Below are 113,123 nucleotides of genomic sequence, written 5' to 3' on the forward strand. Positions count from 1 at the left end.
TTGCTACGATCCGTCCTCAGCAGGGGCTCGATCACCGACCATTGCTCATCACTCAGCGGCCGCCTGTTCATTGCTGCAACTCACGCAAAGAACAGCTTTGAATCAAATTTCATTCCGAGTGACAAGTAAGATGTGACTCGGTTTGAAAACAGGCCCTAATACCGTGGTACGCGTTGACCACGATCACGGACTTTATTCGACTGCTCATCCAGTCGTTGTGGCGCGGCAACGCCTGGGCCTGTCTATATTGCCCTGCGCGATCTACTATGAAGACGGGAATGTCTCTTATACTTTTATAAGAAACGCACCCATCGGTCAGCTGCCGAACATCTGGGACAAACCCGAAGCAAATCCCGAATAGGTCGATGTTGTGCGGTTGTCTTAACGGGGCACCGAACTCGTCATCTTCGATGCCGGCACGGCGCACGAGCCGCTCCATCGAGGCCCAATCGGCGATGCCCTGTCGCTTCATCTCATCGGCGATCATGTCACGCACTGGTGCTTAGCCGGGACCGGTCGAGGGCGCGCTTGCGTTCGGGTTTCGGATCATCGCCGCGAAATCTCGGTGGCTCAGGTGGCCCCATGTGCCGTGCCTCGGGGCGGGGCAAGGTTCGGCCATGATGGTGATGGCCGGAACACGCGTGTCCAATCCGTGTCCATATAACGTGCGCGTTCCTGCGTCGTTCTGCGCGATCGTGCGCTGAACCCGGCTCAAGCAATCGGTTAAGCTATTGAAATTCTGGCGGACCCGGCGAGATTCGAACTCACGACCTCTGCCTTCGGAGGGCAGCGCTCTATCCAGCTGAGCTACGGGTCCTGCGCCAAGAAGCGGACCTTGGTCCGACGCGGCGGACCATACTGGATCGGCGGGTGGGGGGCAACCGTGTGGTTGGGTGGCATCGGGCGTCCGGGCAGGCTAGCGTGCGGCCGATCAGCCGGCAGCCGGCAGGGAAGGGAGCCTCAGGCGAAGCTATGTCCGAACCATCCGTGCGCATCGAGAAGGGGCTGGAGCCGCAGGGCCGGATCGCCGTCGTCCGCTTCGACCGCGGCGACAATATCAACGCGCTGTCGATGGCGGCGATCCGCGCGCTCACCGATGCCGCGCGCTCGTTCGAGGACGATGTCGACACCTCGGTGGTGGTCCTGACGGGCACCGCGCGCGCCTTCTCGGCCGGCTTCGACCTCAAGGAACCCGCGGGCAAGGCCCGCGGCACGCTGCCGCTGGGCCAGCGCCGCATCGCATTGCGCAACGGCCCGCGCCTGGCGCGCGCATGGTACGAGATGGACCAGGTCACGATCTGCGCCATCGAAGGCCATTGCATCGGCGGCGGCGTCGCGCTCGCGGTGGCGCTCGACTTCCGCTTCTGCGGCCGCAGCGCGCATTTCCGTGTGCCCGAGATCGAGCTCGGCATGAACATGACCTGGGGCTCCGTGCCGCGCATGCTGCAGCTCATGGGCCCGGCGCGCACCAAGCAGGCCGTGATCCTGGCATCGGACCGCATCTCCGCCGCCGAAGCCTATGACTGGCGGCTGGTCGAGAAAGTGGTCGACGACGGCCAGGCTTTTGCCGCCGCGATGGCCTTCGCCGAGCGTATCGCGGCGCAGCCGCCGATCCCGGTGCAGATGACCAAGCAGACGGTCAATCGCCTGGCCGGGGCGCTGGATGATCTGGCGAGCCAGATGGAGATGGACCAGTTCGCGCTGGCCACCGCCAGCGACGATCACCGCGAGGGCGTCGAGGCCTTCATCGCCAAGCGCAAGCCGGTGTTCCGCGGACGATAGTTCCTGGGATCGCGGGTCACTGGCTCGCATCGGCATGTAGCGCCGACCGCGATGATTTCGCCCTTCGCTTCGCGGCGGGCGAACGCGGACGGGACGCCAGCGGTCCAGAAAGACCCTACGCCGCCTTCGTCGGATCGGGCCGGCCGGGCAATGCCTCCAGTACGGCCAGGCGCTGCTCGTCGGTCATCACCACCCAGCGCGAGATCTCGTCCAGCGTGCGCTTGCAGCCACGGCACAGGCCACTTTGCGGGTCGATGATGCACACCGACACGCAGGGCGACACGATGGGCCGGCGCTGCGGCCGTGGAGCTGGGTCGGTCATGGGTGCACCATGCCAGCCGGTCATCCGGTCATCCCCGGCCGGGCCCGGGATGACCTGGCGGCTCAGCCCTCGCGCCGGGTCGAGATCTGGCTGAGCTGGCTCTGCAGCTCCTCCAGCTTGCGGCGCAGCTCGTCGATCGCCTGCGAGGCGTTGCCGCCGTCGCGCTGGCTTTCCGGCGGTGGCGGCGCCACCGGCGCGACCGGCGGCGTGGCGCCGTTGTCGCGCGCGTCGGCGGCCGGTGGCGCGGCACCCTGGCCGCCCACGCCCGGCATCCCCGCCATGAACGGGTTGAACATCTTCATGGCCTGCTCGAACATGGCCATGCTCTGGCGCGTCTGCTGCTCCATCTGGGCGAACGGGTTGAAGCCGAAGGCGCCCTGCATCGCCTTGCGCATCTGCTCCTGGTTCTTGGCGAAACTCTGCATCGCCATTTCCAGGTACTGCGGCACCAGCCCCTGCAAATTGTCGCCGTAGAAGCCGATGAGCTGGCGCAGGAAGGAGATCGGCAGCAGGTTCTGCCCCTTGCTTTCCTCCTCGAAGATGATCTGCGTCAGGACCGAGCGCGTGATGTCCTCGCCGCTCTTGGCGTCGTAGACCACGAAGTCGGTCTTGTCCTTCACCATCTGCGCCAGATGGTCGAGGGTGACATACATCGAGGTCGACGTGTTGTAGAGGCGCCGGTTGGCGTACTTCTTGATAACCACCGGCGCCGGTTTCGCGCTCGGTGCACTCTCCGCTGCGGCCATGTCGAGCCTCGCACGGTTTCGGATGTGGCGCTGCGTCTACTGCGCTGCACAAAAAAGAAATGTAGCGCCCGACAGGGGGATCGACAAGGGCGGTGTGCGTTGCGAAAGAAACGGCGACGGCCGGATGCTGCGCAGCATGGGCTCGGTTATACTCGCATCATGGCCGATGACACCAACTATGATGCGCTCGCCAAGCGCTATCTCGATCTGTGGCAGAGCCAGCTTTCGGCCCTGTCCACGGATCGCCAGCTCACCGAGACCATGGCGCGGCTGCTGGCCACCACCAACGCCAGCATGGCGGCCGCCTTCGACACCGCGCGGAGGACACACAACGATGCGCGACAACGCGACGGTGCCGGCAACGCCGCGCCAAGGGCCCCGGCCGCTGCCGCTGCACCTGCTGACGGCGCTGCAAACCTGGGGGAGCTGCGAGCTCGGCTTGACGCCCTCGAACGGCGGGTTGCCGCGCTCGAATCCCGACCCCGCCGCCGGCCAGCCAAGCGCAAGCCCAAATCCAGCCGCAAGCCCAGACCCGACCGCGATCCGCCTCAGTCCGCCGGCTGAGGCCGCCGCCGACCCCGCGGCCTTCCGCGCCGCCCTGCGCCGCGAGATTCTGCGGCGGCTGGATCAGCTCGCGGCTGGCGTGCTCGCCTACCGCCAGCACCCGGCGCAGCGGCCGCTCGATGATCCGCCGCCGATCTGGCATGAGGGCGCCACCTGCCTGCGCGATGTCGGTGCCGCAAGCGGCGTGTCGGCGGCCGCCGATGCCGTGCCGATCGTCGTCGCGCCATCGCTGATCAACCGCTGGCAGGTGCTGGACCTCGCGCCGGGCAAGAGCTTCGTGCGGGCGCTGGCGGCCGAGGGATTCCGGCCGCTGATCGTCGACTGGGGCACGCCAGGGCCGGCCGAGCGTGACCTGGATGCGGCCGGCTGCGTCGAGCGCCTGGCGCGGGCGCTGGATTATGTGGTGGCCACGCGCGGCCGCCCGATCCCGGTGCTGGGCTATTGCATGGGTGGAACCCTGACGGTGGCCCTGGCCGCGATCCGGCCGCAGTCCGTGTCAGCGCTGGCGGCGCTGGCGGCGCCCTGGGATTTCCATGCCGACCGCACCGGGCAGGGCCTGCTGGTCAGCGTCGGGCCGGCGCTGGCCGAGATGGCGCGTGCCGCCGGCGAGCTGCCGATCGACCTCATCCAGACGCTGTTCTATTCGCTCGATCCCTGGCTGGTGGTGAACAAGTTCCTGCGCTTCGCAGCCATGGACATGACCTCCGACGCGGCGCGCGATTTCGTGCTGCTGGAAGACTGGCTCAACGACGGCGCGCCGCTGCCGGGGCAGGTGGCGCACGACTGCCTGATCGGCTGGTATGGCGACAACCTCACCGGCAAGGGGCTCTGGATGGTGGGCGGCCAGCCGGTGCGGCCGCGTGCCATCGCCACCCCGGCGCTGGTCGTCATCCCGGGCAGCGATCGCATCGTGCCGCCGCTGTCGGCGGCCGGCCTGGTGGGGCAGGACGGCCTGCCCAATGCCCGGCGCCTCGACCTGCCGCTGGGCCATATCGGCATGATGGTTGGCAGCAGCGCCGCCAAGCGCTGCTGGCGGCCGGTGGTCGACTGGCTGCGCGACCGCCATCTCGGGCATATGGCGGCGACATCGGTGCAAGACGCATCGTCGCGCGCGCAATGATGAAGCGGCTCCTTGATTTGTGGGAGACCGATGATTTCTTGCTTCAACTGTGTTAAGGTATGCCGTCCTGCAATCACGCGGGAGGTAGCAATGGCCAAAGGTCAGAAGAAATCAGGCAGAGAGCCCAAGAAGCCGAAGAAAGAAGCCAAGGGCAAGTAGTCGCCTCGGTCATCTTCCCGACGCGGCCGAGCCGGGAAGATGGCCATCCAAGCCCGCGACGTCACGCGGAGCGATCGGACTGAAGATCAGGAAAGTCGGACTCCGAGAACCGGATTCTCGGCGTCGTGGGCTGCGCATCGCGCTCATGCTCGATGCGGCGCAGCTGCACGCGCCGGATCTTGCCGGAGATCGTCTTGGGCAGGTCGGTCACGAACTCGATCTGGCGGATGCGCTTGAACGGCGCCAGCCGGCCGCGCGTGTGCCGGAAGATCGAGAGCGCCGTGGCCGCGTCCGGCTTGGCGCCGGGCACCAGCGCGACATAGGCCTTGGGCACCGACAGACGGATCGCGTCGGGGGCCGGCACCACCGCGGCCTCGGCCACGGCATCGTGCTCGATCAGCACGCTCTCGAGCTCGAACGGGCTGATGCGGTAGTCCGATGACTTGAAGACATCGTCGGCGCGCCCGACGAAATGGAAGTAGCCGTCATCGTCCAGGTAGGCCACGTCGCCGGTGCGGTAGACCGCGGCGGCGGCGCTGGCGACGTCGCCGGCAGCGTCCTGGTAGCCCTGCATCAGGCCGGCCGGTCGTTGCGGTCCCAGGGTGATGCTGACCTCGCCTTCGCGCGCGGCGTTGCCGTCCGGATCCAGCACCTGGATGTGATAGCCCGGCAACGGCCGGCCCATCGACCCTTCCTTGACCGGCTGGCCCGGCGGGTTCGCGATCTGGGCGGTGGTCTCGGTCTGGCCGTAGCCGTCGCGGATCACCAGCCCCCAGGCCTGCCTGACCTGGTCGATGACCTCAGGGTTGAGCGGCTCGCCGGCGCTGCAGACCTCGCGCAGCGCGGTCTTGCAGGCGGCCAGATCCTCCTGGATCAGCAGGCGCCACACGGTCGGCGGGGCGCAGATCGTCGTCACGGCGCAGCGCTGCAGCGTCGCCAGCAGGCTCTTCGCCTCGAACCGGGGCTGGTTGACCACGAAGATGGTGGCGCCGGCATTCCAGGGCGTGAAGAACGAGCTCCAGGCGTGCTTGGCCCATCCCGGTGACGAGATGTTCATGTGGATGTCCCCTGGCTGCAGCCCGAGCCAGTACATCGTTGACAGCGCGCCGACGGGATAGCTGCGGTGGCTGTGCCGGACCAGCTTGGGCTTCGACGTCGTGCCCGACGTGAAATAGAGCAGCATCGGATCGTCGGCTGCCGTCGCGCCGTCCGGCGCGAAGGTGTCGGCATGGCCGGTCGCTTCGGCGTAGGAGCGCCAGCCGGCGCTGGCATCGGGCGCCGTGACGATCTTGGTGACACCGTCGGCGCGCAGGCTGTCGAACTTCGCGACCTGGTCGGCGCCGGCGACGACGAAGCGCGCGCGGCCGCGCTCGAGCCGGTCGGCCAGCTCGTCGGGCGTGAGCAGGGTCGTGGCCGGGATCACGACCGCGCCCAGCTTGATGGCCGCAAGCATCGTCTCCCACAGCGGCACGACATTGCCCAGCACCAGCAGCAGGGGATCGCCGCGCCGCAGCCCCAGCGCGCGCAGGAAATTGGCCACCTGGTTGGACCGGCGCGACAGCTCGGCGAAGCTCAGCCTGGCTTCGTCGCCGCTGGCGGTGTCGACGATCCACAGCCCCGGCCGGTCGCGCAGCGCCGGATCCTGCGCCAGGCCGGCATCGAACCAGTCCAATGCCCAGTTGAACGGCACCGGCTCGGGCCAGCGGAAGCCGGCGACGGCAGCCGCGTAATCGACGCGGTACTGCAACAGGAATTCACGTGCTTCTCTGAAGGTCGGCATCCCACTCTCCTGCCAGTCTGTCATCACGAGCGTAGCGAGGGATCTCCTGGGAATGGAGTCTCCATTCGCGGGAGATCCCTCGCTGCGCTCGGGATGACGGTTCGTTACTTCGGCGCTTCGACCAGGAAGTCGAAGTCGCAGCCCTGGTCGGCCTGCAGCACGCTGCGCTGGAACAGGCCGGCATAGCCGCGCGCCGGGGTCGTGACCTCGGCCGGCGGGCGCCAGGCCTGGCGCCGCGCGTCCAGTGTCGCGGTATCGACCAGCAGCTCGATGCGCCGCGCCGGCACGTCGAGGCGGATGCGGTCGCCGGTCCGGACCAGCGCCAGCGGCCCGCCGATGGCGGCCTCGGGCGTGATGTGCAGCACGATGGTGCCGAACGCCGTGCCGCTCATGCGCGCGTCCGATATGCGCACCATGTCCTTCACGCCCCGCCGCGCCAGCTTGCGCGGGATCGGCATGTAGCCGGCCTCGGGCATGCCCGGCGCGCCCTTGGGGCCGGCATTGCGCAGCACCAGCACGTCGTCCTTGGTGACATCCAGGCCGTCGTCGTCGATGCGCAAGGTCATGTCCTCGACCGAATCGAAGACCACGGCGCGGCCGGTATGCTGCATCAGCCCGGGCGAGGCCGCCGACTGCTTGATCACCGCGCCGCGCGGCGCCAGGTTGCCGCGCAGCACCGCCATCGCGCCGGTGCTGGAAAGCGCCGTGGCGCGGGTTCGGATGATGGTCTGGCCCGGCACGTCAGGCGCGGCGTCGATCGCCGCTCCCAGGGTCTGGCCGGAAATGGTCATGGCGTCGAGCGCCAGCAGCTCGCGCACCTCGCGCAGCATGCGCATGGTGCCGCCGGCCCAGTGGAAATGCTCCAGGTAGTGCTCGCCCGAGGGCTTGAGGTCGGCCAGCACCGGCACCTCGCGGCCCAGCTGGTCGACCTCGTCGAGGTCGATCGCGATGCCGCAGCGGCCGGCGATCGCCGTCAGGTGCACCAGCCCGTTGGTCGAGCCACCCAGAGCCTGCAAGGTCACCAGGGCGTTGCGGAAGGCTGCCTTGGTCATGATCTCGCGCGGCCGCTGGCCGCCTTTGGCCAGGGCCACGGCGCGCGCGCCCGACGCCTCGGCGGCGCGCAGCCGGTCGGCATGCGTCGCCGGGATCGAGCCGCTGCCGGGCAGCGACATGCCCAGCGCCTCGGTGACGCAGGCCATGGTGCTGGCCGTGCCCATCACCATGCAGGTGCCCGTGGTCGGTGCCAGGCGGCCGCTGACCTCCTCGATCTCGTCTTCGGAGAAGGTGCCGGCGCGGTGCTGGCCCCACAGCCGGCGGCAGTCGGTGCAGGCGCCCAGCACCTCGCCCTTGTAGTGGCCCACCAGCATCGGGCCGGTCACCAGCATGATGGCGGGGATGTCAGCGCTGGCCGCGGCCATGAGCTGCGCCGGCACGGTCTTGTCGCAGCCGCCGATCAGCACCACCGCATCCATCGGCTGGGCGCGGATCATCTCCTCGGTGTCCATCGCCATCAGGTTGCGCAGGAACATGCTGGTGGGATTGGAGAACGACTCGTGGATCGACACGGTCGGGAACGACATCGGCAGCCCACCGGCCAGCATCACGCCGCGCTTCACCGCGTCGATCAGCTTGGGCACGTTGCCATGGCAGGGATTGAAGTCGCTGAACGTGTCGGTGATGCCCACGATCGGCCGGTCGAGCGCATCGTCGCTGTAGCCCATCGCCTTGATGAAGGCCTTGCGCAGGAACAGCGAAAAGCCGGGGTCGCCGTAGCTGGCCAGCCCCTTGCGCATGCCTGTGGCCATGGTGCTTCTCCTCTTCCTTCCCCACGCAGTGGGGAAGGTGCCCGAATACGACATATCGACGCCTTGCGTCGATATGTCGGGGATGGGGAGCCGACGTGGTCCTGACTACTGAGACCTCGTCGGCTCCCCTCCGCCCTTCGGGGCACCTCCCCAGCTTCGCTGGGGAGGAATAACACTATATCTGCCTTCCCGCCTTTTCCCAGTACGGGGCGCGGAGCTTGCGCTTGAAGATCTTGCCCGAGTCCTCGCGCGGCAGCCCGTGCTCGAACTTGATCAGCTTCGGCACCTTGTAGCCGGCGGTGCGCTCGCGCAGGAAGGTGCGCACGGCATCGGTCGTCAGCTCGGCGCCTTCCTGCGGCTCGACATAGGCGGCCAGCGATTCGCCGTACTCGTCGTCGGGGATGCCGAACACGGCGCAGTCCTGCACGCCGGGCATGCCGATCAGCACCGCCTCGATCTCGGCCGGATAGATGTTGACGCCGCCGGAGATCACCATGTCGCGCACGCGATCGCACAGGAAGAGGTAGCCGTCCTCGTCGACATAGCCCACGTCGCCGCAGGTCACGAGGCCCTGGCGGTCGACCTCGCGGCGCTTGTCGTCCATGCGGTTGTAGGTGAAGTCGGGAAAGCCGTCGAGCTTCAGGTAGACCTCGCCGATCTCGCCCGGGCCCAGCTCCTTGCCGGCCACGTCGAAGATCTTCACGGTGCCGCCGGGCACCGGCCGGCCCACCGTGCCCGGCTTCTTCAGCGCTTCTTCCGATGAATGGAAAACCACGGCGCCGGTCTCGGTGCCGCCGTAGTACTCGTTGATCACCGGTCCCCACCACTCGATCATCTGGCGCTTCACGTCGGGCGGGCAGGGGGCCGCGGCATGCACCACGAACTGCAGCGACGAGAGATCGTACTTGCGGCGCACCTCGGGCGGCAGCTTGAGCAGCCGCACGAACATGGTGGGCACCATGTGCAGGTGGGTGATGCGATGCTGCTCGATCAGGCGCAGCAGCTCCTCGGAGTCGAAGCGCGGCTGCAGCACCACCAGCTCGCCGTCGCGCGCCGCCGCCAGCGCATAGGCGTTGGGCGCCGAGTGATAGATCGGGCCGGTCACCACCGTGCGCACCCCGGTGCCGGGGCGCACGCCGAAGACATAGGCCAGCCGCTCGGTCGCCACGGCCTGCAGCTCCGGCCCGGCCGGCTCGCGGCGCACCCCCTTGGGACGGCCGGTCGTGCCCGACGTGTAGATCATGTTGCTGCGCGTGGCGCGCGGCGGCTCCGTCCACACGGGCTGCCGGGCGACCCAGTCGTCCCAGGCGGTGGCGCCCGGCGGCACGGCGCAGGCGGCAGCATCGATGCCGTAGGCGTCCCGCACCTCCGGCGGCGTCGGCACGACGAAGATGCTGACATCGGCCGGGATGCCGTCCTTGATCTGGGGCAGCAGGTCGGCATGCACCACCACGGCCTTGGCGCCGCAGTCGCGCACGATGTAGCCGGCCTCGTCGGCCTTGAAATGCCAGTTCACGGGCACGGCGTAGGCGCCCACCAGGCTGGCCCCGATCGCCGCCTCGAAGAACGCGAAATCGTTGCGCAGCACCATCGCCACGGCGCCGTCCTCGCCGATGCCCAGGGATGCGAAGCCCGACGCGGCGCGCGCGCCGCGCTCGAGCATCGTCGCCTGCTTCAGTTCGCGTGTGCCGCTGAGGATGTGCCCGTCCATGTGCGATACTCCCGTTTGCCGTTGCGCCGACGGTAGCGAGGAATTCGCATCATCGGCTAGATGTGTTGCGTCGCATGGGCCGACAAACGGGTTGCCTGGCGGAATGCACGGCAGGATCGTCCTTCACGCAGCGCGGAAGCAGGAACGCAAACGATGATCAGGAAGCTGTTGATCGCCAACCGGGCCGAGATCGCCATCCGTATCGCGCGCACGGCGGCCGAGATGGACATCGCCACGGTCGGTATCTTCTCCGAGGACGACGCCACCTCGCTGCACACGCGCAAGGTCGACACGGCGCAGGCGCTGCGCGGCACCGGCGTGGCGGCCTATCTCGACATCGAGCAGATCATCCAGGCCGCGCGTGACATGCAATGCGACGCCGTTCATCCCGGCTACGGCTTCCTGAGCGAGAACGCCGCCCTGGCGCGGCGCTGCGAGGAAGCCGGCCTCGTCTTTGTCGGCCCGCGGCCCGAGACCCTGGCCACGTTCGGCGACAAGGCGCAGGCGCGGGCCCTGGCCCGCGACTGCAAGATACCGGTGCCGCCGGGCACTTCGGGGCCGACCTCGCTCGATGAGGCGCGCCAGTTCCTGGCGGCGCTCGGCGAGGGCGCCGCCGTGATGCTCAAGGCCGTGGCCGGCGGCGGCGGCCGCGGCATGCGGCCGGTGCACCATCCCGACGAGCTGGAGGCGGCCTATGCGCGCTGCGCGTCGGAGGCGCAGCAGGCCTTCGGCGACGGCGCCCTCTATGTCGAGCAGCTCCTGCCGCTGGTGCGCCATATCGAGGTGCAGGTGGCCGGCGACGGCACCGGCGCGGTCTGCCATCTGTGGGACCGCGACTGCTCCGTGCAGCGCCAGCGCCAGAAGCTGGTCGAGATCGCGCCGGCGGCGCACCTGCCTGCCGACATGCGCGCCGACCTGCTGCGCGCCGCCACGACCCTGACGGCGGCCGCGCGCTACGCCAATCTGGGCACGGTCGAGTTCCTGGTCGACGCCACGCCGGGCGGCAAGCCGCGGTTCTTCTTCGTCGAGGCCAATGCGCGCCTGCAGGTCGAGCATACGGTGACCGAGGAGGTGCTGGGGCTCGATCTGGTCCGCCTGCAGCTCGAGATCGCGGGCGGCCGCACGCTGGCGGCGCTGGGCCTGACGCAGGAGCAAGTGCCGGCGCCACGCGGCACGGCGGTGCAGGTGCGCATCAACATGGAGACCATGGCGGCGGACGGCACCAGCCGGCCGACCGGCGGCACGCTGTCCGCCTACGATCCGCCGTCGGGGCCGGGCGTGCGCGTCGACGGCTTCGGCTATGCCGGCTACCGCACCGGCGTGCGCTTCGATTCGCTGCTGGCCAAGCTGATCGTGCACGCCGGCGCCGGCGACCTGGCGGCCGCGATCGCCAAGGCCTACCGCGCCCTGTGCGAGTTCCGCATCTCGGGCGTCGCCACCAACACCGCCTTCCTGCAGAACCTGCTGCACCACCCCGACATGGCGGCCGGCCGCGTCCATACCCGCTTCGTCGAGGCGCACATCACGGCCCTGCTGGCGCCGGCCGACGCCGACCATGCGCGACTGTTCTTCGAGCCGGCGTCATCGCCGGCGGCGCCGCAGCGCCTGGCCGGCGTGAAGCTCGGCAGCGCCGATCCCCTGGCCGTGCTGGCGCTGGGCAAGCAGGAGGGTCCGGCGCCGTCGGTCGCGTTCGACGAGCTGGTCGCGGGCGCGGCCGGCGAGGTGGAAGGCCCGGAAGGCACGGCGCCGCTGGTGGCGCCGATGCAGGGCACCATCGTCAGCCTGTCGGTGCGCACGGGCGATGCGGTGCGCGCCGGCCAGGCCGTGCTGGTGATGGAAGCGATGAAGATGGAGCACGTGATCACCGCCGATACCGGCGGCATCGTGCGCGAGCTGACGGTGGCGGCGGGCGACACCGTGTTCGAGGGCCATCCGCTGGCATTCGTCGAGCCGGCCGAGGTCGCGGGCGCCGTCGCGGCGCGCGACGATGACGGGGACCTCGATGCCATCCGGCCCGATCTCGCCGAGGTGCTGAAGCGCCAGGCGATCACGCAGGACGCGGCGCGGCCCGACGCGGTGGCGCGCCGGCGCAAGACCGGCCAGCGCACGGCCCGCGAGAACATCGCCGATCTGTGCGACCCCGGCTCGTTCGTCGAGTACGGCGCGCTGACGGTGGCGGCGCGCCGCCAGCGCAACACGCTGGAGGAGCTGATCGAGCGCACGCCGGCCGACGGCATGGTGATGGGGCTGGGCCGCGTCAACGGCGATCAGTTCCCGGACGAGCGCGCGCGGGTGGCGGCGATCGCCTACGACTACACCGTGCTGGCCGGCACGCAGGGCTACAAGAACCACGAGAAGAAGGACCGCATGTTCGAGCTGGCGACGCATTGGCGCCTGCCGGTGGTGTTCTTCACCGAGGGCGGCGGCGGCCGGCCCGGCGACACCGACGGCGTCTTCGCCGGCCAGCTGCATACCCGCGCCTTCGAGCTGTTCAACAAGCTCTCCGGCCTGGTGCCGCTGGTCGGCGTCGTGTCGGGCCGCTGCTTCGCGGGCAACGCCGTCATGCTGGGCTGCTGCGACGTGATCATCGCCACGGCCAACGCCAATATCGGCATGGGCGGTCCGGCGATGATCGAGGGCGGCGGCCTGGGCATCTTCCGGCCCGAGGAGGTCGGGCCGATGAGCGTGCAGGTCGACAACGGCGTGGTCGACATCGCCGTCGCCGACGAGCGGGAAGCCGCGCGCGCCGCCAAGAAGTATCTCTCCTATTTCCAGGGCCCGGTCGGCGCCTGGGACTGCGCCGACCAGCGCCAGCTGCGCAAGCTGATCCCGGAGAACCGGCTGCGCGCCTATGACGTGCGCAAGGTGATCGAGACCCTGGCCGATGCAGGCTCGGTGCTGGAGCTGCGGCCGCGCTTCGGCCGGGCGCTGATCACGGCCTTCATCCGCATCGAAGGCCGGCCGCTGGGGGTGCTCGCCAACAACGCCATGCACCTGGGCGGTGCCATCGACGCCGACGCCGCCGACAAGGCGGCGCGCTTCATGCAGCTGTGCGATGCCTTCGACATTCCGCTGCTGTCGCTGTGCGACACGCCCGGCAACATGGTGGGGCCGGAGGCGGAGAAGGCGGCGCTGGTGCGCCATTGCTGCCGCGTGTTCGTGACCGGCGCCAACCTCACCGTGCCGCTGTTCTCGGTGGTGCTGCGCAAGGCCTACGGGCTGGGAGCGCAGGGCATGGTGGGCGGCAGCTTCCGAGCCCCGTTCTTCGCCGTCGCCTGGCCCACCGCCGAGTTCGGTCCGATGGGGCTGGAAGGCGCGGTGAAGCTGGGCTACCGCAACGAGATCGCGGCCATCACCGACCCGGCCGAGCGCAAGGCGTTCTTCGACCGCATGGTGGCGCAGATGTACGAGAACGGCAAAGGCCTGAGCGCCGCCTCGCTGTTCGAGATCGACGATGTCATCGACCCTGCCGACACGCGGCGCTGGATCATGGCCGGCCTGCGCTCGCTGCCGCCGGCCAAGCCGCGCGAGGGCAAGAAGCGGGCGTGGGTGGACACGTGGTGAGGGACGGTCGCCGGCCCACGGTTTTCCAGGCAGGACCTTGCGGCAGATCAATGTCCACCCGGGCCTGATCTGTACCTTCCTTGCCGCGCACGGCAGCGATGCGCGGTGTCTATGTTGCAATGCAGCATAACCTGTGCGACAAGCTCGCAGACACCGCCCAAGGTGCCGTTGCAGGCGCGGCTTGAGCCGGCCGGAGCGGCGGGTCTAGAGTCGGGCGGTCGCAGTCCCGCGTGGCCATGCTTACCGCGGTCGTGGCGGTCGCCTCGGGCGCCCGGCCGCCTTTTCGGAGGGGATGTTCATGACCGATATCGTCATCGCTGCAGCGGCACGCACGCCGGTCGGCAGCTTCAATGGTGCCTTCGGCGCGCTGCCGGCGCACGAGCTGGGCAAGATTGCCGTCAAGGGCGCGATTGAGCGTGCCGGCGTGAAGCCGGAAGAGGTCGACGAGATCATCCTCGGCCAGATCCTGCAGGCGGGCCAGGGCCAGAACCCGGCGCGCCAGGCGGCGGTGAATGCCGGCGTGCCGGTCGAGAAGACGGCGTTCGCGATCAACCAGCTCTGCGGCTCGGGCCTGCGCGCCGTGGCGCTGGGCTACCAGGCGATCCGCAACGGCGATGCCAGCATCATGGTGGTCGGCGGCCAGGAGAGCATGAGCCAGGCGCCGCACGTGGCGCACATCCGCGACGGCGTGAAGATGGGCGAGCTGAAGTTCGTCGACTCGATGCTCAAGGACGGCCTGTGGGACGCTTTCCACGGCTATCACATGGGCAACACCGCCGAGAACGTGGCCCAGAAGTACCAGATCACCCGCGCCGAGCAGGACGCGTTCGCCTGCTCATCGCAGAACAAGGCCGAGGCGGCGCAGAAGGCCGGCCGCTTCAAGGACGAGATCGTCCCGGTGACCGTGAAGACTCGCAAGGGCGATATCGTGGTCGACGCCGACGAGTTCCCGCGGCACGGCACCACCGTCGAGGCGCTGGGCAAGCTGCGTCCGGCCTTCAGCAAGGACGGCTCGGTCACGGCCGGCAACGCCTCGGGCATCAATGACGGCGCCGCCGCCGTGGTGCTGATGACGGCCGACGAGGCCAAGAAGCGCGGCATCAAGCCGATGGCCAGGATCGTGTCGTGGGCCACGACCGGCGTCGATCCGGCGATCATGGGCATCGGCCCGGTGACCGCCACCAAGAAGGCGCTGGAGAAGGCCGGCTGGACGGTCAAGGACCTCGACCTGGTCGAGGCCAACGAGGCGTTCGCCGCCCAGGCCCTGGCGGTCGGCAAGGAGCTCGGGCTCGACCCGGCCAAGCTCAACGTCAATGGCGGCGCCATCGCCATCGGCCACCCCATCGGCGCCTCGGGTGCGCGCATCCTCACCACGTTGCTGTTCGAGATGCAGAAGCGCGACGCCAAGAAGGGCCTCGCCACGCTGTGCATCGGCGGCGGCATGGGCATCGCCATGTGTGTGGAGCGGGCGTGACGTTTGCTCCTCTCCCGCGAGCGGGAGAGGAAGAGGAAGGGGCCCATCGCGCAGCGATGGGAAGGTGAGGGATCGCAGACCTCGACCTTAGACCCTCTCCGGCCGCCACTGCGCGGCGGCCACCTTCTCCCGCTCGCGCTCCCGCTCGCGGGAGAAGGTTCGTCCATTGTTTTTGCATTGCAGCATGACTGCGAGTGATCTTGCTGCAGTGCAGCATTTTCGCTAGAAGCTGATCCCGGCGGCGCCGCAGGGCGGTGCCGACGGGCAAGAGCGCGAAACCTGGGAGGATAGCATGGCTCGCGTGGCATTGGTCACTGGCGGCACCCGTGGCATCGGTGCGGCCATCTCGAAGATGCTGAAGGACAAGGGCTACACTGTTGCGGCGAACTACGCCGGCAACGAGGTGGCAGCCAAGAAGTTCAAGGAAGAGACCGGCATCGCGGTCTACAAGTTCGACGTCGGCGATTACGCCGCGGTGCAGACGGCCGTGGCGCAGATCGAGAAGGATCTCGGGCCCATCGACGTCGTGGTCAACAACGCCGGCATCACCCGTGACGGCACCATGAAGCGGCTGAGCCGCGATCATTGGGATGCCGTGATCGACACCAATCTCGGGTCCTGCTTCAACGTCTGCAAGGCGGTGTGGGACGGCATGAACGGCCGCGCCTTCGGCCGTATCGTCAATATCGGCTCGATCAACGGCCAGGGCGGCCAGTACGGTCAGGTGAACTACGCCGCCGCCAAGTCCGGCATCCACGGCTTCACCAAGGCGCTGGCCCAGGAAGGCGCCGCCAAGGGCATCACGGTCAATGCCATAGCGCCGGGCTACACCGACACCGACATGGTCTCCGCCGTGCCGGCACCGGTGCTGGAAAAGATCGTCGCCAAGATCCCGGTGGGACGCCTGGGCAAGGCCGACGAGATCGCGCGTGGCGTGGTCTTCCTGGTGGCCGACGATGCCGGCTTCATCACCGGCTCGACGTTGAGCATCAACGGCGGCCAGCACATGTACTGATCCGTCTTCCCGCAGCAGGGAAGGGGCTACAGACACCAACACGACGGCGCGCCATGGCATGGCGCGCCGGTGCGTTTCACCTTTCGCATCCGAAGCGAGCTCCTGCCCGAGCATCGTGCTCCTCAATGGAGGCAGAGATGTCCGATGCACGTCCGCCGCTGCCGCCCTTCACACGTGACACCGCCATCCAGAAGGTGCGTGCCGCCGAGGATGGATGGAATACGTGCAACCCGGACAGGGTCGCGCTCGCCTATACCGTCGACAGCCGTTGGCGCAATCGCGCGGAATTCCTGCGTGGCCGTCCGGAGATCATCGCGTTCCTGACGCGCAAATGGAACAAGGAGCTGGAGTATCGTCTGATCAAGGAGCTCTGGGCCTGGGAAGGCAATCGAATCGCCGTCCGCTTCGCCTACGAGTGGCATGACGACTCCGGAAGCTGGTTCCGCTCCTACGGCAACGAAAACTGGGAGTTCGATGACAACGGCCTGATGCGATTGCGCCACGCGTCCATCAACGACCTGCCGATCAATGCGGCCGACCGCAAGTTCCATTGGGATCGGACGGGTCCTCGGCCAGCCGACCATCCTGGACTGACGGATCTTGGGCTTTGACGGCCCATCAGGCAGACCATGGCGGCCGGAAGCTGCTCCGGAATTGTGCCGGGCGCTACGTCAGCGTCAGCTTCATGATCGTGCGCACGGCGTAGGCGAAGCCGCCGATGGCGGCGACGCCGCCAGCCCACAGCAGCACGAACCATCCGATCCGGCGCCACCGTGCGGCTGCGGCGCGCATGGTCAATGGTGATAGCCGCTGCCCGGCGTCACCTTGCCGCGGAACACCCAGTAGGCGTAGCCGGTGTAGGCCAGGATGATCGGCAGCAGGACCGCGCCGCCGGCCAGCAGGAACTTCAGGCTGGATTCGGGTGCGGCCGCGTCCCAGATCGTGAGCGATGGCGGCACGATGTGCGGATAGAGGCTGATGCCCAGGCCGATATAGCTCAGCAGGAACAGCGCCAGCGCCAGCAGGAACGGCAGACGCTCGGCCCGGCGGCGGATCGCCCGCCAGAAGGCAAGCGATACGGCCGCCACCAGCAGCGGCACCGGCGCGGCATAGAGCACGGCCGGCCACGCGAACCAGCGCTCGGCATAGACGGGATTGAGCAGCGGCGTGGCCAGGCTCACGGCGACGATGAAGGCCAGCATCGCCGCGCCCAGGGGCAGCGCCCAGCGGAAGCAGCGCGCCTGCAGGTCGTCCTGGGTCTTGCTGATCAGCCACGTGGCGCCCAGCAGCGCGTAGCCCGCGACCAGCGCCAGCCCGGTCAGGATGCTGAACGGCGTCAGCCAGTCCCACCAGCCGCCGGCATAGGCGCGGCCTTCGATATGGATGCCCTGCACCAGCGCGCCCAGGGCGATGCCCTGGCACAGCGCCGCCACCATCGAGCCGCCGGCGAAGGCGCCGTCCCAGAAGCGCCGCCCGCGCACGGTGCGGTGGCGGAACTCGAAGGCGACACCGCGGAAGACCAGCGCCAGCAGCATCAGCGTGATGGGCATGTAGAGCGCCGGCAGCACCACGGCATAGGCCAGCGGGAAGACGGCGAACAGGCCCCCGCCACCCAGCACCAGCCAGGTCTCGTTGCCGTCCCAGACCGGCGCGATGCTGTCGATCGCTGTATCGCGATCCTGCGGATTCTTGATCGCGGGAAACAGGATGCCGATCCCGAGGTCGAAGCCGTCGAGGATCACATAGGCCAGCACCGCGAAGGCGATGATGCCGGCCCACACGAACGCCAGGTCGATCGTCATGGCGCGGGCTCCTCGGTGGCGAGCCGGCCGACGGCGCCGCCGGCAAGCGCCGGCTTGGCGACATCCGGCGCCGGTGTCGGCGCTGGCTCGTCGACGGAAGGCGGCCGCCGCATCAGCCGCAGCAGGTAGAAGACACCGGCGCCGAACACCGCGAAGTAGACGACCGCGAATGTCGCCAGCGACGTCGCCACCGCCGGCGTGGCGATCGGCGACACCGATTCGGATGTGCGCATCAGGCCGTAGACCGTCCATGGCTGGCGGCCGACTTCCGTCGTCACCCAGCCGGCGATCACCGCAATGAAGCCGCTCGGCCCCATCGCGACCGCGAAGCGATGCAGCCAGGGCGTGGCGTAGAGCGTGCTGCGCCAGCGCCCGAACAGGCTCCACAGGCCCAGCATGACCATCAGCACGCCGATGCCGACCATGATGCGGAACGACCAGAACACGATCGTCGCGTTCGGCCGGTCCTGGCGCGGCCATTCCTTCAGTCCCTTGAGCTCGCCGTCCCACTCATGGGTCAGGATCAGGCTGCCCAGCTTGGGGATCTCGATGGCATAGCGCGTGGTTTCGGCTTCCATGTCGGGCAGGCCGAACAGGATCAGCGGCGCGCCGCGGTGGGTCTCGAAGTGCCCTTCCATGGCGGCGATCTTGGCCGGCTGATGCTTCAGGGTGTTGAGCCCGTGGAAGTCGCCGACCACGATCTGCACCGGCGCCACCAGCGCCGCCATCCACATCGCCATCGAGAACATCGTGCGCGCCGCTGCGTTTTCGCGATCGCGCAGCAAGTGCCAGGCGCCGACAGCGCCGACCACCAGCGCCGTCGTGAGATAGGCGGCCAGCACCATGTGGGCAAGACGATAGGGGAACGACGGGTTGAAGACGGCCGCCCACCAGTCGACCGGCACGAACTGGCCGTTGGGCGCGATCTCGTAGCCCGCCGGCGTCTGCATCCAGCTGTTGGCCGACAGGATCCAGAACGCCGAGATCAACGTGCCGACCGCGACCATCGTCGTGGCGAAGAAATGCAGGCCGCGGCCGACGCGATTCATGCCGAACAGCATGACGCCGAGAAAGCCGGCCTCGAGGAAGAATGCGGTCAGCACCTCGTAGCCCATCAGCGGCCCGAGGATGGGCCCGGTACGATCGGCGTACGGGCCCCAGTTGGTGCCGATCTGGTAGCTCAGCACCACGCCCGACACGACGCCCATGCCGAAGACCAGGGCGAAAATCTTCAGCCAGTAGCGGAACACGCGCAGATAGACGTCGCGGCCGGTCCACAGCCACAGCCCTTCGAGCACGGCGAGATAGCTCGCAAGCCCGATCGAGAAGGCGGGGAACACGATATGGAATGTGATGACGAAGGCGAACTGGAAGCGCGCCAACATCAACGCATCGAAGAGGTCGGGCATCCCGTCTCTCCCGATGTCCCGGCGAGCCCGGCACATCGTCAGCTTTCTAACCTTAACGCATCCGCTACATAGGCGACAGGCCCGCGAATCGGGGCGGGACCCGTTGTCGCGGCGTCAGTTTCTATTCTGCTGCGTGTTGTCGCAGGCGCTCACGCGCGTGCGAAGCCCGACCGGCTCTACACCGCCACGCGCTCGAGCAGGTCCACCAGCGGGCCGGGCGCCGTCACCATCGCGTCGTGTCCGGTCGCAAGCTCGAGGATCTGCCAGCCGAGATTGGCCTTGGCCATCTGCCGGAACAGCGCGTGCTCCATCATCGCCGGTCGATTGCAGGCGACATAGATGCACTTGAGGCCGTTGCCGACCGGGTTCTGCAGGATCAACGGCAGCTCGAAGGTGCCAGCGGGATGCGCCGTGAGGTTCTGCTGCACCCAGGCAAGGTCGGCAGGATTGGCGATGCCGAACGCCGTGGCCGGTGGCGGCGGGATCGCCGCCGGCCGCCGCGGATCGCGTCCGGCCGGGAAGCCCAGGCTCTGGCCGTTCTCCAGGATCACGGCGTCGAGGAACACGAGCCGGCGCAGCCGCTGCGGCATGCGGTCGGCGACGCCGGTGATGACGGCCCCGGCATAGGAGTGGCCGACCAGCACGGCGTTCCACAGGCCGCGCTCGGTGAGCAGGGCCACGATCTGCTCGATGTGCGTGTCGAGCGTGATCTGCGCGCTCAGCTCGCCGACGCGCTCGCCGACTCCGGCCAGGGCTGGCGCCTCGACGCGATGGCCGTGCGACTCCAGCAGCGTCACCACGCGCTGCCAGCACCAGGCGCCATGCCAGGCGCCGTGGACCAGCACGAAGCTCTGGGCCTCCTGGGCATGTGCGGCAGTGCTGGCGGTGGCGGCCAATGTCGCGCCGGCGGCAGTTCGCAGGAAGGAGCGGCGGTCCATGGGAGCTCCGACATGGGACGGGCACTGTCATGGCCGAGCGGCCGTGCCCGCAAGCACAGAATTGAGGTCCCCCGATATGGCAGCCTTGGGGCGGCGGCGTCACGGTTGCGCGAGGTTGAAGGTCAGGTAGCGCACCCTATGCTGACAGGCGGCTCACAGGCGGACGAGGAGGCGATGATGACCGAAGCTGTGCTGATCGAGTACGACCAGGCTGACCCCGAGGCGAAGGCGGTGTTCGACGAGATCGCGGCGGTGCGCGGCATCGATCCGCGGCAGGTCAACAATTTCTGGAAGGCGATGGCGCGGCACCCGGCGCAGATGCGGCGGATGTGGTCGAACATGCGGGCGGTCATGACGCCGGGCGCGCTCGATATGCGCACCAAGGAAATGATCTACCTGGCGGTCTCCGTGACCAATGCCTGTGACTATTGCGTGGCTTCGCATGGTGCGCAGGCGCGCAAATGGGGCATGACCGAAGAAATGTTCGGTGAGCTGATGGCCGTGGTCGGGCTTGCCAATGAGACCAACCGCCTGGCGGCCGGCTATCGCGTGCCGGTCGATGCGGCATTCAAGGTGCCCTGATCTTTTCGGTGGCAAGCCGGGGATGTGGTCTTGGATGGCGCCGTAAGCAGCCACAAGACGGTTCGACACCTGCCGTCGATGCCACCCGAGGAACCACCCATGTCGTCCATCGTCTTCCGTGCCGCGCCGCTGGCCATGCTGGGCGCCCTAGCCGTTGCAGGATTTTCGTCGACGGCCTCGGCCCAGGGCTTGAACACCGGCGCCTACGGCGGCACCGGGGCCTACGGTACCCGCACGCCTTACGTCGATGCGCGCGAGCACTATCAGCAGGACCGCATCTTCGCCGGCGCGCGCAATGGCTCGTTGACGCCGCGCGAGTTCCGCCACCTCGAAGGGGGCGAATACCGCATCCGCGCCGCCGAGGCGCGCGCCAGGTCGGACGGCGTCGTGACCCCGGCCGAGCGCGCACGGCTCAACGGCATGCTCGATCGCGAGAGCCGCGCCATCTACCGCCAGCGCCATGACGCGCAGCGCGTGGGCTGGTGGCGCTGAGCCCGAGGATCGAGATCCACGTATCGACCGGCCCGCAAGGGCCGGTCGTCGTTTGCCGGTTCAGGCCGGCTGCTGCAGGCGGGCAAGAAACAGGCGGATGCGCGCGGCATTGGCGCCCAGGTCGCTGATGCCGACGCGCGAGCGTGAACGGATGTCGATCCGGGTGCCGCCCGTGACCTCGGTGAGGCGCACGATGATGTCGTCCTTGAAGCCGAACCATGCCGTGGTCGCGACAGCTTCGAGTCGTCCCTGGGCGGGTTCGCGGGCGACGATCTCCCAGCCGAAACCGCGGGCGACGCGCTCGACATGCGTGAAGGCATCCGCCGACGACGCCTTCAGCGTCAGCGGCCTGATGTCGGGATAGCCGGCGCGCTGCGCCGCCGCCACGGCCGGGCCGGGATAGTCGGAGCCGTTGCCGGTATTGCCGCGCGGCGACGGCAGCGCCACGAACGCCGGCGGGTGGATCGTGTCGGTGCTGATGTCGTTGATGCGCGGCAGGTTGTCGGCCGCGATCCGCCAGGAGATCGGCACGTAAGCCGCGGCCACGCCCAGGGCGACGCCCACCAGGGCGGAGAGCAATCCCGGCCGCGTCGTGCCGGCCGGTTGCGTCACGGCCAACAGGATCCCCACCACCACGGCGAGCACCGCGCCCAGGCCGGCAAGGTCGAGCAGCTTGGTGGAGTCGGTGCGCGCGCCCAGGCTGGGGACCGCGCGCGACGCCAGGAACATCAGCGTGACGCCGAAGACGCACAACACGACCAGGCGGAACAGCCAGACGATCGCGGTCGACAGCAGGGTGCTGCGGTACTCGCGCACCGGCAGCAGCAGCGCCAGCGCCAGGCCGCCGACGATGGCCGCCAGCGCCGCCGAGGTGCCGATGCCGAAAGCGGTCTGGATGCCGGAGACATCGATATAGCCGAAACGATAGGCCGGCCCGGTGAGCAGCACGGCCAGCACGCCCAGCAAGCCGAGGCCGAAGACCGCCCGGGCCAGGCGCACCTTCGCTAGGCTGGGCGGTCGGCGAGTCGGCATGGCGCGACTCTAACACACGACATATCGCAGGCCAGCAGGGACGGCCTCGCGCCGCGAGGCTGAGGACGTCAAAACGTCCGCTCTTGTGGACGAAGTCGTGTCGATCGTATGGGGACTGGTGGCGGCGACTGCCCTACGTTAAGATGGTCCACTTCCAATGGTCCAAGTGGAACGGCGATGCGAAAGGCAGCAGAGAAGGTGATCGCGGTCAGTGCGTTCAAGCCGCGCAGCCTCGCCGTCATCGACGACGTCGCGTCGCGTCGGACGAGTCGCGTGGTGCTGACACGCCGCGGCAAACCCGTTGCCGCGATCGTGCCCGTGGATCCCGAGCCGCTCGAAGACCTGTGGGGGGCGATGCGTGGGTCCGTGAAGGTCCCCTCCGGTGTCGATGTCACCGAGCCGATCGGGGAAAACTGGGATGCCGATCGGGACATATAGGTAGGTTCGCATGAGCGCGGTGCTGCTCGACACGTGTGCCGCGCTCTGGCTGATGAATCGCGAACCGTTTGCAGCGTCGGCGTTGAGCGCCATCCGGTCAGCCCAAGCCTCGGCAGGTGTTCATGTGTCGCCCATCAGCGCGTGGGAAATCGGGATGCTGATCGCCAAAAGTCGCCTCAGCCTCGACAGAGACCCGGAGGACTGGTTCGACACGCTCACCTCGCTCAAAGGTGTGCACCTCACCGAACTGTCTCCAACGATATTGATCGCTTCCACGCGCCTGCCGGGCAACGCGCCGCGGGATCCTGCGGACAGGATCATTGCCGCGACCGCACGGCACTACAATTGCCCGGTCGTGACCCGCGACGGTGAATTGCTGCCCTACGCCCGGGCGGGGCACTTGCGCGCCATCAGGTGCTAGTCGGCGCAGCCTGGCTCGGCGCCCAGCCGCCTGGCGCCAGCGTGAAGCCGGCGAACTCGAAGGCCGGCGACACGGTGCAGCCGACCAGGGTCCAGGCGCCCAGCGTGCGGGCTGCCTGCCATGCCAGCTTCGGCACCACCGCCTGCGGGCGCTGGCCGGCCGCGAAGTCGGTGCCGAGGATCGCATGGCGCGCCTCGCGGCCGTCGCTGCTGATCGCCAGCTCCAGCGGCGCGCCGGCATACCAGTGCCAGATCTCGACGGCGTCGACCTTGTGCCAGTGCGAGCGTTCGCCGGCGCGCAGCAGGAAATAGATCGCGGTCGTCGCGCCGCGGCCGCCGGCCTGGGCCGGCGGCGCGCGATAGGTCTCGACGTAGTGGCCGCCCTCGGGATGCGGCTGCAGCCCGAGGCGGCGGATCAGGTCGTCGGCGTCCATGCGGCCGCGCGGCGGCTCAGGTCGGCGGCATCGTCGCCTTCATCGACGGGCGCTGCGCGAACTTATCGTACCATGCCGCGAGCTTCTTGTGGCCCTTGCGCCAGCCCTCGTCGGCGAAGCGGAAATCGAGATAGGCCAGCGCGCAGGCGAAGGTGATGTGCCCGATGGTGGGCGAGCCCCTGAGCGTGCCGGCCTCCTTCTCCATCTGGTCGAGCGCGCTGCGGATCTTCTTCATCTGCGCTTCCTGCCAGGCCGCATTGCGCATGGGCTCCTCGCGCAGAGTCAGCTCGTAGCGCACCAGCAGGGCGGCATCGAGCAGCCCGTCGCCCAGCGCCTGCTGGCGCAGCGCGTTGAAGCGCGCCTTGCCCTTGGCGGGAAAGAACTTCTTCTTGCGATGCTTGCTGTCGAGGTACTCGCAGATCACCGGCGAATCGTAGAGCGACAGGCCCTCGGCCCGCAGCGACGGCACCTTGACCAGCGGGTTGGTCTTGGCGAGGTCCCGGTTCGGCGCGACCGGCGTCGTGGCCACGGTCTCCTTGTCGATCTTCTTGTCGAGGCCGGCCTCGATCGCCAGCACCATCACCTTGCGGACATAAGGTGAGGTCGGCGAGTACATCAGTTTCATCTTGGCCATACGCTCTCTTTCCTTTGCGCTGTTCACCCTTTCGTCGCCGGCATAGTCATCCGGAGCGCAACGATGGATCGACGCGGCACCCGCCAAGCGCGGCGACGAGGGTGGCCGTGACGTTAGCACCGGCGTTCCGCCGAAGTCACGGCCGGCGCGGGATGAAATCAGCCGACGGTGCTATATATTAGAGTCATGTTCACCGACGTCGTCGACCTGCGCGACTTCTACGCCGAGACCGTGGGGCAGGTGACCCAGCGGCTGCTGCGCGCGCAGCTGCGCGAGCTGTGGCCCGACGTGCGCGGCCTGCGGGTGGTCGGCCTGGGCTATGCCGTGCCGTTCCTGCGGCCGTTCATGGACGAGGCGGAGCGGGTGCTGGCGCTGATGCCGGCGGCACAGGGCGTGCTGCCCTGGCCCAATGAGCGGGCCAACCTCGCGGCCCTGGTCGAGGAGATCGACCTGCCGCTGCCCGACCGGTCGGTGGACCGGCTGCTGATCGTGCACGCGCTGGAATGCTCGGAGCAGATCCGGCCGCTGCTGCGCGAAGCCTGGCGCGTGCTGGCCGATGGCGGCCGCATGCTGGTCGTGGTGCCCAACCGCACCGGCCTGTGGGCGCAGTTCGATCGCTCGCCCTTCTATCTGGGCCATCCCTATTCGGCGCGGCAGCTGGCGGCGCTGCTGCGCGCCAACATGTTCACGCCGCTGCGGGCGGCGCGCGCGCTCTACCTGCCACCCACCCGCTCCCGCCTGCTGCTGAGCGCGGCGCCGACGGTGGAGCGGATGGGCCGGCGCCTGTTCAGCCGCTTCGCCGGCGTGGCGATCGTGGAGGCCGGCAAGCAGATCTATGCCGGCGTGGCACAGCCCACCGTGATGGCCCGGCCGCGATTGCGGGTAGCGCATTCGCGCAATCCGTCGCCGGCGGCTGGGCGCGTCGTGCCGCCGCCGCGGACCCGCGACTGACCTTCATCCCGCCGCCCTGTGCGCCATCGGAGCCGTCCGTGAGCGAAGCCCCTGTCTTTGACCGCATCGTCGCGCTGTTGACCCGCGAGAAGGCGTCGTTCCGCGTCATCGAGCACGAGCCCGAAGGCCGCTCCGACCGGATCAGCGTGATCCGCGGCAACAAGCCGGACCAGGCAGCCAAGGCGATGGTGCTCGACGTGCGTGGCGGCGGTGGCGGGCGGCGGCACGTGCTGGCCATCCTGCCCGGCAGCCGCAAGCTGGATTTCGACGCCGTCGCGCAGCATTTCGGCGCCCGCAAATGCGGCTTCGCCAGCCCCGAGACGGCGCAGGAGATCACCGGCTGCGCCATGGGCAGCGTGCCGCCGTTCTCGTTCGACCATTCGCTGGCGGTGCTGGTCGATCCCGACCTGCTGGCGCACACCACCATCTTCTTCAACGCCGGCCGCCTGGACCGCTCGATGGAGGTCGACACCCAGGACTGGCTGCGCGTGGCCAGGCCGGTGCCGGTGAGGGTCGCGATGCAGCCTTTCGGAAAGCCGTCATCCCGAGCGTAGCGAGGGATCTCCCGCGAGTAGCGCACCGTGCGCCTTGCCGCAGGAGATCCCTCGCTGCGCTCGGGATGACAGGAGCCATATGCGATCGCCTGCCCCTTCGACGAATGTCCTGGAGGTGAGGGAAGTTCCCGCTACTTCCGCCGCAACAGGAACAGGCCTTGCTCGCCGATCAGGTTGGCGAGCGGTAGCGGCAGCAGGCCCAGCGTGCGGCCGCGGCGATCGAGCGACAGGGCTTTCTCGACCACGACTCCCATCTCGGCGCACAGATCACGGAAATCGTCGATGGTGCAGAGATGGATGTTGGGCGTGTCGTACCAGCGGTGCGGCAGCGCCTCGGTCTGCGGCATGTGGCCGCCGAACAGCAGGCGCATGCGCACGCGCCAATAGGCGAAGTTGGGGAACGACACGATGGCGCGCTTGCCCACCCGCAGCAGCTGCTCCAGCACGTCGCGCGGCGAGCGTGTCGCTGGCAGGGTCTGGCTGAGGATGACGTAGTCGAAGGCGCCGCTGGGATAGTGCTGCAGGTCGGTGTCGGCGTCGCCCTGGATGACGCTGAGCCCGCTGGCGACGCAGGCGTTCACGCCGGCCTGGCTCAGCTCCATGCCGCGGCCGTCGACCTGCTTGAAGCGCACGAGGTGGTCCAGCAGCGCGCCGTCGCCGCAGCCGACGTCGAGCACGCGCGTGCCCGGTGCGACCATGTCGGCGATGAGCTGCAGGTCGACGCGGATGCCGTCGCGCGGCACCGTCTTCTGATTGAGGTCGGCCATGCTGGTCAGGGCTTCAGGCCTCGCGCGTTGCCGGCGCCACGCAAAAAGCCCGCCAGCGTGCGCAGCATCTCGGGCTCGTCGAGCAGGAAGGCGTCATGGCCCTTGTCGCTCTCGACCTCGACGAAGGAGACGTTGGCGGCGACGGAGTTCAGCGCCCGCACGATCTCGCGGCTCTCGGCTGTCGGGAACAGCCAGTCGCTGGTGAACGACATCAGGCAGAAGCGGGTCGGCGAGCCGCGGAAGGCCGTGGCCAGCGATCCGCCGTGCTGCGCGGCGAGGTCGAAGTAGTCCATGGCGCGCGTGATGTAGAGATAGGCGTTGGCGTCGAAGCGCTCGACGAACGACTTGCCCTGGTGATGCAGGTAGCTCTCGACCTGGAAGTCGGCATCGAAGCCGAAGCCCAGCGCGTCCTTGCCCTGCAGCTGGCGCCCGAACTTGCGCTGCAGCGCCGCCTCGCTGAGATAGGTGATGTGCGCCGCCATGCGCGCCACGGCCAGCCCGCGCGCCGGCCGCGTGCCGTGCTTGATGTAGCTGCCGGCGTGCCACTCGGGATCGGCCATGATCGCCTGGCGTCCGACCTCGTGGAAGGCGATGTTCTGCGCCGAATGCCTGGCCGCCGTCGCGACCGGGATGGCGGAGAACACTCGCTCGGGATAGGTCGCGGCCCATTGCAGCACCAGCATGCCGCCCATCGAGCCGCCGGTGACGCAGAACAGGCTTTCAACGCCCAGGTGGTCGAGCAGGGCGGCCTGGGCCCGCACCATGTCGCCGATGGTCACCACGGGGAAGCTGAGGTTGTACGGCTCGCTGGTGCCGGGCCTGATGTCGAGCGGGCCGGTGCTGCCCATGCAGCCGCCCAGGACGTTGGCGCAGATCACGAAATGCTTCGCCGGATCGATCGGCCGGCCGGGGCCGACGAGCGTGTCGCCCCAGCCCGGCTTGCCGGTCACGGGGTGGGGATCGGCCACGAACTGGTCCATCGTCAGCGCATGGCAGATCAGCACGGCGTTGGATTTGTCGGCGTTGAGCGTGCCGTAGGTGCGGAAGGCGACCCGGTGGGCGTCGAGCGTGACGCCGCAATCGAGCTTCAGCGGCCCCAGGGTGACGTGCTGGCTGGCAGCCAGCGCCCGGCATACGACGACGGTAGATCCGGCCGCCGCGACGGGCGAGGCAGGCTCGGACAGCGCGGTATCCATCAGGCGCGAACTCCAGCCGTCGCGCCAGCCCCGAACGTATCCGGTGGGGCGGCGGCAGGCCCGGCTAGCTATGGGGGCGGTCGTCGGGGTGTCAACGTTTACTTTGCTTTTGGCCGGCCTTCCGACTAGAGGTATCGCCCTTGTGCCCAGGCCACAATTTGCATTCATGGACGTCCCGACTCTCGACGAATTGCGCCGGCAGATCGACAGCATCGACGACACGCTGCACGATCTGTTGATGCGTCGCGCTGAACTGGTGGAGCGCATCGGCGCGTCCAAGCCTGCCGGCGGGTTGGCGCTGCGGCCTGGCCGCGAGGCCCAGGTGATCCGCCGGCTGCTCGAGCGCCATGCCGGGCGCTTCCCGGCCAATGCCATGGTGCGTCTTTGGCGCGAGATCATGGGCGCCTTCACCTTCTTGCAGTGCCCCATCCGGATAGCGATCTGCCGGCCGGCCGATCAGCCCGGCTACTGGGACCTGGCGCGCGACCATTTCGGTGTGCAGATCCCGTTCACGGCCCACGAGACGCCAAGCCAGGTGCTGGCGGCGGTGCGGGCCGATCCCAACGTCGTCGGCATCGTGCCGGCGCCGGTGCAGGACGAGCCGCAGCCGTGGTGGCCGCGCCTGATGAGCGGCGACCCGACCACGCCGCATATCGTGCAGAAGCTGCCCTTCGTCGTCATGCCCAACAGCCGCGGCCGCGACCTCACCGGCTTCGTGCTGGCCCGGCTCGACGCCGAGCCCAGCGGCCACGACCGGGCGTTGATCGCCGTCGAGGCGCGCGCCGAGATCAGCCGCAGCCGCCTGGCGGCCGCGATCCGCAAGGCAGGCCTGCAGGACGCGACGGCCCTGTATGACGTCGAGCAGGCCGGCACCTACTGGGATCTGATCGAAATTCCCGAGTTCGTCGGCGATGCCGACCCGCGGCTTGCCGCATTGGCCCTGGCGCTGGGCATCGAGGGCGCCCGCGTCGTGGTGCTGGGCGCCTACGCCGTGCCGCCCGTGGTGCCCTGAGCGCCCCATCAATCGATCGGAGATCACGATGACCGCTCCGCAGCCGCGTCCCGGAATCATGACCATGGCGCCCTATGTCGGCGGCAAGGACACGGTCGAGGGCAGGGCGACGGTGATGAAGCTCTCGTCCAACGAGGGCGCGCTGGGCCCCAGTCCCAAGGCGATGGAGGCCTACGCCAAGGCCGCCGCCGAGCTGCATCGCTATCCCGATGGCGGCTGCGAGAAGCTGCGGGCCGCCATCGGGCGGCACTACGGCCTCGACCCGGCGCGCATCGTCTGCGGCGCCGGCTCCGACGAGCTTCTGAACCTGCTGGTGCGCGCGTATTGCGGGCCGGGCGATGAGCTGCTGTACAGCGCCCACGGCTTCATGATGTACCCGCTGAACGCCAAGGGTGTCGGCGCCATCCCGGTGACGGCACCCGAGAAGGACCTGCGCACCGACGTCGATGCCATGCTGGCCAAGGTGACCACCAAGACCCGCGTGGTGTGCCTCGCCAACCCCAACAACCCGACCGGCAGCTACATCACCCGGGAAGACGTGCGCCGCCTGCATGCCGGCCTGCCCCGGCAGGTGCTGCTGGTGCTCGATGCGGCTTACGCCGAATATGTGTCGCGCAACGACTACGATGCCGGGGTCGAGCTGGTGAATGCGGCCGAGAATGTGGTGATGTGCCGCACCTTCTCGAAGATCTACGCCATGGGCGGCCTGCGCCTGGGGTGGATGTACGGGCCGGCGGCGGTCATCGACGTCATGAACCGGCTGCGCCAGCCCTTCAACGTCAACGCCGCGGCCCAGGCGGCCGGCATCGCGGCCCTGGACGACGTGGCGCATGTCGACGCCACCCGCACCAACAACGACATCTGGCTGCCGTGGCTGACGGCGGAGCTGACCAGGCTGGGCCTGCAACCGCGGCCCAGCGTTGGCAATTTCGTCCTGGTCGGGTTCGGCTCGCAGGCGCGCGCCGAGGCCGCCAACGCGCACATGATGAACGACGGCGTGATCCCGCGCATGATGCACGGCTACGGCCTGGGCGATCACCTGCGCATCACCATCGGCACCGAGGACGAGGTCAAGGCCGTGCGTGACTCGCTCGCCCGCTTCGTGGCGCAGCCATGAGCGCAGCCAAGCCCGTGGCCGGCGCGACGGCCGACGCCCCGGCGCCGGCGGCGCCGATGTTCGAGAAGCTGGCGCTGATCGGTGTCGGCTTGATTGGCGCCTCGATCGCGCTCAAGGCGCGGCGCGAGGGCCTGGCCCGCCAGATCGTGGGCGCCACGCGCCGGCAGGACACCGCCGATACCGCCAATCGGCTCGGGATCGTCGATTCCTGCGGCACCGATCTTGCGGCAGCGTGTGACGGCGCCGACCTGGTGATCATCTGCACGCCGGTCGGCGCCTGCGGCGATGTGACGAAGATCATCGCGCCGCGGCTCAAGCCGGGCGCGATCCTGTCCGAGGTGGGCTCGGTCAAGCAGGCCGTGATCCGCGACATGCGCCCACACGTGCCGGCGGGCGTGCATTATGTGCCGGCGCACCCGATCGCCGGCACCGAGCATTCCGGTCCCGAGGCCGGCTTCCCCGAGCTGTTCGAGGGCCGCTGGGCCATCGTCACGCCGCTGCCGGGCGAGGATCGCGACGCTGCCGACAAGGTCGCGGAATTCTGGCGGCGCTGCGGCAGCATGGTCGAGTTCATGACGCCGGAATGGCACGACAAGGTGCTGGGCATCGTATCGCACCTGCCGCATCTGATCGCCTACACCATCGTCGGCACCGCCGACGACATGGCCGGCGAGCGCCGCTCCGAGGTGATCAAGTTCGCGGCCGGCGGCTTCCGCGACTTCACGCGCATCGCAGCCTCCGATCCCACGATGTGGCGCGACGTGTTCCTGAACAACCGCGACGCCGTCCTGGAGATCCTGGGGCGCTTCCAGGAAGACCTGTTCTACCTGCAGCGTGCCATCCGCTGGGGCGAGGGCGACAAGCTGTTCGAGTTGTTCAATCGCACCCGCGCCATCCGGCGGGCGCTGATCGACATGAAGCAGGCGTAGGGCGGGATTGCGCAACCGGCGCGAATTTGCCGCAATTGGCGGTCAGGACAGCACGTCGCGCCTTCGGCTGGAGTGCCGGACCATGAACCTCCGCGTCGTCCTTGTTCCGATCCTCGTCGCCATGCTGGCCGGCGGCGGCGCTGCGGCGCAGACCCAGCCGCCGGCCGCGCCCAAGCCGGCGACGCCGCCCGCCGCGGCACCGCCGGCGGCGCCCAAGCCGATGCCGCCGCCAGGACCGCCGCCCGCCCCGGTGAGCCAGCTGCAGAGCGAGTTCGCGGTCGCGGTCGGCGATACGGTGATGTTTCCCTACCAGTCGACGGACCTCACCCTGCGGTCGCTGAAGATCCTCGACAACCAGGCCAAATGGCTGATCGCCAAGCCCGAGGTGAAGGTCACGCTCGAGGCCTATTGCGATGACGATATCGAGCCGGCCAAGGCGCAGGAGTTCTGCCTGACGCGCGGCCGGCAGGTGCGGGACTACCTGGTGAAGCAGGGAGTCGCCTCGGAGCGCATCTCGTTGGTCGCCTTCGACGACAAGCAGGCGCCGCGCAGCGGTGCCAAGACGGACTCCAAGAAGGGCAAGAAGGACGACAAGAACCGGCGCACCAATCGCCGCGTCTCCACGCGCGTGTCGATGTAGCATCGGCCCTGTCAGCTCGAGCTACGACCTCACTGTCATCCCGAGAGTGTGTGACTTGATCCTTCCCCCTCCGGGGGAAGGAAAAAATCACAAACTCCGAGCGTAGCGAGGATCTCCCGGGAATGACGTAGCGTGCGTCCTTCCCAGGAGGTCCTCGCTGCGCTCGGGATGACGTGGCAAGCTTCGCTTCGCGGCATGGCCGGTTGGGTGTAGAACGGCTCGATCCGCTTCCTGCGTTGCCCCGCGTGTCGTTCCGCACCGTCCTGCCGCCCGCCGTCTTCGTGTTCCTGTGGAGCACCGGCTTCATCGTCGCCAAGCTCGGCCTGCCCTATGCCCAGAGCGGCGTGTTTCTGACGCTGCGCTATTGGCTGGCGGCGGCGCTGCTGGGCCTACTGGCGCTGCTGAGCGCCGCGACATGGCCGCGCCGGGCCGCCGATGCCGGGCATTGCGCGGTGGCCGGCCTGCTGATGCATTTCGTCTATATCGGCGGCGTCTTCACCTCGATCGAGCGCGGGCTGCCGGCCGGTGTCTCGGCGCTGATCGTCTCGCTGCAGCCGCTGCTGACGGCGATCGCGGCCGGCCCGCTGCTGGGCGAGAAGGTGACGCGCTGGCAATGGCTCGGCCTGGTGCTGGGCCTGCTCGGCACGGCGCTGGTGGTCTGGGAGAAGGCGCAGCTTGGCGCCGCGAGCGCGGTGGCGGTGCTGCTGTCGGTGACGGCGCTTCTGGGCATGACCGCCGGCACGTTGTGGCAGAAGCGCTTCCTGGGCGGCATGGATCTGCGCGCCGGCACGGCGGTGCAATACATCGTGACGGCGCTGGCCTACACGCTGTGCACGCTGCTGTTCGAGCCGCTGCGGGTGGCGTGGACCACGGACTTCACCATCGCGCTGGCCTGGTCGGTGCTGGCGATGAGCGTCGGCGCCGTCACCCTGCTTCTGTGGCTGATCCGTCATGGCGCCGCCACCGGCGTGGCGGCGCTGTTCTACCTCGTGCCGCCGTGCACGGCGGTGATGGCCTGGCTGCTGTTTGATGAGCGGCTGGGAACGCTGGCGCTGCTGGGCATGGCCGTGACCGTCGTCGGCGTGGCCCTGGCGACCCGGCGCTGAGCATGGCGGCCACGGCCTATCCGGCATCGAGCACGGCACCCGTCGCGGCGCGGCCGGACTGGGTGTTCGCCTATGGCTCGCTGATGTGGAACCCCGGGTTCGCCACGCCGCGGTCGTTGCCGGCGCGGCTGCCCGGCTGGCACCGCGCCTTCTGCATCCGCTCCGAGCACTATCGCGGCACCAAGGAAGCGCCCGGCCTGATCCTCGGCCTGCTGCCGGGCGGCGTCTGCCGCGGCGTGATCCATCGCCTGCCGCGGGACGGATACGACGTCGTCCGGAAATACCTGTGGGACCGCGAGATCCTCAATGACGGCGTCTATCTCGAGACCGTCCGGCCCGTGACCCTGGCCGACGGCGCCAAGGTCGAGGCGCTGGTCTATCTCGCCAACCGCGACCACCTGCAATACGCCGGCAAGCTGCCGCAGACGGAGGCCGTGCGCCTGATCCGCCAGGGTGTCGGCGTCACCGGTCGCAATCTCGACTACCTCGTCAACACCGTTGAGCAGCTCGAGGCGCATGGCTTCCGCGATCCGTCGCTGCACGCGCTGCTGGAGGCGGTGCGCAGGTCACTTGTCCGGCCGGGAAGCAAGGCACCTGCCGCCAGTTGATACACGAGTCAACGGATCGTCGCGAAGCAGGAGAACTGGTTCGCCTCGAGCCGGTTGCAGGCCTCATGTGCGCTCGCGAGGTTTGCAAACCCCTCGAACCTGGCGCGAAACAGCGTCTCACCGTCCACGTCGACACGCCGTGTCGAAGGCTCGGCATCCTTCGTGACCTCCAGGACGTAGGGCTGGGCGCGTTCGATCAGGCTGAGCGCGGCATGCTTCGTCGTCATGGCGCCGAGCTGGATCGCGTAGCTGGACATCGACATGCGCGGCCCCGGCAACGGTGCTCGTCGCGCGACCTGCAAGCTGCCGGCGGGTGGACTGGCACGCCGTATCGAGGCCAGCAGCCCCGCGTAGTAGCCGCGGCCCGGCCGGGCCTGTGGCAGGACACGCTCGACGAGCGCCGCCGCGTAGGCATCGCGCGATTTGACCGTGCGGCCTCCCATGACCACGGCGACGATCTTGCGCGCGTCGCGCCGCAGCGACACTGCAATATTGTAGCCGGACGCGTCGATATATCCTGTCTTGATCCCGTCCACGCCGGGAACGCGGCTGAGAAGGTGATTGTGGGTCCGATAGGTGCGTCCCCGGTGCGTGAAGGATGAAGTCTCGAAATGGTGGTAGTAGTCGGGAAACCTCGCCTGGAGCGCCGCTCCGAGCAAAGCCATGTCCCTCGCCGTCGTGTACTGCCTCTTGTCGGGCAGGCCCGATGCGTTGCGGAAGCTTGTGTGCTCCATGCCGAGCAGTCGCGCGGTGCGAGTCATCCGCGCCGCGAAGGCGGCTTCACTGCCCGACCGGTTTTCGGCGACCACGACGGCAACGTCGTTGGCCGACAGGGTGACGAGGGCGCGGATGGCATCGAGGGCGGTGATGAACTGTCCTGGCCTCAGCCCCAGTCTGGAGGGCGGCTGAGCTGCCGCATGCCGCGACACGACGAACCGGCTGGCAGCGCTGACCCGCTTCCTTTCCATGTCTTCGAACAGCAGATAGAGAGTCATCATCTTCGTCAGGGACGCCGGATAGCGACGCGCATTTTCGTTGCGCGCATAAAGGGCGCGACCGCTGGTGATGTCGATCGCATAGGCCGAGAATTTGCCGTGCGCCCATGCTTGCGGGCTGGAAAGGGCAAGAAGCGACAGGGCCAGGAATAGGGTAATCGTCGCGAAAGCCAGCGGAAGGCGCCCAGCGCCGGACAGCACGTTCGAGCTCACCTTTGATCCCTGCCTGCGGTTGGAGACGCCGAAGCCGCTTCCATCGTCGTATCGACTCCGGACCCGGGATGTCCTGCCCATGATATGGAATTGAGGTTGATCGACAACCGGAACATCATGGAAACTGCCGCCGCACAGGCCATCGACGCCGATCCCGACGCAGGCAGCGGCGCACGGTTCACTCCCACCATGGAGCCTATTGGATGATCTGCCGCTTCCGTTGTCCGGTCCTTCTTCTTTCGGCTTTCCTTCTGCTGATCGCACAGCAGGCTGGCGCGCAGCGGATGGTGAGCGTGGCCGGCGAGGAGGTGAATCTGCGATCAGGTCCCGGGACGCAGTATCCCGCCGAGTGGATCGTGAGCAACGGCTATCCGCTCAAGGTCGTCGGGGAACGCGGGAAATGGCTTGAGGTGCGCGATTTCGAGAATGACGGCGGATGGATCTATCGGCCGCTCACCGCCAGCACGCCCTATTTCATCGTCAATGCCAAGGTCGCGAACTTGCGCAGCCAACCCACGACGCGCAGTCGGATCCTCGCCAAGCTTGCCTACGGCGACTTGCTGAAGACCCTTGAGCGCAAGAGCAACTGGGTCAAGGTGCAGCGTGAAGGCGGATTGCGGGGGTGGATCGCACGGCACCTGGTCTGGGGCTGGTAGCCGACGCCTGCGAGGGAGCGGATCGTCAGATTCTGAAGCCCCATCGCAGCGGATCGTCATCCTCCAGCCGGAACATACTCTCGCCGGTGTAGTGCGCCTCACCGGCGACTTCGACGATCACAGCCTTGCGGCCGCCGGCAGTTGTCTCGCGCACGGCATGGCCGGTGAAATGTGCGCTGGTGACGCTTTCATAGGTGCAAGTCTGGCCCAGCCTGGTCTGCCGCCGTGCCACTTGCAGGGCGATGCGTGCCGTCACACCGCTGCCGGTGGGGCTGCGGTCGACCTGCCGGCCGGCGAAAATGCAGACATTGCGGCTGGGTGATGCCGCTCCGGTGCCGCCGTCCGTGAAGATGGTGCCGTAGAGGAAGGCAAGATCCGGATCGTCGGGGTGCTGCAGCGGGACGAAGCGCCGGACGGTCTCAGCGATCGTTTCCCCGGCATCGACCAGCGCGCGGATCGGCGTGGCATGCACATCGAGCCCGATGCTGGCCGCGTCCAGGAACGCGTAGAAGGCACCGCCATAGCCGATGTCGACGGTCACCGGTCCCCAGGTTTCGGTCGGCACGATGGCATCCAGCGCGAAGGCGAATCCGGGCACGCTCTCGAAGCGCACGCGGCCGGCGCGGCCACCACGGATCACGACATGCGCCGTGACCAGCCCGCACGGGCATTGCAGGCGCACTGTCGTCTCCGGCTCCGTGCGCGGCACCCGCCCGGTGTCGACCGCCCAGCGCGCCAGCGCGATCGTGGCGTGGCCGCACATCGTGCTGTAGCCCTCGTTGTGCAGGAACAGCACGGCGAGATCGGCCTCGGGATGGTCCGGCGGCACCAGCAGCGCACCGTACATCTCGGCATGGCCGCGCGGCTCGTGCATCAGCGCCCGGCGCAGGTGATCGTGCTTCTCGCGCGCCTCGCGGCGCTTGCCCAGCAGGGTCGGCGCCTCGAGCCGGGGCCAGCCCTCCAGGATGATGCGCGTCGGCTCGCCGCCGGTGTGCATGTCGATGGTGCGCAGGATCACGGTCATGGATGTCGACGGTTCGGTCCTCTCCGAAGGAAAAGCCCGCAACACGCTCCTGTCTTGTCGACGGACGACAGAGCGGAGTGTAGCCCATGACTCGCATCGAGCACGACACCGGCGTGATCTCGCGCATCAGCGACTAGGTCGAGATGCGCGGCAATCTGCGCTGCCTCAGCACCTCGGGCATGGCCTGAGATGCTGATCGAGATCCAGCTCGACGCCGTGAAGGCGGTATAGCGGCGCCTGCGTGGGGATGAACGGGAGCCTGCAAACCTACCGGCCGCGCAGCAGCGACTGGCCGATGCGTTCGTTCATCATCTCGATTGTGCCGTCGGTGTAGCAGGCGATCTTGGCGCAGGCGAGGTGGCGTGCCAGCGGATAGTCGGCACGCAAGCCGTTGGCGCCCATCGCCTGGATGCAATCGGCGATGCGCGCGAGCGCCATCTCGGTGGCGAACTTCTTGGCATGCGCCGCCGCCAGCACGGCATCGCCGCCGTGGTCGATCAGGCGCGCAGCACGATAGGTCAGTAGCCGGGCTGCCTCCAGGTCAGTCAGCGCGTCGACCAGCTTCCAGCGCAGGCCCTGGTGCTCGATCACCTTGCGGCCGAAGGTCCGGCGCTCGCTGGTGTAGGAAGCTGCCGTGTCGATCGCCGCCGCCAGCATGCCGCAGCACATCGCCGCGACATAGGCGCGGGCGCCGTTGATGCCGCCGAGCGCCATCTTGAACGCATCGCCGGGAAGCTGCAGCACCGCGTCGTCGGGTGCGAAGTAGGATTCCAGCCGGAAGCCGCCGGCGCCGTGGGCATGGCCGCCGTGCAGGGCGAACGGCGGCTCGCGATGGAAGCCCGGCCGGCCGGCCTCGATGGCGAAGCAGCCGATGCCGCGATAGCCTTGCGACGGATCGGTCTGGGCGTAGGCGGCGACGAAGCCGGCGACCGCGGCATTGCCGATCCACGCCTTGGCACCGTCGAGAATCCAGCCGCCGTCGACCTTGCGGGCGCTGGTCGTGATGGCCGCGAAGTCGCTGCCGGCGCCGGGCTCCGTCAATCCGGCGCAGCCGATGACCTCGCCGCTGAGCATGCGCGGCAGCAGCCGCGCGATCAGTCCCGGGCTGCCGTCGCGCGCCAGCCGCGTCGTGGCGTTGGCGTGGTTCACCAGCGCGAAGGCGAAGGCATAGTCGTGCCGCGCGATCTCCTCGCACAGCCGCAGCTTGGCGGAGAACGACAGGCCCCGGCCGCCATGCTTCACCGGCAGCTCGGTCGTATGCAGCTGCTCGGCGCAGGCCGCGCGCAGGGTCTCGGTGGGATGTCGCCGTTCCCATTCCCAGCGCGCCGCGTTGGGCCCGACCTGGGCGGCGGCGAAGGCGCGGCCCTGGTCGATCAGGTCGCGCTCGGGTTGCGTGAGGGTGGCGTCGAACTCGGCTGTGATGCTGATCATGGCTGCGACGCTAGCAGCACGCGCGGGTCGGGCAAAGGCCCGCTGCCGGAAGCGGGAAGACACGGTTGACTCCGGTCAGGTCGATGATACGCTCGCGTCCATAAACTTACGCCAGCGTAACATTGCGCGGCATGCGGAGGGAGGAGGGTCCGCAGGCGGCGAGGCGCATCGGCCGGCAGGAAGCCGACCGCGACAGAACGAACGGTTTCAGGGACGGAAATGAGCATGAGTGAGCAGGGTGCCTCGGGGCCCGGCGCGACGGTCGAGACGTTGCTGTCGGTCCGCGGGCTCAGCGTCTTCTTCAAGACCCGCGCCGGCGAGACCCAGGTCGCCAGCGACGTGAGCTTCGACCTCAGGCGCGGTGAACGTGTCGGGCTGGTCGGCGAGAGCGGCTGCGGCAAGACCGTGACGGGGCTCTCCATCCTGGGCCTGCTGCCGCGCGGTGCGGCACGCGCGGCCGGCGAGGTGCGCTTCGGCGGGCATGACCTGCTGGCGGCGCCCGAGCGCCATCTCAACCGCGTCCGCGGCCGCGCCATCTCCATGATCTTCCAGGAGCCGATGAGCGCGCTCGACCCGGTGTTCACCATCGGACGCCAACTCAGCGAGACCATCCGCAGCCATTTCGACGTCAGCACGCGCGAGGCGCAGGAGCGCGGCATCGCCGCCCTGGATGCGGTCGGCATCCCGCTGCCGCGCCAGCGCTACTTCGAGTACCCGCACCAGCTTTCCGGCGGCATGCGCCAACGCGCCATGATCGCGATCGCCACCGTGTGTCATCCCGACGTGCTGATCGCCGACGAGGCCACCACGGCGCTCGACGTCACGATCCAGGCGCAGATCATCGACCTGCTGATCCGCCTCAGCGACGAGAACGGCATGGCCATCCTGTTCATCTCGCACGATCTGGGCGTGATCGCGGAGGCCTGCCATCGGCTGGTCACCATGTATGCCGGCCAGGTCGTCGAGGATGCGCCGCTGGACGATGCGCTGGTGCGGCCGCGCCACCCCTATACCGCCGGGCTGCTGGCCTCGATGCCGACGCGCCAGAAGGGCGCAAGGCGCCTGACCTCGATCCCGGGCCGGGTGCCGAGCCCGGCCGACATGCCCGACGGCTGCCGCTTCGCCATGCGCTGTACCCATGCGCAGCCGGACTGCCGGCGGGCGGCGGTGGCGCTGGTCACCACCGGGCCGGCGGCCCTGGCGCGCTGCCGGCGCGCCCACGAGCTCACCCTGGCCGGGGTCGCGGCATGAACGAGCGGGTGATCGCGATGCCTCGGCCGCCCGAGGGCGAGCGCACGCGGCTGGCGTCGGCCCAGGACCTGCAGGTGCATTTCCCGCGCCGCTCGGGCCCGCCGCTGCGCGCCGTCGATGGCGTGTCGTTCGACGTGGTCGCCGGCGAGACGTTCGGCATCATCGGCGAATCAGGCTCGGGCAAGTCGACGCTGGCGCGTGCGCTGGTGTGCCTGCAGCCGATCACCGGCGGAGCGCTGACGCTGTCGGGCCGCAGTCCGGCGAGCCTGTCGGCCGCGTCGCTGCGCCTGCTGCGCCGCGACTTCCAGATCATCTTCCAGGATCCGCGCGCGGCGCTGAACCCGCGCATGACCGTGCGCGCGCTCGTGGCCGAGCCTCTCGAGATCCAGAGCATCGGCACGCGCGACGGCCGGCGCGCGGCTGTGCTGGACCTGCTGGACCGGGTCGGGCTGGGGCCGGAGTTCGCCGACCGCTACCCGCACCAGCTCTCGGGCGGGCAGCGGCAGCGGGTCAACATCGCGCGAGCCCTGGCGGTGCGGCCCAAGCTGCTGGTCTGCGACGAGGTGGTGGCGGCGCTGGACGTGTCCATCCAGGCCGACATGCTGAACCTGTTCAAGGACCTGCAGGACGAGCTCGGCCTCACCTACGTGTTCATCACGCACGATCTGGCCGTGGTCGCGCATGTCAGCGACCGTATCGCGGTGATGTATCTCGGCGTCTTCATGGAGCTGGGCTCCAAGGCGCAGATCACCGAGCGGCCGCTGCATCCCTACACTCGCGCGCTGCTCGACGCCGCGCCGCAGGCGGTGCCGTCATACCGCCGTGTCCACCGCGAGCCGTTGCAGGGCGAGATCCCGAGCCCGCTCGCGCCACCTTCGGGTTGCCGCTTCCGCACCCGCTGTCCGCTGGCGGTCGAGGTCTGCGCCGCCTCCGTGCCGGCCTGGCGCGAGGTGCAGCCCGGCCACTTCGTTGCGTGCCACCGCGCCGGCGAGGCCATGGTGTCGACCGACGGCACCGATCTGCGCTCGCAGGGCGTGCGGTCGGCGGCACGGTGAGCGCGATGTCGGGCAACGCACGCTTCCTGTGGCGCCGGCTGTCGCAGTTCCTGCCGGTGATCCTGCTGGCCACGATCGTGGTCTTCGGCCTGGTGCAGCTGATCCCGGGCGATCCCGCGGTCACCCTGGCAGGTGAATTTGCGACCAAGGAGCGGATCGAGGAGGTCCGCCGGCTCTATGGGCTCGACCGGCCGCTGATGGTGCAGTACGGCGCCTGGCTGTGGGATGCCCTGCGCGGCGACCTGTCGCAGTCGCTGCTGTCTTCGAAGCCGGTTGCCGACCTCATCATCGACCGCTTTCCGGCGACCCTGATCGTGGTCGTGGGCGCCGTGCTGCTGTCGCTGGCGGTGGGCATCCCGCTGGGCATGGCGGCCGCGACCCGCGCCCGCAGCCGCTTCGATGCGGCCGTGATGGCGTTCTCGTCCTTCGGCGTGGCGCTGCCCAGCTTCTGGCTGGCGATGGTGCTGGTCTACTGGGTGGCGCTTTCCTGGCAGCTCCTGCCGGCGACCGGCTCGGTGCCGTTCAGCAGCGCGCCGGGCGATGCCATCGCGCACGCGATCCTGCCGGCCATCGCGCTGGCCGCGGCCGGCATCGCCGAGGTCAGCCGCCAGGTGCGCAGCGCCCTCATCGAGGTGCTGGCGTCCGACTACATCCGCACCCTGCGCGCCAAGGGCCTGCGGCGCTGGCGCATCCTGTGGCAGCACGGCCTCAAGAACATCGGCGTGACCCTGCTCACCGTGGTCGGCCTGCTGATCAACCGCCTGCTGGGCGCCACCGTGGTGATCGAGGCCGTGTTCGCCATTCCCGGCATCGGCAGCCTGCTGGTGCACGCCGCCATCAACAAGGATTTTGCCGTCGTCCAGGGAGTCGTCCTGGTCATGGTGCTGATCGTGATCTGCCTGAACCTCATAGTCGATTTCCTGTACGCGGCGATCGACCCGCGTGTGGCGAGGGGATGATGTCGCTGCGCCTCAGCCTGGGCCGTCCGGCCGCCATCCGCCGCCGCTTCGACCTCAGCAGCGTGCTCGCCATCTCCTTCCTGGCCGTGGTCGTGCTGGCGTCGCTGCTGGCGCCCTGGGTCGCGCCCTATTCGCCGATCGAGCAGGACTATACGCAGATGCTGGCGCCACCGTCGGCGGCGCATCTGCTGGGCACCGACGATCTGGGCCGCGACGTCTTCAGCCGCCTCATCCATGGCGGCAAGGCATCGCTGTTCGGCGCGCTGCTGGCGGTTCTGGTCGGCACGCTGATTGGTGTCCCGGTCGGCCTCATCGCCGGCTTTCGCGGCGGCTGGATCGACGACGTGATCGGCCGCCTGCTCGACACGCTGCTGTCGTTCCCCGCCATCGTGCTGGCGGTCGCCATCACCGGCGCGCTCGGCATCGGCCTCACCAACGGCATGATCGCGGTCGGGGTCGTGTTCTCGCCGGTGCTGGCGCGCCTGGCCCGGGCGCAGGCCATGGTGGTCAAGCAGGAGCTCTATGTCGACGCCGCCCGCAGCTTCGGTGCTACCAACACCCGCATCCTGTGGCGCCATGTGCTGCCCAACGCCGTGCAGCCGCTGATCGTGCAAGTGACGCTGATGCTGGCCGTGGCGCTGCTGGCCGAGGCCAGCCTCAGCTTCCTCGGGCTCGGCGTCCAGCCGCCGTGGCCGAGCTGGGGAGCGATGCTGACGCGCGCCTATCACTACATGGAGGCCGCGCCGGAGCAGATGTTCGCGCCCGGCCTGGCGATCCTGCTCACCGCGCTTGCCTTCAATGCGCTCGGCGAGACCGTGCGCGTGCTGCTCGATCCGACGAACTAGGCCGGGCCTGCGGCCACGACGAACCAACGAGGAGGGAACATGTCCAGCAACACGCAGCGTCCGGCAGCGGCGATCCGCCGGCGGCAGGCGATGAGCTATGGCCTGAGTGGCGCCGGGCTGGCGATGCTTGGGCTGCCCGGCATCGCCGCGCCGGCAGCAGCGCAGCAGGCCGGCGTGCTCCGGGTGTCGGCCAACGTGAACCCCTCGACGCTCGATCCGGCCACCGGCCGCAGCGGCGGCGATCACCAGTTCCTCTACCCGCTCTACGACACGCTCGTGGCGTGGGAGCCGACGACACTGGAGCCGCGGCCGGGGCTGGCGCAATCATGGACCTACAAGGACGCATCGACGGTGGTGCTGGAGCTGCGGCCGGGCCTCACGTTCCACGACGGCACGCCGCTCGATGCCGAGGCCGTCAAGTTCAACCTCGACCGCAACCGCAGCGATCCGAAATCGAACATCAAGGTCGACCTGGCCGGGGTGGAGAGCGTCGAGGCCACCGGCCCGACCACGGTCACGATCAAGCTGAAGCAGGCCGATCAGTCGCTGCCGCTGATCCTCTCGGACCGGGCCGGCATGATGGCATCGCCGACCGCGATCAAGGCCGGCGGCGGCAGCATCGACCGCGTGCCCGTCGGCGCCGGGCCGTGGAAGTTCGCGCGCTGGGACGACAACGCGCTGGTTGCCTACGAGCGCAACCCGACGTACTGGCGCAAGGGCATCCCCAAGGTCGACCGTCTGGAGATGAAGGTCATCCCTGAGGTCAGCACCGGTGTGCGTTCGGTGATCGCCGGTGAGAACGACGTGGTCGTCGCCGTCCCGGCCATCCAGAAGCCGTTGCTGGATCGCTCGGGCAAGGTGAAGGTGTTCACCACGCCGTCGCTCTATCTCTACATGATCTACCTCGACTTCTCCAAGCCGCCACTGAACGATGTGCGCGTGCGCCGGGCGATCAACCTCGCGATCGACCGGGAAGTCTACAGCAAGGTGACCATGGGTGGGCTTGGCCAGCCGGCGACGACGCTCTTCCCCAAGGAATATTGGGCGCATGATCCAGCGCTGGCCAACATCATCACCTACGACCCGGACAAGGCGAAGGCGCTGCTGAAGGAGGCGGGCAGCCCGAGCGTGACGTTCACGGGCGTCGCGTATACCGACCAGGCGGCGGTGCAGCGCCAGGAGGTGTTGATGGAGATGTGGCGGCGCGTCGGCATCAACCCGAAGATCCACAACGCGTCCGTCCCCGAGGCATCGCAGGCCTTCTTCTTCAACCGCACGGTCAACTCCATGCTGGCGGCGATCACGGCGCGTCCGGACCCGTCGATGGCGCCGTATACGATCTTCGGCAAGGACTCGCCCTACAACGGCGGGCACCAGGAGATTCCCGGTATGGAAGCGGCGCTGGCCGCCTCGCGCGTCGGCGCGACCCCGGCGGCCCGCAAGGAGGCACTGTCGAAGGTCCAGCGCATCGCGCTGGAGCAGGCGGTGTTCGTGCCGCTTGCATTCGACGTCAGCATCATCGCGCTCAGCAACAAGTACGCGGGCTTCCAGCCGAACTTGCTTGGCCGGCCGCGCTACGAGGAGATCGCGGCCGCGGGCTGAGCGACGCCGGACGTCAGGAGGGATCATGCGCAAGCAGACGCGGCCGGCAGCGATCAGCCGGCGACGGGGGATGCACTACGGCTTGAGCGGCGCCGGCCTGGCGATGCTCGGGCTGGCAGGTGCCGTTGGTTCGGCTGCGGCACAGGAGGGCGGGGTGCTGCGGGTGTCAGTCAATGCGAACCCCTCAACGCTCGACCCGGCAACCGGCCGTAGCGGGCGCGACTACCAGTACCTCTACCCGATCTATGACACGCTCGTCGCCTGGGAGCCGACGACGCTAGAGCCTCGGCCCGGTCTCGCGCAATCGTGGACCTACAGCGATGACACCACGCTCGTGTTGGAACTGCGGCCGGGCCTCACGTTCCACGACGGCACACCGCTCGATGCTGAGGCCGTGAAGTTCAACCTCGACCGCAACCGCGGCGATGCGCGATCAAACTTCAAGGTCGACCTGTCGTCGATCGACACGGTCGAAGCCACCGGCCCAGCCACAGTCACCATCAAGCTGAAGATGGCCGACCGGTCGCTGCCGCTCATTCTGTCCGACCGGGTCGGGATGATGGTTTCGCCGGCGGCGATCAAGGCCGGTGGCGGCAGCGTCGATCGCACGCCGGTCGGCGCCGGCCCGTGGAAGCTCGTGCGCTGGGACGACAATGCGGTCGTGCTCTACGAGCGCAACCCGACCTACTGGCGTCAGGGTCTTCCCAGGATCGACCGCCTGGAGATCAAGGTCATTCCCGAGGTCAGCACCGGTGTCCGCTCGGTGATCGCCGGCGAGAACGACATCGTCGTTGCTGTCCCGGCGATCCAGAAGCCGCTGCTGGACCGCTCGGGCAAGGTGAAGGTGTTCGCCAACCCGTCGCTCTACCTCTTCATGGTCTATCTCGATTTCTCCCGTCCACCGCTGAACGACCTGCGAATCCGTCAGGCGCTCAACCTTGCCATCGATCGGGACGTCTTCAACAAGGTGACGCTGGCCGGGTTGGGGCAGCCGGCGACGACGCTCTTTCCCAAGGAGCACTGGGCGCACGATCCGGCGCTGACGAAGGTCCTTGCCTACGACCCCGACAGGGCGAAGGCGCTGCTTAAGGAAGCAGGCAATCCGACGGTCACTTTCACCGGCGTCGCCTTCTCCGACCAGCCGTCCGTGCAGCGTCTGGAGGTGCTGCTGGAGATGTGGCGGCGCGTCGGCATCAACGCGAAGTTCCAGAACAAAACCGTGCCCGAGGGGTCGCAGACCTTCTTCTTCGACCGCAAGGTCGACAGCCTCCTGGCGGCGATCCCGGCCCGGCCGGACGTGTCGATTGCTCCGTTCACGATCTTCGCCAAGGGTTCGCCCTACAATGGCGGACACCAGGAGATCCCGGGCATGGAGGCGGCGCTGGCCGCCACGCGTACCGGCGCGACGCAGGCCGCCCGCAAAGTGGCGCTGTCGCAGGTGCAGCGCATCGCGCTGGAGCAGGCGGTGTTCGTGCCGCTGGCGTTCGACGTCAGCATCATCGCACTCAGCAACAAGTACCAGGGCTTCCAGCCCAACCTGCTTGACCTGCCGCGGTTCGACGAAGTTGCGGTGGCGGGCTGACACGGCGCGGCCGGGGAGAGACGCATGTTGGACAAGAGAATGCCGCCGCGCGACGAGTGCGTGATCCGCGACCTCATCGACCGGCGCGCCCGGGAGATTCCGGACGACGTCTTCTCGATCTTCGACGACGGCACGCAGTGGACCTATGGCCGGCTGCGTGAGGAGGCACGCAGCTGCGGCAGCGCGCTGCAGCGCCTGGGCGTGCGGCAGGGCGATTTCGTGCTGGTCTGGCTACCCAACGGCGCGGCCTGCATGCGCGTGATGTTCGGCCTCAACTATATCGGCGCGGTCTACGTGCCGATCAACACCGGCTACCGCGGCGGCCTGCTGGAGCACGTCATCGACAATTCGGGCGCCAGCCTGATGGTCGCGGACGGCCAGCTCGTCGAGCGGCTGGATGGCGTGAAGCACGCCGGCCTGCGTGACGTGGTCGTGGTCGGCGGTGATGCCGCGCCGGTGCCCGGCCTGCGGCCGCTCGACGCCGGCGCGCTGGTGGCTTCGGCCGACGCGCTGCAGGAGCTGGAGCGCGACATCGAGCCCTGGGACACGCTGTCGGTGATCTACACGTCGGGAACGACCGGCCCGTCCAAGGGCGTGCTGTCGTCGTCCCTGCATGTCCACGCCACGTTCCTCTCGAATACCTCAACGGCGCCGTCGGACCGCTCCCTGGTCACGCTGCCGATGTTCCATATGGGCGGTGCCGGCCCGATCTGGGGCGCGCTGATGCGCGGCGGCTCGTTCGCTCTGGTCGAGTCGTTCAAGACCGCCGAGTTCTGGTCGAAGATCCGCGCCTTCGGCATCACCCAGACCATCCTGCTGGGGGCGATGACGCCGTTCCTGCTGAAGGAGCCGCCTTCGCCGGGCGACCGAGATCATCCGCTGAAGAAGGTCGTGATGGTGCCGCTGAGCGATCAGCACCAGGAATTCGCCGACCGTTTCGGCGTCGAGGTGTTCACGGCCTTCAACATGACGGAGACCTCCTCGCCGCTGTTCGTGGGCCCCCATCCGCCGATCCGCGGCACCTGCGGCCGGCCGCGCGCCGGCGTGGAGGTGCGCGTCGTCGACGAGAACGATTGCGAGGTGCCGACCGGCACGGTCGGCGAGCTCATCATCCGCACCGACATGCCGTTCGCCCTCAATCACGGCTATCACAAGAACCCGGAGGCCACCGCCAAGGCCTGGCGCAACGGCTGGTTCCATACCGGCGACGCCTTCCGGGTCGACGACGACGGCAATTTCTTCTTTGTCGACCGCATGAAGGACGCGATCCGGCGCCGCGGTGAGAACATCTCGTCGTTCGAGGTCGAGAAGGAGATCGTCGCCCACGAGGACGTGCGCGACGTGGCGGTGGTCGCGGTGCCCAGCGAGTTCGGCGAGGACGAGGTGATGGCCGTGCTGAGCGCGGTGGCCGGCCGCGTCATCGACCTCCCGGGCCTGGTCGCGTTCCTGCGGCCGCGCCTGGCCCACTTCATGGTGCCACGCTACTTCCGCATCATTCCTGACCTGCCGCGCACGCCGACCGAGAAGGTGCAGAAGCACCTGCTGCGCAGCGAGGGCGTCACGGCCGACACCTGGGATCGCGAGAAGGCCGGCATCGTGCTGAAGCGGGACCGGCTGACACGCATATCGGCGGCTTGAGGAACGAGAGCAGCATGAGCAGCACGACGACCGTTGACGAGCTGGGCCAGCGCCGCCGCAAGGTGCGCGCCATGGGCGGCGAGGCCAAGCTCAAGGCCCGACGCGACCAGGGCATCCTCAATGCCCGCGAACGCATCGAGCTGCTGTGCGAGCCGGACAGCTTCGCCGAGATGGGCGAATTCGCCTATTCGGCGCGCAGCGAGGATCGCGAGCGGACACCGGCCGACGGGATCGTGACCGGCTTCGGCCGGGTCGACGGGCGCGACGTCGCCATCGCCTCGTTCGACCTCACCACGCTGGGCGCGTCGTCGGCGGCGATCAACATCCGCAAGCTCGGCTTCCTGAAGGACAGCGCCTCGCGCGCCGGCATCCCCTGTGTATTCCTGATCGAGTCGGCGGGCGCGCGCATGCCCGACATCCAGGGCGCCGTCGGCATGGGCCGGATCGGGCAGATGTCGAGCACCAACCGGGTGCGTGACGTGCCGTGGGCCAGCGCCGTGCTTGGCCCGTGCTACGGCATGGGCACCTGGTATACCGTGCTGGCCGACTTCGCGGTGATGCGCCGGGACGCGGCCTTCTCCGTGTCGAGCCCCAAGGTGACGTCGGTGGCGCTGAGCCAGGAGGTAACGCCCGAGGCCCTGGGCGGCGCCGACGTCCATGCCGACGTGACCGGCCAGATCGACCTGGTGACCGATACCGACGCGCAGGCCATCGATGCTCTGCGGCGCTTCCTGTCGTACCTGCCGTCCAACAGCGCCGAGGCGCCACCGCGTGCCCGGGCGCCAGTGCAGGCGCCGCCGCCGGCCGTGGTCGAAGCCCTGGTTCCCGTGGCGCGCAACAAGGTCTATGACGCGCGCAAGCTCGTCGAAGGCTTGGCCGATATCGGCTCGGTGATGCCATTTCGCGACAGCTACGGCCGCACGCTGCATACCGCCCTGGCGCGGCTGGATGGCCAGCCGGTGGGCTTCATCGCCAGCAATCCCCTGCGCAAGGGCGGCGCGATCGACGGTCCGTCCTGCAACAAGATGACCGAGTTCGTCGTGCTGTGCGACAGCTTCAACATCCCGCTCGTGCTGCTGGCCGACACGCCCGGATTCCTGGTCGGCCTGCAGGCCGAGCATGACGGCGTCGCCGGCAAGATCATGAACAACCTGCGGGCGCTGGCGCTGTCGACGGTGCCGAAGATCGCCGTCGTGGTGCGCAAGAGCTACGGCCAAGCCTATCTGAACCTGGGCGGTGGCGTTGCCGATGCGCTGGCGGTGATGACCACGGGCGAGGTGGGCTTCGTCGATCCGGCGGTGGCCGTCAGCGTGGTTCACAACCGCCGCGCCGACGACGGCGATGGCGACTACGCGGCGCTGGTCGACCAGATGGTGGTCAGCAACTCGCCCTTCGAGCTCGCCGGCATCTTCGCGGCGCACGCCGTGATCCGGCCCGGCGAGGCCCGCGCCTGGATCATCCGCATGCTGGAGGTCTATCGCCGGCGCAGCCATGGCGGTATCGGCCAGCACCGGCTGGCCACCTGGCCGACGAGCCTGTGAAATGCGCTGGTCTGTCACGGCGCTTGCGGTTTGACGGCCGATGATCCCCGGTTGTAATCGGCAGCCCGGCGTCGCACCGCATGAGCCGCGGCAAGGGAACTTCTGACGTGGCCCGGATCAAGCTCAGATGGAACGGCGAGGTCGAATCGTCCGAGGAGCAGCAGCGGCTGAAGCGTCGCGTGATCTTGCGCGAGGCCGGCCGGGCCTTCAACGAGCGCGGCTTTCACAACGTGTCGCTCGACGAGGTCGCGCTGGAGCTCGGCATCTCCAAGACGGTTTTCTACTACTACTTCAGGAACAAGAACGACGTGCTGCTGAGCTGCGTCGAGATCGGCTTCGAGCTGGCCGAGGAAGCCCTGCGGGCGGCCGAGACCCAGGAGGGGACCGGGCTGGATCGGATCGCGACGTTCGTACGGACTTACGTCGAAGGCATCAATTCCGAGCTCGGCACCTGCGCCGTGTTCTCCGAGCTGAACTCGCTGCATCCGGACGACCTGAAGAAGGTGCGCAAGCGCCAGCGGATGTTCGGCCGCCGCGTGATGAAGCTGGTCACGCAGGGCATCGCCGACGGCAGCGTGGCCGTCGAGGATGTGAAATCGGCGGCCGGCTGGATCATCAGTCCGCCGCTGATGATGCCGCGGGTGCCGGAGTTCTGGCGCGACCGCAGCGGCGCGCAGCTTGCCACCTGGTATGCCGATTTCGCGCGCCGCGCGCTGATGCCGCCGCGCGGCTGATGCCGTGCTAGGCTGCCGCGATGCGGCCGCCGGCACCTACGCGTCTCACGGCCGCGGCCGTGGCCCTGCTGGGACTGCTGGCCGCGGTGCCGGCGCTCGGCCAGTCGCCGGGCCCGCAGGAGCCGGAGCACGAACAGGATCGCGAGCAGCGCTGGCTGATCCCGGCCGATGACGGCTCCGGCCGGCTGATGCGCACCATCGTCTATCGGCCGCCGGGCGAGACGCCGCGGCGGCTGCTGGTGATCAACCACGGGGCGCCGACCAGCGGCGCGGCGAGCGCGCCGCAGCCGCGCTTCGCCAATGCCGCGCCCTGGTTCGTGGCGCGCGGCTACGTCGTGGTGGTGCCGCAGCGTCGTGGCTATGGCGCGACCGGCGGCCGTCAGAACGAGTCGTACGGCCATTGCGACAATGCCGACTTCCTGGGCGCCGGCCGCGAAGGTGCGCGCGATATCGCGGCTGCTGTCGCCTTCATGCGGCAGCAGCCTTTCGTGCGGCCGGACGGCACCGTGATCGCTGGCCACTCGGCGGGCGGCTGGGCCACGCTGGCCTATGCCGGCCGCAATCCGCCCGGCGTGGTGGCGATGCTGAATTTCGCCGGCGGCCGCGGCGGGTGGCGCGACAACCTGCCCAACTACAATTGCGCGCCGGACAATCTCGTGCGCGCGGCCGGCGAGTATGGCCGCACGGCACGGGTGCCGTCCTTATGGATCTACGCCGAGAACGACTCGTTCTTCGGTCCCGCCCTCAGCCGGCGCATGGTCGATGCCTACCGCAATGCCGGCGGCATCGCGACCTATGTGCTGACGCCGCCATTCGGCCAGGACGGCCACAGCCTGTTCGTTGCGCGCAGCGGCGTGGCCGTCTGGTCGCCGACCGTGAAGATTTTCCTCGACCGCCATCCTTGAGGCGCGCCACCGTCCATGCCATAGCGCCGCCAGCAAAGGGGTCGACAGCATGGCATGGCAGGGCAGGACGGTTCTGGCGGTGGTGCCGGCGCGCGGCGGCAGCAAAGGTGTGCCGCGCAAGAACATCGCCGAGGTCGGGGGCCTGTCGCTGATCGCGCGTGCCGCTGCGGTGATCAAGGCGCTGCCCTGGATCGACCGGGCGCTGATCACCACCGACGATCCCGAATTCGCGGCCGAAGCGCGCCGGCACGGGCTCGACGCGCCCTTCCTGCGCCCGCCGGAGCTGGCGACCGACACGGCCATTGCCGTGGAGGTCTGGATCCATGCCTGGCTCGCTGCCGAGGCGCAGCACGGCATGCGCTTCGACACCGCGCTCTACCTGCAGCCGACCAGCCCCTTCCGCACGCCGGCGCATGTCGAGGCGACGCTGCGGGCGATGCTCGAGGGCGGCCACGCGGCGGCCTGCACCGTCAGCCGTGTGCCGGGGCACTTCACGCCGCCCAAGCTGCTGCTGCGGGACGAGGCCGGGGTGATCGCGCCGTTCTCGCCCGACGCGCGCCTGCACAAGAACCGCCAGACCATACCGCCCTATTGGTACCGCAACGGCTATTGCTACGCCGCCCTGCGCCGCACGGTGGTGGACCAGCGGCAGATCGACGAGGCGGATTGCGTCGGCGTGCCGGTCGATGGCCCGATCGTCAACATCGACGACCCGTTCGAGCTCCAGGTCGCGCGTTGGATGGCATCGCAGGGAGGGGTGTGATCCAGCCGCACACTGTCATCCCGAGCGCAGCGAGGGATCTCCTGTGAATAGCGCGCAGTGCGTCTTGCCGCGGGAGATCCCTCGCTGCGCTCGGGATGACGTTGATGCCGACCGCGCCTTTCCGCCGCCGCTACCCGAGCGATCCCGGATCGAGATTGGCGCCGCACACCAGGACACCGACCTTCTCGTCCGCTGCCGGGGTGTAGGCGCCGGACATCAGCGCGGCCAGTCCGGTGGCGCCGGCCGGCTCGGCCATGACGCGCAGCTCGCTCCACAGGGCGCGCTGCGCCGCGCGCACGGCGTCGTCGCTGACCAGCACGCTGCGGGCGACGCGGTTGCGGGCGATCTCGAAATTGGGTGCGCCGATGCGGCTGGCGCCCAGGGCGTCGGCGGCCAGGCCGCTGATGTTGACGTCGACGGGCTGCCCGGCAGCCAGGGCCGCATGCAGGGTCGGCGTGCCCTCGGTCTCGACCGCCACCACCTTCACCCGCGCGCCGCACCACAGCGCGCAGCCGGCGATCAGGCCGCCGCCGCCCACCGCCACCAGCAGCGTGTCGAAGGCCGCCTGCAGCTCGAACTCCAGCGCCGTCGTGCCGGCGCCGACAAAGACCTCGGGATCGTCATAGGCGCCGACGGTGAGCGCCCCGGTCTCCTGCGCCCGCGCTTCGCTGGCGGCCCGGGCCTCGGCGTAGACGGCGCCGACCTGGTGCACGACGGCGCCGTAGCTGCGCAGCCGCTCGACCTTGGCCGGGGCCGAGATGGTGGGCACGAAGATCTCCGCCCGGTGGCCCAGCGCCCGCGCCGCGTAGGCCACGGCGGCGCCATGGTTGCCGCCCGAGGCGGCAATCACGCCGGCCGGTCCCGGCGCGCTCACCAGCAGCTTGTGGAACGCACCGCGGCCCTTGAACGAGCCGCTGTGCTGCAGCGATTCAAGCTTCAGGGCCAGCTTGTGCTCGAGGCCGAAGGCGCCGGCCGGCAGATCGATCGCCGGGGTGTGGCGGATATGCGGCTTGATGCGCACATAGGCGGCGGCGACGGCATCGGACGAGACCGTGCGAGCGACAGGTGTATCAGGCATGGCCCGGTGTTAGCCGGTTCCGGCGGGGCCGTCCATGGGGGGCCGCCGCCGTTCGGCTGCCATCAGCTGCTGCAGCTTGCGCTGCTCCCAGTCCGGCGCCAGCAGGCGCAGCGGCCACTCGAATGCCGAGGCGGCCTGGACCGTGATCGCGATGCCCCAGCCCAGCAGCGGCCAGATCGCCCAATAGCGGTGCCCGTTGACCAGGTTGATCAGGTGCAGCAGGGCATTGACGCCGATATAGACAGCGAGGTGGCGGTAGAAGGCCTTGAGCATCGCCAGCCGGCGGTGGGCGCGGCGCGCGATCTCGAATTCGGCGGCGTCCGGGAGCTGCGGCATCACGCAGCCTCCATCACCCGGCCGGTCCGCAAGGCACGCCGGTAGCGCAGCAACAGCCTGGCCAGCCACCCCAGCCCGATGCCGGCAATGGCGCCGCCGATGGCGGCGGCGGCCACGATCCAGGTCAGGTCTGCCGCCAGCGACGGCTGCCGGCCGACGGCGACGCCCATGGCGTAGCGCACGACGAAGATCGACAGGCCCAGCGCCATGGGGAACCAGCTGCCAGCCAGCTGCAGCTGGCCCTGGCCGGATGCGACGCTGAGGCCGCGCCGGGCGGCGATCAGCCCGCCCAGCGGCGCGGCCAGGCAGGCGGCCAGCAGCCAGGCGGGAACCGACAGCGCCGGGTGGGCCGTGCTCATGGCGTTGAACAGCGACACCGAGACCGCCACCGCGGGCAGGATCGCCAGCCGGACCGGTGCGACGGTCTGCACCTGCAGGCCGCGCCATCCCAGCCATAGCACCAGGGCGAGCAGGCCCCAGACCCAGACCGGGGTATGGAGGAATGTCTGAACGATCGCGGTCGTCATGTGGTGCGCCTTGCGTCGGTGGATAGCCCGGCCGGTATGCGCGGCCAGCGGCGGACGGGGCCACGGCAAGTTCGTGGAAGCGCTGGTGTTTTGCGCCAAAGATCGGCATTGATCGCTTCGCGATGCGCCAATCGACGTTCTTTCAAGCGCTGCCGTTCCAGCTTTTGTGCATGTCGATTGCCGCCATCGTGCTGGCGATGATCGGTCCCTACGGCACCTATGTCGACCTGCCCCTGCCGGTCCGCCTGGTCTATTGGGCGCTGAGCATGGCCTGTGGCTGGTTCCTGATGATGGGGCTGGCCATGGCCATCAACCGGATCGAGCCGCTGCAGGCCTGGCCGGTGGCTGGCCGGATGGCATTGGCCGGCGTGCTGGGCGGCGTGCCCATGGCCGGGATCGCCTGGACGATCGAGGCCCTGTTCCGGCGTCCGTTGCCGCTCGCGGCCGTGCCCGAGCTGCTGATGAACACCACCGTGCTGACCGTCGTGCTGGCCATCGCCATCGGCCAGCTGGTCGAGCTGCGCCTGCAGGCGCGGGCCGGCGCGGCCGAGATCACGGCGCCGCCATCGCCGCTGGCCGAGCCGTCTCCGCCGCCCGCGGCCGGCCCGGCGCAGGAAGCGCCGACCCTGCCTGTCGCGGCCGCGCCGGCCGGGAACTTCCTGCGCCGCCTGCCGCCGGAGCTGGGGCGCGACCTGCTGGCCCTGGAGATGGAGGATCACTACGCGCGCGTGCACACGATGCGGGGCAGCACGCTGATCCTGATGCGCCTGCGCGACGCGGTGGCCGAGCTGGGCGGGGGCAGCGGCCTGCAGGTGCATCGCTCGTGGTGGGTGGCGCGGGACGCCGTGGCGGACGTCGAGCGCGCCGCCGGCAAGCTGACCCTGGTGCTGCGCAATGAGCTGCGCGTGCCGGTGAGCAAGACCTATCGCGAGGCGGTCAGGGCCACCGGCTGGGACGGGCCACGAGGCGCCTCCCACGGCTGATTCAGTCGACCGTCGCGCCCGACGCCTTCACGACCTTCGCCCACTTCTCGATCTCGGCCCTCACGAACGTGCCCAGCTCGGCCGGCGAGGAAGTGATCACCTCGAAGCCCGCCTTGGCGGCCACATCCTTGACCTCCGGCAGGGCCATGGCCTTCAGGATATCGCCGTTGAGCCGGGTCACGATGTCGGCCGGCATGCCGGCCGGCGCGAACAGGGCGAACCAGGCATCCGATTCGAAGCCGGGGAACAGCGTCTCGGCCACGGTTGGCACACCGGGCAGGGCCGGCGCGCGCGCCTTGCCGGTGGTGGCCAGCGGCCGCAGCTTGCCGGCGCGGATCTGGCCGATCACCGACGGCATGGTCTGGAAGCTCGTCGACACCTGGCCGCTGACCAGGTCCTGCACGGCCGGCGCGGTGCCCTTGTACGGCACATGCGTCAGGTCGATCTTGGCCAGGCCTTTGAACAGCTCCATCGTCAGATGCGAGGCCGAGCCGTTGCCGGTCGAGGCATAGTTCACCTTGCCGCCCTGGGCCTTGGCCCAGGCGACGAAGCCACGGATGTCGGTGGCTGGCACGTCGGGGTGCACCACCAGCACATGAGTGACCCCCGCCACCAGGGCGATCGGCGCGAAATCCTTGGCCGCATCGTAGGGGTGGTTCGGGAACAGGCTCTGGTTCGTGGCGTGGGTGGCATTGTTGCCCATCACCAGTGTGTAGCCGTCGGCCGGCGCCTTGGCGACGAGGTCGCTGCCCAGGTTGCCGCTGGCGCCCGGCTTGTTGTCGACGATCACCTGCTGGCCCAGCGTCGCCGTCAGCCGCTCGGCAATCACGCGGGCCAGGACGTCCGTGGAGCCGCCGGCCGGGTACGGCACGACCAGGCGGATCGGCTTGGCCGGCCAGGACTGTGCCCGGGCCGCGGGCGCAGCAGCCAACAGGCTGAGGCCGGCAAGGAACGAACGGCGGTGAAACGGCATGAAGAACCCCAAGAAAACCCGGAAATCACAGGCGCTGTCGCCTTAACATGCGCCGCCCGTAGTGACCTCGGTGGATTTTGCGCGTCGGGTTTTCGCAGGTGGGCTTCAAGGCGGCTGTAGCGCGCGTGCTGGACAACAGCTGGCATCTGTGGTGCGGGTAGCGCACCGGCGCCCTCTTCCCGCCCGATTCTCGGTCGAACGTAACGTCATGCCGGTCGTTTGTTTCGACCGGCTATTTTCGTGATGACCGCCGCCGATTATCCCATCGCCCTGCCGCCGCGCCACGCGCTGCACGAATATCGGATCGAGCGGGTGCTGGGCCATGGCGGCTTCGGCATCACCTACCTCGCCGTCGATTCGACGCTGCGCAAGAAGGTCGCGCTGAAGGAGTATCTGCCGGCCCAGTTCGCCGTGCGCGTCGAGGGCGCCACGGTGATGCCACGCACGCGCCGGCTGGCGGACGACTACCGCTGGGGTCTGGAGCGCTTCCTCGACGAGGCGCGCACCCTGGCACGTTTCCGTCACGTCAACATCGTGCCGGTGCTGCGGTTCTTCGAGGCCAACGGCACGGCCTACATCGTCATGGAATACGAGGAGGGGCGGCCGCTGGCGGCCTTGCTGGCCGGTCCGGGCCGCCTGCCGCCGGTCCGGGTCCGGGCGCTGCTCGATGGCCTGATGGACGGGCTGGCGCAGATCCATGCTGCCGGCTTCCTGCACCGCGACATCAAGCCATCCAACGTCATCGTGCGCGCCGACGGCACGCCGGTGCTGATCGATTTCGGCGCGGCGCGGCAGGCGCTGCTGCGCGGCGGGGCCACGCTCACCAGCATCGTCACCCCGCGCTATGCGCCGCTGGAGCAGTACCAGGCCGAGGCCGAGCAGGGGCCGTGGACCGACATCTATGCTCTGGCCGCCGTGGCGCGGCACGCCATCACCGGCGAGCCGCCGCCGGAAGCGCCGGGGCGGGTGCGCAAGGATCCGTGCCGGCCTTTGGCCGACGGCGACATCGCCGGTTACGGCAAGCCGTTCCTGGCCGCCATCGATCACGGCTTGGCCGTGCATCCCGAGGATCGGCCGCAGACGATCGCCGCCTGGCGCGAAGCGATGGGCGTGCCGCCACCCCATGTTGCGCCGGAACCGGACACCGCGGCCGAAGACGTGCCGGCCGCCGCCCGCACGCGCCTGATGTCGGCGCCGTTGACCCAGGCCGTGCCGGCGCCGCGGGCCGCGGCGGCGAAGGCGGCGGTGATGCCGATCCGTCTGGGCGGCGCCGACGACACGCACCGCGTGCGGCCGGCGGTGCCGGTTCCGCCGCGCCGCTCCGGCCGGATGCTGGGCCGCTTGCTGAGCCTTGTTGTCGCCACGGCTGTGCTGGGGGCCGGCGTCTATGCATGGCAGAAGCTGCCGGACGGCAGCGATGCGCCGCCGCGGCCTGACGCCAAGCCGCCGTCCAGCGCGACGGCGCCGCCGCCGGTTGCCGTGCCGCCGTCGACCAGGACAGCAGGCACCCCCGGTAGGCACATGCCGGAGTCCAAGGGCGACCCGGTGCCGCTGCGGCCGCCGGCCAACCCGGAACCGCCCCCGGGTCAGATCGGGTCGATCGATGACCTGCTGCGTCGCGGCGATGCGCCGCCGCCGGCTGCTGCGCCGGTGTCGGCCACGGCCAAGGCCGGGCGCGACAGGGTGATGGAAACGACGCTCCAGGCTGCCACCCAGGCGAAGGCGGCAGCCGATCTTGCGGCGCAGGCCCAGCGGCGCGCCCAGGCGCGCGCCGGCGATGCCCGGATCCGGGCCGCCGAGGCCGGCAAGCCCGACCTCGCGGCGGTCGAGCATCTGACCTTCGACGATGGCTCGAGCTATGCCGGCCAGCTCGCCGACGGCCGGCGCGGCGGCCTGGGCGTGGCCGAGCTGCGCGGCGGCGAGCACCAGGCCGGCGACTGGAAGGCCGATCGTCTCGATGGCCTGGGTGTCCTGCAGGCCAGCGATGGCCGCGGCTACGAAGGCGAGTGGCGCAACGGGATGCCCGATGGCGTCGGCATGTTCAAGCTGGGGCCCGACGAGCGCTATTTCGGCGAGGTGAAGGGCGGCCAGCCGCAGGGTGCAGGGGTGCGGGTGCTGGGTGACGGGCGCGAGACGACCACGCTCGCCGGCATGTGGCAGAACGGCGTGCTGGAAGGCCCGGGTGTCGAGACGACGTCCTCGGGCTGGCGCTACGAGGGTGGCTTCCGCGGCGGCAAGCGCCACGGCCCCGGCACGCTCACGGCGCCCGACGGCAGACGCTTTCACGGAACGTTTGTCGATGGCGTCGCTGACGGCTACGGTGTCTCCGTTGCACCCGATGGCCGCATGTCGTCGGGCGAGTGGCGTGCGGGCAACCTGGCGCGCGCCGACGACTAGGGGAAGCCGGCGCGCGTCGTCGGCACGGCGACGCACGAGGGCTGCTTGACGGAAATTGTCGTCGCGATATTGGCGATCGCGCTGGCATTGGTGCTGGTCAGCGTGCTGCTGCCGGTGGCCGAGCGCCTGCGCATCCCCCACACCGTGCTGCTGGCTGTCCTGGGTATCGCGCTCGGCGTCACCGGGGCGTGGCTGGTCGGTGAGACCGAGCGGTTCGGCCTGCTCGGTGATTTCTTCGAAGGGTTGACCGCGGTCGGCGTCAGTCCTGCGGCATTCCTCTACATCTTCCTGCCGCCACTGCTGTTCACCGCCGGCCTGACCATCGACGTGCGCCGTCTGTTCGACGAGATGTCGGCGGTGCTGCTGCTGGCGATCGTGGCCGTGTTCGTCTGCATCGGGGTGGTGGGCGGTGTTGTCCACGCCGTGACGGGCATCGATATTTTCGTCTGCCTGCTGCTCGGCGCCATTGTCTCGACCACCGACCCGGCGGCCGTCATCGGCATCCTGCGCGAGGTCGGCGCGCCCAAGCGCCTGTCGATCCTCGCCGAGGGCGAAGCGCTGTTCAACGACGCCGCGGCCATCGCCACCTTCACCATCCTGATCGACGTGCTGGTGCATCACATCGTGCCGGACGCGGCCGCTCCGGGGCTCGACTTCCTGCGCGAGTTCGTGGGCGGCATCATGCTGGGCATCGTGCTGGCCCATGTGGCGCTGTTCATCGTCACGCGCCTCGGCGGCTCGATCACCGGCCTGGCCTCCGTCACCGTCGGCCTCGCCTATGTCGCCTACATCCTGGGCGACCAGTACCTGCACGTATCCGGCGTGGTGGCCGTCGTGGTGGCGGCGCTGACCCTGGCGACGCTGGGGCCGACGCGCCTGCAGCCGCACCAGTGGGAAGCATTGCGCCATACCTGGCACCAGCTCGAATTCTGGGCCAACTCCCTGATCTTCCTGCTGGCCGCCATCGTGGCGGTGCGGGTCCTGGCCGGCATCCGCTGGTGGCACCTCGTCGCCGTCGCGGCGCTCTACATCGCCGCCTTCGGCGCCCGTGCCCTGGTGCTGTTCGGGCTGCTGCCGGTGCTCGAGTTCTTCGGCCGCGTACAGCCTGTCGACCGCCGCTACAAGACCATGATCGTCTGGGGCGGCCTGCGCGGCGCCGTGACTGTGGCGCTGGCCCTGGTGGCCTACGGCAATGACAGGCTGCCGCAGGACGTCCGCGATTTCGTGGCCATCATCGCCACGCTGTTCGTGCTTGCCACCCTGTTCATCAACGCGCCCACCCTGCGACCGCTGATGCGCTTCTTCCGCCTGAACGAGCTCGACGAGACCGACAAGGCCCTGCGCGACCGGGTGCTGCTGCTGTCCTGGGCATCGGTGGCGGCGCAGGTGCGCGACGTCGCCAAGGTCTATGGCGCCGACGCCGACATCGCGCAGCGCCTGCCGCACCTGGAAGCCGGCGATGCCGCGATGTCGGCGGGGGGCGACATCGCCCTGCCGATGGACAAGCGGATCGCCTACGGGTTGCGCACGCTCTGCGCCCGCGAGCGCGAGCTCTATCTCTGGCGCTTCGGCCAGCAGTCGATCTCACGGCACATCGCCACCATGCTGGTGGTCGACGCCGACCGGCTGATCGACCAAGTGCAGACCGATGGCGTCGCCGGCTACGCGCTGGCGCTGCAGCAGGACGTCATGCTCGATCGCGGTTTTCGCATCGCGCTGTGGCTGCACCAGACCTTCGGCCTGGAGAGGCCGCTTGCCGACCGCCTAGCCGATCGCTTCGAGACTCTATTGGTCGAGCGCAGCGTGATGCACGAGCTGATCGACTTCAACCGCGCCGACATGGCGGACCTGCTGGGCGAGCCGGTCGCCGACAAGCTGCACGCGCTGCTCGACGAGCGGCTGCAGGGCATCGATGGCGCGCTCAAGGCATTGTCGCTGCAGTACGGTGACTATGCCGACACCATTCGCGCCCAGCACTTGCAGCGCATCGCGATCCGCCTCGAGTCGGCGGAATACGACCGCCAGCGCCGCAACTTCGCCATCAGCCAGGAGGTCTATCGCGACCTGCAGCATGCCCTGCAGGAGCGCCGTGCCGAGGCAGCGCGTCGTCCGCCGTTGCGGCTGGGCCTCAAGCTCACCGCGATGGTCGAGCGCGTGCCGCTGTTCGCGGGCTTGGCGGCCGGCGAGGTCTCGGCGGTCGGCAGGCTGCTGCGCGCCCGCGTCGTGCTGCCGGGGCAGAAGATCGTCACCCGCGGCGAGCGCGGCGATGCGATGTACTTCATCGCTGCCGGGGTCGCGCAGGTGAAGCTGGCGATGGGCGACGTCGAGCTGGGTGAAGGCGCCTTCTTCGGCGAGGTGGCGCTGCTGGAGCACAAGCCGCGCAACGCCGATGTCGTCGCCAAAGGCGTCTGCCATCTGCTGCGGCTCGACGCGCGTGATTTCCGCCGCCTGCTGGCTGCCCGTCCTGACATGCGCCAGGAGATCGAGAGCGTGGCCGCGCAGCGGCGCGGCTAGCTCATGTGGGAGCGCCGGCTTCCAGCCGGTTCATGATTTCGGCGCTTCGCGCCGATGCCGGCTGGAAGCTGGCGCTCCCGTCCATGTCTGGTCGCTGATGCGCCTGTCAGCGCAGCGAGGATCGCCTGCGAGGGACGCACGGGCTCCATTCATGGGAATTTTCTCACGGAAATCGTGGCCATCGGCCCGGTCACCAAAAAATCTTTGTTCACTTGAATGATTGTTCTCAGGAAATGAGCGCTCATCTTAAAAGGCAAAAAAAGGTTTGCTATCAAGCTATTGGGCGTTAAAACTGCCGTTGCATTTCTGCAACACCTCCCCCGCAGCGGAGTGAAGCGTTCATGACGGCCGCAAAGTTTGTAACGGCGTTGCTGGCGTTCGGTGTCGGCATGTCGATCGTTTCTTCCGGAATGGCGCAGTCGACGGCATTGCCGCCGGCGGTGAAGCAAGCTCCCCCCAAAAAGGTCACAGCCAAGCGGGCGGTCGCGACGGCGCAGAAGCCGGTCACCAAGCCTGTGGCCGCTTCCCGCAACGTCAAGGGCACGGCCACCCGCCCGGCGACGGTCGCGAAGACGACGGGATCGAAAACCGCTGTCGGCAAGCCGGGCCAGCAGGTGGCGGCGCGGCAGGTCGCGCGCGGGCCGGTGGCGCGGGCCAATGGCGGGCGGGCGATCAGCTCGCGGGCGCCCTCGACGCTGCGCAGCACGCGCTTCGGCGCCGTGCCGGTGATGCCTTCGCTCTATGCTCCGCCGCAGGAGAAGCTGCCGCCGCCGCCCGATGACGGCAGCCCGCGGACGCTGTCGTTCTATTCCGTCAACACCCAGGAATCGGTCACGGTCACCTACCGGCGCGACGGCCGCTATGTGCAGTCCGAGCTCGACAAGGTGAACGCGTTCCTGCGCGATTCGCGCAACGGCGATCAGGTCCAGATGGACCCGCAGCTGTTCGACGTGCTGTGGCACGTGCAGCGCAACCTGGGCACGGACGGCCCCTACCAGGTGCTGTCGGCCTATCGCTCGCCGGAGACCAATGCCTGGCTGGCCAGCGCCAGCCGCGGCGTGGCCTCCGACAGCCTGCACATGCGCGGCCAGGCGATGGACGTGAAGCTGCCGGGCTTCTCGCCGTACCAGATCCGCGAGGCGGCGCGCGCGCTGGGCCTCGGCGGCGTCGGCTACTACCCGCGTTCAGGCTTCGTGCACCTCGACACCGGGCCGGTGCGCTACTGGTGATGCCGCGCTTGGATGCGCGCAAACAAAAAGGCCGGCGGATGCCGGCCTTTTCTTTTGCCGTCGCGCCGGCTCAGCCGACGTGGCTGCGCAGCATCCAGGCCGCCTTGGCGAGCGCATCCATCCGCTCGATCATGAGGTCGCCGCTCTCGGCATCGCCCAGACTCTCGGCAAGCTCGCGCGCCACGCGGCAGCGCTGCACCAGGCTGTCGTTGTCGGCCGCCAGCTGCTCGCACATCTGGCTCCAGCTCTCGCCGCCTTTGGCTTCCGTCAGAGTCGCGATCTTGCCGTAGACCGCGAAGCCGCCCGGTGCCGGATAGCCCAGCGTGCGGATCCGCTCGGCGATCTCGTCGACGGCGGCGTGCAGCGCCTCGTACTGGCCACCGAACAGGGTATGCAGCCCCTGGAAGTTCGGTCCCGTCACGTTCCAATGGAAGTTGTGCGTCTTCAGCGCCAGCAGGTAGTGGTCGGCCAGAATCGGCCCCAGCGACTCGGCGACCTGCTTGCGGGCGTTGTCGGACAGCCCCAGGCTGACAGCAGCCATTTCTTGCTCCTTCTTTTCTGTTGCCTGCTCCAATGTAGTGCCGATTTCCGGGGGCTCAACCGCGACGTTCGCGCACGGCGGAATGGTTGCCGCGGAGGTGATGCATGACAAGCAAAGTGTGGCTGGATATGCGCGCCGCCCTGAAGCCGCCGTCGCGGGGGGCGCAGGGCTGACGGCAATGGAGGCAGCGATGATGACATGGAAGGAGCATGTTGAAATCGTCGAAGGCGACATCACCGCGCTCGATGTCGATGCCATCGTGAACGCGGCCAACGAGACGCTGCTGGGCGGTGGCGGTGTCGACGGCGCCATCCACCGTGCCGCCGGGCCAGGGCTGCTGGCGCAATGCCGCGCGCTCGATGGCTGCCTCACCGGCCAGGCGAAGATCACCGACGGCCATGACCTGAAGGCGCGGTATGTCATCCACACCGTCGGCCCGATATGGCGCGGCGGCAGCCATGGCGAGGCCGCGCTGCTGGCGTCGTGCTATCAGACGTCGCTGGCGCTGGCCGATGCGCACCGGCTGCGCTCGATCGCCTTTCCCGCGATCAGCACCGGCGTCTACGGCTATCCCTGGGAGGGGGCCACCCGCGTCGCGATGACCGAAGCCGGTGCCTACCTGAAGGCCGAGGGCTCGATCGAGCGGCTCATCTTCTGCTGCTTCGGCCGCCCGATGTTCGACCTCTACCAGCGCACGCTCGCGGCGGCGTGACGGGACTACTGGCCGTAGCGCTCGTGCGGCGCGCTCAGATAGGCCGCTTCGCCGAGGGTGTCCATCCGGCCCAGCGCCGCGTTGCGGTGCGGGAACCGTCCGAAGCGCACCACGATGTCGCGATGCCCGACGGCATATTTGAAGGCGCCCGGCCGGCTCACCGGCCACAGCAACCCGACGCAGCGATTCTGATCGCCGCGCGACTCGCTGTGGTGGAACGGCATGTACAGGAAGGCGCGCTGATAGGGCGGCAGGCGCTGGTCGAAGCCGCGCACCACCGCGGACCGGGCGACACGCCGGGCGCGGGCGTCGCCGGAGAAGGCGCGCGGGCTGCCGCGGAACACATTGCGCGTCATCTGGTCCAGCAGCAGGCACAGCGCCAGCGCGCCGCGCGGCGACGACGCCAGATGGTTCAGGCGGCCATGCAGCGCCTTCTCGATATCGGCCCCGAAGCGGCGGGCGATATCCGCATCGATGGCCGGCGTGCCGTTGAACCACATGGCACGGTCGCGGCCATGGCCCGGATCATCCGGCGGCAGGAACCAGTAGTCGAGAATGCGGGAGGCGAGGCCGGCCATTCCGGATCGGTATCAGGGATCGGGCAATGGCGCTATGCTCATGATCGTCCCTGACACTTGGTTCCCTGGATCCCATGCGCGCCGTTCGCAACGTCCTCTTCATCATGTGCGACCAGCTGCGCGCCGATCACCTGTCGTGCGCCGGCCACCCGCATCTGAAGACACCCAACATCGACGCGCTGGCGCGCCGGGGCGTGCTGTTCCCGCGTGCCTATGTGCAGTCGGCGGTGTGCGGACCCTCGCGCATGTCGTTCTACACCGGCCGCTACATGTTCAGCCATGGCGCGACATGGAACCGCGTGCCGCTGAGCGTGCGCGAGAAGACGATCGGTGACTACCTGCGGCCCGCCGGAATGCGCGTCGCGCTGGCGGGCAAGACGCATGTGCTGCCCGACCTGGACGGGCTGGAGCGCTACGGCATCGAGGCCGGCTCGGCGTTCGCCACCTTGCTGCGCCAAGGCGGCTTCGAGGAGCTCGACCGCTATGACGGTCATTCGCCGCCCGGCGGCGAGAGCGGCTACCCGGCCTTCCTGCGCCGGCACGGCTACCGCGCGGATGACCCGTGGAGCGAGTTCGTGATCGCCGCCGATGGTCCTGATGGCGAGACCCTGTCGGGCTGGCACATGCGCAACGCGCGGCTGCCCGCCCGCGTGCAGGAGGCGCACTCCGAGACCGCCTATATGACCGACCAGGCGCTGCGCTTCATCGAGGCGCAGGGCGACAAGCCCTGGTTCCTGCACCTGAGCTACGTCAAGCCGCATTGGCCCTATATGGCGCCGGCGCCGTATCACGCGCTCTACGGGCCGCAGGATTGCCTGGTGCCGAACCGTAGCGCCGCCGAGCTCGAGGACCAGCATCCGGTGCTGGCGGCCTATCGCCAGCACGAAGAGTCGGTGAGCTTCAGCCGTCCCGATGGCCCCGCGACGGTGCGGCCCACCTATATGGGGTTGATCGCGCAGATCGACGATCACCTGGGCCGCCTGTTCGCGGCCATGGAGCGCCTCGGCCGCTTCGACGACACCTTGATCGTCTTCACCGCCGACCACGGCGATTTCCTGGGCGACCATTGGCTGGGCGAGAAGGAGATCTTCTACGAGGAGGCGGTGAGGGTGCCGTTCATCCTGGTCGATCCCGACCCGGCGGCCGCGGCGGCGCGCGGCACGGTCGACCGGCGCTTCGTGGAAGGCGTCGATGTCCTGCCCACCGTCCTGGACGCGCTCGGCCTGCCGCCGGCGCGCCATCTCATCGAAGGGCGCTCGCTGCTGCCGCTGACGCGGCCGGGCGCGGCGGCGCCGGCCTGGCGCGACGCGGTCTTCTCGGAGCTGGACTACGCCTTCCGCGAGGCGCGCCGCCTGCTGGGCCGCCACCCGCGCGACTGCCGCGCCTTCATGGTCCGCACCGAGCGCTGGAAATATGTCTGGTGGCTGGATTTCCCGCCGCAGCTGTTCGACCTTGTCGAAGACCCGCACGAGATGGCCGATCGCGGCCGCGATCCCGGCTACGCTCAGGTGCGCGATGAGATGCAGGCCCGCCTGTTCGACTGGATGCGCGGGCGCAAGACGCGGGTGACGGTCGACGATGCCTATGTCGAGGCCCGCACCGCCAGCCACAAGAAGCACGGCATCTTTTTCGGTGTCTGGTAGGGCGCGTGTTGAAACCACGGCGATCGCCGGTGGCCTGGTGTCGCGGGATCGCCAAGCGGGACAGGTGATGAGCCTACTCTTGAAGCAGCAGCGTGGCCGGCGCAGGGCGGTTTCGTGGCGTTCCGGCACGGCCATGTGATCGGCATGCGGTATATGCAGTGGCTGAACGCGTTGTCCTTGCCGTCGCCGCGATGTACGGTGCCGCCGCGTTGCGTGCCGCAGAGGCCGTCCGTGTTCAGCCGTCGTCACTTCTTCGCTTCGACCCTTGCCGCCACCGTGCCATACGGTGCGCCCCTGCGCGCGCAGCCGGTGGTCGAGCACCACTTTCTGATCGGGGCCGGGCCGATCGGCGGCACCTATTTTCCGGTGGCCGGCCTGATCGCCACCGCCATCAGCAATCCGCCCGGCGGCCGTCCCTGCGAAGCCGGCGGCAATTGCGGCGTGCCCGGCCTGGTGGCCGACGCGCTCGCGACCCAGGGCTCGGTCGAGAATTTGCGCAAGATTGCTGATGGCAGCATGGAGTCCGGCCTGGCCCAGGCCGATGTCGCGTTAGCGGCCTATAAGGGCGAGGACGCGTTCACCGGCCGCGCGCTCAGCGGGCTGCGCGCGATGGCGAATCTTTTTCCGGAGACCGTCCACGTGGTGATCCGGCGCGGCTCCGGCCTGGAGAGCATCGCCGATCTGCGGGGCCACACCGTTTCGCTGGGCGAGCGCGAGTCTGGCGCGCTGTCGATCTCGCAGCGGCTGCTGTCGGCCTTCGGCGTGGGCCGGCGGGACATCGATGCGCTCTACCTGTCGCCGCAGGCGGCCAGCGGCCGGCTGCGCGAGGGCACGATCGATGCCTTCATCATGATCGCCGGCCAGCCGGCGCCGCTGCTGAGCGCGATGGCGCAGCAATCGCCCATCGACCTGCTGCCGGTGCCGGCGCCGGTCGTCGAGCGCATGCGCGAGACCCAGCCCGACATCACCGAGACCACGGTCGCGGCCGGCCTCTACGACGGCATCGACGCGCATCCCTCGATTGCGGTCAACGCGCAGTGGCTGGTGGCCGAGCGCGTCGATCCCGACATCGTCTATGGCAGCTTGCGGGCGTTGTTCCATCCCGCCATGCGCGGCCGGCTCGACCGCGGCTCGCCGAGCGCCGCCGCGATCCGGGTGGAGACAGCGCTCGATGGCCTCACCGTGCCGCTGCATCCCGGCGCGACCCGCTTCTACAAGGAGCGCGGCCTGATCAAGGATTGAGGCCGGGCCGCGCCGCTCCAGCGGCGCATCATGGTCGCCGGCAAGGCCAAGCCACATCAACCACAGCAAGACGCCGCTGGAGCGGCGCGGCCCGACCAGATCACCGGAACTCGTACTCGGCGACCAGCCAGGGCTCGTGACGGGCGGCGTCGCACCATTCCTTCATGGCGTCGTGCCCCATCACCGCATCGCTGTAGCGTTGCGCCTCGCTGTCGAGCTTGACGCCATAGGTGCGGAAGCGGGTGACGATCGGCGCGAACATGGCGTCGGCGACGCCGAACGTGCCGAACAGGAAACCGTCGTCGCGGGGCGAGGAGCCGGCGAAGCGCTTGCGGCAGTCAAGCCACATGCCGACGATGCGCTGCACCTGGGCCAGCACCTCCGGGGTGTGGCCGTGACCGGGAAAGGAGGCGCGGATGTTCATCGGCATCTCGCGGCGCAGCTCGGCGAAGCTTGAATGCATCTCGGCTGCAACGGAGCGCGCGACCGCGCGCGCTGCCGCGGCCTCCGGCCATAACTTGGCTTCGGGCCTCAGCTCGTGCAGGTACTCGCCGATCGACAGTGAATCCCAGATCGACAGGCCACCATGGGTCAGCACCGGCAGCAGGCCGGATGGCGAATAGCGCGCCACCTGCGTCTTGCTGTCCGGTTCATAAAGCCGCACGAGAACTTCCTCGAAATCGATTCCGGCCGCCTTGCAGACCAGCCAGCCGCGCAACGACCACGACGAATAGTTCTTGTTGCCGATCACCAGGGTGAATTCGCTCATCACGTCCTCGCCGCGACTTTGCACATTGCCAGCGCGACCGATTCCCGATCATGCTGGGGGTTCGTCGCCGAACATAACAACACGGAGGATACCGTGTCGCTGCCGTTTCTCGACCGTGCGCCCGCTGCTGTCCCCGTGGCGGTCGTGGCACCATCCGACTGGACGGCATGGCTGAAGCGGCAATCGGCGCCGGCGCGGACATGGTTGCAGGCGTCGGGTATCAGCGGCAAGTCGGGCGATTTCGCGCTGCTGCCCGGCGACGAGGGCCGCGCCCAGCTCGCAGTCCTGGTGCGCTCGGCCACGTCGACGATGTGGGATTATGGCGCGCTGGCAGGCAAGCTGCCGGCCGGCGACTATTGCCTCGTCGGCGACACCGCCCCGGTCTCGACCGCCGATGCCTGCATCGCCTTCGCGCTCGGATCATGGCGGTTCACGCGGTACCGTGGCGACGTCAAGTCGCAGCCGCGGCTGGTTTGGCCCGCGAAATGCGACCGCGGCGCCGTCGAGCGCACGGTGAACGGCATCTGCCTGGCGCGCGACCTGATCACGACGCCGTCCAACGACATGGGGCCGGCGGAGCTCGCCGCGGCGGCCCGGCAGCTGGCGCGCCGGCATCGGGCGCGCTTCTCGGTCATCGCCGGCAACGAGCTGCTGCGTCGCAACTATCCCGTGATCCATGCCGTTGGCCGCGCCTCGACACGCGCACCACGCCTGGTCGACATCGTCTGGGGCCGGCCGAGCGCGCCCAAGGTCACGCTGGTCGGCAAGGGGGTCTGCTTCGACTCGGGCGGCCTCGACCTGAAGCCTGCGTCCGGCATGCTGATGATGAAGAAGGATATGGGCGGCGCGGCCACGGTGCTGGCCGCCGCTGCCATGGTGATGGCGGCGCGCCTGAATGTGCGCCTGCGCGTGCTGATTCCGGCGGTCGAGAACAGCGTCTCCGGCAACGCCTTCCGGCCGCTCGATGTCATCAAGTCGCGCAAGGGCGTCACGGTCGAGATCGGCAACACCGACGCCGAAGGCCGCCTGATCCTGTGCGACGCACTGGCCGAGGCGGCGCGGGAGGAGCCGGCGCTGATCATCGACGTTGCGACCCTGACGGGGGCTGCGCGCGTCGCCCTGGGGCCCGACGTGCCGGCGCTGTTCAGCAACGACGACGAGTTGGCCGACTCCTTGCTCAAAGCCGCCAAGGAACGCGAGGATCCGCTGTGGCGCCTGCCGCTGTGGCGCGGCTATCGCCGCTTCCTCGACAGCAAGGTGGCCGACATCAACAACGCCGGCCAGTCGCCGTTCGGCGGCGCCATTACCGCCGCCTTGTTCCTTCAGACTTTCGTGCCCGACTCCGTGCCCTGGGCGCATATCGACACCATGGCCTGGAACCAGACCAGCCAGCCCGGCCGTCCCGAAGGCGGCGAGGCCATGGGCGCGCGCGCGATCTACGGCATGCTGGCGGCGAAATACCCACCCCGGCGGTGACGCAAGGGCCGGGCCGCGTCGCTCCAGCGACGCTCATGGCAATCGGTCGGATGAGCGCCGCTGGAGTGGCGCGGCCCGACCCTTGTCATCGCTGCACCCCGAACGGAACCGCCCGCCGCGGCGCGACATCGGCGCGGCGGGTGCGCCAACAGGTGCAGATGCCGGCCAGCGTGCCCATCACCACCTCGCGCAAGGCGGCAAGCGCCAGCTTGTCGCCGCGCAGGGTGTAGACGAGCGCTGCCGCGACGCCGGGCGAAAGGCGGCTGCCCCACAGGAGCTGGTACAGCATGATCGCCGCGGCGCGGTGCGCCGGCCAGTACTCGAGGTGCCCCAGGGTCGCGTTGTGGATCAGGTCGCGCAAGGCACCCTGATCGAGCTGGTTGCGCTGATCGGAGTCCGGACGCACCGAAGGATAGTGGTCGACCAGCACGGCCGGGTCGTAGACCAGGGTCCAGCCGGCCAGCCGGATGGCGCCGCCGAACAGCGCTTCGTTGGCGACTTGCGCTCCCCGGCCGCGCAGGCGCCGGTCGAAGCGCAGCGCGCCTATGGCGCGGCGACGGAAGGCCATGCAGACGCCCTTCAGCGCTTCGACCTCGCGCGCCGGTCCGACGCCGCAATTGTGGTTGCCCTCGACACGGCCGTACCAGGTGCTGACGCCGACACGGGTCCGCGGCGGCCAGTCGTCCTTGCGGTTGTCCTGGAAGATGCGGTCGCGGCCGCCGACGCCGCCCACGCGTGCATCGGCCTGGAAGTGGCCCGCGATGCGCTCCAGCCAGTCGGGATGCGGCGCCGCGTCGTCATCGGTCATGGCCACGGCCTCGCCGACGGCATGCTCCAGGCCGATGTTCAGCGCCGCCACGACGCCGGGCACGTCCACGACGTGCACCTGCATCGCCAGGCCGCCGGCGTCGTAGCCGGCCAGCAGCGCGGCCGTGGCGCTGTCGCTGTCGCGGCGCACGACATTGACGCGCGCGGCCGGCAACGTCTGCCGCTTCAGCGCGTCCAGGCATTGCCGCAGATCGTCGGGCCGCTTGTAGGTCGGCACGATGACCGTGATGTCCATGTCAATAGCCGGCATTCCGGTCGATCAGGTTGACGAGCGCCGCGCCGGCGCGCAGGCGACGCACGTTCTGGGCCACGCTTTCGGCTGCGGTGCGCGGATTGGTCGGCCCGGCGATATGCGGCGTCACCTTGATCTTCGGGTGCGTCCAGAACGGATGGTCGGCCGGCAGCGGCTCGGCGTGGAAGACGTCGAGCGCCGCGCCGGCGAGATGGCCGCTGTCCAGCGCCGCGATGAGGTCGTCGTCGACCACATGCCCACCGCGCGCCATGTTGATAAAGAAGGCGCCCCGAGGCAGCAGGGTGAACGCGCGCGCGTCCAGCATGCCGGCGGTCTGCGGTGTCATCGGCAGCACGTCGATCAGGATGTCGGTGCGCTGCAGGAAGGCCGTGAGCCCGGCGGCGCCGCTGAAGCATTCGATGCCGTCGATGGCGCGCGGCGAGCGGCTCCAGCCGGCCGTGGCGAAGCCCAGCCCCGCGATCTTGCTTGCGGTGTCGGCGCCGATCTCGCCCAGGCCCATGACGCCGACGCGGCGGGTGGCGGTGTCGGTGAACGGCACCTCGTGCCAGCGCCGCTGGCGCTGCTGCGTGCCGTAGGCTTCCATGTCGCGGTGATGGTGCAGCGTCCAGTAGATCGCGTACTCGGCCATCTGTCCGACCAGGCCGGGATCGATGACCCGCACGATGGGCACGTCCGGCAGCGCCGGATCGACCAGCAGGTGGTCGACGCCCATGCCCGTCGAGACGATCAGGCGCAGGTTGGGCAGGCGTGCCAGCGCACCAGGCGGCGGCTTCCAGGCCAGCGCGATCGCGATGTCCTGCGCATCGCCGATGTCCGGCCAGGCGCGCAGGTCGATTGCCTCGCCCAGCGCGGCGCCCAGCCGCTGGCGCCAGCCGTCGGCGTCGCCGCCGCCCTGCGCATCGGAGACATAGGCGAAGGCGGCGGACATCGCCGGGCCGCTCACTGCGCCACGACGCCGGCGTCGGCGCCGATCGGCTCGAGGTTGAAGGCGGCCGCGATCAGCGCCTTGGTGTAGGGCGTCTGCGGCGCTTCGAAGATCTGCCGGGCCGTGCCGCGCTCGACCACCACGCCGCCCTGCATCACCATCACCTCGTCGGCCAGCGCGCGCACCACCTTCAGGTCGTGGCTGATGAAGAGATAGGCGAGCTTGTGCCGCGCCTGCAGGTCGCGCAACAGATCGACGATCTGGGCCTGCACGCTCATGTCGAGCGCCGATGTCGGCTCGTCGAGCACGACGAAGCGCGGCTTCAGCACCATGGCGCGTGCGATCGCGATGCGCTGGCGCTGGCCGCCCGAGAACTCGTGCGGATAGCGGTCGCGCATCGATGGGTCGAGGCCGACCTCGCTCAGCACGTCGTCGACGAGCTGCCGGCGTTCCGCCGGGTTGCGGGCGATCCCGTGCACGTCCAGGCCCTCGCCCACGATCTGCTCGATCGACATGCGCGGGCTGAGCGACCCGTAGGGATCCTGGAACACGATCTGCATCTCGCGGCGCAGCGGCCGCAGCTGATGCGGCGGCACCGTGCGCAGGTCGCGCCCGTCGAAGCGGATGGTGCCCTCGCTGCGCTCCAGCCGCAGCAGGGCCAGGCCCAGAGTCGTCTTGCCGGAGCCGCTTTCGCCCACCACGCCCACGGTGTGGCCGGCGCGCAGCTCGATCGACACCCCGTCGACCGCCTTGATGTAGCTGACCGTGCGGCGCAGCAGGCCGCGCTTGATCGGGAAATGCACCTTCACGTCGCCGGCGGCCAGCACCACCGGCGCATCGGGCGCGCCGGCCAGCGGCCGTCCCTTGGGCTCGGCCGACAGCAGGTGCTTGGTGTAGGTATGCGAGGGCTGGTCGAAGACCTGCGCCACCGGCCCCTGCTCGACAATCTCGCCCTTGCTCATCACGCAGACGCGGTCGGCCATCTTGCGCACGATGCCGAGGTCATGAGTGATGAACAGCAGCGCCATGCCGTAGCGCTTCTGCAGGGTCTTCAGCAGCTTGAGGATCTGCGCCTGGATGGTGACGTCCAGCGCCGTGGTCGGCTCGTCGGCGATCAGCAGGTCGGGCTCGTTGGCCAGCGCCATCGCGATCATGACCCGCTGCCGCTGCCCGCCGGAAAGCTGGTGCGGGTAGGCGTCCAGCCGCTTGGCGGCCTCGGGGATGCCGACCTGCGTCAGCAGGTCCAGCGTGCGCGCCCGTGCCGCGTCGCGTGTCAGGCCCTTGTGCAGCAGCAGGGTCTCGCTGACCTGACGCTCGATCGTGTGCAGCGGGTTCAGCGACGTCATCGGCTCCTGGAAGATCATGGCGATGCGGTTGCCGCGCACGGCGCGCAGCGCATCGGCCGGGGCGCCGATCAGCTCCTCGCCGCGGAACTTGATGCTGCCGCCCGGGTGCCGCGCCATCGGGTAAGGCAGAAGCTGCAGGACGGACAGCGCCGTCACCGACTTGCCCGAGCCGGATTCGCCGACCAGGGCCAGGGTCTCGCCGGCCGCGATGGTGAAGGACACCTTGCGCACGGCATGCACGGCGGCAGCGCCGGCGCCGAAATCGACGGACAGGTCGCGGACCTCGAGCAGCGGTCCGGTCTGGGGGGTGTTGGAGTCAGCGGCTGGCATCAGGCGAGGGTCTTGCGCGGGTCGAACGCGTCACGCACGGCTTCGCCGATGAATATCAGCAGAGTGAGCATGATGGCGACTACGAAAAAGCCGGTCAGGGCCAGCCAGGGTGCCTGGAGGTTGTTCTTGCCCTGCAGCAGCAGCTCGCCCAGTGACGGCGAGCCCGCCGGCAGGCCGAAGCCCAGGAAGTCCAGCGCAGTCAACACCGTGACCGAGCCGGCCGCGACGAAGGGCATGTAGGTGAGGGTCGAGACCATGGCGTTGGGCAGGACATGCCGGATCATGATCGTGAGGTCCCTGGCGCCCAGGGCCCGGGCGGCCCGGACATAGTCGAAGTTGCGTGCCCGCAGGAACTCGGCACGCACCAGCCCGACCAGGGCCGTCCAGCTGAACAGCAGCATGATCGCCAGCAGCGAGAAGAAGGTGGGTGCGACGATGCTGGCCATCAGGATCAGGATGTAGAGCTGCGGCAGGCTCGACCACAGCTCGAGGAAGCGCTGGAACAGCAGGTCGACGAGGCCGCCGAAATAGCCCTGGACCGCCCCGGCGGCGATCCCGACCAGGGAGCTGAAGACCGTCAGGATCAGGCCGAACAGAATGGAGATGCGCAGGCCGTAGATCAGCCGGGCCACGACGTCACGCGCCTGGTCGTCCGTGCCCAGCAGGTTGCGCGCCGTCGGCGGCGTCGGCGCCGTCATCCCGAGATCCCTGACGGCATTGAAGTAGTTGTAGGGGATCGGCGGCCACAGCGCCCAGCCCTTGGCATCGATCTGACGGACAATCTCCTTGTCGGCGAAATCGGCGGTGATGCCGAGGTCGCCGCCGAATGTCGTATCCGTGTAGTCGTGGAAGATCGGAAGATAGAAGGCGCCGTCGTAGCGCACCAGGATCGGGCGGTCGTTGGCGATCAGCTCCGCGAACAGGGTCACGAGGAAGATCACGCTGAAGAGCACCAGGGACCAGTAGCCGCGCTTGTTGGCGCGGAAGATCGCCAGCCGCCGTCGGGTGAGGGGCGAGAGGGTCATGCGCCGCGGCTTTCGAAGTCGATGCGCGGGTCGACCAGCACGTACATCAAATCGCCGATCAGCCCCATGATCAGCCCCAGCAGCGAGAACACCCAGAGCGTGCCGAAGATCAGCGAGTAGTCGCGGTTGATGGCGGCGTTGAAGCCCAGGTATCCCAGGCCATCGAGCGAGAAGATGACCTCGATCAGCAGTGAGCCCGTGAACAGCACGGCGATGAAGGCGGCGGGGAAGCCGGCGATCACGATCAGCATGGAATTGCGGAACACGTGGCCGTAGAGCACGCGGCGCTCGCTCAATCCCTTGGCGCGGGCCGTCTGCACGTACTGCTTGCGGATCTCGTCCAGGAACGAGTTCTTGGTCAGCATGGTGAGCGTCGCGAACCCGCCGATCACCATGGCCAGGATCGGAAGGGCCATGTGCCAGAAATAGTCCAGGATCTTCTCGCCCAGCGGCAGGCTGGACCAGTCCGGCGATACCAGCCCCTGGCGCGGGAAGATGTTCCAGTAGCTGCCGCCGGCGAACAGCACGACCAGCAGGATGGCGAAGAGGAAGCTGGGGATGGCGTTGCCGACGATCACCACCGACGAGGTGGCGATGTCGAAGCGCGAGCCGTCGCGCACCGCCTTGGCCACGCCCAGTGGTATCGAGATCAGGTAGATCAGCAGCGTCGTCCACAGCCCCAGCGATACCGAGACCGGCAGCTTGGAGATGATGGCGTCCAGCACCGGCTGGCCGCTCAGCGAGCTGTTGCCGAGGTTGAAGGTGGCGTAGTTGCCCAGCAGCAGCAGGTAGCGCTCATGGATGGGCCGGTCGAAGCCGTACTGCTTCTTGATGCGCTCGATCACCTCCGGCGGGATGCCGCGGGCGCCGCGCGAGGTGCCGGTGTCGCCGGCCTGGGCGCTCGGGCCGCCTTCGCCGCCGCCGCTGAAGCGCGCCGTCGGGTCACCGGCGCGGCCCTGCAGCTGGGCGATGGCGCGGTCGACCGGACCGCCCGGCGCCGCCTGGATGATGAAGAAGTTGAGGGTGATGATGCCGAGCAATGTCGGCACCATCAGCAGCAGCCGGCGCAGGATGTAGGCGGTCACGGCCGAAATCTATCACAGCGTCGGCTGGAAGTGCGGCCCATCGTCAGGTCTTGCGCTCCGGCGGGGTCTGGCCCAGCGTCTTTTCCTTTTCCGGGTCGAGCCACCATGTCTCGATGCCGCGCGGCTGGTATTTCGCCGTCTTCTCCGGGCGCCCGAACTTGTTCCAGTACGCGATCCAGAACGTGGTGGAATAGTACTGCGGCACGATGAAGTAGTTCCACAGCAGCGCCCGGTCCAGCGCCCGGCTGCGGGTGACCAGGCTGGGACGGTCCGGCGCGGCGATCACCGCCTCGATCAGCTTGTCGATCGCCGGATCGGCGATGCCGATCAGGTTCTGGCTGCCCTTGGTCTTGGCGGCGGCGGAGCCCCAGTACTCGCGCTGCTCGTTGCCGGGCGACAGCGACTGGCTGAAGATCACGATCGTGGCGTCGTAGTCGAACTCGTCCATCCGCTTCTGGTACTGCACCGGGTCAACCGTGCGCAGCCGCACGTCGATGCCGACCCGGCCGCACCATTCCTTGAACGGCAGCGCGAAGCGCTCCAGCCTGGGCGCGCCCAGCAGCAGCTCGAACGACAATTGCTGGCCGTTCTTGACGTTGGTCATCTTGCCGCTGCGGACCTCCCACCCGACCTCCTTCAGCAGCGCGATCGCACGGCGCATGCCCTCGCGGTTGTTGCCCGAGCCGTCGGTGACCGGCAGCTTGAACTCCTTGGTGAAGAGCTCGGGTGGCAGCTGGCTGCGCAGCGGCTCCAGCAGCGCCAGCTCGTCCTTCGACGGCAGGCCCTTGGCCGCCAGCTCGGAGTTGAAGAAATAGCTGTCGATGCGGGTGAACAGGTTCCAGGACAGCGCCTTGTTGAACCATTCGAAGTCGACGAGATGCACGAAGGCTTCGCGGAAGCGCCGGTCCGTGAACATCGCGCGACGCAGATTGAAACCGATGCCCTGCATCGGCAGCGTGCTCTCGTGCTTCAGCTCGACCTTCTGCACGGCGCCGGATTTCACCGCCGGGAAATCGTATGACGTCGCCCACAGGCGTGACGTGAACTCTTCGCGGTAGTCGACGTCGCCGGCCTTGAACGCCTCGAACGCGACCTGCTCGTCGCGATAGTAGTCGTAGCGGATGGTGTCGAAGTTGTAGCGGCCGCGGCTGAGCCACAGATCCTTGCCCCAGTAGTCCTCGACCCGTCGCATCACGATGAAGCGCCCGGCCTCCAGCGATTCGACGCGATAGGGGCCGCTGCCCAGCGGAATCTCCAGGCTGGCTTGATCGAAGGCGCGGCTCGCCCACCAATGCTTGGGCAGCACGGTCAGCTGGCCGATGATCACCGGCAGCTCGTGGTTGTCGCCGCCGCGGAAGCTGAACTTCACGCGGCGCTGGTCCAGCGCCTCGGCCGCCACGACGTCGTGCCAGTACACCGCGTAGAGGGGCTGTCCCTTCTCCTTGAGGATGTTGAAGGAGAAGACGACGTCGTCCGACGTCACCGGCTTGCCGTCGTGCCAGCGGGCGTTGGCGCGCAGGGTGAAGATGACCCAGGCGCGGTCGGGCGGCGTCTCGATCGTCTCGACCAGCTGTCCATACTCGGTCGAGACCTCGTCGTAGACCGTCTCGAGCAGCGGCTCGTAGATGCCGGCGACGCCGCGGGCTGCCGTGCCCTGCAGGATGAAGGGGTTCAGCGAATCGAACGTGCCGCCCGCGGCGAGTCGGATCGAGCCGCCCTTGAGGGCGTCGGGATTGGCGTAATCCAGATGCTTGGCGTCGGGCGGATAGCCGGGCTCGCCATGGATGGCGATGCCGTGCGAGACGATGGTCTTGCCCTGGGCCCGGGCGCGCGACGGCGCCGGCAAGGCTGCCGCCGCGGTCAGGCCGGCCAGGACGGAGCGGCGTCGAATTCCAGGCAGAAACATGCGCGCGGCCTCCCAGGTCGGGTACAGCCTACGGGGTCAATATGGTGAAACCAAGAGGCTGATCTCACGATGGCGTCAGATCGGGCGTCGGAAGCGTCGCGCTGCTTCGTTCACGTCGCGGCTTTGCCGGCGGCGCCGCCCGCGAGCATGGCCAGCGCCGCCGCATGCACGGCCGCGTCGCCGGCGGCGATCACCCGGCCGTCCGACTCCTTGCCCAGTGGCCGGCCCTGCCAGTCGGTCATGCGGCCGCCGGCGCCTTCGATCACCGGCACCACGGCGCAGAAATCGTGCAGCATCAAGCTGGCCTCGACCACGAGGTCGACCAGTCCGCACGCCAGCAGGCCGTAGCTGTAGCAATCGCCGCCCCAGCGGAAGAGCTTGACGCTGTCGGCCAGGGCGCGGTGCGGCCCCCGCATGTCGCCGGGGAACATCAGCGGCGCGGTCGAGTACATGTAGGCCTTGGCGAGCGTATCGCACGTCCTGGTCGTGATCGGCTTGCCGTTGAGCGTCGTGGGCCGCCCCGACACGCCCAGCCAGCGCTCGCCCAGGATCGGCTGGTCGATGATGCCCAGCACCGGCCGGCCATGGTGCAGCAGGCCGATCAGCGTGCCGAACACCGGCATGCCGGTGATGAAGGCGCGCGTGCCGTCGATCGGATCGAGCACCCAGGCCCAGGCCGCGTCCATGCGCTCGCTGCCGTGCTCCTCGCCCCAGATCCCGTGGTCGGGCACGTCGCGCGCCAGGATCGCGCGCATCACAGCCTCGGCCTCGCGATCGGCGATCGTCACCGGCGAGTCGTCGGGCTTGTCGTCGACACCCACCGGCGTGCGGAAATAGCGCCGCACGACCGGCCGCGCCGCATCGGCCAGGCGGTGGGCAAGCTCGATATAGGAGTCGGGGACAGCCATGGTCACTCCACCCGGTGCGCGCCGTGCCGGTCGCGCACCGGGCGACTGGCGCTACTTCAGCGACTTCAGGAAGGCGATGACGTCGCCGCGGTCCTTGTCCTTGGGCAGGCCGACGAACGCCATCTTGGTGCCCTTGACGAAGTTGGCCGGCTTGAACAGGAACTCGTTGAGGTCCTCATCCGTCCACTGGCCGCCCTTGCTCGTCATGCCCGACGAGTAGGAGAAGCCGTCCAGGTGCGCCTTCTTGTTGCCGGCGATGCCGAACAGGTTCGGGCCGACCTTGTTGGGTCCGCCCTTCTCGCTGGTGTGGCAGGTCGTGCACGCCTTCTTGAAGATGGCTTCGCCGGCCGCGGCGTCGGTGCCGGTGGCAGGCGGCGCCTTCGCGGGCGCGGCCTCGACGGCGGCCGGCGTAGCGGCCGCCTCCTTGACCTCGATATGCGGCTTCTCCGGGATGTGCGGATGAACCAGGGCGTTCGAGACCTTGCCAATGACCATGATGCCCAGGCAGGCCGCGAGCACGGCACCGGCGATCTTGTTGAATTCGAACGAGTCCATGGTCCCCTTCCGGACGCGCAAAAAGTACTGCGGCGACGCTCGGCGCCACCGGTGACGGCATCGCGTCTACCACAATCACCGGACGGGCAGTAGTATTCTGTCGCTGCGCTTCCGCGTGGCGCGGCATGTCGTCGCAATTGTCCGCTAACTCACTATTTTCTCACGCGAATTCATGGCCCAGCCAACCGCCTCCGGAGCCCGCCGCCCGATCGTCATGATCCCGGCGCGGCTGGCGTCTACCCGCCTGCCCAACAAACCGCTGGCCGATATCCACGGCGCGCCGATGATCGTCCATGTCTGGCGCCGCGCCATGGAGGCCGATGTCGGGCCCGTCGTCGTGGCCGCGGCCGAGGCCGAGATCATCGACGTCGTCGTCGCCGCCGGTGGCCGCGCCGTGCTGACCGATCCCGCCCATGCCTCGGGATCCGACCGCATCCACGAGGCGCTGCAGCAGGTCGATCCCGATGGCGTCCACGACGTGGTCGTGAACGTCCAGGGCGACCTGCCCACCCTGGCGCCTTCCGTCGTGCGCGCGGCGCTGGAGCCGATGGTCGATGCTGCCGTTGATATCGCTACGCTGGCGGCCGAGATCCGAACCGACTACGAGCGCGCCGCGTCGCAGGTCGTGAAGGCGGTGGCCGGCTTCGCGCCGGGGCAGACGATCGCCCGCGCCCTCTATTTCAGCCGCACCCAGGTGCCGACCGGGGAGGGCGCGCTTTACCACCATATCGGGCTCTACGCCTATCGCCGCGCCGCGCTGCAGCGTTTCGTGGCGCTGCCGCCGGGCGTGCTGGAGCAGCGCGAGAAGCTTGAGCAGCTGCGGGCCCTGGAAGCCGGGATGCGCATCGACGTGCGCCTCGTCGATACGGTGCCGCTGGGCGTCGATACGCCCGACGACCTGGAGGAGGCGCGCCGACGCCTGGCGCCGTAGCGCTTGGCGACCCCGCATCCGGTGCTTGCGCTGGCGCCATCGGTGAATTCCCGCTAGAGCAGCGCCCCTGAAGCAACGATTGCCGGATCCGTCATGGCTGCCCGCCGCAAGACCACGCCTCGCCCCAACGACACCATCGCGTTTCAGGGCGAGTTCGGCGCCAATTCCGACATGGCGTGCCGCGCGGCGTTTCCCTACATGACGACGCTGCCGTGCCCCACGTTCGAGGCGGCGATGGAGGCGGTGCGCCGCGGTCGCGCCGCGCTGGCGATGATCCCGGTCGAGAACTCGATCGCCGGCCGCGTCGCCGACCTGCACAGCCTGCTGCCGCATACCAACCTGCGCATCGTCGCCGAGCATTTCCAGCGGGTCGAGCATTGCCTGGTCGCGGTTCCCGGCGCGTCGCTGAAGACCGTGAAGAGCGTGCGCAGCCATGTGCAGGCGCTGGCGCAGTGCCGCGGCTTCCTGAAGAAGCACCGGCTGGCGCCCTCAGTCCACGCCGACACCGCCGGCGCCGCGCGGGAGATCGCCGGCTTGAGCGACAAGTCGGTGGCCGCCATCGCCTCGTCGCTGGCGGCGCGCATCTACGGCCTGCAGGTGCTGGCGCGCAACATCGAGGATGCCGATCACAACACCACGCGCATGCTGGTGTTCTCGCGCGAGCCGGCATCGCCGGACGGGCGCACCGTGCCCTGCCTCACGGCGTTTCTGTTCCGCGTCAAGAGCCGGCCGGCGGCGCTGTACAAGGCGATGGGCGGGTTCGCCACCAACGGCGTGAACATCACCAAGCTCGAGAGCTATCTTTCCGGCGCGGCGTTCGAGCAGGCGCTGTTCTATGCCGAGGTCGAGGGCCACGTCGAGCTGCGTCCGCTCAAGCTGGCGCTGGAGGAGCTCGAGTTCTTCTCCGACGAGCTCAAGATGCTGGGGACCTTCCCGGCGCATCCGTTCCGGCGCAAGGGCTGGGAGGCACCGACCCGGCCCGGCACCTGAAGGCGAGTGGTTACTCGTTCATACCAACGGTTGCCGTCGATACCGGCTTCCACTGGAAGAAAGAACGCTGTGCCACCATATCGTTTCGGCCGTGGTCCGATCTTCATAATTGCAGGTTGGGCGCAAACTAAGCTTTCTGTCCTGGCTTCTGTCCTTGCTTGACGACGCGCCGGCAGCCGCACGGCTGGTCGGCGTTTCGGGGGAAATCGATGATTGAGGGTTTGGTTGAGCACCCCGTGCGGTGGAACAGGGTGGGCGTCACCGTTCTTGTGCTGGCGGCCGCGCTGGGCTTGGCAGGCTGTGAGCGCAAGCAGCAAGGCCAGCATGCCGGCGGGCCGCCGCCTGTCACGGTCGCCAAGCCGGTGGTCAGGGACATCGTCGAGATGGACGAGTTCACCGGCCGCTTCGATGCCGTCGGCTCGGTCGACATCCGGGCCCGGGTGGGCGGCTATCTGGAGTCGGTGAACTTCAAGGACGGCGCGATGGTCAAGGAGGGCGACCTCCTGTTCGTGATCGACCGCCGTCCCTACAAGGCCGCCCTCGATCAGGCGGAGGCATCGCTGGTGTCGGCCCAGACGCGCTTCGACCTCGCCAAGGTCGAGCTGGAGCGCGCCGAGCGGCTGGCCAAGAGCGGCGCCGGCACCGAGCAGTCGCTCGACCAGCGGCGCCAGGGCTTCCTGGCGGGGCAAGCCGACCTGGCCGGCGCCAAGGCTGCCGTCGAGCAGGCGCGGCTGAACTACGAGTTCACCGAGGTCCGGGCACCCATCACCGGCCGCATCTCGCGCAAGCTGGTGACGGTCGGCAACCTGATCAATGCCGACTCGACGCTGCTGACCACCCTGGTCACGACCGACCCCATCTACTTCTATTTCGACATCGACGAGCGGTCCTTCCTGGCCTACCAGCGCCTGGCGCAGCAGGGCGTCAACTCGACCGGCGACAGCACCGGCCTGCCGGTCGCCGTCATGCTGACCGACGAGAAGGAGTTCAAGCACAAGGGACGCCTGGACTTCACCGACAACCGCGTCGACGCCGCCACCGGCACCATGCGGCTGCGGGCGGCGATCCCCAACAAGGATCAGTTCCTCACCCCCGGCCTGTTCGGACGCATCGCCGTTCCCGGCAGTCCGAAATACCAGGGCGTCATGCTGCCCGACGAGGCCATCCTCAGCGACCTCGACCGACGCTACGTCTATGTCGTGGCGCCGGACGGCAGCGTCAAGCAGCAGCCGGTGCGGCTGGGATCGCGCACCGACAACTACCGCATCATCCGCGAGGGCCTTAAGGGCGACGAGACGGTCGTGATCAACGGCCTGCAGCGCGTGCGCATGGGCGGCGGCAAGGTGACGCCGCAGCCGCTCGAACTGCCGGCCGTGTGGCACGGCCTGATGGCGCTGGGACCGCCGCCGGGTGCTGGCGGCGCGCCGCCGGGCGGCGACAAGAAGGACGGCTCGAAGCCGGGCGACAGCAAGAAGTAAGGCTCCGGAGCCTGCCATGAAGTTCGCACATTTCTTCGTCGATCGGCCGATCTTCGCGACGGTCGTCTCGATCGTGATCGTGATCGTCGGCGCGATCTCCTATTTCCGCCTGCCGGTCTCGGAGTATCCCGAGATCGCGCCGCCTTCGGTGTCGGTGACGACCACCTATCCCGGCGCCGACGCCGAGACCCTTGCGCGCACGGTGGCGACCCCCATCGAGCAGGAGGTCAACGGCGTCGAGAACATGCTCTACATGTCGTCGTATTCGACCAGCGACGGCACGTTGACGATGACCGTGGTGTTCAAGCCCGGCACCGACCTCGACATCGCCCAGGTGCAGGTCCAGAACCGCGTCTCGGTGGCCGAGCCGCGCCTGCCCGAGGAGGTACGCCGCCAGGGCCTGGTGGTGCGCAAGCGCTCCGGCGACTTCCTGCTCGTGGTGCATCTGCTGTCGCCAGACAAGACATACGACGACCTCTACATCGCCAACTACATGCAGCAGCGCGTGCGCGAGCAGCTGCTGCGGCTCGACGGCGCCGGCGACGTCATCGTCTTCGGCGGCAGCGAGTATGCGTTGCGCATCTGGCTCGACCCGGCGCGCCTGGCGGCCTACTCGCTGACCAGCGGCGAGGTGGTGGCGGCTCTGCAGGCCCAGAACGTGCAGGTCTCGGGTGGCCAGCTCGGCCAGCAGCCGGCGCCGGCCTCGATCGCCCTGCAGGCGGCAGTGACGACCCAGGGCCGCTTCCAGGACGTGCGGCAGTTCCGCAATGTCATCGTCAAGTCCGGCAGCGACGGCCGGCTGGTGCGCCTGCAGGACATCGCGCGTGTCGAGCTCGGGGCGCGCGACTACACCAGCCGCAGCTATCTCGATGGCCAGGTCGCGATCGCGCTGGGCGTCTTCCAGCGCCCCGGCACCAACGCGCTGGACACCTCGCAGCAGGTCAAGGCCAAGATGGAGGAGCTGAAGAAGGACTTCCCGCCCGGCCTCGAGTACGCCATCGTCTACAACCCGACCGAGTTCATCGACCAGTCGGTGGACGCCGTCTACGAGACGCTGGTCGAGGCCGTGATCCTGGTCTCGCTGGTCGTCCTGATCTTCCTGCAGAATTGGCGCGCGGCGCTGATTCCGATCCTGGCCATCCCGGTGTCGCTGATCGGCACCGTGGCGTTCATGCTGGCCTTCGGCTTCACGCTCAACGTGCTGACCCTGTTCGGCCTGGTGCTCGCCATCGGCATCGTCGTCGACGACGCGATCGTGGTGGTCGAGAACGTCGAGCGCAACATGGCCAACGGCATGTCGCCGCGCGACGCATCACACAGGACCATGGACGAGGTGGGCACGGCGGTGATCGCCATCGCCGTGGTGCTGTCGGCCGTGTTCGTGCCCACGGCGTTCATTCCCGGCATCTCGGGCCAGTTCTACCTCCAGTTCGCGCTGACCATCGCGGTCTCCACGATCATCTCGGCGTTCAACTCGCTGTCGCTGTCGCCGGCGCTGGCCACCATCCTGCTGAAGCCGCATGCCGCGCATGGCGGCGAGGGCCACACCGCCAGCCCGCCGCGGCAGTTCCTGCTCGTGCGGCTGGGGCGCGGCTTCGCCAACGGCTTCAACCGCGGCTTCGACCGGATGAGCAGCGCCTATGCCGACCTGGTGCGCGGCGTGAGCCGGCACCGCGTCCTGATGCTGGGCCTCTATGGCCTGCTGGTGGCCGGCACCGTGTGGATGTTCATGACCGTGCCGCAGGGCTTCATCCCGGCGCTCGATCGCGGCTATGCCCTGGTGATCGTGCAGCTGCCCGACGGCGCGACGCTCGACCGCACGGACGAGGTCGTGAAGAAGGCAGAGAAGCTGCTGGAGGGCACGCCGGGCGTCGGCCATGTCGTGGCCATTCCCGGCTTCAACGGCGCCACCTTCACCAGCGCCCCCAACACGGCTGTCATCTTCACGCCCTTCAAGCCGTTCGACGAGCGCCTGGCGCAGGGCTTGCATTCAGACCGGATCATCGGCGACATGATCGTCAGGCTGCAGAGCATCTCGGAAGCCTTCGTGATGGCGGTGCCGCCGCCGGCGGTGCCCAGCGTCGGCAACAGCGGTGGCTTCAAGATGCAGCTGCAGAACCGCGCCAGCGACGATGTCGGCTCGCTGCTGGCGTCGGCCTACCAGATGATGGGGCGGGCCACCCAGGTGCCGGAGCTGACGGGCGTCTTCACGACGTTCTCCGTTTCCTCGCCGCAGGTCTACCTCAACATCGATCGCGTCAAGGCGCAGATGCTGAACGTGCCGCTGGCGAGCGTGTTCGAGGCGCTGCAGGTCAATATCGGCTCGGCCTACGTGAACGACTTCAACGCCTTCGGCCGTGTCTACCAGGTGCGCATCCAGGCCGATGCCAAGTACCGCCTGGAGCGCGAGGACATCGCGCGCCTGAAGGTGCGCTCGGCCACCGGCGCCCTGGTGCCGCTGGGCACGCTGCTGGATGCCGTCGACGTCGCCGGCCCGGACCTGGTGCAGCGCTACAACATGTACGTGTCGGTGCCGATCCAGGGCAACACGCCGCCCGGCGTATCGAGCGGCCGCTCCCTGGAGGCCATGGAGAAGCTGGCGCGCGAGACCCTGCAGCCCGGGCAGGGCTTCGAGTGGACGGAGCTTGCCCTTCAGGAGCGGGCGGTCGGCAACACCGCGATCTACATCTTCGCGCTGTCGATCCTGTTCGTGTTCCTGGCCCTGTCGGCCCAGTATGAGAGCTGGACCTTGCCGTTGGCCATCATGCTGATCGTGCCGATCAGCATGCTGTTCGCGCTGCTGGGCGTGACGGCGGCCGGCATCGACAACAACGTGCTGGTGCAGATCGGGCTGGTGGTGCTGATCGGGCTTGCGGCCAAGAATGCCATTCTGATCGTGGAGTTCGCACGCCAGCAGGAGCATGAAGGCAGGGACCCGATATCGGCGGTGGTCGAAGCCTGCCGCCTGCGCCTGCGGCCGATCCTCATGACGGCTTTCGCCTTCGTCCTGGGCGTGCTGCCGCTGGTGACGGCGTCGGGCGCCGGCGCCGAGATGCGCCGCGCGCTCGGCACCGCGGTGTTCGCCGGCATGATCGGCGTGACGCTGATCGGCCTGTTCCTCACGCCGGTGTTCTATGTCGCGATCCGCTTCGCCACGGACCGCCTGAGCCGTCGGTCCGCGCCGCCCGCGTCCCCGGCGCCGACGGCCTAGGTCGGCGGCGGCGCGCGGATGCCCATGGTCAACGTTCGTCCGGGCGCAGCGGGGGATCCTCCGCCGCGTCCGGTCTGACAGGCGGCGCCGCCACGCCATGCAGGCCATCGCCAGCCTGCCACCGTTCTGGACCGGCGTCCTCGGCGCCGTCATCGCCGGCTTCTTCGGCACGGCCATCGGTGGCGTGCCCGTGGTCGTCGTGCGGACCTTGCCGGCGCGGCTGGGCAATGCGCTGCTGAGCTTCGCCGCCGGCGTCATGCTGGCCGCGACGTTCTTCTCGCTGCTGCTGCCGGCCCTGGAGCTGGCGCGCGAGGCGACCGGCGGCCGGGTGCCGGCCGCGATCGGTGTGATCGTCGCCCTGTCTGTCGGTGGCCTGGCCATGGCCGGCGCCCATCGGATGACGCCGCACGAGCATCTGGGACGCGGCCGCGAAGGGCCGCACGTGCAGCGCATGCGGCGGGTGTGGCTGTTCGTGATCGCGATCGCGATCCACAACTTTCCCGAGGGCCTGGCCACCGGTGTCGCGGCCGGCAATCCCGCGCCGCACCTGCCGGGCGAGATCCCCGGCCTGGGCGTGGTGATGGGCATCGGCCTGCAGAACGTGCCGGAAGGCCTGGCCGTCGCTGTCGGCCTGCTGTCGCTGGGCTATGGCCGCGGCCGCGCGCTGCTGGTCGCCGCCGCGACCGGCCTGATCGAGGTCGTGGGCGGCGTGGCGGGCGCCGCCGCCGTGTCGGTGTCGCACGCCTTGCTGCCCTGGGCGCTGGCCTTCGCCGGCGGCACCATGCTGTTCGTGATCAGCCACGAGATCATTCCCGAGACCCATGCGCCCGAGGCCGGCGGCACCATCAGCGCCACCGTCGCGCTGTTCATCGGCTTCGCCACCATGCTGTTCCTGGACCACACGCTGGGGTGATCCAGGGCTGCCGGCCGCGGGCGGCTACTCCGCCGCTTTCGCAGCCGGCTGTGGCTTGAACGGCAGGATGGTGCCGGCGCGGTGATAGGGAGTCGGCAGCGGCGGCAGCTGCGCGCCCAGGCTGCGCGCCGCGTTCCAGCCCCAGCGCGGGTCGGCCAGGAATGACCGCGCCAGCGCCGTGCAGTCGGCCTGCCCCGAGGCCACGATCTGCTCGGCCTGCTGCGGCTCGGTGATGATGCCGACGGCCCAGGTCTTGATGCCGGCCTCCTGGCGGACACGGGCGGCGAATGGCACCTGGTAGCCCGGCCCGAACGCGATCTTGGCCGTGGGCACGGCCCCGCCCGAGCTCACGTCGATGAAATCGCAGCCCAGCGCCTTCAGCGCCATGGCGGTCGCGATCGTGTCCTCGATGGTGACGCCGCCCTCGACCCAGTCGATCGCCGACAGCCGCACGCCCAGCGCGCGCTCGCGCGGCCAGACGGCGCGGCAGGCCTCGAACACCTCGAGCAGGAAGCGCCGGCGCTTGTCGGCCGTGCCGCCATAGTCGTCATCGCGCCGGTTGCTCAGCGGCGACAGGAACTGGTGCAGCAGGTAGCCGTGCGCGCCATGCAGCTCCAGGACATCGAAGCCCAGGCGCGCGGCGCGCATCGTGGCCGCCACGAACGCCTGCTTGATCGCGTCCAGGCCGGCGCGGTCGAGCGCCACCGGCGTGTGCCATTTGGCCGTCGGCGCCGGCACGCTGGCGCCGCCGGTCACGAAGCCGACGCCCGGCCCGGTGGCGTCGAAGGCGATCGCCGACGGCGCCACGCAGGTCCAGGGCGTGTCGGGCGCATCGGCGGCGCCCAGCGGCCCGCCGCCTTTCCACGGCCGCTGCGCCGAGCCCTTGCGCCCGGCATGGCCGATCTGGATGCCCAGCTTGGTGGCCGGCGCCCAGGCCCGCACCCAGTCGACGACGCGCTGCAATGCCGCCTCGTTGGCGTCGCTGTACAGGCCCAGGCAGCCCTGCGTGATGCGGCCGCGCGCCTCGACATGCGTCGCCTCGACCATCAGCAGGCCGGCGCCGCTGGCGGCGAGCTGGCCGAGATGCACGAGGTGCCAGTCGCTCGCCGAGCCGTCGACGGCCACGTACTGGCACATCGGCGACACCACGATCCGGTTGGGCAGCACGACATCGCCGCCAAGGGGCAGGGCGTTGAAGAGTGTTGGCGGCATGGGCGATCTCCGGACGTCGAACGATGGTTGCTGGCCGTCATCCGAATGCAATGAGGGATCTAGGGGAGATGCCCAGATCCCTCGCTACGCTCGGCATGATGGGAATTGCGGCAGGTCCTCACACCGACGGCGGCGGGCCGGCTTCGTGCCCTAGCCAGTCCTCGATCAGGCGGCGCGCGATGCTGTCCTTGCGCGGCATGAAGAAGGAGCCGTCCTTGGGCAGGTTCTCGGGCAGCAGCTCCTCGCGGCTCATCCAACGGGCGCTTTCCAGCTCCGACTGGTTGACGTCGATCTCCATCGACTCGGCCTCGGCATGGAAGCCGATCATGACGGACGCCGGGAATGGCCAGGGCTGCGAGGAGTGGTAGCGCACGTTCTTCACGCGCACCTTGACCTCCTCGTAGACCTCGCGCGCCACGGCGTCCTCGAAGCTTTCACCCGGCTCGACGAAGCCGGCCAGCGTCGAATGCATGCCGCGCGGGAAGTGTCGGCCGCGCCCGAGCAGGCACTTGTCGCCATGGTGCACCAGCATGATCACCGCCGGATCGGTGCGCGGGAAGTGTTGGGCCTTGCAGTCCTCGTTGGTGCAGACGCGCTCGTGCCCGGCCTTGGCGATCCGGGTCGGCGCGCCGCACACGCCGCAGAACTTGTGCCGCCGGTGCCAGTAGGTCATGCCGCGGGCATAGGCCAGGATCGAGCCTTCGCGCGCGAACAGCAGCGGGCCGATCTGGCGCAGGTCGACAAACTCGCCCAGACCTTCCGTCGGCATCTCGAAGCCGGTCACGTCCAGGGCGAAGTAGGTCTCCTCCTCGACATGGCCCAGGAAGATGGTGGTGGCGCCGCCGCGGATCAGGGCGCGGGCCATCATGCCTTGCAGGAATACCGGCTGCGGCTGGCCGTGCTTGTTCACGAGGTTGCGTTCGTTGTCGACCGGCACGAACTTGGTTCGCGAGCCGACCAGCAGGTCCTCGATGCGGTCGTCGTCCTCGCGGTGATGCGAGGCGCGGTCGATCTCGGCGCTGGAATAGGGATTGCGGTGCATGCGGTTGGCGCCAGGTGCCTGTCTGCGGATGGAGCTGTCGACAATGGCATCGCACGCCGCACGCGGCAACCGGTCCGCCATGATAGCATGGCTGCCTTTCCGACCGATGCGAGGCCGCATGCGCAGGCATCTCGGGCTTATTGTGTCGGCCTTCCTGGCCGTGGCGGCCGCCGCGGCGTCGGCGCAGACGCATCCGGCGCTGAAGGAAGCGGCGCTGCCGCCGCTGCTGCCCGTGGCGCTGCTGGCCGAGGGCGACGCGCAGACCCGCAGCAGGTTCCAGATCGCGCCCGACGGCCGCTCGATCGCGTGGCTGCAGCGCGTCGGTGGCCGGCGGCAGGTGCATCTGACGCCGATCGAGGGCGGCGATCCGACCGTGATCCGCATGGCGCGCGACGTCGGCGTCTTCCAGTGGGCGGCCGACAGCCGTCACCTGGCTGTTTCGATCGATCCGGTCCCCGGCGCCGAGAATCCTCAGATCATGATCGTCGACACGCAGGCACCGGACACGTCGCAGCGCAACGTCACGCCCTGGCCAGGCACGCGCAACGTGGTGATGGTGCCGTGCGACATGACAGATGGTCTCTACCTGTCCAGCAATCGCCGTGACCGGCGCTATTTCGACATCTACAAGCTGTCCTTCGCGCCGGGCAGCGAGCCGCAGATGATGGCCGAGAATCCCGGCACCATCTCGTCGTGGATGTTCGATGCCGCCGGCCGGATTCTGGCCCGCCTGACGCGGCCCGACGCTGCCGGCCACCGCACGTTCGAGCGCTGCGACGCCATCGAGTCGTGTGCGCGCCTGTTCGAGCTCGGGCTCGAGGATCAGGTCAGCGTGCTTGGTGCCGTCGACGGCGAGGCCGTGGCCTGGGCACTGTCCAATCGCGGACGCGACAAGACGGCGCTGGTGCGGCTCGACCTCAAGACGGGAGACGAGGCCGAGATCCACGCCGATCCGCAGGTCGATATCAGCAGCGTCCTGCTTGCCGCAGATCGGCGCGGGCCGCTGCTGGCGGTGTCGTGGCCGAACCGGCAGAAGCTGCGCTTCTTCGATCCGGCTATCGAAGCCGACCTCAAGCCGCTGCTCGCCGCCGATGCCGATGTCATCGAGGTCAGGTCGAGCGACCGTGCCCGTCGCTGGCTGGTGGTGTCGGTGAGCGGCGCGCTCAAGCCGACGCACACCTTGCTCCTGGATCGCCGCACCGGCCAGCGCCGGCTGCTGGGTGTGAGCCCTTGGGCTGCCTGGCTCGAGACGCTGTCGCGCACGGAGCCTTTCTCGTTCACAGCGCGCGATGGCCGTCCGATCCCGGGCTACGTCACCGTGCCGCGCGGCATCGCGGGGCGGCGCCTGCCGATGGTGATGTTCGTCCATGGCGGACCCTGGGTGCGCGACCTGGGCACGCTCGATCCGCGGGTGCAGTTCCTCGCCAATCGCGGCTACGCGGTGGTGCAGGTCAACTACCGCGGCTCGTCGGGCTACGGAAAGGCGCATCTGTGGGCTGCCGTCGGCGAGTTCGGCCGCAAGATGTCCGACGATGTCGACGATGCCGCGCAATGGGCGATCGACCGGGGCATCGCCGATCCCGACCGCATCGCCATCATGGGCGCCAGCTACGGCGGCTACGCGGCCATGGTCGGCATGACGCGCACGCCGCTTCTCTACGCTGCCGGCATCTCCTTCGTGGGTGTCTCCGACTTGCCGGCGCTGATGGACCTCATGCCCGCGTATTGGGAGCCGTATCGCTGGCACCGCATGCTGGGCCAGCCCGGCGACGCCGAGGCCCGCGCCCGCATGTGGGAGACCTCGCCGCTGCGGCTGGTCGACAAGGTCGAGCGTCCGATGCTGATCGTTCACGGCGCCAACGATCCACGCGTGCGCCGCGATCAGAGCGAACGCTTCGCCGGGGCGCTGAAGTCATTCGGCAAGCCGGTCGAGCTGCATGTCTTTCCCGACGAAGGGCATGGCCTCAACCGCCCAGCCAACCGGGTCCGCTATTACGCGATGATCGAGACCTTCCTGGCGCGCCATCTGGGTGGGCGAGCCAGTCCCTCGGGCAGCGGCGCCCTGCACGAGCCGGCCGTGGGCACCGGGCCGGCCAGCAACGAGTCTCGCTGAGCCAGGCGCGGCCGCCGCCGCGCCGCGCATCAACACTCATCTGCAACATATTGCAGAATTTGGAAAATTCCCATGCTGAATGGGTTTTTCGTCAATTCATCGTCAAAAAATTTCCAATAGAATCAACGTTCCAGCCACATCATTGACGATGTGAGGCGATCTTTTTACATTGTGTCCATTATGAACGGACATCCCGGCGATTTGGACCGGATGTTGCGGGCAATGCGTAGCAGCGTAACGGCACAATACGAACGATTTCTCGGAAACGAATTTCGGCCGGACGGGGATTGGGCCCGTCGCTTCCAGAAACGGATACCGGACGAGGGGTGCGGCACGTCTGCACCCGACGGGGGCGGCTGTCCTTCGGGCAGGCGGATCGGCCGCTGGGGAAGGGGATCATGAAGGTGATGCGTATCAGGCTCCGCCGGCGCGACGGCAAAGCCCCGGCCAGGTCATTCTGGTCGTCGTTGCGCGCCGACTCGCGCGGCTCGACGCTGGTGCTGGTGAGCCTGGCCATGCCCGTGGTCATCGGGGCGCTGGGCCTCGCTGTCGATACGGGCCTTTGGTACCTGGAGAAGCGCCACCTGCAGCAGGCCGCCGACAATGCCAGCCTCGGGGCTGTGCGCGCGCTGCAGACCGGCGCCACGGTCGCCGATGCCAGGGCCGTGGCGGTCAACGATGCGCGGCGCAACGGCTTCGTCGCGGACTGCGACGCCTGCTTCCAGTTCAACTCGCCGCCCGTGTCGGGTGCCTATGCCGGCAAGACCAATGCGGTGGAGATCGTCCTCAGCCGCAAGCTGCCGGTGGCGTTCAGCGCCTACCTGTTCAGCGGCGCGTCGATGGTTTCGGCGCGCTCGGTCGGCTACCAGTCGGGCGTGCAGGGCAAGAACCTCGAGGTCGCCTTGATGCTCGACGTGAGCTCGTCGATGGATGGCGCGAAGCTCGAAGGCATGCAGGACGCCGCCAAGTCGGTGATCGACATCGTGGTCCAGCCGTCGCAGTCGCCCTTCAAGTCACGGGTCGCGATCGCGCCCTACTCCTCGTCCGTCAATGTCGGCAGTGACTACTACCAGGCCGTCACCGGCAAGACCTCGACGAAATGGTCGACGGTAGTGGAGCGGGCCGGGACGGCGGCTTTCACCGACGACGCGCCCGCCAGCGGCAAGTATCTGGGCGAGTTCAGGACCAAGAAGAGCAATGCGATGGGGGCCTACGCATCGACGGTGAAGAACTATTCGTCCAACGTGCCGGCGAGCGCGCTCATCCATCCGCTGACGACCGAGAAGGACAAGCTGAACGCCACGATCGACTCCTTCACTGCTGCCGGCACCACCGCCGGCCATCTTGGCGTCGCCTGGACCTGGTATCTGCTGTCGCCCAAATGGTCGGGCATCTGGACCGACGACACGACGCCGGCGGCGTACGATGCCACCAAGACCCTGAAGGTCGCCGTGCTGCTGTCGGATTTCGACATGAACAGCTATTACGAATCGGCCAACGGCAATGCGTCGGTCCAGGTCCAGACCCTGTGCGCCAAGATGAAGGCGGCCGGGATCACCGTCTACACGGTGGGCTACAACGTCGACAGCCGCAGCACCACGGCCGTGAATCTGTGGAAGACGTATTGCCCCAGCGACGACAAGAAGTGGTACTCGGCCAAGACCGTCGACGAATTGAAGGCCGCTTTTCGCGCCATCGCCCAATCGGCGGTCGGCGGGGTCATGACCATGGGCCCGGCCCTGGTCGAGTAGCGCGCGGCAGCCATAAGCGACCCGGCCGCGTCATGTGAAGGCGGCGAACAGGTTTAAAGGCCCGGCACGTAGCGACGCGGACCATCCACATGGCGGGCGACGGCCTGCGGATCAGAGAAGGCATCCAGGAAATGCCTGGTGCCGTCCTCAATGGACATGATCGATCTCCGTGCGCAATGCGGCCGGGCGCGCCGCCAGGCGGGCGTGGAAATCGGCGCTCAGCATCGCGAGCGTGACGTCGCCGAGCCGGGCAAGCAGAAGCGCCTGCGCGTCCTGGAACGCCGTGTCGAGCGCCGCGTTCACCGCCTGCTCGACGAGGCAGTCCGGCGACTCGGTGCGATTGCCGATCGCCAGCAGCGAGGGGCAGCCGATGGCGTCGTAGATGTCGCGCAGCGTGATCTCGGCCAGGTCCCGCGCCAGCGTCCAGCCGCCGCCATGTCCCTTCTCGGATCGCACGTAGCCTTGCTCGCGCAATCCCGCCATGACCCGTCGGATCACGACCGGGTTTGTGCCCATCGCTTTCGCCAGCGTCTGTGACGTCACGGGGGCGTGATGCTCCGCCATGTGCAGCAGCACGTGGAGCATCCCCGACAATCGGCTGTCTCTTCTCATGTAACTTCAAATAGTGCGTGAAGCCCGCGTCGTCAATGGCCGCAGCCAGCCGACCCGGCGCTGTGTCGGCTCATGTCAGGCTCACGTATGGCGCCGCCGGTCGACTCGCCGATGGGCGGTGGTACAGTGACCGGCCGGACAATGGAGTGGCAGGCATGGCCCGAACGAGTCGCATCGTGTGGGTGCTCCTTGCGTTCACGATCCATCTCGTCGCGCCCGCGGCGCGCGCCAAGGAACCGGTCGATCTGCTGCTGGTGCTGGCAGCGGATGTGTCGCGCAGCGTAGACCAGGCGAAGTTCCAGCTGCAGCGCGAAGGTTACGCGGCGGCGATCTCCCATCCCGAGGTGCTGAAGGCCGTGACGTCCGGTCCGCACCGGCGCATCGCGCTGTGCTTCGTCGAGTGGTCGGGCGCGGCGTCACAGGCCGTCCTGATCAACTGGATGCTGATCGGCGACGCAGCGGCGGCCCGCGCCTTCGGCGACCAGCTTATCGAAGCGCCGCGCTCGTTCGCCGACCGGACGTCGATCAGCGCCGCGCTCGATTTTTCCGTGCCGCTGTTCGAAAGTGCTCCGTTCGAGGCGGAGCGCCACGTCATCGACGTCTCGGGCGATGGCACCAACAATGCCGGCCGCGACGTGACCGCGGCGCGCGACGATGCGCTGGCGCACGGCATCATCATCAATGGCCTCGTCATCCTGACGGAAACCCCGCTGCCGTGGAATCCCGAGCACACGAATCCGCCCGGCGGCCTTGAGGCCTATTACCGCGCCAATGTCATCGGCGGGCCCGATGCCTTCGTGATCGCCGCCCAGAACTTCGAATCGTTCGGCGAGGCCATCATCAAGAAGATGGTCAGGGAGATCGCTTCCCTGTCGGGGCCGCGCCACGCGGCGATGCCGCGCTGACTGTCCGACGGCGCGGGTGCTGCGGCAGGCGTTTGATATGACTCATGTTTTTGCGCCTTTTGCGCTTGGCGTGACAGATTCTGTCGGCCATCCCCAGCCGTGCGATGATAGGTCTTGCAGGCGGCGCACAAAGTCCTGATATAACGCCTTGGGAGGCCGGCGCGGACGTAGTCTTCGCCAACCCGGTCAGGTCCGGAAGGAAGCAGCCGTAACGAATTCGCTGCGGGTCGTGTCCGGTCTCCCACCCGCGCTGCAAGCACACGTTGCCCGGGCTGACGAAGCCGGGCGCCATTTTTCGGGGCGGCCGCCGCATGACCGACACCGCCGACGGATCGCCCTACCACGTCCTCGCCCGCAAATACCGGCCGGCCGACTTCTCGACCCTGATCGGGCAGGAGGCGATGGTGCGCACCTTGCGCAACGCGCTGGAGTCCGGCCGCCTCGCGCATGCCTTCATGCTTACTGGCGTGCGCGGCGTGGGCAAGACCACGACCGCGCGCATCATCGCCAAGGCGCTGAACTGCATCGGGCCCGACGGCAAGGGCGGCCCGACCATGGACCCATGCGGCGTCTGCGAGCATTGCGTCGCCATCGCCGAGGACCGCCATGTCGACGTCCAGGAGATGGACGCCGCCAGCCGCACCGGCATCGACGACATCCGCGAGATCATCGAGGGCGTGCGCTACCGCCCGGCCGCGGCGCGCTACAAGGTCTACATCATCGACGAAGTGCACATGCTCTCGCGGCAGGCCTTCAACGGCCTGCTCAAGACGCTGGAAGAGCCGCCGCCGCATGTGAAGTTTCTGTTCGCCACCACCGAGATCCGCAAGGTGCCGGTGACGGTGCTGTCGCGCTGCCAGCGCTTCGACCTGCGCCGCGTGCCCATCGACGTGCTGTCGGCGCATTTCGCGCGCATCGCCGAGGCCGAGAAGGTCGAGATCTCGCCCGAGGCGCTGCGCCTGGTGGCGCATGCCGCCGACGGGTCGGTGCGCGACGGCCTGAGCCTGCTCGACCAGGCCATCGCCCATGGCGGCGGCGTGGTCGATGCCGGACAGGTGCGCGACATGCTGGGCCTGGCCGATCGCGGCCGGGTGTTCGACCTGTTCGACCTGCTGATGAAAGGCGACGCGCCGGCGGTGCTGGCGCTGCTGGGCGACATGTACGATTCGGGCGCCGACCCGGTCGTGGTGCTGCAGGATCTGCTGGAGCTGACGCACTGGCTGACCCGCCTGAAGGTGGTCCCGGATGGCGCCGCGACAGCGGCCGAGCTGGAGCGCACCCGCGGCGCCGACATGGCCAGGCGGCTGGCGATGGCGCACCTGACGCGGGCATGGCAGATGCTGCTGAAAGGCCTGCAGGAGACGCAGGGCGCGCCGTCGCCCATCCGCGCCGCCGAGATGGCGATGATCCGCCTGTGCTACGCTGCCGATCTGCCGACACCGGCCGAGGCGCTGCGTGCCCTCAACGACGGTGCCGGCACGCGAGCCGCCACGGGTGCGCCGGCGGTGCCGGCATCCTCGGTGGGCAGCGCCGGCTCGGCAGGTGCGCCGGCCACCGCGCGCGCCATGCCGCAGCCGCCGCAGCCATCGCGCCCGTCGGCGGGTCCGCCCAATGCGCCGGTGGCGCGGCTGGCGGCCAGCAACGCCGCGGTGGCCACGGCAGTGGCGCCCACGCAAGCCGTGCCGCAGCAGGATGAGCCGCCCAAGCCGAACCCGGCGACCTTTGCCGAGGTCGTGGCGCTGTTCGAGCGGCAGCGCGAGCCGAAGCTGGCGTACAGCCTCAGTCGCGAGGTCCATCCCGTGCGCTGCGAGCCCGGCCGCCTGGAGTTCCGGCCGGCGCCGACCGCGCCGCGCGACCTGGCGCCCCGTGTCGCCGAATACCTGTCGCAATGGACCGGAAGGCGCTGGATGGTGTCGGTGTCCGGCGATGCCGGCGAGGCGCCACTGGCGCAGCAGCGTGCCCAGGCGGAGGACGCGCGCCGCGAGCGGGCGCTGGCGCATCCGCTGGTGCAGGCTGCGATGACGCTCTTTCCCGGCGCGACTCTGGAGACGGTGCGCGCCAAGGACGACGATGGCGGCATGATCGCGTTATCCGTGGCGGCCGATGCCGGCATGGCCGGCAGCGAGGATGTGCCGGAGGCGGAGGAGTATCCGACCGACGCCTTCGAGGAGATCCCGGAACGCGACTATTGAGAGAGGCCTCCATGGTGAGCCTGTCGAGCCATGGAGGCCGCGCACGGCGGTGCGGTCCGCTTCGCGGTTCGACAAGCTCGCCGCGAGGCACAACAAGAACGGTCAGGACATGCTCGGTGGATTGAAGGATTTCGGCGCGCTGATGAAGCAGGCGCAGGAGATGCAGCAGAAGCTGGGCGAGCTGCAGGCTCGCCTGGCAGAGAGCGAGGTCACGGGCGAATCCGGCGCCGGCCTGGTCAAGGTGACGCTCAACGGCAAGAACGAGACGCGCCGCGTCGAGATCGACCCGTCGCTGATGGTGCCGGCCGACAAGGGCGTGCTGGAGGACCTGATCGTCGCTGCCGCCAACGATGCGCGCGCCAAGGTCGAGGGGATGGTGCAGGAGCAGATGCGTGGCCTTACCGGCGGCCTGCCGCTGCCCCCCGGATTCAAGCTGTGAGAAGGCCGAGGCCGGGCCGCGCCGCTCCAGCGGCGCTCTTCCGGCCGATCGTCATGAGCGTCGCTGGAGCGACGCGGCCCGACCCGTCATGAACGGCCCCGAGATTGCCCGCATGATCCAGCTCCTCGCCAAGCTGCCGGGGCTGGGGCCGCGCTCGGCGCGGCGCGCGGCCCTGCATCTGCTGAAGAAGCGCGAGGCATTGCTGCGGCCGCTGGCGCAGTCACTGGGGCAGGCGGCCGATGCCATCCGCACCTGCAGCATCTGCGGCAATTTCGATACGCTCGATCCGTGCACCGTCTGCGGCGATGCGCGGCGCGACGGCGCCACGATCTGTGTCGTGGAGGACGTCGCCGACCTGTGGGCGATGGAACGCGGTCACGTGTTCAGCGGCCGCTATCACGTGCTGGGCGGCACGCTGTCGGCGCTCGACGGTGTCGGTCCCGAGGATCTCAACATCGCCAGCCTGGTGGCGCGGGTGCGTGCCGGCGGTGTCGGCGAGGTGATCCTCGCCACCAACGCGACGGTCGACGGCCAGACCACGGCGCACTACATCGCCGACCGCCTGGCCTCGTTCGACGGCGTGAAGGTCTCGCGCCTGGCCCACGGCCTGCCCGTTGGCGGCGAGATCGATCATCTCGACGACGGCACGCTGTCGGCGGCGTTCAAGGCCCGCCGCGCCGTGTAGCCGTCACACCCGGTTGGCGATGCCGTGGCTGCCCTTGGAGCGGACGCCGTGGGGCGGTACGGTAGGCGCCAGCAGCGTGGTAGGCCAACGGATGACGATGTCAGGGACGGAAGCGTGGCGCCCGGAGCGGGCGGCCGAGATCATTGCCCAAGGCGCGGGGGCACCGGGCGCGGCATTGCCGATCCTGCATGCCCTGCAGGAAGCGTTCGGCCATGTGCCTGAGGCCGCAGTTCCGATGCTGGCGGATGCGCTCAATCTGACGCGCGCCGAGGTGCACGGCGTGGTGAGCTTCTACCATGACTTCCGCCGCGCGCCGCCGGGCCGCCATGTGCTGCGCCTGTGCCGGGCCGAGGCCTGCCAGTCGATGGGCGCCGAGGCCTTGGCGGCGCAGGCGGTGCTTCAGGTCGGCTGGGGCCAGACCAGCGCCGATCATGCCGTCACCTTGGAGCCGGTGTACTGCCTTGGGCTGTGCGCGGTGGCGCCGGCCGGCCTGATCGATGGCGCGCCCGTTGGGCGGCTGGACAGCGCCCGGCTGCAGGCGCTGATCGACGAGGCGCGGGTGTAGCCATGGCCGCGCTTCGCCTGTTCGTTCCCCGTGACGCCGGCGCCCTGGCCGTGGGCGCCGACGCCGTGGCCGATGCGCTGCGCGCCGGCATCGAGCGCCGCGGCTTGTCGGCCGAGATCGTGCGCACCGGCTCGCGCGGCCTCTACTGGCTGGAGCCGATGGTCGAGGTCGCCACGGCGCAAGGCCGCATCGCCTTTGGGCCGGTGACGGCGGCGGATGTCGAGCCGCTGCTGGCGGCGGGACTACTGTCCGGCGGCGCCCACGAGCTGCGGCTCGGCGCACCCGAAGCGATCCCGTTCCTGCAGCGCCAGACGCGGCTCACCTTCGCGCGTTGCGGCATCGTCGACCCGCTGTCGCTGGACGACTACCGCGCCCACGGCGGCTGGCGCGGACTCGAGCGCGCCATTGCCCTGCCGCCGGCCGATATCGTCGAGGCGGTGGTGCAGTCCGGTCTGCGCGGCCGCGGCGGCGCCGGCTTCCCGACCGGCATCAAATGGCGCACCGTGGCGCAGGCGCCGGCCGACCAGAAATACATCGTGTGCAACGCCGATGAAGGCGATTCGGGCACCTTCGCCGACCGCATGCTGATGGAAGGCGATCCCTTCGTGCTGATCGAAGGCATGGCGATCGCCGGCATCGCCGTCGGCGCCACCAAAGGCTACGTCTACATCCGCTCCGAGTATCCGCACGCCATCGCCACGCTGCGCGCCGCCATCATCGTGGCCCGCGCCGCCGGCTTCCTGGGCGCGACGGTCATGGGCACGCCGCATGCCTTCGAGCTGGAGGTGCGGGTCGGCGCCGGCGCTTATGTCTGCGGCGAGGAGACGGCGCTGCTCGACAGCCTGGAGGGCAAGCGCGGGCAGGTGCGGGCGAAGCCGCCGCTGCCGGCGCATCACGGCCTGTTCGGGCGCCCGACCGTGATCAATAACGTGTTGTCGCTGGCCGCGGTGCCGTTCATCCTCGGCGAGGGCGCTGCGGCCTATGCGGCGCTGGGCGTCGGCCGCTCGCGCGGCACCATGCCGATCCAGCTCGCCGGCAACATCCGGCACGGCGGCCTGTTCGAGGCCGCTTTCGGCCTCACCCTGGGTGAGCTGGTCGATGAGATCGGCGGCGGCACGGCCAGCGGCCGGCCGGTGCGCGCGGTGCAGGTTGGTGGTCCGCTGGGCGCCTATTTCCCGCGCGCGCTGTTCGACACGCCGTTCGATTACGAGGCGTTCGCGGCGCGTGATGGATTGCTGGGTCATGGCGGCATCGTGGTGTTCGACGACACCGTCGACATGGCGCGCCAGGCGCGCTTCGCCATGGAGTTCTGCGCCATCGAGTCCTGCGGCAAGTGCACGCCCTGCCGCATCGGCTCGACCCGCGGCACCGAGGTGATCGACCGCCTTATCCGCGGCGAGGGCGATGCGGCTTCGCATCTCGCGCTGATCACCGACCTGTGCGAGACGCTGAAGTTCGGCTCGCTCTGCGCGCTGGGCGGCTTCACGCCCTATCCGGTGATGAGCGCCATCCGCCATTTCCCCGAGGACTTCCGCGCGGCCGCGGTATCGTCGTTGTCCTGATATCCTCAGCGTCGCCGCGCTCGACGTGACAGGAGAGCCATCGCCCGGCATCATGGTGGTTGGCGGGTCGCACCGCCATGGATGGACAGCGGTAGGGCCTGGGGTGACGGGAAGTTCCTCGCCTGGGCGGCACGACGTCCTGGACATCATCGGGTTGATCCAGGATGCCGCGCTTGATCCTACGGCATGGCCGCATGTCGTGGCCGGCATGATGCGGCAGTTCGACGGGATCGCCGGCGTCCTGGTGATCAACAGCGCCGACGCCGACAACGGCTGCAGCATGGTGCAGCATGGCGTCGTTCCGGAATTTCAGAAGCGGTATTTCGACTATTTCGCGCGCCTTGATCCCGTGTTCGCGGCGCATTCGCGGCTGGAGGTGGGCCGACCCATCTGCTTGTCGCCCTTTGCACCGGGCGGCCTCTTCACCGACGGCGAGTTCTATAGCGACTGGTTCGCGGCGCAGGGGTTTTACGACGGGCTGGGCGCCGTCGTTTACAGCCATGGCGAACGGCGGCTGTGGCTGTCGGTTGCGCGGCCCGAGAACGGGCTGGCGCTGGACCATGTGGAGGGCTTCGCGCGCCTGTTGCCGTTCGTCACGCGCGCGCTGCGCGTCGCGGAGCGGCTGGGTACGCTGACCGATCGGCAGGCGGCGCTGCACGACACCTTGGCGGCGGCCACGCACGGCGTGATGCTCGTTGACCGTCAGCATCGTCCTGTCTTCGTCAACCCGGCCGCCGAGGCGCTGCTGCGCCGCGGCCAGCCGCTGCGGGTACGGTCGGGACGATTGGTGGCGTGCGACGTGGCGGTGGACACGGCGCTGCAGATCGCGCTGGCTGCCGGCCGCGTGTGCGATCTCGCGGTGCCGCGGCACGGGCAGCGGCCGCTGCTGCTGAGTGTCGTGCCGGTCGGCCGGCGGGCCGCGGATGGCGCCGGCCTCGATGCATCGGTCGCTGCGATGATCGTTGCTTCGGACCCGGATATGCGGCCCTGGCCCCGGCTGGAGGGTTTCGCGCGCCTCTATGGCCTGACGGCGGCCGAGGCCAAGGTCCTCGCGGCCTTGCTCGATGGTGATGGCCTGGAGCAGGCTGCTGATCGCCTCGGTGTCGGGCGCGCCACCGTCAAGACCCACCTCAACCGCATTCTCGGCAAGACCAGCTGCTTGCGGCAGAACGAGCTGATCCGCCTCATCGCCCGCACGTTGCCATCCTTGCGGGAGCAATAGAAGTGTACGCTCACTTGCAGATGGGAAGTCATTCTGGCATCATGTACCTGACAGCGACCGGCCGGGCGTTCCCCCCACGGCACGCTTGGTCGGCCATGGTTGCGTGCGCCGCAACGGATGGTGAGGGTGATGCTGGCAACCCTGCCGGAGCCGGATCTGGGCATCGTCGATGCGCTGCAGGACGCAGCGCTCGACCCGAGCCTGTGGCGTGACGCGCTGGAGCGTGTGGCGCACCGCATCGGCTGCATCGGCGGTGGCATCCTGACCCAGGACCCGATCCTCAAGACGGGTTCGGCCTTGGCCGGGTTCGGCATCGACCTGGCGCATACGGAGCAGTACTTCCGGCATTACGCGCATGTGAACCCGATGCTTCACCGTGCGATCATGCCGCCGCTGGGACAGCCGCTGACCGCCGCGGCGCTGATGCCGCGCCATGCCTTCGCGATGACCGAGTTCTGCAACGATTGGATCCGGCCGCAGGGCTTCAGCGATGCCGTGGGCGTGGTGGTGCATCGTGACGGCACGCAGTTCACCTGGCTGTCGGCGATGCGCCCGCACTGCGTCGACGATTGGCAGCGCGCCGATCTCGACGCGCTGGCGCGACTGGCGCCGCATGTCACGCGCGCGCTGCGTGTGGCGCACCGGCTGGGCGTGCTCGAGGAGCATCAGCGGGCACTGCAAGAGGCGCTCGACCAGGTCGCGCATGCCACCATGCTGATCGACCGGCGTGGCCGGCTGGTCTTCGCCAACGCGGTGGCCGAGGCGCTTCTGGGCGCGCAGCAGACGCTTACGGTCGCGCATGGGCGCCTGCTGGCGTGCCACCCCGCGGCCGATGCGGCGCTGCAGGCGGCGCTGGCGCGCAGCCTGTCGCACCGCCGCGACGAGCAGCACGGCATCGAGGATGTCCCGCTGCCGCGCGCCGAACGGCGGCCGCTGGTGCTGAGCGTGATGCCGGCGCGTGGCCACGCCGCGGAGCGGCTGGACCCGGATCTGCGGGTGGCCGCGATCGTCGTTGCCGTCGACCCCGAGGCCCGGCCGTGGCCGCGGCTTGGCGGCTTCATGAACGCCTATGGCCTGACGCCGGCCGAGGGCAAGGTGCTGGATGCCGTGGTCGACGGCGATGGTGTCGACGCGATCGCCGATCGGCTCGGCATCCGCCGCACCACGGTGAAGACTCATCTCAATCGCATCCTCGGCAAGACCGGCACGACGCGTCAGCACGAGCTGATCCGCCTGGTCGCCGGTTCCGTGCCGCCGCTGCGCAGTTGAAGCGTGCCTTGATGACGCGAATGCGTGCTGTCGAGGCGATCGAGACCGTCGGGCTGATCCAGGATGCCGCTATCGATGCGGCGCTCTGGCCGAGCGCCGTCGAGCACATGATGCGGCAGCTTGACGGCATCGCGGGCGGCCTGGTCGTCAGCGATCGCTGTGGCGGGCTCACGCTTGCCGCCATCGGCTTCGATCAGTCATATGTGGCGCGATACTTCGATCACTACATGCGCTTCGATCCGATGCTGCAGGCCCAGCCGCTCCCGGACCTAGGCCGTGCGGCAATATCGTCGACGCTGCTGCCCGCAGGCGCGTTCCTGAAGAGTGAGTTCTTCAACGACTGGCTCGCGCCGCAAGGGTTCCGCGATTGCTTCAGCGCCGTCGTGCATCGCCAGGGCGAGCGGCACGCCAGGCTTCACATCGTTCCACGGCGTTGCGCGGACGACTCTCTTGCGCGCGCCATGGCCATGTTCAAGCCCTTCTTCCGTCCATCATCGGTGCGCTGCGCGTGGCCCAGCGCCTGGAGCTGCTGCACGATCGGCAGGCAGCGCTGCAGGCCGCGCTTTCCGCCGCCGCGCCCGCGGTCATGCTGCTCGACAAGCGCGCACACGTGGTGTTCGCCAATCCGCAGGCGGAAGCATTGCTGGCGTCGAGCCAGGCTTTGCGTGTGAAGGGTGGCCGCCTGACTGCGTGCCATGCCACCGCCGATGCGGCGCTGCAGGCCGCGCTGGCGCCATCCCTGCGCAGCGCCGGCGACGCTCATCCCGGCGTCGTGGATCTTGCCCTGCTGCGGCCGGGGCAGCGGCCGCTGGCGGTGAGCGTGGTGCCGGTCAGCCAGCGCGTGACGGACCGCCTCGATGCCGGCCGGCGCGTTGCCGCGATGATCCTCGTCGCCGATCCGCAGATGCGACGGTCGTTGCGGCTCGAGGGCTTCATGCAGGCCTGTGGCCTGACGCCGGCCGAAGGCAGGGTGCTGGCAGCCATTGTGGAGGGCGACGGACTGGAACGGATCGCCGGCCGGCTGGGCGTCGGACGGGCCACCGTGAAGACCCATCTCAATCGCATCCTGGCCAAGACCGGCACGACGCGTCAGCACGCGCTGGTCCGCCTGGTCGCCGCATCCGGGCTGCCGTCTCTGGGACAACGCGGGATCCTCCCCGACTGACGCAACCTCTTCACCCTTCGCTCACGGCCGCTGCCGTCCGGTCAGCGATGGGATGACGTGCACTGCCTGACCGTTGCGCGCATCGACGATGGCGGTGCATATCGGTTCGATGAAAGCGATCTTGCGCTGGCCTTCGACGGCCCCCTGCCCGGCAGGCGGCGGTGTCACGATCCGCTGCGTGAAGGGCGCTCGCGGCGGCCCGGCCACCAGCAGCCGCAGATGGCCGCCCAGCGCGGCGTCGGCGCTCGCTATTTTGAACCGGTAGCCGCCGTCCTTGCCCTTGACCCTGTGCCGGCCGTCTTGCGTCGGCCAGTCCGGTCCGAAATCGGATGGCGCGACCGTCACGTTGGCCACGACCGTGAGGGCATAGTCGGTCGGCGCGTGCAGATCTTCGTGGATGACGACGGTGACGTCGACGATCCGTTCGGTCGGCGTGGACGGCAGGAGAACGCGCGCCGTCTGGATGTAGTCGAGCTCGATCTCGCCGGTTGCGGGGAGGTATTCCACCCGCGGCAGGCTGATGCCGACGATCAACGATTGGGGGAACCTGCCCGCGATCTCGGCGGCCCGGGTGACCGTCTGCTGCGGCGCCAATGATCCAGTGTTGCCGGCGGCCTGCATGGCCTCGAAGAACGTCTTGACTGTCGCGGCCGGCATGCCGGCCGCGACCAGGTCATGGCAGCGGTCGGGCCACGCCGGCATTTGCGCTGGCGTCACGGCGGGCAGGACGCCGAAGGCCAACGCAAGAGCGGCCGTCCGGCAGGGATGGGGGATCATGATCGGCTCTCCACCAGGAGCATCACCCTACCTGTTCTTGCCGCGGCCTGCGTCAACCCTGAGGTGGATGCAGGCGCAGGATCGATCCGGCCGGCCGCGCAACACGTGAAACCAAGATGGTCCGGCCGCGCAGTCATCGCGTTACAGGGCGCGCCTATTGTCCCGCCCGTTCAAGCACAGCACATGGGAGCTTCGAGATGGGCACGCCAATCACTGGTCCGCAATCACCGATCAGGCAGCGCTTCATGATGATCTGCAAGGCATTGCTGCCGCCGCCGGGGACGCTCACCAACGGCCAGAAGCCGGCGGGCGCTTCGGGCACCGGCTGCGGCGAGTTTCCGGGCCGGGTGTTCAAGCGGGTTCCGGTCATCCCCAACGGCCACTGGGGCGCGTTCAAGATGATGGTGGCCGGGGCGGGCCTGTGCTACCTCACCACCCCGATGACCCAGTGGGAGCAGTTCGCCCAGGCGGTGGACAAGAAATACGGATCGAAGACCTGGGTTCCCTTTGCGGGCAACCGGCCGCTTCCGGGCGACATCTACACCCTGACCAAGTTCGACAAGTCGACCGAGTTCCAGCACGTGGGTGTCATCGTCAACGCCGATGGCAACGACTGGACGACGGCGGACGGCGGGCAGGGCAACGGCTGGCAATCCGGCTTCGTGAAGCGGAGCTTCCATTCCGACGGCCAGATCGACGGCGAGTTCGGCAACAAGGCGCGGCTCAAGGGCTGGGTGAATCTCGATGCGCTGTATGCCGTCGCGAATTCTGCCTTTCCCAAGACCTTGTGAGATTGTCTGCCGACCGCGGGAAGGATGGAGGGCCTGGAGACGCTAGCCCTCCACCTGCCGCTGCAGCGCCGCCCAGCGGTCCAGGATCGGCAGTACGGCAGCCTCTTTCTCGGCCGGCAGGCTGAAGACGACACGATCGATGCCGATCTCCTGGCAGAAGCGCAGCCGCGCGATGTCCTCGGGCGCACGGAAGACGGTGATCGGCAAACCGGCCGGGTCACGTCCGGCGGCGCGCGCCATGACGCGGAACTGCTCGATCAGCCCGCCGATGCCGTCCTTCTCCAGCCGGTCGGCGTGCGGGATCCAGCCGTCGCCATAGCGGATCGCGCGGCGGGCGGCGAAGGGAAAGGCGCCACCGACGATCACCGGCGGATGTGGCTTCTGCACCGGCTTGGGCCACTGGTTCATCGGGTCGAAGCTGACGAAGTCGCCGTGGTAGGCCGCCGCGTCCTGGGTCCAGATCGCCTTCATCGCCTCGATGCGCTCACGCACCAGCTGGTGGCGGGTGGCGAACACGGTGCCGTGGTTCTCCATCTCGTCCTGGTTCCAGCCGTTGCCGACGCCGAAAAGGAAGCGCCCGCCTGACAGCTGGTCCAGCGTCGACACCATCTTGGCGGTGATGATGGGATCACGCTGGTTCATCAGGCAGACCCCGGTCCCGACCTTCAGCCGGGTCGTCACCGAAGCGGCCGCGTTCAGCGCCAGGAACGGATCCATCAGGTCGTAGTAGGGCCTGATCAACGGCCCGCCGGCAGGATAGGGCGTCTTGCGCGACAGCGGGATATGCGAGTGCTCGGGCACCCACAGGGACTCGAAGCCGCGTTCCTCCAGAGCCCGGCCGAGCGCGACCGGGCTCATCGAGTAGGCGGTGAAGAACATCACGGCGCCGATCTTCATGACGTCAGTCCTTTGTCGCCGCCACACCAGCGTTGCGCCGATGGTAGCGGATACGGGATTGACGGCAAGCCGGACCGCCGTCGGAATGGGCGCCGGCCTTGACACAGCAGCGGGACAACCATGACCACGTCGACGGGCAGCGGCACGATGCGGGCGCTGATCTGCCGCCAATGGGGCGGCATCGATGATCTTGCGGTCGGCGAGGCGCCGATACCGACGCCGGCTGCCGACGAGCTGCTGATCCGCGTCAAGGCGACAGCGGTGAACTATGCCGATTCGATCATGGTCGCCGGCCGCTACCAGACGAAGCCGGAGCTGCCGTTCAGCCCCGGGCTGGAGACGGCGGGCGTCGTGGCGGCGTGCGGCGCCGACGTCAAGAACTTCAAGCCGGGCGACAAGGTGATGGCGATCGTGCCCTATGGCGGCCTCGCCGAGTTCGCCGTGGCGCCGGCCGCCGAGAGCTACCTGATCCCCGAGGGCATGAGCTTCACCGAAGCCGGCGCGTTTCCGGTCGCCTACATCTCTAGCCATGTGGCGATCCGCTGGCAGGGGCGACTGGAGGCCGGCGAGACCCTGCTGGTGCTGGGCGCGGCCGGCGGCGTCGGCCTGACCGCGGTCGAGATCGGCAAGGCCATGGGCGCGCGCGTGATCGCCGCTGCCAGCACGGCGCAGAAGCGCGCGGTTGCCGAGGCGCACGGCGCCGATGCCACGATCGACTACACGACCGGGAAGCTCACCGAGCGGGTGATGGCGCTCACCGACGGCAAGGGCGCCGATGTCTGCTTCGACCCGGTGGGTGGTGCGTTGTTCGACTCGGCGCTGTCGTCGCTGGGGTGGGGCGGGCGCATCGTGCTCGTGGGCTTCGTAGGCGGTGTGCCGCAGATCCCGGCCAACCGGCTGCTGGTTAAGCATCGCGCGGCGCTGGGATCGTCGCTGCGCTACTTCCGCTGGCATGCGCCGGACAAGCTCGCACGGTCCGTGGACGAGCTGTTCGGTTGGTATCGCGAAGGCCGCCTCAAGCCCCTGGTCACCCATCGCCTGCCTCTGGCGCGCAGCGTCGAGGCGATCCGCCTGCTCACCGAGCGTCGCGCGCACGGCAAGGTGGTGGTCGAGATGGAGGATGCGTGATGGAAGTCCGGCTGACGCGGCATGGCCGCCACATCGCCATCGTCACCATCGACAACCCGCCGCGGCTCAACGCCATGACGCGGCCGATGCTGGCCGAGCTGGGCCGGCTGTGGGACGAGCTGGAGCGTGATGACAGCCGCTGCATCATCGTGACCGGCGCCGGCACGCGCGCCTTCACCGTCGGCGCCGATGTCAGCGGCGACCTCTCGGCCGGCCCCGAGACGGCGCGCATGGTGAACCACGCGCTGCTGAAGTGCGACGCCTACTCCAAGCCGATCATCGCCGCGGTCAATGGCGACTGCATCGGCGGCGGCGTCGAGCTGATGCTGGCGAGCGACATCCGCGCTGCCGTGCCCACCGCCCGCTTCGGGCTGACCGAGGTGAAGTGGTCGATCTATCCCTTCGGCGGTTCGACCATCAAGCTGATCCAGCAGATCGGCTACGTCCACGCCATGGACCTGCTGCTGACGGCGCGCCTCATCGACGCCGAGCACGCCGCCCGGCTCGGCTTGGTGAACCAGGTGATGCCGGCGGCCGACCTGATGCCGTGGGCGATCCGGACGGCCGAGACGATTGCCGCCAACAGCCCCTCGGCGGTGCAGGCCGTCAAGCGCCAGGTCAGCGCCACCATCGCCGATCACGCGCTGACCCGCGAGGCCCTGGAGCAGCAGCTCGGCGATGCCGTGCGCGCCAGCCCGCATTTCGCCGAAGGCATCGCGGCGTTCCGCGAGAAGCGCCAGCCGCGCTACGAGTGAAGTAGGAGAGAGCTTCATGGTGAGCTTGTCGAACCATGAAGCGCCGCACCACGGTTCGTGCGGCCTTCATGGTTCGACAAGCTCACCATGAAGGATGCTGATGCACGGCGGCTGGGAGACACCGACGTGAGCACAGGTCCGGCGAGCCGCACCCTTGGCGACCTGCTCGACGAGATGGCCGCCACTGCGTCGACGGCAGAGGCGGTGGTGCATGGCGACCAGCGTTTGGACTACGCCGGCCTCAAGATGCAGGTCGATGCCTTCGCGCGGGCGCTGCTGGCGGCCGGCATTCGTCATGGCGACCGGGTCGCCCTGCTGGCATCGAACCGCACCGAATGGATCGTGGCCGCCATCGCCACAGCGAAGATCGGTGCCATTGTCGCGGCCGTCAGCACCTACGTCACGCCGCGCGAGCTGGCGTGGTCGCTCGAGCATGCCGGCGCCACGGCGCTGGTGAGCCTGTCGGCCTTTCGCGGTCGGCCGTTCCTCGATGCGTTGCGTACGCTCTGCCCCGAGCTCGACGGTGCGGCGCCCGGTGCGCTGCACAGCCCGCGCCTGCCGGCGCTGCGCACGGTGGTGGCGCTGGACGGTCCGCCACGACGCGGGGTGTGCGCGCTGGCCGACTTCCTGGCGCGCGGTGCAGCGGTCGATGCCGCGGCGCTACGTGCCGCGCAGCAGGCGGTGGCACCCACGGACACCTGCTACATCCTCTACACATCGGGTTCCACCGCGCTGCCCAAGGGCGTGACCCTGGCGCATGGTCCCCTGATCGCCAACGGCTTCGCGATCGGCGAGCGCCAGCACCTGCGCGCCAGCGATCGGCTGTGGCTGGCGGTGCCGCTGTTCTGGTCGTTCGGCTCCGCCAACGCCCTGCCGGCGATCCTGACCCATGGCGGCTGTGTCGTGCTGCAGGAGAGCTTCGAGCCCGGGCAGGCCCTGGCCCTGATCGAGCACGAGCGCTGCAGCGTCTACTACGGCATGGCCAACATGGCGCGCTCCCTGCTGGAGCATCCCGACCATCCCAGGCGCCGGCTGGGCGCGATGCGCACCGGCCTCACCATCGGCGCGCCTGAGGATATCACCATGACCATCGCGGCGCTCGGCGCCGAGGCGCTGTGCAATGTCTATGGCTCGACCGAGACCTACGGCAATTGCGCCGTGACCGATGCCGCCGACCCGTTGCCGCTGCGATTGCGCAGCCAGGGCCTGCCGCTGCCGGGCATGACGATTCGCGCCGTCGATCCCGTGACGCGCGCACCGCTGCCACAAGGCACGGTCGGGGAGCTGACCGTGCGCGGCCATGTCACGCCCGGCTACTACCGCGCGCCCGAGCTCGATGCCGCCGCGTTCGATGCCGAGGGCTGGTTCCTGACCGGCGATCTTGGCCTTGTCGAGGCCGACGGCCGTGTCAGCTTCCGCGGCCGCCTGAAGGAGATGATCAAGACGGGCGGCATCAATGTCGCGCCGCTCGAGGTCGAGCAGGTCCTCCTGCAGCATCCCGACATCGTGCAGGCGCATGTGGTCGGCGTCGCCGACCGGCAGAAGGGCGAGATCGTCGCTGCCGCCGTCGAGCTGCGGCGCGACGCGCAGAGCGATGCCGCGGCGATCATCGCTTTCTGTCGCGAGCGGCTGGCGAGCTACAAGGTGCCGGCGCGCCTCGTCATCCGTGACGCGGCCGAATTTCCGCGCACGCCGACCGGCAAGATCCACAAGCCGGCGCTGCGCGAGCAGCTGGCAGCGGGCGAAGCGGACTAGGATCACAGGTTCCCGGGATGCCGGGGCCGGGCAGCAGGAGGGCGCCATGAAGATCGCGAGCTACGAAGCGGCCGTGCTGAACATCCCTGAGGACGATCCCCTGGCGGACATGCCGGAGGAAGCGGGACGCACCCGGCCTATCGTCATCCTGCGCCTGCGCACGGATGACGGCATCGAGGGCCTGGGCGTGACCCTGTATGGCGGCCGGATGACCGGCAGCCTGCGCGTCGCGGTCGAGGAGCTTGCGGCGCTGACGGTGGGCGAGGATCCGATGCGCATCGAGCGGGTCGTGGCCAGGCTGCGTGCCGGCACCGGCGATTCCTGCGGGCCGGGCGGCATCTTCACGCTGGCGCTGTCGGCGATCGATGTCGCGCTGTGGGACATCAAGGCCAAGGCGCTGGGGCAGCCGCTGTGGAAGCTGCTGGGCGGCCATCGCGATCGCGTCGCGACCTACGCCTCGGGGTCGCTGCGGCGCGGACTGACGGACGATCAGGCGCAGCGCGCGGCGCAGACCCTTCTGCGCAAGGGCTTCCGTGAGATGAAGACGCAGATGGCCCTGCCCGGCAATCCGACGCCGGCCGAGGAGGTGCGCCGCGTGCGCGTGGTACGCGAGGCCATCGGCCCCGACGTCAAGCTGATGTGCGACATCAACCAGCGCTGGCGTCCGGAGCAGGCGATCGATATCGGCAGCCGCGTCGAGGATGTCGGCCTGTTCTGGCTCGAGGACGTGACCACGGCCGATGACTACCAGGGCCTCGCGCGCGTCACCGCTGCCTTGAGGACACCTGTGGCGGGCGGTGAATATGTCTGGGGCATCGTGCCTTTCCGGCACATGATCGAGGCCCGGTCGGTCGACATTGTGATGATCGACCTCGCACGGGTCGGCGGCGTCACGCAGTGGATGAAGGTTGCCGGCATGGCCGAGGCGTTCAATCTGCCGGTCGTCAGCCATGTCATGCCCGAGATGCTGGTCCACCTGGTGGCCGCCTGCCCCAACGGGTTGACGGTGGAATACATGCCGTGGATGCTGCCGCTCTACGAGGAAACGCCGCCGATCGACAATGGCGAGCTGGTGCTGCCGGACAAGCCGGGACTGGGCCTGAAGTTCGACGACAAGGCGATCGCAGCGTTCAAGGCGTGACCGCGCCGCCCTGGTGTGCGTGGGCAGGGTGATCAACGTCGAAGGCAGGCCATGGCTGGACAGCGCTTCACTGAACGCGACGACCGCTTCCACTTCGCCGAGATGGGCGACGACTGGTGGGCTACCGAGACGGCGTGGTTCTCGTTCCATCATCCCGAACGGCGGCTGGGCGGCTGGCTGTACACCATGGCGCGGCCCAATATCGGCACCGTCGCGGGTGGCGCCTGGGTCTGGGACGACAGCGCCCATCTGCCGTGGGAGGCGCTGTACTCGGCCAACTACTCGGCGCTGCCGCTGCCGTGTGGCCAGGATCTCGACGACTGCCGCCTGCCGACCGGCGTCGCGATCAGGGTTCTCGAGGCGGGCCGGTGCTATGCCATCGGCTATGCCGATCCAGAGCGGCTGGCGATCGACCTGGTCTTCGACGGCGTGATGCCGCCCGAGCCCCTGACCGCGGCCGGCTCCACCTTCGGCTCGGCCCACCACTTCGATCAGTTCGGCCGTGTGACCGGCACGATCGCGCTGCAGGGCGAGACCATCGCGATCGACTGCATCGGCATGCGCGACCGCACCTGGGGGCGCCGTCCCGAGGACCGCCCGCGCCGCGCCGCCTATGTCACCGGCGCCGCCGGCCCTGGCCATGGCTTCCTGGCGGTGACCACGGCGCGGCCGGATGACGACCGCGTCGCCTACGGTTTTCTGCGCCGCGACGGGCGGACCGTGAGCCTGGCCGCGGGCGAGCGCACGGTCGAGCGCGATCCGGTCGACGGCTGGGTGACCCGCATCACGCTGACGGCGCGCGATGCCGAAGGCCGCACGCTCAGCGCCACCGGCGTGCCGGTCAGCCGCATCATCATCAACCGCCACACCTTCATCGACGTGAACAGCCTGATCCGCTGGGAGCTCGATGGCGCCGTCGCCTGGGGCGAGGACCAGGACATGTGGCCGGTGCATCACTGGGCGCAGCAGGCCCGCGCGCGGCGCCGGCGCTGAGGGCGACGATGGATGCCCAGCCGATCCTGCCCGCCGCGCGTGTCGCCGACCTGAGCGCGCGCGGCCTGTGGCCCGATCGGCTGCTCATCGATGCGCTGGACGAGGCCGCGGCCGGGGCGCCCGATGCGCTGGCCATCGTCGATCACAACAGCATGACGGGCCGCTCGACCCGGATGAGCTACGGCACGCTCCGATCCCACTCGCTGCGCCTGGCCGCGGCGCTGGCGGCGCACGGTGTCGGCCGCGGCGACGTGGTGGCGGTGCAGCTGCCGAACTGGTGGCACCACGCTGCGTTCCACCTCGCCTGCGTGCGCATCGGCGCGGTGATCAACCCGCTGATGCCGGTCTTCCGCGAGCGCGAGCTGCAGTTCATGCTCGGCTTCGCCGAGGCGCGGGTGCTGGTGGTGCCGCGCCTGTTCCGTGGCTTCGACTATCCTGACATGGCCGCCGGCCTGCGTTCCGGCCTGCCGCATCTGGCGCACGTGTTCGTGGTCGGCGGCGATGATCCTGCGACCTCCGTCGAGGCATGCCTTCTCGACCGGGCCTGGGAGACGGAAGTCGACGTCGACAGCCTGTTCCGTGCCCGGCGGCCAGACGCCAACGATGTCACCGAGATCATGTACACGTCAGGCACCACCGGCCAGCCCAAGGGCGTGATGCATACGTCCAACACGCTGGCGTGCAAGGCGCTGCTGGCCAACCAGCTCTTCGGCTTCCGCCGCGGCGACTGCATCTACATGGGCTCGCCGCTGGCCCACCAGACGGGCTTCATGTACGGCATGTGCCTGGCGATCCATAACGGCGCGCCCTGCGTCCTGCAGGACATCTGGGATCCGGTCGCGGCGGCGCGCCTGATCGCCGCCGAGCGCTGCACCATCACCGTGGCCTCGACGCCGTTTCTGGCCGATCTGGTGCATACGCAGGCCGGGCACCGACATGACACCTCCAGCCTGCGGTTGTTCATGTGCGCCGGCGCGCCGATACCGCGCGTGCTGATCGCCGCGGCGCGGCGCAGCCATCCCGGCCTCTACGTAATGAGCGGCTGGGGCATGACCGAGATGGGGATCGCCACCGCCACCTCTCCCGGCGACCCCGACGAGAAGGTCATCGAGACCGACGGCCGCGGCCTGCCGCATCAGCAGGTGCGGGTGGTCGATGCCGACGGCGCCGTCGTCGCGCCCGGCATCGAGGGCCGCCTGCAGGCCCGCTGCGCGACCAGCTTCGTCGGCTACCTCAAGCGGCCCGACGCCTATGGCGTGGACGGCGACGGCTGGCTCGAGACCGGTGACAACGCACGCATGGACGCCGACGGCTACATTCGCATCACCGGCCGCTCCAAGGACATCATCATCCGCGGCGGCGAGAACATCCCGGTGGTCGAGGTCGAGGAGCTGCTCTACCGCCATCCCGCCGTCGAGGACGCGGCGATCGTCGCTATGCCCGATTCACGGCTGGGCGAGCGCGCTTGCGCCTTCGTCACCCTGCGGCCCGGGCATGCGCTCGACTTCCGCGGCATGATCGACCATTTCACCGCGGCGCGCATGATGAAGCAGTACCTGCCGGAGCGGTTGGAGATCATCGACGCCTTTCCGCGCACGCCCAGCGGCAAGATCCAGAAGTTCAAGCTGCGCGAGCGGGCGCGCACGCTGACTGCGCATCGCGACGACAACCCGCGTCGAGGATCCAGCACGTGAGCCCAGACCAGCTGCTTGAACGCATTGCCGCCACGTTGCGCCGCGACATCGGGCCTGCGATCGGCGACGAATATCCGCGCACCCAGGCCTTCATGGCCGCGGTGGTGCTGCAGAAGCTGGGCCGCGGGCTCGCCTGCGCCCCGGCTCATCGCGCCGCCGCGGCCGCCGACATGGACGCGCTGGTGGTCGATCTCGAGGCGGCGCTGGCTGCAGCGCCGCCGCCGCCCGCCATCGCCACAGCGGTCGCCGGGCTGGGGCGCAGCCGCGACGCGGTGGCGCTCTGCGCCCTGATCGAGGCGCTCTATGCCAACCGCGAGGCGCTGGATCCGGCGCGCTTCGATGCGCTGCTGTCCCGCGTGCGCCGGACGCTGCGCGCGGACATCGACCGGCGCGTGGAGGTGGCGGCATGACGGGGCCGATGAGCCGGAAGCTGGAGGCGCGCATCGTCGACTACATCGCGCGCCGGCTGCCCGACGGTCGCGATTTCCAGCTCCAGGACGTGCAGCGCATCGCCGTCGGCTGGTCGCATGAGACGTGGCTGTTCGACCTTGTCTGGCAGGAGGGCGGTATGGCGCGTCGGCGCGGCCTGTGCCTGCGGCGCGATCCCGGCAACACGCTGCTGCGCCACCTGTCGAGCCTGGAGCAGCAGTTCCGCGTCCTGCAATGCCTGGCCGACACGGCGCTGCCGACGCCGCGGCCGTACTGGTTCGAGCACGACCCGGCGATTCTCGATATGCCGTTCCTGGTAATGGAGAAGGTGCCGGGCGTCTGTCCCAGCCCCTGGGGTCGCGAGGGCCGGGCCTTCTATCAGGCAGCGGCGGGGCGCGGCGCGCTGCCGGCGAGCTTCACCGCGACGCTGGCTTCCCTGCACACGCTTGACTGGCGGGTCGCCGGGCTCGATTTCCTGGGTGTGCCGGCGCCCGGGACCGATTTCGCGCGGCGCGAGATCGCGAAATGGCGGGCGCTGATCGACCTCTCGGGCCATCCGCCGGAGCCTATCCTGACCGACCTGATCTCCTGGCTCGAGGCGAATGCGCCGCCGGTCGAGCGCTTGACCCTGGTGCATGGCGCCTACCGCACCGGCAACCTGCTCATCCACGATGACCGCATCTCGGCAGTGCTGGACTGGGAGCTGCAGGTGCTGGGCGATCCGATGTACGACGTCGCCTACGTGCTGAGCGACCTCAACCGCGAAGGCACGCCGTTGCTGTCCAATCTGGTCGATCGTGACGACTTCTATCGCGACTACGAGGCCGCCACCGGCTTCACCATCGACGATGCGGTCTGCCGCTACTACAACGCGCTCTACGCCATGCGCTCCGTCGCCTTCTGGATGAGCGCATCAGGCCTCTATGCCGCCGGCCAGAGCGACGATATCCGCCTGGCGCGCACCGCCTGGTCGGTTCCTGTCGTGCTGGAACGGGCGGCGCGTGAGCTGGGGTATTGAACGGCGGCGTGCCGCGTCATGCCAGGTTGAGCTCGCGGTAGCCGTCGGCGGCCACGGCGTCGCAGCGCTCGCGATAGGCCGGCGCGCTGCCGCTGTAGCGGGCGATGATGCGCGTCTGCTTGCCTTCGACGTTGCTGTTGATGCCGGTCATCCACGAGTTGATCTCGTTGGACAGCAGCCCCATGCCCAGCGACTTGACGTGGTCGGTCCATGAATCGACGCCCGCGCGCGTGGCTTCGATGCGGGTGAGGCCGTGGTCGCGGGCGTGGCGCATCAGGTCCGTCACCCAGTCGACGTTGTACTCGATGCTGCGCGGGATGTTGCCCAGCGCGGTGTGCGGCCCCATCAGCATCGTCATGTTGGGGAAGCCTTCCACCAGCACCCCGAGATAGGTCTGCGGGCCCTCCTTCCAGGCATCCTTCAGCCGGCGCCCGCCGGCGCCGCGCAGGTCGATACGGTCGAAGGCGCCGGTGATGGCGTCGAAGCCGGTGGCGTAGATGATGATGTCGAACGCATGCTCGGCGTCGCTGGTCTTGATGCCCTCGGGCGTGATGCGCTCGATCGGCGTCTCGTTGATGTCCACCAGCTTCACGTTGGGCTGGTTGTAGACCTCGTAGTACCGCGTCTCCAGCGGCACGCGGCGGGTGCCGAAGCCGTGGTTCTTTGGGATCAGCTTCTCCGCCACCGCCTGGTCCTTCACGCGCTGGCGGATCTTGCGTGCCACGAAGTCCGAGATCGCCGCGTTGGCCGCGCGGTCGACCAGGATGTCGCGGAAATTGCCCTGCCAGATGCCGAAGCCGCGCTCGCCGTAGAGCTTCTCGAAGAAGGCCTCGCGCTCCTCGGGCGTGACCTCAAAGGTGCCGCGTGGATCGGGCGTATGCAGGAAGCAGGCGAAGGTCTCCTGGCAGCGCTGGAAGATCTCGGGATAGCGGGTGCGGATGTCGGCCATCTCCCGGGCGTCGATCTTGGCGTTGTGCAGCGGCGCGCACCAGTTGGGCGTGCGCTGGAAGATGGTCAGGTGGCCGGCGGTCT

Annotated in this window: 104 protein-coding genes, 1 tRNA gene and 1 other RNA gene (1 of these 106 running past the window's edge); 66 read left to right on the forward strand and 40 right to left on the reverse strand. The window is 69.0% G+C overall.

The window, feature by feature from the left end:
• Positions 1–109: 109 nt before the first annotated feature.
• Together FHP25_RS16630 and FHP25_RS16635 are read right to left on the reverse strand one after the other, a co-directional pair.
• On the reverse strand, positions 110–487 hold the full coding sequence (locus FHP25_RS16630) for a hypothetical protein (RefSeq protein WP_147848069.1): 378 nt from the start codon (positions 485–487) through the stop codon (positions 110–112).
• A gap of 253 nt (positions 488–740) precedes the next feature.
• Positions 741–817: transfer RNA gene (locus FHP25_RS16635), tRNA-Arg, on the reverse strand.
• 155 nt (positions 818–972) lie between these two features.
• On the opposite strand from FHP25_RS16635, the gene FHP25_RS16640 reads away from it, so the two are divergent.
• Positions 973–1,782 carry an enoyl-CoA hydratase/isomerase family protein gene (locus FHP25_RS16640; RefSeq protein ID WP_147848070.1) on the forward strand — a complete coding sequence of 270 codons (810 nt, stop codon included), beginning with the start codon at positions 973–975 and terminating at the stop codon, positions 1,780–1,782.
• A 115-nt stretch (positions 1,783–1,897) separates the two neighbouring features.
• On the opposite strand, the gene FHP25_RS16645 is transcribed toward FHP25_RS16640, so the two are convergent.
• Entirely contained in the window at positions 1,898–2,104 is a 207-nt protein-coding gene (locus tag FHP25_RS16645) for a DUF1289 domain-containing protein (protein WP_147848071.1), read from the reverse strand.
• 62 nt (positions 2,105–2,166) lie between these two features.
• Positions 2,167–2,850 carry a polyhydroxyalkanoate synthesis repressor PhaR gene (gene phaR / locus FHP25_RS16650; RefSeq protein ID WP_147848072.1) on the reverse strand — a complete coding sequence of 228 codons (684 nt, stop codon included), beginning with the start codon at positions 2,848–2,850 and terminating at the stop codon, positions 2,167–2,169.
• 159 nt (positions 2,851–3,009) lie between these two features.
• On the opposite strand from phaR, the gene FHP25_RS41870 reads away from it, so the two are divergent.
• Complete coding sequence (locus tag FHP25_RS41870; protein ID WP_231712353.1) at positions 3,010–3,414, forward strand: hypothetical protein; 405 nt, start codon at positions 3,010–3,012, stop codon at positions 3,412–3,414.
• A 79-nt stretch (positions 3,415–3,493) separates the two neighbouring features.
• Positions 3,494–4,534 (forward strand): alpha/beta fold hydrolase, encoded by a 1,041-nt coding sequence (locus tag FHP25_RS16655; RefSeq protein ID WP_231712354.1) that lies wholly within the window; start codon positions 3,494–3,496, stop codon positions 4,532–4,534.
• A gap of 220 nt (positions 4,535–4,754) precedes the next feature.
• Here FHP25_RS16655 and FHP25_RS16660 read toward each other — a convergent pair whose 3' ends face one another.
• From FHP25_RS16660 to FHP25_RS16670, 3 genes are all read right to left on the reverse strand, one after another.
• A complete protein-coding gene (locus FHP25_RS16660; RefSeq protein WP_147848074.1) occupies positions 4,755–6,473 on the reverse strand; it encodes an AMP-binding protein in 1,719 nt (572 codons plus the stop codon).
• Positions 6,474–6,577: 104 nt separating this feature from the next.
• A complete protein-coding gene (locus FHP25_RS16665; RefSeq protein WP_147848075.1) occupies positions 6,578–8,278 on the reverse strand; it encodes an IlvD/Edd family dehydratase in 1,701 nt (566 codons plus the stop codon).
• Between the two features lie 175 nt (positions 8,279–8,453).
• Complete coding sequence (locus tag FHP25_RS16670; protein ID WP_147848076.1) at positions 8,454–9,989, reverse strand: acyl-CoA synthetase; 1,536 nt, start codon at positions 9,987–9,989, stop codon at positions 8,454–8,456.
• A 153-nt stretch (positions 9,990–10,142) separates the two neighbouring features.
• On the opposite strand from FHP25_RS16670, the gene FHP25_RS16675 reads away from it, so the two are divergent.
• The 4 genes from FHP25_RS16675 (at position 10,143) to FHP25_RS16690 (ending at position 16,653) form a co-directional block, all read left to right on the forward strand.
• Positions 10,143–13,553 carry a carboxyl transferase domain-containing protein gene (locus FHP25_RS16675; protein WP_147848077.1) on the forward strand — a complete coding sequence of 1,137 codons (3,411 nt, stop codon included), beginning with the start codon at positions 10,143–10,145 and terminating at the stop codon, positions 13,551–13,553.
• A 298-nt stretch (positions 13,554–13,851) separates the two neighbouring features.
• On the forward strand, positions 13,852–15,027 hold the full coding sequence (locus FHP25_RS16680) for an acetyl-CoA C-acetyltransferase (protein WP_147848078.1): 1,176 nt from the start codon (positions 13,852–13,854) through the stop codon (positions 15,025–15,027).
• Between the two features lie 292 nt (positions 15,028–15,319).
• Complete coding sequence (gene phbB, locus FHP25_RS16685) at positions 15,320–16,042, forward strand: acetoacetyl-CoA reductase (RefSeq protein ID WP_147848079.1); 723 nt, start codon at positions 15,320–15,322, stop codon at positions 16,040–16,042.
• A 137-nt stretch (positions 16,043–16,179) separates the two neighbouring features.
• Positions 16,180–16,653, forward strand: a complete 474-nt coding sequence (locus FHP25_RS16690) for a nuclear transport factor 2 family protein (RefSeq protein WP_147848187.1) — start codon at positions 16,180–16,182, stop codon at positions 16,651–16,653.
• Positions 16,654–16,708: 55 nt separating this feature from the next.
• Here FHP25_RS16690 and FHP25_RS16695 read toward each other — a convergent pair whose 3' ends face one another.
• From FHP25_RS16695 to FHP25_RS16710, 4 genes are all read right to left on the reverse strand, one after another.
• Positions 16,709–16,834, reverse strand: a complete 126-nt coding sequence (locus tag FHP25_RS16695) for a DUF2474 family protein (RefSeq protein ID WP_147848080.1) — start codon at positions 16,832–16,834, stop codon at positions 16,709–16,711.
• 2 nt (positions 16,835–16,836) lie between these two features.
• The gene (gene cydB / locus FHP25_RS16700) at positions 16,837–17,844 is read right to left on the reverse strand and encodes a cytochrome d ubiquinol oxidase subunit II (protein ID WP_147848081.1); all 1,008 of its coding nucleotides are present in this window, start codon (positions 17,842–17,844) and stop codon (positions 16,837–16,839) included.
• A complete protein-coding gene (locus FHP25_RS16705; RefSeq protein WP_147848082.1) occupies positions 17,841–19,253 on the reverse strand; it encodes a cytochrome ubiquinol oxidase subunit I in 1,413 nt (470 codons plus the stop codon). Before FHP25_RS16705 ends, cydB begins: the two co-directional genes overlap by 4 nt.
• Before the next feature lie 176 nt (positions 19,254–19,429).
• Positions 19,430–20,191 carry an alpha/beta fold hydrolase gene (locus tag FHP25_RS16710; protein WP_147848083.1) on the reverse strand — a complete coding sequence of 254 codons (762 nt, stop codon included), beginning with the start codon at positions 20,189–20,191 and terminating at the stop codon, positions 19,430–19,432.
• A gap of 174 nt (positions 20,192–20,365) precedes the next feature.
• Between FHP25_RS16710 and FHP25_RS16715 the strand changes: the two genes are divergently transcribed.
• Together FHP25_RS16715 and FHP25_RS16720 are read left to right on the forward strand one after the other, a co-directional pair.
• Positions 20,366–20,773: a carboxymuconolactone decarboxylase family protein gene (locus FHP25_RS16715; protein WP_231712355.1), complete on the forward strand. Its 408-nt coding sequence runs from the start codon at positions 20,366–20,368 to the stop codon at positions 20,771–20,773.
• Between the two features lie 99 nt (positions 20,774–20,872).
• Positions 20,873–21,265 (forward strand): hypothetical protein, encoded by a 393-nt coding sequence (locus FHP25_RS16720; RefSeq protein WP_147848085.1) that lies wholly within the window; start codon positions 20,873–20,875, stop codon positions 21,263–21,265.
• Between the two features lie 60 nt (positions 21,266–21,325).
• Here the strand turns inward: FHP25_RS16720 and FHP25_RS16725 are convergent, their stop codons facing one another.
• Positions 21,326–22,297 carry a DUF1499 domain-containing protein gene (locus FHP25_RS16725; protein ID WP_147848086.1) on the reverse strand — a complete coding sequence of 324 codons (972 nt, stop codon included), beginning with the start codon at positions 22,295–22,297 and terminating at the stop codon, positions 21,326–21,328.
• A gap of 177 nt (positions 22,298–22,474) precedes the next feature.
• Between FHP25_RS16725 and FHP25_RS16730 the strand changes: the two genes are divergently transcribed.
• Positions 22,475–22,735: a type II toxin-antitoxin system Phd/YefM family antitoxin gene (locus tag FHP25_RS16730; RefSeq protein ID WP_178133572.1), complete on the forward strand. Its 261-nt coding sequence runs from the start codon at positions 22,475–22,477 to the stop codon at positions 22,733–22,735.
• A 10-nt stretch (positions 22,736–22,745) separates the two neighbouring features.
• Entirely contained in the window at positions 22,746–23,156 is a 411-nt protein-coding gene (locus tag FHP25_RS16735) for a type II toxin-antitoxin system VapC family toxin (RefSeq protein ID WP_147848088.1), read from the forward strand.
• Here the strand turns inward: FHP25_RS16735 and FHP25_RS16740 are convergent.
• Both FHP25_RS16740 and FHP25_RS16745 read right to left on the reverse strand, forming a co-directional pair.
• A complete protein-coding gene (locus FHP25_RS16740) occupies positions 23,146–23,589 on the reverse strand; it encodes a cupin domain-containing protein (protein WP_147848089.1) in 444 nt (147 codons plus the stop codon). The two genes, FHP25_RS16735 and FHP25_RS16740, sit on opposite strands and share 11 nt — an antisense overlap.
• 16 nt (positions 23,590–23,605) lie before the next feature.
• Complete coding sequence (locus FHP25_RS16745; RefSeq protein ID WP_329714872.1) at positions 23,606–24,223, reverse strand: glutathione S-transferase; 618 nt, start codon at positions 24,221–24,223, stop codon at positions 23,606–23,608.
• A 186-nt stretch (positions 24,224–24,409) separates the two neighbouring features.
• Here FHP25_RS16745 and FHP25_RS16750 point away from each other — a divergent pair, with 186 nt between their 5' ends.
• Entirely contained in the window at positions 24,410–25,174 is a 765-nt protein-coding gene (locus tag FHP25_RS16750; protein ID WP_147848090.1) for a class I SAM-dependent methyltransferase, read from the forward strand.
• Positions 25,175–25,212: 38 nt separating this feature from the next.
• Positions 25,213–25,728, forward strand: coding sequence for a YbaK/EbsC family protein (locus FHP25_RS16755; protein ID WP_147848091.1), 516 nt, complete (start codon positions 25,213–25,215; stop codon positions 25,726–25,728).
• 131 nt (positions 25,729–25,859) lie between these two features.
• Here FHP25_RS16755 and metW read toward each other — a convergent pair whose 3' ends face one another.
• A complete protein-coding gene (gene metW, locus FHP25_RS16760) occupies positions 25,860–26,495 on the reverse strand; it encodes a methionine biosynthesis protein MetW (RefSeq protein WP_147848092.1) in 636 nt (211 codons plus the stop codon).
• A 5-nt stretch (positions 26,496–26,500) separates the two neighbouring features.
• A complete protein-coding gene (gene metX / locus FHP25_RS16765) occupies positions 26,501–27,691 on the reverse strand; it encodes a homoserine O-acetyltransferase MetX (RefSeq protein ID WP_147848093.1) in 1,191 nt (396 codons plus the stop codon).
• A gap of 166 nt (positions 27,692–27,857) precedes the next feature.
• On the opposite strand from metX, the gene pheA reads away from it, so the two are divergent.
• The 6 genes from pheA (at position 27,858) to FHP25_RS16795 (ending at position 33,103) form a co-directional block, all read left to right on the forward strand.
• Entirely contained in the window at positions 27,858–28,703 is an 846-nt protein-coding gene (gene pheA / locus FHP25_RS16770) for a chorismate mutase (RefSeq protein ID WP_178133573.1), read from the forward strand.
• A 28-nt stretch (positions 28,704–28,731) separates the two neighbouring features.
• Positions 28,732–29,820, forward strand: a complete 1,089-nt coding sequence (gene hisC / locus FHP25_RS16775; RefSeq protein ID WP_147848095.1) for a histidinol-phosphate transaminase — start codon at positions 28,732–28,734, stop codon at positions 29,818–29,820.
• Between the two features lie 56 nt (positions 29,821–29,876).
• Positions 29,877–30,749: a prephenate/arogenate dehydrogenase family protein gene (locus FHP25_RS16780; protein WP_147848189.1), complete on the forward strand. Its 873-nt coding sequence runs from the start codon at positions 29,877–29,879 to the stop codon at positions 30,747–30,749.
• Positions 30,750–30,831: 82 nt separating this feature from the next.
• Positions 30,832–31,389 carry an OmpA family protein gene (locus FHP25_RS16785; RefSeq protein WP_147848096.1) on the forward strand — a complete coding sequence of 186 codons (558 nt, stop codon included), beginning with the start codon at positions 30,832–30,834 and terminating at the stop codon, positions 31,387–31,389.
• A gap of 173 nt (positions 31,390–31,562) precedes the next feature.
• The gene (locus FHP25_RS16790) at positions 31,563–32,495 is read left to right on the forward strand and encodes a DMT family transporter (RefSeq protein ID WP_231712356.1); all 933 of its coding nucleotides are present in this window, start codon (positions 31,563–31,565) and stop codon (positions 32,493–32,495) included.
• Between the two features lie 2 nt (positions 32,496–32,497).
• Positions 32,498–33,103 carry a gamma-glutamylcyclotransferase gene (locus tag FHP25_RS16795; RefSeq protein WP_147848097.1) on the forward strand — a complete coding sequence of 202 codons (606 nt, stop codon included), beginning with the start codon at positions 32,498–32,500 and terminating at the stop codon, positions 33,101–33,103.
• 8 nt (positions 33,104–33,111) lie between these two features.
• Here the strand turns inward: FHP25_RS16795 and FHP25_RS16800 are convergent, their stop codons facing one another.
• Positions 33,112–34,311 carry a D-alanyl-D-alanine carboxypeptidase gene (locus tag FHP25_RS16800; protein WP_178133574.1) on the reverse strand — a complete coding sequence of 400 codons (1,200 nt, stop codon included), beginning with the start codon at positions 34,309–34,311 and terminating at the stop codon, positions 33,112–33,114.
• Positions 34,312–34,514: 203 nt separating this feature from the next.
• Between FHP25_RS16800 and FHP25_RS16805 the strand changes: the two genes are divergently transcribed.
• A complete protein-coding gene (locus tag FHP25_RS16805; protein ID WP_147848099.1) occupies positions 34,515–34,967 on the forward strand; it encodes an SH3 domain-containing protein in 453 nt (150 codons plus the stop codon).
• Between the two features lie 25 nt (positions 34,968–34,992).
• Here FHP25_RS16805 and FHP25_RS16810 read toward each other — a convergent pair whose 3' ends face one another.
• Positions 34,993–35,991, reverse strand: a complete 999-nt coding sequence (locus FHP25_RS16810) for a proline racemase family protein (RefSeq protein ID WP_231712357.1) — start codon at positions 35,989–35,991, stop codon at positions 34,993–34,995.
• 267 nt (positions 35,992–36,258) lie between these two features.
• The gene (locus tag FHP25_RS16815; protein WP_147848100.1) at positions 36,259–37,422 is read right to left on the reverse strand and encodes an acyl-CoA dehydrogenase family protein; all 1,164 of its coding nucleotides are present in this window, start codon (positions 37,420–37,422) and stop codon (positions 36,259–36,261) included.
• 225 nt (positions 37,423–37,647) lie between these two features.
• On the opposite strand from FHP25_RS16815, the gene FHP25_RS16820 reads away from it, so the two are divergent.
• The 11 genes from FHP25_RS16820 to FHP25_RS16870 all read left to right on the forward strand — a co-directional run bounded on the left by FHP25_RS16820 (position 37,648) and on the right by FHP25_RS16870 (position 50,297).
• Entirely contained in the window at positions 37,648–38,673 is a 1,026-nt protein-coding gene (locus FHP25_RS16820) for an ABC transporter ATP-binding protein (RefSeq protein ID WP_147848101.1), read from the forward strand.
• On the forward strand, positions 38,670–39,728 hold the full coding sequence (locus FHP25_RS16825; RefSeq protein ID WP_269434397.1) for an ABC transporter ATP-binding protein: 1,059 nt from the start codon (positions 38,670–38,672) through the stop codon (positions 39,726–39,728). Before FHP25_RS16820 ends, FHP25_RS16825 begins: the two co-directional genes overlap by 4 nt.
• A gap of 5 nt (positions 39,729–39,733) precedes the next feature.
• The gene (locus FHP25_RS16830) at positions 39,734–40,687 is read left to right on the forward strand and encodes an ABC transporter permease (RefSeq protein ID WP_147848102.1); all 954 of its coding nucleotides are present in this window, start codon (positions 39,734–39,736) and stop codon (positions 40,685–40,687) included.
• Positions 40,684–41,532, forward strand: coding sequence for an ABC transporter permease (locus tag FHP25_RS16835; protein WP_147848103.1), 849 nt, complete (start codon positions 40,684–40,686; stop codon positions 41,530–41,532). The genes FHP25_RS16830 and FHP25_RS16835 overlap by 4 nt, the downstream gene beginning before the upstream one ends.
• Before the next feature lie 39 nt (positions 41,533–41,571).
• Complete coding sequence (locus tag FHP25_RS16840; RefSeq protein WP_147848104.1) at positions 41,572–43,134, forward strand: ABC transporter substrate-binding protein; 1,563 nt, start codon at positions 41,572–41,574, stop codon at positions 43,132–43,134.
• Between the two features lie 25 nt (positions 43,135–43,159).
• Positions 43,160–44,716, forward strand: coding sequence for an ABC transporter substrate-binding protein (locus tag FHP25_RS16845; RefSeq protein WP_147848105.1), 1,557 nt, complete (start codon positions 43,160–43,162; stop codon positions 44,714–44,716).
• 24 nt (positions 44,717–44,740) lie between these two features.
• Positions 44,741–46,354: an AMP-binding protein gene (locus FHP25_RS16850; RefSeq protein ID WP_218578418.1), complete on the forward strand. Its 1,614-nt coding sequence runs from the start codon at positions 44,741–44,743 to the stop codon at positions 46,352–46,354.
• Positions 46,355–46,368: 14 nt separating this feature from the next.
• Positions 46,369–47,895 (forward strand): acyl-CoA carboxylase subunit beta, encoded by a 1,527-nt coding sequence (locus FHP25_RS16855; RefSeq protein WP_147848106.1) that lies wholly within the window; start codon positions 46,369–46,371, stop codon positions 47,893–47,895.
• A gap of 107 nt (positions 47,896–48,002) precedes the next feature.
• A complete protein-coding gene (locus tag FHP25_RS16860; protein ID WP_178133576.1) occupies positions 48,003–48,629 on the forward strand; it encodes a TetR/AcrR family transcriptional regulator in 627 nt (208 codons plus the stop codon).
• A gap of 20 nt (positions 48,630–48,649) precedes the next feature.
• Positions 48,650–49,534 (forward strand): alpha/beta hydrolase family protein, encoded by an 885-nt coding sequence (locus tag FHP25_RS16865; protein ID WP_147848108.1) that lies wholly within the window; start codon positions 48,650–48,652, stop codon positions 49,532–49,534.
• A 49-nt stretch (positions 49,535–49,583) separates the two neighbouring features.
• The gene (locus FHP25_RS16870; protein WP_147848109.1) at positions 49,584–50,297 is read left to right on the forward strand and encodes an acylneuraminate cytidylyltransferase family protein; all 714 of its coding nucleotides are present in this window, start codon (positions 49,584–49,586) and stop codon (positions 50,295–50,297) included.
• Positions 50,298–50,427: 130 nt separating this feature from the next.
• On the opposite strand, the gene FHP25_RS16875 is transcribed toward FHP25_RS16870, so the two are convergent.
• Genes FHP25_RS16875 through FHP25_RS40825 form a run of 3 tightly spaced genes read right to left on the reverse strand, consistent with a single transcriptional unit; the run spans position 50,428 to position 52,238 of the window.
• Positions 50,428–51,375, reverse strand: a complete 948-nt coding sequence (locus FHP25_RS16875) for a threonine/serine dehydratase (RefSeq protein WP_147848110.1) — start codon at positions 51,373–51,375, stop codon at positions 50,428–50,430.
• Between the two features lie 9 nt (positions 51,376–51,384).
• Positions 51,385–51,711 (reverse strand): 2TM domain-containing protein, encoded by a 327-nt coding sequence (locus FHP25_RS40820; RefSeq protein WP_178133577.1) that lies wholly within the window; start codon positions 51,709–51,711, stop codon positions 51,385–51,387.
• On the reverse strand, positions 51,711–52,238 hold the full coding sequence (locus FHP25_RS40825) for a DUF6622 family protein (protein ID WP_178133578.1): 528 nt from the start codon (positions 52,236–52,238) through the stop codon (positions 51,711–51,713). Before FHP25_RS40825 ends, FHP25_RS40820 begins: the two co-directional genes overlap by 1 nt.
• Before the next feature lie 170 nt (positions 52,239–52,408).
• On the opposite strand from FHP25_RS40825, the gene FHP25_RS16885 reads away from it, so the two are divergent.
• Entirely contained in the window at positions 52,409–53,221 is an 813-nt protein-coding gene (locus FHP25_RS16885) for a LytTR family DNA-binding domain-containing protein (protein ID WP_147848112.1), read from the forward strand.
• 1 nt (position 53,222) lies between these two features.
• Here the strand turns inward: FHP25_RS16885 and FHP25_RS16890 are convergent, their stop codons facing one another.
• Complete coding sequence (locus tag FHP25_RS16890; protein WP_147848113.1) at positions 53,223–54,194, reverse strand: Bug family tripartite tricarboxylate transporter substrate binding protein; 972 nt, start codon at positions 54,192–54,194, stop codon at positions 53,223–53,225.
• A 243-nt stretch (positions 54,195–54,437) separates the two neighbouring features.
• Between FHP25_RS16890 and FHP25_RS16895 the strand changes: the two genes are divergently transcribed.
• The 3 genes from FHP25_RS16895 (at position 54,438) to FHP25_RS16905 (ending at position 60,334) form a co-directional block, all read left to right on the forward strand.
• Positions 54,438–56,591, forward strand: coding sequence for a protein kinase domain-containing protein (locus tag FHP25_RS16895; RefSeq protein ID WP_147848114.1), 2,154 nt, complete (start codon positions 54,438–54,440; stop codon positions 56,589–56,591).
• A gap of 45 nt (positions 56,592–56,636) precedes the next feature.
• On the forward strand, positions 56,637–59,105 hold the full coding sequence (locus FHP25_RS16900; protein WP_147848115.1) for a cation:proton antiporter: 2,469 nt from the start codon (positions 56,637–56,639) through the stop codon (positions 59,103–59,105).
• A gap of 341 nt (positions 59,106–59,446) precedes the next feature.
• Entirely contained in the window at positions 59,447–60,334 is an 888-nt protein-coding gene (locus tag FHP25_RS16905; RefSeq protein ID WP_147848116.1) for a DUF882 domain-containing protein, read from the forward strand.
• A 70-nt stretch (positions 60,335–60,404) separates the two neighbouring features.
• Here FHP25_RS16905 and FHP25_RS16910 read toward each other — a convergent pair whose 3' ends face one another.
• Complete coding sequence (locus tag FHP25_RS16910; RefSeq protein WP_147848117.1) at positions 60,405–60,875, reverse strand: Dps family protein; 471 nt, start codon at positions 60,873–60,875, stop codon at positions 60,405–60,407.
• A gap of 190 nt (positions 60,876–61,065) precedes the next feature.
• Here FHP25_RS16910 and FHP25_RS16915 point away from each other — a divergent pair, with 190 nt between their 5' ends.
• Positions 61,066–61,587: an O-acetyl-ADP-ribose deacetylase gene (locus FHP25_RS16915; RefSeq protein WP_231712358.1), complete on the forward strand. Its 522-nt coding sequence runs from the start codon at positions 61,066–61,068 to the stop codon at positions 61,585–61,587.
• 5 nt (positions 61,588–61,592) lie between these two features.
• On the opposite strand, the gene FHP25_RS16920 is transcribed toward FHP25_RS16915, so the two are convergent.
• A complete protein-coding gene (locus FHP25_RS16920; protein WP_147848118.1) occupies positions 61,593–62,165 on the reverse strand; it encodes a DUF924 family protein in 573 nt (190 codons plus the stop codon).
• A gap of 74 nt (positions 62,166–62,239) precedes the next feature.
• Between FHP25_RS16920 and FHP25_RS16925 the strand changes: the two genes are divergently transcribed.
• Together FHP25_RS16925 and FHP25_RS16930 are read left to right on the forward strand one after the other, a co-directional pair.
• The gene (locus FHP25_RS16925) at positions 62,240–63,808 is read left to right on the forward strand and encodes an alkaline phosphatase family protein (RefSeq protein WP_147848119.1); all 1,569 of its coding nucleotides are present in this window, start codon (positions 62,240–62,242) and stop codon (positions 63,806–63,808) included.
• A gap of 114 nt (positions 63,809–63,922) precedes the next feature.
• Positions 63,923–65,050 (forward strand): TAXI family TRAP transporter solute-binding subunit, encoded by a 1,128-nt coding sequence (locus tag FHP25_RS16930; RefSeq protein ID WP_147848120.1) that lies wholly within the window; start codon positions 63,923–63,925, stop codon positions 65,048–65,050.
• A 100-nt stretch (positions 65,051–65,150) separates the two neighbouring features.
• Here FHP25_RS16930 and FHP25_RS16935 read toward each other — a convergent pair whose 3' ends face one another.
• Complete coding sequence (locus FHP25_RS16935) at positions 65,151–65,819, reverse strand: glutathione S-transferase family protein (RefSeq protein WP_147848121.1); 669 nt, start codon at positions 65,817–65,819, stop codon at positions 65,151–65,153.
• A gap of 93 nt (positions 65,820–65,912) precedes the next feature.
• Here FHP25_RS16935 and FHP25_RS16940 point away from each other — a divergent pair, with 93 nt between their 5' ends.
• Complete coding sequence (locus FHP25_RS16940) at positions 65,913–67,295, forward strand: leucyl aminopeptidase family protein (RefSeq protein WP_231712360.1); 1,383 nt, start codon at positions 65,913–65,915, stop codon at positions 67,293–67,295.
• Positions 67,296–67,380: 85 nt separating this feature from the next.
• Here FHP25_RS16940 and FHP25_RS16945 read toward each other — a convergent pair whose 3' ends face one another.
• The 8 genes from FHP25_RS16945 to FHP25_RS16980 form a co-directional block, all read right to left on the reverse strand.
• Positions 67,381–68,358, reverse strand: a complete 978-nt coding sequence (locus FHP25_RS16945; RefSeq protein ID WP_178133579.1) for a glycosyltransferase family 2 protein — start codon at positions 68,356–68,358, stop codon at positions 67,381–67,383.
• Position 68,359: 1 nt separating this feature from the next.
• Positions 68,360–69,304 carry a 2-hydroxyacid dehydrogenase gene (locus tag FHP25_RS16950; RefSeq protein WP_147848123.1) on the reverse strand — a complete coding sequence of 315 codons (945 nt, stop codon included), beginning with the start codon at positions 69,302–69,304 and terminating at the stop codon, positions 68,360–68,362.
• Positions 69,305–69,315: 11 nt separating this feature from the next.
• Entirely contained in the window at positions 69,316–70,977 is a 1,662-nt protein-coding gene (locus FHP25_RS16955) for an ABC transporter ATP-binding protein (RefSeq protein ID WP_147848124.1), read from the reverse strand.
• Entirely contained in the window at positions 70,977–72,002 is a 1,026-nt protein-coding gene (locus FHP25_RS16960; RefSeq protein WP_147848125.1) for an ABC transporter permease, read from the reverse strand. The genes FHP25_RS16955 and FHP25_RS16960 overlap by 1 nt, the downstream gene beginning before the upstream one ends.
• Positions 71,999–73,087 (reverse strand): microcin C ABC transporter permease YejB, encoded by a 1,089-nt coding sequence (locus FHP25_RS16965; RefSeq protein ID WP_147848126.1) that lies wholly within the window; start codon positions 73,085–73,087, stop codon positions 71,999–72,001. The genes FHP25_RS16960 and FHP25_RS16965 overlap by 4 nt, the downstream gene beginning before the upstream one ends.
• Positions 73,088–73,130: 43 nt before the next feature.
• Positions 73,131–74,993: an extracellular solute-binding protein gene (locus tag FHP25_RS16970; protein ID WP_147848127.1), complete on the reverse strand. Its 1,863-nt coding sequence runs from the start codon at positions 74,991–74,993 to the stop codon at positions 73,131–73,133.
• A gap of 110 nt (positions 74,994–75,103) precedes the next feature.
• Positions 75,104–75,901 (reverse strand): histidinol-phosphatase, encoded by a 798-nt coding sequence (gene hisN / locus FHP25_RS16975; protein ID WP_147848128.1) that lies wholly within the window; start codon positions 75,899–75,901, stop codon positions 75,104–75,106.
• Positions 75,902–75,952: 51 nt separating this feature from the next.
• On the reverse strand, positions 75,953–76,456 hold the full coding sequence (locus FHP25_RS16980; RefSeq protein ID WP_147848129.1) for a c-type cytochrome: 504 nt from the start codon (positions 76,454–76,456) through the stop codon (positions 75,953–75,955).
• Between the two features lie 172 nt (positions 76,457–76,628).
• Here FHP25_RS16980 and FHP25_RS16985 point away from each other — a divergent pair, with 172 nt between their 5' ends.
• The 5 genes from FHP25_RS16985 (at position 76,629) to FHP25_RS17005 (ending at position 83,979) form a co-directional block, all read left to right on the forward strand.
• A complete protein-coding gene (locus tag FHP25_RS16985) occupies positions 76,629–77,387 on the forward strand; it encodes a 3-deoxy-manno-octulosonate cytidylyltransferase (RefSeq protein WP_147848130.1) in 759 nt (252 codons plus the stop codon).
• A gap of 93 nt (positions 77,388–77,480) precedes the next feature.
• Positions 77,481–78,377 (forward strand): prephenate dehydratase, encoded by an 897-nt coding sequence (locus FHP25_RS16990; protein WP_147848131.1) that lies wholly within the window; start codon positions 77,481–77,483, stop codon positions 78,375–78,377.
• 236 nt (positions 78,378–78,613) lie between these two features.
• Entirely contained in the window at positions 78,614–79,855 is a 1,242-nt protein-coding gene (locus tag FHP25_RS16995) for an efflux RND transporter periplasmic adaptor subunit (RefSeq protein WP_231712361.1), read from the forward strand.
• Positions 79,856–79,871: 16 nt separating this feature from the next.
• Positions 79,872–83,066 (forward strand): efflux RND transporter permease subunit, encoded by a 3,195-nt coding sequence (locus FHP25_RS17000; protein ID WP_147848133.1) that lies wholly within the window; start codon positions 79,872–79,874, stop codon positions 83,064–83,066.
• Between the two features lie 97 nt (positions 83,067–83,163).
• On the forward strand, positions 83,164–83,979 hold the full coding sequence (locus tag FHP25_RS17005; protein WP_147848134.1) for a ZIP family metal transporter: 816 nt from the start codon (positions 83,164–83,166) through the stop codon (positions 83,977–83,979).
• Between the two features lie 24 nt (positions 83,980–84,003).
• Here the strand turns inward: FHP25_RS17005 and FHP25_RS17010 are convergent, their stop codons facing one another.
• Together FHP25_RS17010 and nudC are read right to left on the reverse strand one after the other, a co-directional pair.
• Positions 84,004–85,191: an NADH:flavin oxidoreductase/NADH oxidase gene (locus tag FHP25_RS17010; RefSeq protein WP_147848135.1), complete on the reverse strand. Its 1,188-nt coding sequence runs from the start codon at positions 85,189–85,191 to the stop codon at positions 84,004–84,006.
• A 118-nt stretch (positions 85,192–85,309) separates the two neighbouring features.
• Positions 85,310–86,314, reverse strand: a complete 1,005-nt coding sequence (gene nudC / locus FHP25_RS17015; RefSeq protein WP_231712362.1) for an NAD(+) diphosphatase — start codon at positions 86,312–86,314, stop codon at positions 85,310–85,312.
• 37 nt (positions 86,315–86,351) lie between these two features.
• Here nudC and FHP25_RS17020 point away from each other — a divergent pair, with 37 nt between their 5' ends.
• Positions 86,352–88,346, forward strand: a complete 1,995-nt coding sequence (locus FHP25_RS17020; protein WP_178133580.1) for a S9 family peptidase — start codon at positions 86,352–86,354, stop codon at positions 88,344–88,346.
• A 398-nt stretch (positions 88,347–88,744) separates the two neighbouring features.
• Entirely contained in the window at positions 88,745–90,097 is a 1,353-nt protein-coding gene (locus FHP25_RS17025; RefSeq protein WP_147848138.1) for a pilus assembly protein, read from the forward strand.
• Positions 90,098–90,244: 147 nt separating this feature from the next.
• On the opposite strand, the gene FHP25_RS17030 is transcribed toward FHP25_RS17025, so the two are convergent.
• Positions 90,245–90,709, reverse strand: a complete 465-nt coding sequence (locus tag FHP25_RS17030) for an Rrf2 family transcriptional regulator (protein ID WP_147848139.1) — start codon at positions 90,707–90,709, stop codon at positions 90,245–90,247.
• A gap of 155 nt (positions 90,710–90,864) precedes the next feature.
• Here FHP25_RS17030 and FHP25_RS17035 point away from each other — a divergent pair, with 155 nt between their 5' ends.
• From FHP25_RS17035 to FHP25_RS41880, 11 genes are all read left to right on the forward strand, one after another.
• The gene (locus FHP25_RS17035; protein WP_147848140.1) at positions 90,865–91,614 is read left to right on the forward strand and encodes a DUF1194 domain-containing protein; all 750 of its coding nucleotides are present in this window, start codon (positions 90,865–90,867) and stop codon (positions 91,612–91,614) included.
• 149 nt (positions 91,615–91,763) lie between these two features.
• Positions 91,764–91,861: signal recognition particle sRNA small type (gene ffs / locus FHP25_RS17040), an RNA gene on the forward strand.
• Positions 91,862–91,925: 64 nt separating this feature from the next.
• Positions 91,926–93,806, forward strand: coding sequence for a DNA polymerase III subunit gamma/tau (locus tag FHP25_RS17045; protein ID WP_147848141.1), 1,881 nt, complete (start codon positions 91,926–91,928; stop codon positions 93,804–93,806).
• Positions 93,807–93,855: 49 nt separating this feature from the next.
• Positions 93,856–94,245: a YbaB/EbfC family nucleoid-associated protein gene (locus tag FHP25_RS17050; protein ID WP_331461687.1), complete on the forward strand. Its 390-nt coding sequence runs from the start codon at positions 93,856–93,858 to the stop codon at positions 94,243–94,245.
• An 88-nt stretch (positions 94,246–94,333) separates the two neighbouring features.
• Complete coding sequence (gene recR, locus FHP25_RS17055) at positions 94,334–94,930, forward strand: recombination mediator RecR (RefSeq protein WP_147848142.1); 597 nt, start codon at positions 94,334–94,336, stop codon at positions 94,928–94,930.
• Positions 94,931–95,027: 97 nt separating this feature from the next.
• Positions 95,028–95,495, forward strand: coding sequence for a formate dehydrogenase subunit gamma (locus FHP25_RS17060; RefSeq protein WP_147848143.1), 468 nt, complete (start codon positions 95,028–95,030; stop codon positions 95,493–95,495).
• 2 nt (positions 95,496–95,497) lie between these two features.
• A complete protein-coding gene (locus FHP25_RS17065; protein WP_147848144.1) occupies positions 95,498–97,057 on the forward strand; it encodes a formate dehydrogenase beta subunit in 1,560 nt (519 codons plus the stop codon).
• Positions 97,058–97,301: 244 nt separating this feature from the next.
• Entirely contained in the window at positions 97,302–98,279 is a 978-nt protein-coding gene (locus tag FHP25_RS17070) for a helix-turn-helix transcriptional regulator (RefSeq protein WP_178133581.1), read from the forward strand.
• 129 nt (positions 98,280–98,408) lie between these two features.
• Positions 98,409–99,548 (forward strand): helix-turn-helix transcriptional regulator, encoded by a 1,140-nt coding sequence (locus FHP25_RS17075; RefSeq protein ID WP_147848146.1) that lies wholly within the window; start codon positions 98,409–98,411, stop codon positions 99,546–99,548.
• A 20-nt stretch (positions 99,549–99,568) separates the two neighbouring features.
• Entirely contained in the window at positions 99,569–100,219 is a 651-nt protein-coding gene (locus tag FHP25_RS41875; protein WP_231712363.1) for a hypothetical protein, read from the forward strand.
• Positions 100,220–100,482: 263 nt separating this feature from the next.
• Positions 100,483–100,713: a helix-turn-helix transcriptional regulator gene (locus FHP25_RS41880; protein WP_231712366.1), complete on the forward strand. Its 231-nt coding sequence runs from the start codon at positions 100,483–100,485 to the stop codon at positions 100,711–100,713.
• A gap of 21 nt (positions 100,714–100,734) precedes the next feature.
• On the opposite strand, the gene FHP25_RS17090 is transcribed toward FHP25_RS41880, so the two are convergent.
• The gene (locus FHP25_RS17090) at positions 100,735–101,490 is read right to left on the reverse strand and encodes a hypothetical protein (protein WP_147848149.1); all 756 of its coding nucleotides are present in this window, start codon (positions 101,488–101,490) and stop codon (positions 100,735–100,737) included.
• Between the two features lie 197 nt (positions 101,491–101,687).
• Here FHP25_RS17090 and FHP25_RS17095 point away from each other — a divergent pair, with 197 nt between their 5' ends.
• Positions 101,688–102,281 (forward strand): hypothetical protein, encoded by a 594-nt coding sequence (locus FHP25_RS17095; protein ID WP_147848150.1) that lies wholly within the window; start codon positions 101,688–101,690, stop codon positions 102,279–102,281.
• Positions 102,282–102,323: 42 nt separating this feature from the next.
• On the opposite strand, the gene FHP25_RS17100 is transcribed toward FHP25_RS17095, so the two are convergent.
• Entirely contained in the window at positions 102,324–103,178 is an 855-nt protein-coding gene (locus FHP25_RS17100) for an LLM class F420-dependent oxidoreductase (protein WP_147848151.1), read from the reverse strand.
• A 120-nt stretch (positions 103,179–103,298) separates the two neighbouring features.
• On the opposite strand from FHP25_RS17100, the gene FHP25_RS17105 reads away from it, so the two are divergent.
• The 8 genes from FHP25_RS17105 to FHP25_RS17140 all read left to right on the forward strand — a co-directional run bounded on the left by FHP25_RS17105 (position 103,299) and on the right by FHP25_RS17140 (position 112,091).
• Positions 103,299–104,306 carry an NADPH:quinone oxidoreductase family protein gene (locus FHP25_RS17105; RefSeq protein ID WP_231712364.1) on the forward strand — a complete coding sequence of 336 codons (1,008 nt, stop codon included), beginning with the start codon at positions 103,299–103,301 and terminating at the stop codon, positions 104,304–104,306.
• Positions 104,306–105,061, forward strand: a complete 756-nt coding sequence (locus FHP25_RS17110; RefSeq protein ID WP_147848152.1) for an enoyl-CoA hydratase/isomerase family protein — start codon at positions 104,306–104,308, stop codon at positions 105,059–105,061. Before FHP25_RS17105 ends, FHP25_RS17110 begins: the two co-directional genes overlap by 1 nt.
• Before the next feature lie 126 nt (positions 105,062–105,187).
• Positions 105,188–106,816, forward strand: a complete 1,629-nt coding sequence (locus FHP25_RS17115) for an AMP-binding protein (protein WP_178133584.1) — start codon at positions 105,188–105,190, stop codon at positions 106,814–106,816.
• A gap of 46 nt (positions 106,817–106,862) precedes the next feature.
• Positions 106,863–107,957 (forward strand): mandelate racemase/muconate lactonizing enzyme family protein, encoded by a 1,095-nt coding sequence (locus tag FHP25_RS17120; protein WP_178133585.1) that lies wholly within the window; start codon positions 106,863–106,865, stop codon positions 107,955–107,957.
• Positions 107,958–108,008: 51 nt separating this feature from the next.
• Positions 108,009–108,950, forward strand: coding sequence for a DUF7065 domain-containing protein (locus FHP25_RS17125; RefSeq protein WP_147848155.1), 942 nt, complete (start codon positions 108,009–108,011; stop codon positions 108,948–108,950).
• An 8-nt stretch (positions 108,951–108,958) separates the two neighbouring features.
• Complete coding sequence (locus tag FHP25_RS17130; protein WP_147848156.1) at positions 108,959–110,644, forward strand: AMP-binding protein; 1,686 nt, start codon at positions 108,959–108,961, stop codon at positions 110,642–110,644.
• On the forward strand, positions 110,641–111,054 hold the full coding sequence (locus FHP25_RS17135) for a hypothetical protein (protein ID WP_147848157.1): 414 nt from the start codon (positions 110,641–110,643) through the stop codon (positions 111,052–111,054). The genes FHP25_RS17130 and FHP25_RS17135 overlap by 4 nt, the downstream gene beginning before the upstream one ends.
• The gene (locus tag FHP25_RS17140) at positions 111,051–112,091 is read left to right on the forward strand and encodes a phosphotransferase family protein (protein ID WP_147848158.1); all 1,041 of its coding nucleotides are present in this window, start codon (positions 111,051–111,053) and stop codon (positions 112,089–112,091) included. Before FHP25_RS17135 ends, FHP25_RS17140 begins: the two co-directional genes overlap by 4 nt.
• 16 nt (positions 112,092–112,107) lie before the next feature.
• On the opposite strand, the gene FHP25_RS17145 is transcribed toward FHP25_RS17140, so the two are convergent.
• Positions 112,108–113,123 carry the 3' portion of a flavin-containing monooxygenase gene (locus FHP25_RS17145; RefSeq protein ID WP_147848159.1) on the reverse strand. The gene runs 610 nt beyond the window's last position, so only the last 1,016 of its 1,626 coding nucleotides appear in the window; its start codon lies off the right edge, out of view; its stop codon occupies positions 112,108–112,110.

The sequence above is a fragment of the Vineibacter terrae genome (genome assembly GCF_008039615.1).
Lineage (GTDB): Bacteria > Pseudomonadota > Alphaproteobacteria > Reyranellales > Reyranellaceae > Vineibacter > Vineibacter terrae.

Coding starts and splice junctions, on each gene's coding strand:
- FHP25_RS17020 (WP_178133580.1), top strand. CDS start 86,352: ATGCGCAGGCATCTCGGGCTTATTGTGTCGGCCTTCCTGGCCGTGGCG.
- FHP25_RS16925 (WP_147848119.1), top strand. CDS start 62,240: ATGCGCGCCGTTCGCAACGTCCTCTTCATCATGTGCGACCAGCTGCGC.
- FHP25_RS17130 (WP_147848156.1), top strand. CDS start 108,959: ATGGATGCCCAGCCGATCCTGCCCGCCGCGCGTGTCGCCGACCTGAGC.
- FHP25_RS16905 (WP_147848116.1), top strand. CDS start 59,447: ATGACGGCCGCAAAGTTTGTAACGGCGTTGCTGGCGTTCGGTGTCGGC.
- FHP25_RS41875 (WP_231712363.1), top strand. CDS start 99,569: ATGCGTGCTGTCGAGGCGATCGAGACCGTCGGGCTGATCCAGGATGCC.
- FHP25_RS17075 (WP_147848146.1), top strand. CDS start 98,409: ATGCTGGCAACCCTGCCGGAGCCGGATCTGGGCATCGTCGATGCGCTG.
- FHP25_RS16980 (WP_147848129.1), bottom strand. CDS start 76,456: ATGGACTCGTTCGAATTCAACAAGATCGCCGGTGCCGTGCTCGCGGCC.
- FHP25_RS16850 (WP_218578418.1), top strand. CDS start 44,741: ATGTTGGACAAGAGAATGCCGCCGCGCGACGAGTGCGTGATCCGCGAC.
- FHP25_RS16680 (WP_147848078.1), top strand. CDS start 13,852: ATGACCGATATCGTCATCGCTGCAGCGGCACGCACGCCGGTCGGCAGC.
- FHP25_RS17010 (WP_147848135.1), bottom strand. CDS start 85,191: ATGCCGCCAACACTCTTCAACGCCCTGCCCCTTGGCGGCGATGTCGTG.
- FHP25_RS17100 (WP_147848151.1), bottom strand. CDS start 103,178: ATGAAGATCGGCGCCGTGATGTTCTTCACCGCCTACTCGATGAGCCCG.
- FHP25_RS17065 (WP_147848144.1), top strand. CDS start 95,498: ATGGCCGCGCTTCGCCTGTTCGTTCCCCGTGACGCCGGCGCCCTGGCC.
- FHP25_RS16630 (WP_147848069.1), bottom strand. CDS start 487: ATGATCGCCGATGAGATGAAGCGACAGGGCATCGCCGATTGGGCCTCG.
- FHP25_RS16675 (WP_147848077.1), top strand. CDS start 10,143: ATGATCAGGAAGCTGTTGATCGCCAACCGGGCCGAGATCGCCATCCGT.
- FHP25_RS16910 (WP_147848117.1), bottom strand. CDS start 60,875: ATGGCTGCTGTCAGCCTGGGGCTGTCCGACAACGCCCGCAAGCAGGTC.
- recR (WP_147848142.1), top strand. CDS start 94,334: ATGAACGGCCCCGAGATTGCCCGCATGATCCAGCTCCTCGCCAAGCTG.
- FHP25_RS17105 (WP_231712364.1), top strand. CDS start 103,299: ATGACCACGTCGACGGGCAGCGGCACGATGCGGGCGCTGATCTGCCGC.
- FHP25_RS16745 (WP_329714872.1), bottom strand. CDS start 24,223: ATGGCCAAGATGAAACTGATGTACTCGCCGACCTCACCTTATGTCCGC.
- FHP25_RS41870 (WP_231712353.1), top strand. CDS start 3,010: ATGGCCGATGACACCAACTATGATGCGCTCGCCAAGCGCTATCTCGAT.
- FHP25_RS16950 (WP_147848123.1), bottom strand. CDS start 69,304: ATGTCCGCCGCCTTCGCCTATGTCTCCGATGCGCAGGGCGGCGGCGAC.
- FHP25_RS16840 (WP_147848104.1), top strand. CDS start 41,572: ATGTCCAGCAACACGCAGCGTCCGGCAGCGGCGATCCGCCGGCGGCAG.
- FHP25_RS16830 (WP_147848102.1), top strand. CDS start 39,734: ATGTCGGGCAACGCACGCTTCCTGTGGCGCCGGCTGTCGCAGTTCCTG.
- metX (WP_147848093.1), bottom strand. CDS start 27,691: ATGGATACCGCGCTGTCCGAGCCTGCCTCGCCCGTCGCGGCGGCCGGA.
- FHP25_RS16785 (WP_147848096.1), top strand. CDS start 30,832: ATGAACCTCCGCGTCGTCCTTGTTCCGATCCTCGTCGCCATGCTGGCC.
- FHP25_RS16665 (WP_147848075.1), bottom strand. CDS start 8,278: ATGGCCACAGGCATGCGCAAGGGGCTGGCCAGCTACGGCGACCCCGGC.
- FHP25_RS16735 (WP_147848088.1), top strand. CDS start 22,746: ATGAGCGCGGTGCTGCTCGACACGTGTGCCGCGCTCTGGCTGATGAAT.
- FHP25_RS16730 (WP_178133572.1), top strand. CDS start 22,475: ATGCGAAAGGCAGCAGAGAAGGTGATCGCGGTCAGTGCGTTCAAGCCG.
- phbB (WP_147848079.1), top strand. CDS start 15,320: ATGGCTCGCGTGGCATTGGTCACTGGCGGCACCCGTGGCATCGGTGCG.
- FHP25_RS16870 (WP_147848109.1), top strand. CDS start 49,584: ATGGCATGGCAGGGCAGGACGGTTCTGGCGGTGGTGCCGGCGCGCGGC.
- FHP25_RS40825 (WP_178133578.1), bottom strand. CDS start 52,238: ATGACGACCGCGATCGTTCAGACATTCCTCCATACCCCGGTCTGGGTC.
- FHP25_RS17110 (WP_147848152.1), top strand. CDS start 104,306: ATGGAAGTCCGGCTGACGCGGCATGGCCGCCACATCGCCATCGTCACC.
- FHP25_RS17025 (WP_147848138.1), top strand. CDS start 88,745: ATGAAGGTGATGCGTATCAGGCTCCGCCGGCGCGACGGCAAAGCCCCG.
- FHP25_RS17045 (WP_147848141.1), top strand. CDS start 91,926: ATGACCGACACCGCCGACGGATCGCCCTACCACGTCCTCGCCCGCAAA.
- phaR (WP_147848072.1), bottom strand. CDS start 2,850: ATGGCCGCAGCGGAGAGTGCACCGAGCGCGAAACCGGCGCCGGTGGTT.
- FHP25_RS17035 (WP_147848140.1), top strand. CDS start 90,865: ATGGCCCGAACGAGTCGCATCGTGTGGGTGCTCCTTGCGTTCACGATC.
- FHP25_RS16810 (WP_231712357.1), bottom strand. CDS start 35,991: ATGACCGTGATCCTGCGCACCATCGACATGCACACCGGCGGCGAGCCG.
- FHP25_RS17095 (WP_147848150.1), top strand. CDS start 101,688: ATGGGCACGCCAATCACTGGTCCGCAATCACCGATCAGGCAGCGCTTC.
- FHP25_RS16780 (WP_147848189.1), top strand. CDS start 29,877: ATGTTCGAGAAGCTGGCGCTGATCGGTGTCGGCTTGATTGGCGCCTCG.
- FHP25_RS17005 (WP_147848134.1), top strand. CDS start 83,164: ATGCAGGCCATCGCCAGCCTGCCACCGTTCTGGACCGGCGTCCTCGGC.
- FHP25_RS16835 (WP_147848103.1), top strand. CDS start 40,684: ATGATGTCGCTGCGCCTCAGCCTGGGCCGTCCGGCCGCCATCCGCCGC.
- FHP25_RS17000 (WP_147848133.1), top strand. CDS start 79,872: ATGAAGTTCGCACATTTCTTCGTCGATCGGCCGATCTTCGCGACGGTC.
- FHP25_RS16895 (WP_147848114.1), top strand. CDS start 54,438: ATGACCGCCGCCGATTATCCCATCGCCCTGCCGCCGCGCCACGCGCTG.
- FHP25_RS16985 (WP_147848130.1), top strand. CDS start 76,629: ATGGCCCAGCCAACCGCCTCCGGAGCCCGCCGCCCGATCGTCATGATC.
- FHP25_RS16690 (WP_147848187.1), top strand. CDS start 16,180: ATGTCCGATGCACGTCCGCCGCTGCCGCCCTTCACACGTGACACCGCC.
- FHP25_RS16710 (WP_147848083.1), bottom strand. CDS start 20,191: ATGGACCGCCGCTCCTTCCTGCGAACTGCCGCCGGCGCGACATTGGCC.
- FHP25_RS16750 (WP_147848090.1), top strand. CDS start 24,410: ATGTTCACCGACGTCGTCGACCTGCGCGACTTCTACGCCGAGACCGTG.
- FHP25_RS16645 (WP_147848071.1), bottom strand. CDS start 2,104: ATGACCGACCCAGCTCCACGGCCGCAGCGCCGGCCCATCGTGTCGCCC.
- FHP25_RS16915 (WP_231712358.1), top strand. CDS start 61,066: ATGATGACATGGAAGGAGCATGTTGAAATCGTCGAAGGCGACATCACC.
- pheA (WP_178133573.1), top strand. CDS start 27,858: ATGGACGTCCCGACTCTCGACGAATTGCGCCGGCAGATCGACAGCATC.
- FHP25_RS17140 (WP_147848158.1), top strand. CDS start 111,051: ATGACGGGGCCGATGAGCCGGAAGCTGGAGGCGCGCATCGTCGACTAC.
- FHP25_RS41880 (WP_231712366.1), top strand. CDS start 100,483: ATGCAGGCCTGTGGCCTGACGCCGGCCGAAGGCAGGGTGCTGGCAGCC.
- FHP25_RS16855 (WP_147848106.1), top strand. CDS start 46,369: ATGAGCAGCACGACGACCGTTGACGAGCTGGGCCAGCGCCGCCGCAAG.
- FHP25_RS16970 (WP_147848127.1), bottom strand. CDS start 74,993: ATGTTTCTGCCTGGAATTCGACGCCGCTCCGTCCTGGCCGGCCTGACC.
- cydB (WP_147848081.1), bottom strand. CDS start 17,844: ATGACGATCGACCTGGCGTTCGTGTGGGCCGGCATCATCGCCTTCGCG.
- FHP25_RS16890 (WP_147848113.1), bottom strand. CDS start 54,194: ATGCCGTTTCACCGCCGTTCGTTCCTTGCCGGCCTCAGCCTGTTGGCT.
- FHP25_RS16725 (WP_147848086.1), bottom strand. CDS start 22,297: ATGCCGACTCGCCGACCGCCCAGCCTAGCGAAGGTGCGCCTGGCCCGG.
- FHP25_RS17030 (WP_147848139.1), bottom strand. CDS start 90,709: ATGAGAAGAGACAGCCGATTGTCGGGGATGCTCCACGTGCTGCTGCAC.
- FHP25_RS16920 (WP_147848118.1), bottom strand. CDS start 62,165: ATGGCCGGCCTCGCCTCCCGCATTCTCGACTACTGGTTCCTGCCGCCG.
- FHP25_RS16740 (WP_147848089.1), bottom strand. CDS start 23,589: ATGGACGCCGACGACCTGATCCGCCGCCTCGGGCTGCAGCCGCATCCC.
- FHP25_RS16955 (WP_147848124.1), bottom strand. CDS start 70,977: ATGCCAGCCGCTGACTCCAACACCCCCCAGACCGGACCGCTGCTCGAG.
- FHP25_RS16695 (WP_147848080.1), bottom strand. CDS start 16,834: ATGCGCGCCGCAGCCGCACGGTGGCGCCGGATCGGATGGTTCGTGCTG.
- FHP25_RS40820 (WP_178133577.1), bottom strand. CDS start 51,711: ATGCCGCAGCTCCCGGACGCCGCCGAATTCGAGATCGCGCGCCGCGCC.
- metW (WP_147848092.1), bottom strand. CDS start 26,495: ATGGCCGACCTCAATCAGAAGACGGTGCCGCGCGACGGCATCCGCGTC.
- FHP25_RS16845 (WP_147848105.1), top strand. CDS start 43,160: ATGCGCAAGCAGACGCGGCCGGCAGCGATCAGCCGGCGACGGGGGATG.
- FHP25_RS16885 (WP_147848112.1), top strand. CDS start 52,409: ATGTCGATTGCCGCCATCGTGCTGGCGATGATCGGTCCCTACGGCACC.
- FHP25_RS16715 (WP_231712355.1), top strand. CDS start 20,366: ATGATGACCGAAGCTGTGCTGATCGAGTACGACCAGGCTGACCCCGAG.
- FHP25_RS16815 (WP_147848100.1), bottom strand. CDS start 37,422: ATGATCAGCATCACAGCCGAGTTCGACGCCACCCTCACGCAACCCGAG.
- FHP25_RS17125 (WP_147848155.1), top strand. CDS start 108,009: ATGGCTGGACAGCGCTTCACTGAACGCGACGACCGCTTCCACTTCGCC.
- FHP25_RS16670 (WP_147848076.1), bottom strand. CDS start 9,989: ATGGACGGGCACATCCTCAGCGGCACACGCGAACTGAAGCAGGCGACG.
- FHP25_RS17090 (WP_147848149.1), bottom strand. CDS start 101,490: ATGATCCCCCATCCCTGCCGGACGGCCGCTCTTGCGTTGGCCTTCGGC.
- FHP25_RS16825 (WP_269434397.1), top strand. CDS start 38,670: ATGAACGAGCGGGTGATCGCGATGCCTCGGCCGCCCGAGGGCGAGCGC.
- FHP25_RS16945 (WP_178133579.1), bottom strand. CDS start 68,358: ATGGACATCACGGTCATCGTGCCGACCTACAAGCGGCCCGACGATCTG.
- FHP25_RS16660 (WP_147848074.1), bottom strand. CDS start 6,473: ATGCCGACCTTCAGAGAAGCACGTGAATTCCTGTTGCAGTACCGCGTC.
- FHP25_RS16960 (WP_147848125.1), bottom strand. CDS start 72,002: ATGACCCTCTCGCCCCTCACCCGACGGCGGCTGGCGATCTTCCGCGCC.
- FHP25_RS16820 (WP_147848101.1), top strand. CDS start 37,648: ATGAGTGAGCAGGGTGCCTCGGGGCCCGGCGCGACGGTCGAGACGTTG.
- nudC (WP_231712362.1), bottom strand. CDS start 86,314: ATGGCGGACCGGTTGCCGCGTGCGGCGTGCGATGCCATTGTCGACAGC.
- FHP25_RS16990 (WP_147848131.1), top strand. CDS start 77,481: ATGGCTGCCCGCCGCAAGACCACGCCTCGCCCCAACGACACCATCGCG.
- hisC (WP_147848095.1), top strand. CDS start 28,732: ATGACCGCTCCGCAGCCGCGTCCCGGAATCATGACCATGGCGCCCTAT.
- FHP25_RS16705 (WP_147848082.1), bottom strand. CDS start 19,253: ATGCCCGACCTCTTCGATGCGTTGATGTTGGCGCGCTTCCAGTTCGCC.
- FHP25_RS16875 (WP_147848110.1), bottom strand. CDS start 51,375: ATGCCTGATACACCTGTCGCTCGCACGGTCTCGTCCGATGCCGTCGCC.
- FHP25_RS16640 (WP_147848070.1), top strand. CDS start 973: ATGTCCGAACCATCCGTGCGCATCGAGAAGGGGCTGGAGCCGCAGGGC.
- hisN (WP_147848128.1), bottom strand. CDS start 75,901: ATGGCTGTCCCCGACTCCTATATCGAGCTTGCCCACCGCCTGGCCGAT.
- FHP25_RS16805 (WP_147848099.1), top strand. CDS start 34,515: ATGATCTGCCGCTTCCGTTGTCCGGTCCTTCTTCTTTCGGCTTTCCTT.
- FHP25_RS16865 (WP_147848108.1), top strand. CDS start 48,650: ATGCGGCCGCCGGCACCTACGCGTCTCACGGCCGCGGCCGTGGCCCTG.
- FHP25_RS17120 (WP_178133585.1), top strand. CDS start 106,863: ATGAAGATCGCGAGCTACGAAGCGGCCGTGCTGAACATCCCTGAGGAC.
- FHP25_RS17060 (WP_147848143.1), top strand. CDS start 95,028: ATGTCAGGGACGGAAGCGTGGCGCCCGGAGCGGGCGGCCGAGATCATT.
- FHP25_RS16935 (WP_147848121.1), bottom strand. CDS start 65,819: ATGAGCGAATTCACCCTGGTGATCGGCAACAAGAACTATTCGTCGTGG.
- FHP25_RS16720 (WP_147848085.1), top strand. CDS start 20,873: ATGTCGTCCATCGTCTTCCGTGCCGCGCCGCTGGCCATGCTGGGCGCC.
- FHP25_RS16795 (WP_147848097.1), top strand. CDS start 32,498: ATGGCGGCCACGGCCTATCCGGCATCGAGCACGGCACCCGTCGCGGCG.